The organism is Prauserella cavernicola (assembly GCF_016595675.1).
Taxonomy (GTDB): Bacteria; Actinomycetota; Actinomycetes; order Mycobacteriales; family Pseudonocardiaceae; genus Prauserella_A; species Prauserella_A cavernicola.
In genome coordinates, this window is the sequence record NZ_JAENJH010000006.1 from 283,081 (window position 1) to 393,885 (window position 110,805).

Consider the following 110,805-nt stretch of genomic DNA (forward strand, 5'->3'; position numbering starts at 1 on the left):
TGAGGAAGGTGCCCGCCATGATCGCGTTCACCCGCACCGTGGGGCCGAAGGCGTGCGCGAGGCCGACGGTCGCCGCGTTGAGCCCCGCCTTCGCCGCGGCGTAGGGCACCACGGAGGCCCGCGGCCTGGCGGCGGCCGCGCTGGTGATGTTGACGATCGATCCGCCGCCCGCGGCGGCCATGCGGGCGCCCGCGAGGGCCGTGAGCCGGAAGGGCCCCTTGAGATTCACGGAGAGGACCTTGTCGAACAGCTCCTCGGAGATGCTCTCGACCGTGTCGTACAGCGGCGACATCCCCGCGTTGTTGATCAGCACGTCCAGCCGGCCGAACCGCTCGTACACGGTGTCGAGGAACGGCTCCAGGCCCTCCCAACGGCCCACGTGCACGGCCATCGGCAGCGCGGTGCGGCCGGTGTCGCGCTCCACCTCGGCGGCGGCCTGCTCACAGGCTTCGAGCTTGCGGCTGGCGATGACGACGTCCGCCCCGGCCCGGGCGAGCCCGGTCACCATGGCGCGGCCAAGCCCTCGGCTGCCGCCGGTCACCAGGGCGACTCTGCCGGTGAGATCGAAGGCCTGCTTGGGATCGAACACGGTCGAGCTCCTTCCGGCCCGCCTCGGCACGGGCTGACAGGTCCCGAAGATAACTGAGAATGGTTATACTAGATAGGTGCGACTGCGAGGTCGCGGAAGGAGTCGCGGAAATGGTCGACGACGAAGTGGCCGGCAACGAGCTGCCGTTCGAGCTGCCGGAGTGCTACCGGGCACTGCAGGCCGAGGCGCGCGAGCTCGCGGAGAGCCTGCGGCCGGTGGCCGCGCGGGCGGACGAGGCCGAGGACTTCGATCCGGACGTGCGCCGGGCGCTCGCCGCCAGCGGGCTGACCGCCGTGGTCGTCCCCGGCGCCTACGGTGGCCGCTTCGCCGACGTGGACTCGCTCGCCGTGACCGTCGTCCGTGAGGCCCTGGCCGCGGAGAGTGCCCACCTCGACTCGATGTTCGGCATGCAGGGCATCGGCAGCTTCGCGCTCGCGCGTGGTGGCTCCGACGCCCTGCGCGAGCACTGGCTGCCGCGGATCGGGCGGCTCGAGGCCGTCGGCGCTCTGGCTCTGACCGAGCCGGACGTCGGCTCGGACCTCAAAGCCCTGACCAGCACCGTCGAGGAACGTGACGGAGTCCTGCGCGTGCGGGGACGCAAGTCCTTCATCACCAACGCCGGGGACGCGGACGTCTACAGCGTGCTGTGCAAGGAGGGCTCCGGCTACTCGCTGGTGCTCGTCCCGGCCGACACTCCCGGCGTCCGGGTGGAGAAGCCGCACCAGATCATCGCTCCGCACGTGCTCGGCGACGTGCTCCTCGACGGCGTCGAGGTGCCCGCCGACCATCGCCTCGGTGCTCCGGGGAAGGGATTCGCGCTGGTCCTGGACACCTTGGCCACGTTCCGGGTCTCGGTCGCGGGAGCGGCCGTCGGGCTGGCGGAGGCCGCGCTGCGCGAGGCCGTGCGGCACGCCACCGGCCGGGAGCTGTTCGGAACCACGCTCTCCCGGCTCGGCGGCGTGCCCGAGTCGCTGGCCACGTCCTGGGTGGAGATCGAGTCCGCGCGCGCGCTCACCTACCGCGCCGCGGCCGCCGCGGCCAGGGACCCGCGGCAGAACCTGCACCTGGCATCGATGGCGAAGGTCGCCGCCACCGAGACCGCCGGGCGCGTGGTGGACCGCTCGGTGCAGACCATGGGCCGCTTCGGCCTGGTCCGCGGCTCGACAATCGAGCGGTTGTACCGGGAGGCCCGCCCCATGCGGATCTACGAGGGCTCCACGGAGGTCATCCTGGACTCACTGGCCAAGCAACTCGTGCGGCGATTCGCGGACTGAGGCGCGGCGGTGCTCTGGCGGGTGGCGAGCAGCGGTTAAAATCCACACCATTATGAGGAATCAGGCAGCCTCGCCGGCCTCCGAGCGGCGGAGCGAGAAGGTCTCGTCGTTGGTGGCGCGCGAGATCGTGAGGGACATCGCCGCCCGCGGGCTCGGCCCGGGGGACACGCTCGAGCCCGAGAGTGAGATGATGCAGCGCTACCAGGTGGCGCGCGCGTCCCTGCGTGAGGCGCTGCGGATCCTCGAGGTGCACGGGCTCATCCGGATGAAGCCGGGCCCCGGCGGCGGCCCGGTCGTGTCGGACGTGGACAGTCGCGAGTTCGGGCGCACGATGACGCTGTTCCTTCAGGCCAAGGGGATCCGGTTCAGCGAGCTCGTCGAGGCCAGGCTCATCATCGAGCCGCTCGCGGCGCGGCTCGCCGCGACCAGGCACGACCCGGCCGACAACGACGACCTGCGCCGGATCGTGCAGGAGGGCCTCGACGCCGAGGGCGACGCGCAGTGGCTCGCCGCGAGCAACGCCTTCCACGCGAAGGTGATGTCCATGGCGGGCAACGGCCTCATCGACCTGTTCGCCCGCGCGCTCAAGGACATCTTCACCGAGCGCGCGTCCTCGGTGTACGTGGCCCGGCGCCGCGGGCACGTCCGGCGCACCCACGCCGAGATCGCCGACGCGATCATCGACGGGGACGCCGACGTGGCCGAGGAGCTGATGCGCGCTCACATGGAGGAGTACGTCCGCACCGTCGGGCGGCGGGAGCCGCAGCTGATGGGGGAGATCGTCGACTGGCGGTGACTCCGCTCAGTCCGTGGGCAGGCCCATCACGCGGGCCAGGCTGCCGCCGAGGATGTCCTGCTCGGCGTCGTCCCCGAGGCCGAGCGAGCGGATCGCCGCGATCTCGGCCGCCGGGTCGGTCATCGGCCAGTCCGAGCCGAACACGATGCGCTCCGAGCCGTGCCTGCGCACGATCCGCCTGACCGTCTCTGGCGACACCGAGGCCAGCGACGGCGGCCAGGAGGTCTCCAGCACGATCGGCAGCCCGTCCAGTTCCTCCTCGGCCTCGGCGAGCATGTGGTAGCCGCCGAAGTGGCACGCGACTATCCGCAGGTCGGGGAAGGTCGTGACGATCTCGCGCAGCATCGAGGGGTTGCTGAGGTCGTTCACCGCCCCGCTGCCGCCCGCGCCGACGTGGGTGATCACCGGGATGTCCGGTCCGAACGCCTCGAACAGCTCCCACAGCCGCGGGTGCATCAGCCCGTAGCCCTGGAAGAGCGGATGCACCTTGACCCCGTGGATGCCGTGCGCGCGCAGGCTCGCGAGGTTCTCCTCGACGCTGAGGTCGACGTGGACGGTGCCCATCGGGGTGAAGCGGCCGCGGTCCAGTGAGCCGACGAACCGGTTCGTCGCGTCGACGTGTTTCGCCGTGCCGGACACGCCGAGCGCGAGCGAGCGGTCCACGCCGTTGGCCCGCATCCGGTCGGTGAGGGTGCCCGCCTTGCCGTCGTCCACCGCGGACAGCCCCGGCAGCCGGTTGCCGGCCAGCGCGCGCTCGGCGATGGCGTCCGGCCAGACGTGGGCGTGGGCGTCGATGATCATGTGGTTGCCTCCCAAGAGCCGCTGACCTGTCATGGGTACCACGTCAGGCGCAGTAGTTAGTAGTGATGGTTATAAGTTTTTCCTTGCGTTGAGTGCCCCTCCCGGACGAGACTTGCGAGGCATCCGACGAGTCGAAGGAGACGAGGCGAATGGTCCAGGTCGGTCTGCTGCTGAGCGACTCACCCCGGTCGGTACCGCCGGAGCAGCAGTTCCAGGACGTGCTGCGGATCGTCGGCGAGGCCGAGCAGGCGGGCTTCAGCCACATCGCGATCGGCCAGCACTTCCTCTACGGGGATCTGCGCTGGCTGCAGCCGGTGCCGCTGCTCGCCCGGCTCGCCGCGCACGTGGGGCCGGACACGAAGCTGGTCACCCAGATCATGATCGGCCCGCTGTACCACCCGGTGGTGCTGGCCGAGGAGATCGCGACGCTGGACATCGTCACCGAGGGCAGGCTGATCTTCGGCGTCGGGCTCGGGTACAAGTCCGACGAGTTCGACCACCTCGGCATCCCCTTCCGGGAGCGGGCCTCACGGCTGGACGAGATGCTCGAGCTGATGCCGCGGCTGTGGAGCGAGGACGTCGTCACCCACCACGGGCGGCACTGGACGCTGAACGAGGTCCAGCCGCACATCCGGCCCGTACAGAAGCCGAATCCGCCGATCTGGGTCGGCGCGCACGCGATGCCGGGGGTGCGCAGGGCGGGCAGGTTCGCCGACGCCTACGCCGTGCCGCCGGAGACGCCCGTGGACGAGGTGCTGCGGCGCTACCGGGTGGTGCGGGACCTGTTCGCCGAACGGGGCAAGGAGTTCGGGTGCCAGCCGTTGCGGCGCAACGTGATGGTCGCCGACAGCAGGGAGGCGGCGGTCGCCGAGTACGCCCGCGTGGCCAAGGGGCGCTACATCACCTACGCCCAGCGGGGACTGGATCTGTACGACCCCGAGAAGCTGGAGAACGAGTTCGCCGACGCGGTCAGCGGCCACGTGGTGCTGGGCACCCCGGACGACGTGGTCGAGCAGCTGCTCGACACGGTCACGGCACTGCCGGTCAGCCCGCTGCTGGTCCGCCCGCAGTGGCCGACGATGAACGCGGACGAGACCGTCGCGGTCCTGCGCCGGATGGGGCGGGACGTGCTGCCCGAGGTGCTGGCCCAGCCGGTGCGCACCGGCCTGTCCGCGTCAGGGGAGCCGGGATGACCGTCACCATCGAGGAGGTCCGTGCGGCGCTGTACCGCTACGCCAGGGCGGTGGACGAGCGCGACGAGACCGCGCTCGCCGACGTGTTCGGCGCCGACGTGGTGCTCCACCGGGCGGACGGTGCCCATCGCGGGCGGGACGCGGTGCTGGACTTCTACCGCACCGTGTTCGCGGGCCCCACGACGTGGAGCAGGCACGTCGTCACGAACGTGACGGCCGAGCCGGACGGGGGCGCAACGCGTGCCCGCGCGTACTTCCAGGCGGTGTCGCGCAGTGCGTCCGGCGGCCTCACGGTCGTCGGTGAGTACGCGGACCTGCTCGCTCGCGAGCGGGACGGGGTGGTCCGGATCCGGGAGAAGTCGATCGACGTGCAGCAGTCCTTTCTCATGGAGGTGAACGGTGAGTGAGCTCGGGGCGGTCGTCGTCACCGGTGCGGCGCAGGGGATCGGGGCGGCGATCGCCGCGCGGTTCGCCGGGGCGGGGCACGCGGTCGTCGGCCTCGACCTGGACGCGGACCGGATGACGGCCACGGCGCGGAGCTGGACGGGCACCGGGCATCACGGCGTCGGCGGCGACGCGGCGTCGGCGGAGGACGTGGGCGCGGCGTGCGAGCTCGCGGCGGCCGCACCGGGCGGCCTGCGCGCGTTCGTCGCGAACGCCGGGCACGCCAAGGCGGGCGAGTCCGTGGACTACCCGTCCGAGGACTGGGACGCGATGCTGCGGGTGCACCTGACCGGCGGCATGGTCGGCGCCCAGCAGGCCGCGGCGCGGATGCCCGACGGCGGCGCCGTCGTGATGATGTCCTCGCTCAACGGCCTGTTCGGCTTTCCCCGGCGCACGGCCTACGGCGCGGCCAAGGCCGGCGTCGCGGGCCTGGTGCGCGGGCTGGCGGTGGAGTGGGCCCCACGCGGGATCCGGGTGAACGCGATCGCGCCCGGCTCGGTCGTCACCGAACTGTCCTCGGAGTTCCTGCGCCGTGGCGTGATCAACGAGCAGGACTTCCTCGATCGCATCCCCATGAACCGTTTCGGACAGCCCGCGGAGATCGCCGAGTTGGCCTACTTCCTCGGCACCCCGCTGGCCTCGTACATCACGGGCGTGGTGATCCCCATCGACGGCGGCTGGGCCGCCCAGGGCATCGCCTGACGTCCGGGAGGAGGACACCCATGCCGGACATCGTCCTGGAGGACCGCGCGGACGTGCTCTGGATCAGGCTGAACCGGCCGGACCGCCGCAACGCCTTCGACCCGGCCATGTCGGCCGCGATCAGCGAGGCCGTGGAGGGCGCGAGCGACCGGCGCGCCGTGGTGATCACCGGCTCCGGGGGCAGCTTCTGCGCGGGCGGCGCGCTGCAGAACCTCAGTACCCCCACCGTCGGGGAGATGCGCGGGCTCTACCAGGGATCGCTGCGGATGTTCGACGCCATCCGCTCCTGCCCCCGACCGGTGATCGCCGCGGTCAACGGTGCCGCCGCGGGTGGCGGCAACGAGCTGGTGGTGGCCTGCGACCTGGCGATCGCCGCCCGGTCCGCGACCTTCGGGCAGACCGGCCCTCGGGTCGGCAGCTCCCCGGTCACCGGCGCGACCAACGTCATGGGCGTGCAGATCGGCGAGAAGAAGGCCAAGGAGCTGGCCCTGCTCTGCCGCCGGTACCCGGCCGACGAGGCCGAACGGATGGGCCTGGTCAACGCGGTCGTCGACGACGACGAGCTGGAGCCCACGGTCGAGCGGTGGTGCGCTGAGCTGGCCCAGCTCAGCCCCCGCTACCTGGAGATCACCAAGATCAGCTCCAACATCTGGTGGAGCGCGGCGCGGGACTCGTTCAGCACCGGTCTCGGGATGCTCGTCCAGGCCGTCGGCAGTCCGGACATGGTCGAGGGGGCCACCGCGTTCCTCGAGAAGCGCAAGCCCGCCTTTCCCCCGCCGCAGTGAGGTCACCGGCGACGGCCGATGTGACCGAACGCACGGCCGCCCGCACACTGGAGTCGGCGGGGTAGAAAGGATGGTTATGGACCTCAAGATCGGTTACAAGGCCTCGGCGGAGCAGTTCGGGCCACGTGACCTCGTGGAATACGCGGTGCGGGCCGAGCAGGTCGGCCTCGACAGTGTCTGGGTGTCGGACCACTTCCTCCCGTGGCGACATGAGGGCGGTCACGCGCCGTCCGCGCTGACCTGGATGGCGGCGGTGGGGGAGCGGACCAGCCGCGTGCTGGTGGGGACGTCGGTGACCACCCCGACGTTCCGGTACAACCCCGCGGTGATGGCGCAGACGTTCGCCACGATGGCGTTGCTCACCGGCAACCGGGTGGTCCTCGGCGCGGGCACCGGAGAGGCACTCAACGAGGTGGCCGTGTCCGGGATGCAGTGGCCGGAGTTCAAGGAGCGCTTCGCGCGGCTGCGTGAGTCGGTCAAGCTGATGCGGGCGCTGTGGACCGAGTCGAACGTGAACTTCGAGGGTGAGTACTACACGCTGGTCAACGCCTCGATCTACGACCGGCCCGAGCAGCCCGTCCCGGTCTACATCGCGGCAGGCGGCCCGCAGGTCGCGCGTTACGCCGGCCGTGCGGGCGAGGGCATGATCTGCACGTCGGGCAAGGGGATGGAGCTCTACACCGACAAGCTCATGCCCGCGGTGACCGAGGGCGCCGAGAAGGAGTCCCGCGATCCGGGCTCGATCGACCGCACCATCGAGATCAAGCTCTCCTACGACCGGGACGCGGACGTCGCGTTGGAGAACTGCCGGTTCTGGGCGCCGTTGTCGCTGACCCCGGAGCAGAAGCACACGGTCGACTCGGCCGAGGAGATGGAGCGCCTCGCCGACGAGCTGCCGATCGAGCAGGTGGCGAAGCGCTGGATCGTCGCCTCCGACCCGGACGAGGCGGTCGCGCAGATCAAGCCCTATCTGGACGCGGGGCTGAACCACCTGGTGTTCCACGGTCCCGGCCACGACCAGGAGCGGTTCCTGACCCAGTTCTCCGAGGACGTGCTGCCCAGGCTCCGCCAGCTCGCGTAGCCCGCCTCGATCGCGCGTCCGAGAGTGCCGGCCGGTCCTTCCGGCCGGCACTCTCGTCTCGTGCCAGAGCGCGCTGCTGCTGCACCACGAGCCGCCGGCCCGTGCGAGGGCCGGCGGCGTCCTGTGGCGCGTCGTCTGTCAGCAGGGTGCGGGCAGCGCCCAGCCGAGCTTGCCCGCGGAGTAGGACGTTCCCACCTGGACCGTCCCCCGGTCGTAGGTGCGCGACTTACCGGATGGGATGCAGACGAGATCACTTCCGCCACCCTGGGATTCCACGCGGAAGTAGGCGTCGAAGTTGAAGGCGTTGTAGACCTTGATGGTCTGGATGTTGTTCGCCCACTGTCCGGCCGAGAAACCGTTGTTGCAGATCTTCTTGATGCTGTTCTCGACGTGGCAGGTGAATGCCGCGGATGCGGGCGTGGCCGTCGCCAGCGCGATGCCGGTGGCGGTCATCGCCACGGCGGCGCTCGCGGCCAGTCGCTTTCGGACGTTCATGCGGATGCCCCCTTGGTTCAGGATCGAACGGTTGACCATTCACCGGACGTACTTCTCCGGCGGACGAGGAGCACCGTAGCCCGGCGCAACTGGCGAGTGTGTGGGTCGTTCGGTCCACAAGCTACTGTCCACCCGAACCCGGCGCTGACCGGACGGCAGGACATTCCATTGTGGTACGAGGCGAGCCACGGCACCCGCGACGGCCGCCTCGGCAGCGTGCTCGACGGCGCTGACGAGCTGTGTCGAGTGAGCGAACGCCGGCTACCTGGACACCGAGCACGTCGCGCTGCGACGGTGTCGGGCACAGCAGGAGATCAGTGACACGTTTCACGCGCGGGAACGGATCCGCCCGAGGCGGGAGCTCCGGCAGGGGCGGCGATGGACCGGGGGAGGGGTGCTCGCCGTGCTGCCGCGGGTGTGCCGCGCCGCGGACAACTCTCCGCGACCACCGAGGCGTTGACCCTCGTGGTGGCGGTCGCGGTGGTGGCGGCCAGTGTGGCCGCGGCGGAACCCGACGACCTGCCGGACGCTCGCTGACCGGTATCGCCGGGACGGGCCGAGAAAATCGGCACGGCTGGGCACAAAGACTCTGACCTCATGCCTCGGTGCTGGCTAGCGTGCGCGTTATGCGGACGAGCCGACGGCTCGGCAGGTCGATCTTCGGCGGTGTCGCGATCGTGGCACTGGTGGCGTCGGGCTGTACCAATACGGCGCCGGAACAGGCTCCTACCACCGAGCGTGGCACGTCGAGCAGACCGGCTCCGTCGACACCGGCCCCGTCGGCGTCAGCTCCGTCGGCGACGGCCCGGCCTGCGCCCCCGCCGTCGGCGAACGGCCTCCAGAGCGCCTACGTGAACACGGTGAACCGCGTGCTGCCGTCGGTGGTGCAGATCGAGACGGGCCAGGGGCTGGGCTCCGGCGTGGTGTACGACGATTCCGGCCACATCGTCACCAACGCGCACGTCGTCGGCGACCAGACACGGTTCACGGTGCGGACCGCCCACAGCAGCGCGCCGCTGAACGCGACACTCGTGGCGGCGTCGCCCCCGGACGACCTGGCCGTGATCAAGGTGTCCGGCGACACCTCGCTGCGGCCCGCCACGTTCGGCGACTCGCAACAGTTGCGCGTGGGAGACATCGTCCTCGCGATGGGAAGCCCGCTCGGGTTGTCCAGCAGCGTCACCGAGGGAATCGTCTCCGCTACCGGTCGCACGGTGACGGAGCCGGCTCAGGGCGGCGGGCCGGGGCCGACGATCCCGAACACGATCCAGACCAGTGCGGCGATCAATCCGGGCAACAGCGGCGGAGCGCTGGTGGACCTCGCGGGCAAGGTCGTCGGCATTCCCACGCTTGCGGCCGTGGACGAGCAGATCGGCGGCTCGGCGGTCGGTATCGGGTTCGCGATCCCGAGCAGCACGGTGACCTCGATCGCCGATCAGATCATCGCCAACGGCAAGGTCATCCATTCACATCGCGCCGCTCTCGGCGTCACCGTGTCCACCGTCGTCAACGACAACGGAGCGCCCACGGGCGCCGCCATCGTCGCGGTGGTGCGCGGCGGGCCCGCGGCCGAGGCTGGGCTGCGGCGGGACGACACGATCGTCGCGATCAACCGCACGAACATCACGTCGGTCGCCGACCTGACCACTTTCCTTGCCCAGCAACAACCGGGCGACAAGGTGACCGTGACCTACCAGCGATCCGGCGCCGAGCAGACCGTCGACGTCGTGCTCGGCGAGCTACCCGGAGGCTGAGTGCCCCGGCTCGTCAGAATCGGCCACGGATTCCGGGTCTTTCGGCCGTGGTCGCCTCCGCGGTGTGGGCGGACCCTTGCCGGTGGGTGTTGACCCAGGCGGGGGTGGGGAGCGGAGGCCCCGTCCCGGATGAACCGGGGATCGTTTCCGGGCCGGGGCTTCTGCGACGAGCGTCGCCCCCTGCGACTCAGCTGTGCGCGTCGATCAGCGAGAGCACGGCGTCGGCTGCCTCGCTCGCACCACCGGCAGCGGCGATCTCGGCGGCCATCCACGCGAGGCGCTCGCGCACCGCGGTGTCCTTGGCCAGGTGCTCGACGGCGTCGCGCAGGGTGCCGGGGACGAGATCCGCGGGATCGAGCGTGGCGCCGAGGCCGAGTTCGGTGACGCGGTCGGCGTTGAGGAAATGCTCGGAGACCTGCGGCAGCATGATCAGCGGCACGCCGAGTGAGAAAGCCTCCATGATCGCGGTGGTGCCCGCGTGGGAGACGAACGCGGTGGCCTGACCCAGTAGCTCCTGCTGCGAGATCCACGGCGTCGCCTCGACGTTGTCCGGCAGCGGACCCAGCTCGTCGAGCGGGGTCCGCCCCGTGGCCATGACCACGCGCCACGACGAGCCCGCGAAGGCGTCGGCACACGCGCGGAACAGGTCGGGGCGGTCGGTGAACGCCGAACCGAGCGACACGACGAGCAGCGGCCGGTCGTCGCGCACGGGCTCCCGCACCCGCGGAGCGAGCGTGGGCCCGACGAACCGCCACGTCGGGTCGAACGTGTGCGCCGCGATCTGGAACGCGGCCGGGAGGAACACGAGTCTCAGCGGCAACTCCGGCTGGGCCATCGGCAGCAGCGGAGCGTCGAGCCCCTGGTCGGCGGAGAACTGCGCGAGGTGGCCCGCGTAGCGCAGGAGTGCCTCGTTGTCCGGCCGGAAGTCCGGCGGTAGCAACCGGTCCAGCGGGAGGTGCTCGTTCACGGCCATGCTCCCGGTCACCGACACGGCAGGCACCCCCAGCCGCTGCGCGAGCGCCACACCAATGGGTGCGACGGTCGCGTCGAAGCACACCACCCCGGCGTCGGCCGCCTGCGCCTGCTCGACGAGCCGGTCCAGGTGCGGCGCGGCGGAGGTGAGCAGGCCGTCGAGGAAGTCCACGAACGTGGTGGTGCTGAACTCCTCGCTGGAGAGCCAGCCGGCGTCGAGCGTCCACGGCAGCTCGACCCCGCGCGCACCGGCCTCCACCGTCGCGTCGAGCTGCTCGGGCCCGGTCGCGTAAGTGACCCCGGTACCGCGCCGGGTCAGCTCCCGCACCAGGGGGAGTGTGACGGTGACATGACCGGCCGCGGGCGCGGCGACGACGAACACGCTGCTCAGGATGATCCCCTCCTCAAGGCCTCGCCAGGCTAGCCAGCGGCCGCGGGCCCGAGCGAGTCTCCGGCGGCGGAAGCACCCGAAGGACTGGGCACGGAGTTCGATGGGGCAACTCCGGCCGGTCGTGGTGAAGGTGGCGCTCCACCACGCTCGCCGGACGCTGAGGGTGCGTCTTGCCGTGGGCGCGGGGCGGCTAGTGTTGAACCCGTTCGGTCGGCGGGCATGATGATGCGCGACAGGATGGGGGACCTGAGCATGGCCTGGAGTACGCGACAGCTCGCCGACCTCGCCGACACCACCATCAAGACCGTGCGCCACTATCACCGGATGGGCCTGCTCGAGCTGCCCGAACGAGCGCCCAACGGGTACAAGCAGTACCAGACCGCGCACCTCGTCCGGCTGCTGCAGATCAAGAGGCTCACCGACCTCGGCCTGTCACTCGGCCAGATTCGGGAACTGGGCACGGTCGGCGAACAGTCCGACGATGCCATCGACGCTCTCGACGACGAGCTGGCGGTCACGATCGAGCGCCTGCAACGGATCCGCGCGGAGCTCGCGGTCGTCCGCGAGCACCGGGCGCCGCTGGAAACCCCGGGGCCCTTCGGTTCGGTCGCCAAAGGACTGTCGGAGCGCGACCGGGGCGTGCTGACCGTGTTGTCCGGGGCGTTCACGGACGACGCGCTCGACGATCTCCGTCAGCTGCTGGAAGAGCCCACCGACCCGGAGGTCGACGACGACTTCTCCGTCCTGCCCGCGGACGCCGACGACGAGACGATCGAGGCCATGGCGGGCCGGATGGCGGAGTCGATCCGGCGCAGCCACGCGCGGTTCCCGTGGATGGCGGACCCCGGGCGCGCCGCAATGCGGAGCCGGGATCTCGCCCGGAACGCGATCGGCCCCGCGTTCGCCGAGCTGTTCAACGCCGCCCAGCTCGCGGTGCTCGCTCGCGCGAGTGCGTTGACGAACACGCAGAGCTGATCGCGCTCGACCACCTCAGCTGAGCGGCGTCACCACCGCCCGGTCAGGTTGGGCAACCGCAGCATCAGCGGAATGGTGAGCAGGAGGATCGCGGCGAGTACGACGTAGCCGATCGCCTGGGTGCCGACGGGGTCCGCGCTGCTGGACACCACGGCCGTCAGGACGGTGATGCCCGCGATCCCGCCGGACTGACGGAACATTCCGCGCAGGCCTGATACGGCGGAGACGTGCTGTGGGGCCAGGTGCAGTCCGGCGTTGCCCGAGGCGGGTGCCCCCAGCCCCATGCCGATGCCGGTCAGTGCCGTGGAGACCGCGATCCAGACCGGTGCGGGCACGATGTCCGGTGCGGGCAGTGCGAGGACCAGCAGCCCGGCGACGATGAACGCCGACCCGGTGATCAGCAACGGCCGGTAGCCGATCCTGCGGATCACCGCCACGCTGAGCATCGAGGCGGAGATCATTCCGAGCGCCCGGAACGTGAGCAGCCCGCCGGCCAGCAGCGGGTCCATGCCGTAGCGGGTGATGGCGAACCAGGGGACCAGCGATGCCTGGCCCAGCGCGGCGACTCCGAACATGAAGTTGACGATGTTGAGGGTGGTGAAGGTCTTTCCCCGCAGGAGTTGCAGCGGCACCAGGGGATGTGCGGCCCGGCGGAGGTGGTGCAGCAGGATGGCCGCCGAGACGACGGCGATCGTCCCGGCGCAGAGCGCGACGAGCAGTTCGGTGCTCGGGGCGAGCTCGGATCCGGTCACGCTGATCGCGACCATCCCGCCGAGCAGCATGGCCACCAGCAGGACGATGCCGATGCCGTCGACCCGTTCGTCGGCGCGGGGCGACGAACGGGGGATCAGGAACCAGGCGGCCACGAACACGGCGAGCCCGACCGGGACGTTGACGAGGAAGATCCCCCGCCAGCCCACGGAGGTGACGAGGATTCCGCCCACCGTCGGCCCGATGATCGCGCCGATCGGGAAGATGCTGGTGAAGGACGCGATCGCCCGGTCGCGGTCGGCGCCGAACAGGTCGGACACGATGCCGGTGGCCGACGGCAGAAAGGCTCCGGCCGCCAGTCCCTGGAGCAGTCTGCTTCCCACCAGCGTCTCGATCGAGGGAGCCAGGCCGCTGAGCACCGAGGCGACGGTGAACGCGGCGACCGCGGTCAAAAACACCCGGCGACGGCCGAACTGGTCGCTGAGCCGCCCGGCCAGGGGGAGCGCGATGATCTGGCCGACCATGTAGACCGTCACGGTCCAGCCCGCCCAGGACAGCGCGGCGCCGAGGTCGGCCTGCAGCGCGGGCAGGGCGGTGGCCACGGCCGTCTGGTCGATGGAGCCCATCAGCAGGGCGAGCGAGACCACCGCGAACACGACCCGCCGACGCCCGGTCGGGGCGGGAGGGTCGGCCACGTCGACGGAGAGCGGACTGTGGGGGGCCTCGGGTGCTCTCTGGCGTGGCACGTGGGCGACCTACTCTCTGTGGTGTCTGCTGAACACCATAGTAGTTGCTTGCCGATAGGCAATCAAATGAGGGAGGTCACGTGGAGCTGGACGCCGAGACACTGGCGCGTCTCCGCCGGGCCATCGCCAGGGTTGGACGCCTGCTCAACGAGGCCGCCACCGCGGAGGGATTCACGCCCGCACAGGCCTCGGTGCTCAACATCGTCTCCGCACGAGGTTCGGTGTCGATGACCCAGCTCGTGGCGCTCGAGGGAATGAATCCGACGATGCTGTCCCGCATCATCGCCAAACTCGCCGGTCAGGGCCTCGTCACCCGAGCGCAGGGCACCGGCGACCAGCGCACCGCGGTCGTCGAGAGCACACCCGCCGGGCGGGAGCACAGCGACCGGATCCGGAGCCGCCGGGCCGAGCGGGTCGCGAGCCTGATGGAAGACCTTGACGACGGTGTCGCCGCATCGGTGATCGAGGCACTGCCCGCGCTTGAGGCGCTGGCCGAACGCGCCAACCAGGGCTGACCCCGACGATCCGAACAGACCGTCCGGTGTGGATGGTCAGGGGAGCGGTCCGGCGTAGTCGAGCCAGAAGTCGACGGCCTCCGCGCGCGGGCGAGGTGTCATGGCGTTGCCACCGCCGAACTCCATCACCCGCTCGGGCGCCTGGCCGACCGTCGCCCAGTTCGGCAGGCCGGGGCCGTTCGGGTCCCCGGTGCGCACGAAGTTGAGCCAGTACGCGCTCATCCGATCACGCAGCCGGTAGTCGGCCTCTCCGTAGTCGGCGTCGCTGTCGGCGCCGAGGTTGTCGAAGGCGTAGGCCACCTCGGCGCCGTGGTACGCGCCGTACTGTTCGAGTCCGCTCTCGGGCGGGACGTGCGAGAAGAAGTACAGGTAGGCGTCTTCCTCGCCGGTGGCCGTCTGCAGTCGGGCCCAGCGCAGCATCGCGCGGGTCATCACGCTGTCGGTCTGTGCCCGCAGCCGTGACTCGAGCACCTGATCCGGCGTGTCGCCCGGATACAGGCGCAGATAGCGCCCCGCGTCGTCGCCGTAGGTCTCGTGGACGAACCTCCGATACTCCTCGACGTCGGTGTCCGGCGGACTCGCGAGCGAGAGTGAGGACTCGTCGGCGTTGCTGCCGACCAGCGTGGGCACGTCCAGCTGCTCGCCGGCGGCGTAGCTCTCCGCCGGTGAGCGCTCGAGCACGTGGCCGTCGACCGACGGGCGCCAGTGCGCGCCCAGGTCGTCGGCGGCGTCGAGGATGCGGTCGACGGGCAGGTCGCGCATCTCGTCCGGCGTGACACCGCCGAGCCGCTCGGCCAGGCGCTCTCCGGCGCGCTCCGCCACGTCTCTGGTGTCGGTCTGGTCGCCCTGCCCGGCGTCGCCGGTGGTGCCCATGCACGCGCCGCTGCCCGCGATGAGGCCGTCGACGACGTCCTCGGCGAGCCGTGTCGCGCCGAGTACGCAGACGCTCTCGCCGCCCGCCGACTCGCCTGCGACCGTCACCCGGTCCGGATCACCGCCGAACGACGCGATGTTGTCGCGCACCCACCGCAGCGCGGCGATCTGGTCGAGGATCCCGTAGTTGCCCGACGCGTCGTATCCGGACTCGGCGGCCAGCTCGGGATGGGAGAGGAAGCCGAGCACACCGAGCCGGTAGTTGAGAGTGATCGTGATCGCCTCGCCGCGGGAGGCGAGAGCCTCGCCGTCGTACAGGGGCAGCGCGCCGGATCCCGTCGCGAAGCCGCCGCCCGGGATGTAGACCAGCACGGGCAGCCGCCGCGAGGTGGGCGTCGTGCTGCGCCAGATGTTGACGGTGAGGCTGTCCTCGCTCACCGGGTACGGGTTGAGGAACGTGGCCTCCAGCGGCACGTCGACGACCTGCGAGAGCGCCCGGGTGAAGAACGACGGGGTGCCCTGGACCGGAACCTCGGAGAAGCGGTCGGCGGTGAACGTCTCACCGCGTGGGCGCGGGGGCTGGGGCGCGCGCCAGCGCAGGTCTCCCACGGGAGCCTGCGCGTAGGGCACGCCCGCGAAGGTCTCGACGGTGCGGTCGTCGTTGAGCACGCCCCGGACGGGGCCCTCCCGCGTGGGGACGGGCCCCGAGAGCCGCGGGTCGTCGCCTCCGGCGGCCCTGGTCCGCGGGGACGGGTGGGCGACGACGGCCGTGGCGCAGACGACCACCCCGGCGACCAGCCACGCCCCGACGCGGATCAGCGCGCGCTTGTGCCGCCACCAGCGTCTGGCTCCGCCGACAGCGGCAAGTAACCCGACGACGAGCGCCCAACCCCACCAGGGGCTGCGGTTGAGCCACGCGAGCACGCCCGCGGCGACCGCCAGGGCCAGCAGCGGCAGCCAGCGTCGAAGCGACGTCGCGAATCCTGACCGTTCGTCCACTTCGGATGGCTGCTGCCGAGCTGTGCCCAACGCCGCTACCGGTTCGGTGCCTGAGTGGTGGCCGCGGCGATGACGTTGTTGGCGATGATCGCGGTCATCGTGCGGGTCACGGCCTCGGCCGCGGCACCGGCTCCCCAGTCACCCTGTTCCAGCTGCTTCGCGCGGGTGATCACCGGGGTCGACCAGGGGATGTGCGGGTCGAACTGGGGCAGGGTTCCGCTCGCCGACAGCAGGGCCACGAGGGCGCCGACGCGCGCGGTCGGTTCGCCGCCGTCGACGAGGACGGCGCGCACGCTCTCCAGCAGCGCGGCCCGGCGGCCGGTGGTTCCCTCGACCAGCGCGGTGGTGTTGAACAGCCCGAACGCCTTCTTCTTCACCTGCCTGATGTCGCCGCGGGCGATCAGCCGGTCCAGCAGCGGAGCCCGAAGCCGCGGTCCGATCGCGGCGAGCACGGTCTGGACGCTTCGGGGCTTCTCGGCGGCGTAGGTCCAGGCGGAGCGCAGGAGTTCGTCGGCGGGCGGGGCCTCGCCGACGGCCTCGGCCTTCTCGTTCGTCCCGTCGGCGGTGAGCCGGCCCGCCAGCCCCAGGTCGCTCAGCACGGCGCCGGCGAGGGGATAGAAGAGCGTGTTCTCTCCGGCGATCGTTCCGGACGCGGGCTGGAACAACAACAGCAGCAGGTCCTCGGCCAGCGAGGGGTCACCGGCCTGCTCTTCGCCGTCGCCGGGTGGCTCGGGCGAGGTGGTGTTCACGATCGGAGCTCCTTGTCGTGCTGGTGTTGGTGTGGTGCAACCGAGTCAACGCAGTGTTGTCGGAACACGGTCACGTCACGGGGAGGACTGTGGCGTGTCGTCCTCGGACGACTGATCGCCGACCAGGACGCTGGCGCGGGCGAGCACGTCGAGTTGGGCGGGGCTGTACAGCTCGACCAGCGCTTCGATGAACGTCCGCCGCGTGACGGGCTCGCTGTTGGCCAGGTGCGCCGTCGGGTCACGCAGCCAGGGGTAGTCGGCGATGTTGCGGGCGAGCGCGGGCGCGAGCCGCTCCGCGAGGCGCTGCCTGGTCGCCTCGTCCGCGTCGGGAGCCAGCGCGTTCAAGGCATCGCCGAGGCCGTCGGAGTCCGCGTCGGCTCGCACGATGCTGTGCAGGTCCGACATGGCTTTCTCGTCGTAGAGCCGGGAGTAGATGTGGACCATGGAACTGTCGGCTTCGGACAGCCGTGCCGCGACCGACTCGAACCCCTCGGGTGTGTCGATCGGTGCCCCGTCGCGCAGGATGGCGGCGATGCTGGCCCTGGCGCGCTGCAGCCGCTCGATCCCGTCGACGAGCTGGGCGTCCACGTCGCGTAGCGCCTGCGCACTGTTGTCCTCCGTCCCCGCTCCGACGTCACCGATCTGCGACAACGGCACACCCAGCAGGGCGAGTCGACGAATCCGGAGGAGCCGCACGAGGTCGCCCACGCCGTACTGCTTGTACCCGTTGTACCGGCGCTCGGGCTCGGCCAGCAGACCGAGCCGGTGATAGTGCCGGATCGTGTTCACCGTCGTCCCGGCCAGGTCGGCGAGCTCGCGTGTACTCCAGGCCACGTCTGTTCCTTCCTCCAGTCACCCGTAACAGGCTGCGTGGTGACCATGTTCCCGGCAACGACGTGGCGCTAGAAACCGACCGCGCCCGTCGCGACCGATGCGGCGAGCATCGCCAGCGACAGGCCCCAGAACCACAGGAACGAGTGGCGGATGTGCCTGCCGAGTTCGAGGTTGGCCAGCCCCAGCGCGAGATAGACGGTCGGCACGACCGGGCTGACGGCGAATCCGGTGTTCTCGCCGATCAGCATCGCTCGTGCGACGGAGTCCGCGCCGACGCCGTGCGAGCCGACGAGTTCCTGGATGAGCGGCAGGATTCCGAAATAGTAGGGATCTGGGCCGAAGATCATTCCCAGCGGAACGCCCAATGCGCCGACGATGACGTGCAGTACCGAACCCGCCTGCGTGGGCACCGCCGAGACCAGGACATCGCCCATCTGCTCGAGCATCCCGGTTCCGTTCATCACGCCGAGGAACATTCCCACCGTGACGATGAGCGCGCCCATCGCGAGCGCGTCCTTCGCGTGGGTCGCGATGCTGTGGTCCTGATCGGCCGCTCGGCGGTAGTTCAGCACCAGTCCGATGCCGAGCGCGACGGCGAAACAGAGGTGGAACGGGAGCAGCTGGGTGATCAGCGCCGTGATGGTGGCCAGCGTCAGCACGACGTTGGCCCAGTACCGCCAGCTACGCACACTGAGCGCGCCCGGCCGCTCGATCTCGGCAGGCTCGTGGTCGGTGGTCGAACCGTGGACCGGCGCGGCACCGGCCGGCACCGGCACCGAATCCGTTGCGGCCCTGCGGATCTTCGCCTTCTCGCGCAGGCCCACCACGACGGCGATGCCGAAGACCACCGCCAGACCGAACAGTTGAATCGGGATGAGCGGCCGCCAGAGTTCGATCGCGTCGACCCCGATCGCGGCGGCGGCCCGGACGGTGGTGCCTGCCCAGGGCACGATGTTGATCACCCCCGCCGCGAGGCCGACGAGCATCACCAGGTTGAGCGGGCTCATCCCCATGCGTTTGTAGATGGGCAGGAATGCCGGGATGGTGAGCAGGAAGGTCGCCGCCCCGAGGCCGTCGAGATGCGCGACCGCGGCGACGAACACGGTCGCGACCGTGACCCGGACCGGACGGTCGGCCGTGCGTTTCAGCGCGGCCCGGACCAGGGGGTCGAAGAGACCGCGATCGCGCATGAGGCCGAAGAAGAGAATCGCGAAGATGAACAGAAAGGCCGTCTGCGCCACACCGGAGATGCCGTCCGAGGCCATCGTCGACAGGTCGTCGAACGAGAACCCGAGCGCCAGTGCGGCGATCACCGGCAGGGTCGCGAACGCCGCGATGGGAGATACCGCGCGGAAAAGTAGCAGCGCCACGATCGTTCCGACGAGGATGAATCCGACTACTGAGATCACGCCTGCTGCTCCTCACACCGCGATGTGTTCGGCCGGGGTCGCGCGTGCGGCCGGCTGGGGACGACTCGACCGCCGGCGCTCACCGGGGTCGCGGGAACGGCACGCCGAGCTCGTCGGACCACGGCCGCAGCCGGCCGGGGGTGTCGGGGTGCAGGGCGATGCCGTCCGCCAGTTGCTCCGCGCGGGACCGCAGTGCTCGTTCGCCGGGTAGGCGCACGCCCTCGCCGCCGACACCGGGGTCGGCCCGGATCGAGCCCACCAGGTGGTCCAGCTCGTCGAAGTAGTCGTCGGTGCCCGCGAACCGGCCCGGGTCGATGACCTGGAGGAAGACGCCCTGGCCGTGGCGGTCCGGGTTGTCCCGCCTGCCGTAGCCGGGAAGTGCCAGCGACAGCGCTTCGGACATGAGGCCGAATCCGAACCCCTTGTAGCCGAAGTCAGCCTGGCCCAGGGACTGGATCGTTCCGGGCGGATCCTGCCGCAGCACCTGCGGGTCGTCCGTCGGCCGGCCGGTGGCGTCCAGCAGCCACTGCCCCGGAAGCCGCTCGCCGCGCTCGGCGTAGGACTCGAAGAGCGCGTTGCTGGCGACCGAGGTGCACTGGTCGACGAGGATCGGCTCCGACCGCGTCGGGATTCCCATGGCGATCGGGTTGGTCGTGATGACCGGCCGCGAACCGCCGGGGGCGGCGACCGAGGCGACTCCAGGGTTCGTGGCGGTGAGGATGGCGAGCAGGCCCCGGTCGGTGAACGGCAGGAGGAAGCTCTGCAGACACCCGATGTGGGAGCAGTCGGCGATGGTGACGGTGACGACCGGCTCGCTGGTGATCTGCTTCAGGATCAGCCGGGTCGCCTCGTCCATCACCCAGGCGCCGGGGAGCCGGTGGGCCCGCCAGCTCGCGCTCGCCGCCGAAGCGTGCACCACCTCGATCTCGCCCGAGCCCCGGATGTGCCCGTCGCTGATCCGCCGCAGATAGGTGCTCAGGAACCAGAGGCCGTGGCTCCGGTGGCCGAGCAGGTCTCCGTCGAGCAGGCGATCCGCCATGGGGCTCGCCAGCTCGGCGTCGATGCCGACGCGCTCGAGTGTTCGGCGTGCGTAGGCGCGCAGCTCCTCGGCGTCGTATCGCTCGGACGTACCCGGTGCGCGGCTGGCCATGAAGACGTCCTCTCTGACGTGATCCTATACGATCACTGATATTGACATAGGATTTCCGGTATTCATACTTGATGTTGACGGCGAACTCAAGGAGGATTCGTGACGCAGTCGGATGCCACGACCCAGGACAGGCCCTCGGCGAGCAGGGACCAGATCGACCACATCGCCCTCTCGTCGATCGCGGTTCCGCTGACCGCGCCACTGAGCGACGCGAAGGTCTACACCGGACGGCAGCGTCCGTTGACCGAGGTGGTGCTGCTGGTCGCCGAGATACGGACGGCGGCGGGGCAGCGGGGAACGGGCTTCAGCTACGCCCTGCGAACCGGTGGACCGGCTCAGTTCGCCCACGCTGTCGAGCTCGCGCCGGCACTGATCGGCGACGACCCGGCCGATGTCACCCGGATCTGGGACAAGCTGGCGTGGCTGACCGCGTCCACCGGCTCGTCGGGGCTCGGTGTCCAGGCGATCGCGGCCCTCGACACGGCGTTGTGGGACCTCAAGGCGCGCACCGCGGGCCTGCCGCTGGCGAAGCTGCTCGGCAGTCATCGTGACGCCGTGCCGTGCTACAACACCTCGGGCGGCTACCTCAACGTCCCGATCGCGCAGCTGCTCGACAGCGCCGAGCGGTCACTCGCCGCGGGCATCGGCGGGATCAAGCTCAAGGTCGGGCACCCGGATCGGCGGGTCGACCTTGAGCGGGTCGCGGCGGTGCGGGAGAAGTTCGGCGCCGAGCTCCCGCTCATGGTCGACGCGAACCAGCAGTGGGATCTCCCGCAGGCGCACCGGATGTTCCGCGATCTGGAGGAGTTCGACCTGACCTGGATCGAGGAGCCGTTGGCCGCCTCGGACACGGAGGGACACGCGGCGCTGGCCACGGCCCACCGGACGCCGGTGGCCACGGGCGAGATGCTGTCGAGCGCCGCGGAACTCCACGACCTGCTGGAGCACGGCGCGGTGGGATTCCTGCAGCCGGACGCTCCCCGGATCGGGGGAGTGACGCCGTTTCTCGACACGATGGTGCGCACGCGCCACGCGCGCCGCGGTCTCGCCCCGCACTTCGTCATGGAGCTCCACCTGCCATTGGCGGCCGCGTTCTCGGGGCCCGTCTGGGTCGAGCACATCGAGTGGCTCCAGCCGTTGTTCGGCGACAGCGTCCGAATCGCGAACGGGCACATGCGGGTACCGGACGCGCAGGGACTCGGACTCGAGCTCGACGCCGACGCGCGGTCGAGGTGGACGAGGGCGAGCACCGAGGTGACCGCGCCCGCGTGAGGATCGCCGCTAGTGCGGCGTCGTCGACGCCACGTAGCGGCGGAAGGAGTTGGTGATGTGCGTGATCATCGCCTCCGAGGCCCGAGCACCGTCCTTCGCCGCCATCGCGTCGGCGATCTCCCGGTGCTCGGCCAGCGTCGCGTTCGGTGACACGCGGTCGCCGTACAAGCGGTACACGTGCATGTGGCAGTTCGTGTGCCGGTAGGCGTCGGTCGCGAACGTGTTCCCGGTCGCCGCCACGACGAGATCGTGAAACCGCTGGTCATGGCGGACGAGCTCGAGGGTGGCGACCGGCTCGCGACTCGCGAGCTCGGCCAGCCGGTCCACCTCGACGAACAGGCTCGGTGCCGGATTCGACAGGGCATCGCCCGCCACCGTTCGCGCCGCCCACGGCTCCACCAGCAGCCGGAAGTCGTACAACGCCCGCAAACCTGCCATGTCCAGCAGCGGGGCGGTCGCGTAGCCGCGGCCGGGTGCGTAGACGACGAGGTTCTCCGGCTCCAGCCGCTGGAGGGCGTCGCGCACCGGCGTCGCCGAGACCTCGAGCTCGCGCGCGATCGCGTCGATGTTGATCCGGGTGTCGGGAGCCAGGCCGCCGTAGACGATCTTGGTCCGGAGCGCCTCCAGCACCTCGTTCGCCGATTTCCGAGGATTCTTGTCGGCAGCGGCGGCGTCTGCCATAGGTTCCTCCTCGCGGGGCGTGATCCGTGACCGGTGAAGCCTATCGTCCGGCCCGGGGCGCTGGCCGGACCGGGACGGGCGGCCGGCCCGTCCTGTTCGAGTCCGAATGGGACGCTCTCCGGTTCCGCCTGCGCGGCTACGTGCTCACCGGACACAAGGTGCGCACCCGCTACGCGGCCGTGGGCAAGGAGCCGCAGTGGCGCACGGTGGACCCGATCGGACCGGTCACCGTTCGTGACCGCGCCTACCTGCCGGCCACCAAGTCAGGAGCGGACCGGACCTATCGGTTGTCGAGGATGCTGGCCGTCGAGGGTGAACACCGCGGTCGCCGTCCGCGCCGAGGGGGTCGACGCGGACGGATGGCGTCGGCTGGAGCTGACCTACCAGGATTCGAAACATGCCGAATGGGCGCTGTGGCAGCTCGGGATCGACGCGGAAGCACTCGCCCCTCAGTCCTTGCGCGCCGTTCTCCACCGCCGCGCGCTCGCGATCGCGAACCGCTACGACGAGTCCGCCATCGCTACCGGCCTGGCGCCGCGGCCAGCTCGTCCGCCTTCGCCCGGATGAGCTGACGGACGATGTGCGCGGCTCGTGAGGGTTGCGTGTTCTGCCGGTGGGTGAGACAGATCTGCACCGGGTCCGCGTCGCGCAGCGGAATCCACACCAGATCCGGGATGTCCGACGAGGTCCTGAACTGCGCGAGGATGCCGAGACCGGCGCTTTCGGCGACCATCACCTTGAGTGTCCTGGCCGACATCGCCTCCACCACGATGTCGGGGCTGGACACGTTGCGGTGTAAGAACTCCCAGAGCGTGGTGCCCTTCCGCATGGTGACGATCGGCCAGGTCTCCAGATCGCGCCAGGACAGGTGCTCGCGCCCGGCGAGCGGATGGTCTGCGCGCGCGTAGATCCCCATCGGCGCCGAGACGAGCGGCACCCGGTGCAGGCCCGACGCGGCGGCGCTGATCGGCACGGTGACCACCGCGAAGTCCAGTTCACCGTCGAGGACGGCGCGCTCGACCTCGGCGGAGCCTCCCTCTCGGACGCTGAACCGCAGGCCGGCGTGCTGCTTGCGCAGTCTGCCCACGACCGGCGCCACGATCGTCTCGGCGGTCACCGAGACCGCCCCGATCCGCACGGTGCCGTGATAGGCGCCCCCGGCCGCCATGGCCGACTCGCGCAGTTGTTCCTCCGCCGTGACCAGCGCCCGCAGCTGCCCGAGCAGTGCCTGGCCAGCCGCCGTCGGCCGCACGCCGTGCCTGCTGCGCGTCAGCAGCACCACGTCGAGCTCCTCCTCCAGCAGGGCGATCTGCTGGCCCACGGTCGGCTGGCTGACCTCGCAGCGGGCCGCGGCCGCACGTAGCGATCCGGTCTCGATGGCGGCCAGGAAGTAGCGGACCCGCTCCACACGCATCGGAACAACATAAAGGCAAAACCTTTCACCCGTAAGCTCCGATCGCTTCTTCCTTCCCGCTCGGCAAGCAGGACATGCTGTGCCGGCTGACAACGACGTCTCACGGTGAAAGGAATACCTGGTGTCCGGTGGTCCACTGAGCGGGGTGCGCGTCCTGGACGTATCGACGATCCTGGCCGGTCCGTTGGCGTCCTCGCTGCTCGGCGAGTTCGGCGCCGAGGTGATCAAGATCGAGCAGCCGGGCGAGGGCGACCCGGCGCGACGCTATCCGCCACTGGAGGACGACGGCGTCTCCGCGGCCTGGGCGATGCTCGGTCGCACCAAGCAGAGCGTCACGATCGACCTGCACGCGCCGGAGGCCGCCGCTCTCGTGGGACGGCTGGCCGCGACCGCCGACGTCGTGGTGACCAACTTCCGGCCCGCGACGCTGCGCCGCTTCCGTATCGACTTCGACGACCTGCTGGCCTACCGGCCGGATCTGGTGATGGTGCACGTCAGCGCGTTCGGCCGCGTCGGCCCCTACGCCGAGCGGCCCGGCTTCGCCCGCGTGGCCGAGGCCTTCGCCGGGCTGACCTACCGCACGGGCGACCCGCAGCGGCCACCGATCTTCGCCGGCTATCCCGTCGCCGACGGCGTCACCGGCATCTACGCGGCGTTCGCGGCGATGCTCGCCCTGCGCCAGCGGGACCGCACCGGCGAGGCCCAGCTGGCCGACATTCCGCTCTACGAGCCGCTGCTGCGCATGATGGAGGACTTCGTCGTCGAGTACGGCGCGACCGGCCACAGCCGGGAACGCCAGGGCAACCAGAACCCGCACATCAGCCCCAACAACCTGTACCGGACCCGCGACGGCCGCTGGCTCGCCCTGCCCGCCTCGACCGAGCAGATGTGGCGGCGGCTGGTCGCGGTCATGGACGCACCCGATCTCGCCGTGCACGACACCATGACCGCGCGGCTGGAGCACCGGGACGAGGTCGAGGCGCGCGTTGCCGAGTTCGTGGGAGCGCACGACCTGGAGCCGTTGATGGCCCTGCTCGTCGAAGCGGGAGTGGCGGCGGGACCGGTCAACTCGGCGGCCGACATCCTGGCCGATCCGCACATCCGCGCGCGCGGATCGGTGGTCGAGGTCGACGGCGGCGACGGGCAGGGCCCCCGGACGATGCAGGCGCCCGCGGGCCGGTTCTCCGGCTTCGAGGGCACGATGGGCGGCCGCGCACCGGCGCTCGGCGAGCACACCACCGAGTTGCTGGGAAAGATCGCAGGGCTGACCGGGCCGGAGATCGAACAGCTGCGCCGCCGCGGCGTGATCTGAGAACTCGAAGGAGCCGCACATGACTATGGCAGTCGTGTCGATCATCGTCCTGGTCGCACTCTTCGCGGCCACCCTGATACCCGCGTTCGACCTCGGGCTCGGCGCATTGGCCGCGGCGTTCGTCGTGGGCCTGGCGGCCGGGGTGCCCGCCGACGAGGTGACCGGGTTCTTCCCCGCCGACTTCTTCGTCCTGATCGTCGGGGTCACCGCCCTGTTCGCCGTGGCTCACCTGAACGGGACCCTCGACTGGCTGCTCGATCTGCTGCTGCGACTGGTCGGTGGGCGGCTCGCGCTGGTGCCACTGGTGCCGTTCGTGATCGGGGCGGTGCTGACCGCGGTCGGCACGCTGCCCGCGGCGGCGACCGCGATCGTCGCCCCGATCGCTCTGGGACTGGCCGCACGGTACGGAATCTCGCTCTTCGTGGCGGCCGTTCTCGGCGTCACCGGCATCATCAGCGGGCTGCTCTCACCGCTCGCCGTCTACGGCGTGACCGCGCGCCAGCTCAGCTCCCGCTTCGGCATCGAGCTGCCCGCTTCGGCGCCGGTGACCTTCCTGATCGGCGGCGTGCTGACCGGGCTGGTCGTGTCGCTGGTGTGTCTGCTCGTCGGGTTGCGGACCGGCGCCGTTCCCCGCGGCCGGGCCGTGTCCACAGAGGACGACCCGCCCGTCGGCACGGGGCCCGGCGCCGCCACGGCCACGACCGCGCGCGCGAGCACCCGCCGGGGCCGCGTTCTCACCGTGCTGTGCCTGCTCACCGTGGTGGTGCTCTCGGTCGGGTTCGAGATGAACATCGGCTACCTCGGCGTGACCGCGGCCCTGCTCCTGCAGTTGGTGCTGCGGCTGGAGCCCGGTGCAGTGGTGTCGAAGATTCCGTGGTCGGTGGTCCTGCTGATCGGCGGCCTGCTCACTTACGTCGGCCTGATGCAGGACCTGGGCGCGTTCGAGCAGATCGGCGACCTGCTGCGGGTCGACGGCTCGGCGGCGCTGAGCCTGCTGGTGCTGTGCTACATCGCTGGCATCACCTCGTTCGCCGCCAGCTCCATCGCGGTGTTCGTCACGGCCATGCCGCTGCTGCCGCCGTTGGTCGAGGCCGGTGTCTCGCCGGTCGGCGGGGTGCTCGCCATCGCACTGGCCTCGGTGCTGGTCGACATCAACCCGCTCGGCATCACCGGCGGCCTGATCCTCGGCGCGGCCGAACCGGAGGCCCGGCCGCGCCTGTTCCGGCAGCTGCTCACCTACGGGCTGATCTCGATCGCCGTCGCACCCGCTCTGGCCTGGCTGGCCTTCGGCTGGTGGTGATCGGTGGTCAGCCTCGCCAGGCTCCCGCCGCGACGGATACTCCGTGTTCCCGTCCGAGAATCCGCCCGCTGCGCGCACCGGTCGCCACGCCGTCCCGTAGTACGGGCACACCGTTGAGCACCACGGCGTGCACCCCCTCGGACAGCCGCCACGGATCGAGGTAGGTCGACCGGTCGAGCACGGTCTCCGGATCGAACACCACGATGTCGGCGGCCGTGCCGTGGCGAAGCAGTCCTCGATCGGCGAGCCGGAGTCGTTCGGCCGGGAGCGAGGTCATTTTGCGGATCGCCTCCTCGAGGGTGAGGACGCCGCGCTCCCGCACGTACCGCCCGAGCACCCGGCTGAACGTGCCGAAACTGCGCGGATGCGGCATACCCTCACCACGGGCGTCCATGGTCCAGCCGTCGCTGGCCACCGCGACGGCCGGATGCCGGAGTACGGCCTCCACGTCCGCCTCGGCCATCGCGTGGTTGACGATGCCGACCTGTGCCTGATGTTCGGCGAGCACGTCGAGAGCGACATCGGCGGCATCCCCTGAGGCGCCGGTCGCGAGGTCCTCCAGCGACCTGCCGACCGCGTCGGCGTAGCGGCCGGGCGACAGTTCGGCGAGCACGATGCCGTCCGGGTCGATGTCGGCCGCGAACCGGTCGCGGAGTTCGGCCGCGATTCGCTCTCGCGTTCGCGGGTCGGCGAGCCGGTCCAGCAGCGCGGCCGCGCCGCCGTCGACGGCCCACGGTGCGAGCCGCGACATCAGCCCCGTACTCGATGCGGTGTAGGGGTACACGTCCGCCCCGACGTCCACACCACGCTGCATGGCGGTCTCGATCAGCCGAAGCGCCTCGTGCACTGAACCGTGGTTCGCCCTGCCCATGCATTTGAGGTGCGAGATCTCCAGCCGGACCCCGGATCGCTCCGCGGTCCGGATGGCCTCGGTGACCGCTTCGACGAGCCGGTCGGTCTCGTTGCGCATGTGCGTCGAGTAGAGCATCCCGTGCCGGGCCGCGACGCGAGCGAGCTCCTCGATCTCGTCCGCGCCACCGAAGAGTCCCGGGGCGTAGATCAGCCCGGAGGAGAACCCGAGCGCCCCACCGCGCGCGGCGTCGGCGACCAACTGTCGCATGTGGTCGAGTTCGTCCGTGCTCGGCGGCCGGTCCTCGCCGCCGAGCACCGCGTGGCGCACCGCTCCGTGCCCGATCTGCAGGCCGACGTTGACCGCGGGACGCGCACGTTCGAGTGCGCCGCCGAAACCGGCCGCGTCCTTCCAGTCCCAGCTCAACTCGTGCCCGTGCACGGGCAGGCGGGGCGGCAGTCCGCCGACGACGGGAAACGGCGAGAATCCGCAGTTGCCGACCAGCAAGGTCGTGACGCCCTGATGGAGCTGAGTCGTCGCATGCGGCGAGGACTCCAGCGTGAAGTCCGCGTGCGAGTGCAGATCGATGAACCCCGGCGCGACCACCATGCCACCGGCGTCCACGGTCTCGGCCCCGTCGAGGCCCGGCCCGATCCCGCTGATGCGATCGCCGGTGATCCCGATGTCGGCGCGTACCCTCGGAGCTCCGCTGCCGTCGATGATCTCGCCACCACGAATGACGATCTCGTGTTCCGTCACGGTCGAGTGCCTCACAGTTCGAAGAAGAGAATGGCGGCGTACATCAGGGTCGCCGGAATGATCACCAGCCAGCCGACGACGAGCAGATTTCGCAGATTCGCCGAGCGGGCGAGACCCATCGCGCCCACCATGTTCGCGTTGGGGAACGGCCCGTAGGTGTCGATCTTGGAGGCGAACAGCAGCACGATGACCCACGCGTTGGCGCCGACGCCGATGCTGGCCGCGAGGCTGCCGAAGACGTTGTCCAGCAACACGACCTGGGCAGCGGTCGCCCCGGGTACGCCGACCCAGCCGAGCATCGCGATCACCGCCACGAACACCAGCGGCGGCAGGGCGCCCAGTTCGGCGGCGAACAGATCCAGCACGACGTCGAAGGGCTTGAGCTCGTCGACGGCGAGGAAGAAGACCGCGAGCAACCAGAACAGCATGAACATCTTGACCTGGCCGGCGGCGCCTCGGATCAGGTGCTCGGCGACCCGGATGGCGGGCAGCCCACCGGCGAGACCGGTGACGATGGCGATCACCGGCAGCGCGACGAGCGGGAACGTCGTTCCCGCGCCGACGACGATCGCGTAGCCGACACAGGCCAGCAGCGAGACCGTGAAGGCGACCGTCGCCGGGCCACGGCGAATGCCGGCCATCACCGGAGGCGGCTCCGCGACTTCGAGCGTGTCGTACTCGTCGCCGGTGTTCACGGTCCGTCGCTGTACCCAGGGCACGATGATCATGCCGGCGACGACGGAGAGAATGGCCAGCGGACCCGCGCCGTAGAGCACGTACTGCAGATAGCCGACGTCCGCGGCGGTCATGATCGCGACGTTCGAGCCCGCGAACGGCGCGAGCGCGAGACCTGCCGATCCGCCGATGAACATCATCGCGGCCGAGGCGGAACGGGTGAAGCCGAGCCGCGCGACCACGGGCAGCAACAGTGGGGCCGCGATGGCCAGCGCACCTGCCAGCGTCCCCAGTGCCGCGACCAGGATGAGACAGGCAAGCATCACACCGAGAATCGCCCTGGTGCGACTGGTGTGCCCCACCACGCGCAGGACGGCCCGCACGATCGAGTCGGCCGCGCCGGTGACCCTGAGCAGTTCACCGACGCCCGCCCCGAGCATGATGATCAGGCCGATCATCGTGATCGTCTCGCTGAGCGAGGCGCCGAACAGATCGCCGACCGCGGCCGGGCTCGGCAGCAGGAGCAGCAGACCACTCAGCACGGCCACCGCGGTCGCGATGAGGATGTCCATGCCGATGAGAGCGAGCACGGCGAACAGCGCGATGGGCAGCAGGCCCCAGAGCGTCGGCGGCTGGGTGAGGATTCCCGCCACCAGCGAGACCAGGATCCCGGCCAGCCCGGTGCCGGAGATCAGTCTGCGTGTGAGTGGCGATCGCTGGCCCTGTTCGACGGGTGCCGGAGCATCCGTGCCGTCGTCGGACGATGTTCTGCTGGGATTGCTCATGCTGGTGTCCTTTGTGGTGCGTTATCGGGCGAGTAGCGCGTCCCGGTGCTCGGCGCCCGATTCTGACACGATCTCGGCGACCGTCTGGCCGGTACGGACCGGCGCGAACACCGTTTTCCCTTCGGTGGTACGGAATCCGTGCACGGCGGGCCGGGGTAGACTGTTGTACGAGAAGGGCGAGGAGAAGTAGTACGCGCCGGTGTCGGGCAGGACGACCAGATCCCCCTCCGCCAGTTCGGGAAGCTCCCGTTCGGATGCGACCAGATCACCCGCGAAACAGCACGGCCCGGCCACGTCCTGACGCAGTGGACGATCCCGCTTGCGCCGCCCCGAGGCATCGAAGGCGACGACCCGCAACGGCCACGCCTGCGGCATGAAGACCGTGCGGGTCGCGACGTGCGCGCCGGCGTGAGTCACCGCGATCCGCCGGCCGCCGGCGTCCTTGACGTACTCCACGCGAGCGATGATGAAGCCGTTCTTGCCCAGCAACGACCGGCCGAACTCGGTCAGCAGCGAGTACCGGCCGTCGAAGAGTCCAGGCACCCGCTCCCGCAGTACCGCGGCGTACTCGGCGAAGGTCGGGCGCACGGTGTCGTCGGCGAAGTTGACCGGCAGGCCACCGCCGATGTCGATGCTCGTCACCTGGTGCCTGCCGGCGTTCGCGTTGATCTCCTCGGCGAGCTGGTACACCGCGTGGATGCCGTCGGCGATCAGGTCGAGCGGGCAGCCCTGCGATCCGACGTGGACATGCAGCCGCGTCAGCCACGGCCGCGCGGCGAACGCCGCGATCAGCTCGTCGCGAGAGCCCGGGTCGTCGAGCGGAATCCCGAACTTCGAGTTCGGCGACGCGGTGCTCATGGCGTTGATCGTGCCCGCACCGACCTGGGGATTCACGCGCGCGCCGAGTGCGGCACGGGTGTCCGGGGTGACCAGGACATCGAGCCGCTTGAGCTCGTCGAGGTTGTCCGCGTTGACGGCGACGCCGAGTTCGAGCGCTTCCCGTAGTTCCGCCTGGGTTTTCGCCGGGGAGTCCAGCACGATCCGCTCTGGCTGGAAGCCGGCGGCGAGGGCTTGGGCGAGTTCGCCCGCGCTCGCCACCTCGCAGCCCAGCCCTTCGTCGGCGAGCAGCCGAAGTACCGGAACCAGTGGGCTCGCCTTCGCCGCGAACGCGTGCAGTACCTCGGTGCCCTCGAACGCGGCGTGCAGATCGCGAACCGTGGACCGCACCCCGTCGATGTCGATGAATCCCGCCACCGGGTTCTCCTGCCCGACCAGGCCCGCCTCGACCGCGGCCAGCACGGCGCGCTCCACCCTGCTCGTACTCCTGTGCGCATTCGGCCCCATCTGGCCCCTCCTGTCGATCTGAGCAAGGATCAACCCCTCGCGCGGACCAACGGCGGAATTGCAGGGATCCGTCACAATTGCAGCAGTATGGGCACTTGCGCGTGCACAATGCCGCCATGGTGACCGCCGCACCGCCAGATTCCGTCATCGACGAAGTCGATCTCGAACTCATCAACGCGCTGCAGGTCACGCCGCGCGGGTCCTGGGCCGTGCTCGGACGCGCGCTCGACCTGGACCCGGCGACCGCCGCACGCAGGTGGCGGAGATTGACCGAGACCGGTCTGGCCTGGGTGACCTGCACGATCGGGCCCGCCCGCCACCACGAGTTCTGCATGGCCTACATCAGGGTGTCGGTCGCGCCGGGCTCGTTCGACTCGGTCGCCGCGACCCTGCTCGAGGAGGATTCCGCTCCGTACCTGCACCACGTGACCGGGCCGAGCCCGCTGCTCGTGGTGATCGCGGTGCGCAACCCCGCCGCGGTATCGGCGTTCCTCCGCGACGTGCTCGACCGGTTGCCCGGGGTGACCTCCTACCAGGCCGAGATCCGCACCGTGGGGTACAGCGAACCCAGCCGCTGGCGGCTGGACAGTCTCGATCCCGTGCGCCGGGGACGATTGCCGCCCCCGGCGGGCGAGTCCCGCGGGTTCACCGTCGACGAGACCGATCGAGCGCTGTACCGGTTGCTGCACATCGACGGAAGGACGTCGTTCGCCGACCTCGCGGCCGGGACCGGCATCAGCCAGGCGACCGCCCGGCGCAGGGTGAACCGGCTGTTGGACACGCGTCACCTGAGGATGCGGTGCGACATGGCGCAGTCGGTCTCCGGCTGGCCGATCACCGGCGTGCTGTGGGTCCACGTGCCGGCGAGTTCACTCGACACGGTCGCGCGAGCGCTGGGAAATCGAGCCGAGGTCCGCCTGAGCTGCACGCTGTCGGGTTCGGCGAACCTGCTGGTGATGGTGTGGCTGCGCACCTTGGAGGGCCTCACCGAGTTCGAGCGCGTCGTCGGAGAGCTCCACCCCGGCCTCACGATCGTCGATCGCTCGGTGTGTCTGCACACGATGAAGCAGATGTGGCGCCAGCTCGACTCGACGGGCCGGGTCGTGCGGGTGTTCGATCCGAACCGGATCAGCTTTCCCGGCGTCCCGTCACCTGCCGAGGAGGAGGGCCTCCGGTCGTGACGTGCTGAACCGGGCAGCTCCACGTCACGACCGAAGGCCGCTTCGGGCGGTGGTGATCGGTCGTCAACGTCGCCAGGCGCCCGACGCCGTGGTGCGGACGACGTAGTCCTCGAAGGTCCGGGGTGGACGGCCCAGCACTGTCGCGACGCCGTCGGTCGCCTCGGCCAGGTTTCCCCGGGCCATCAGGACGAACATCGCGGCGATCTCGCCAGCGTCCTGTTCGCTCAGTCCCGCGTCGAGCAGGGACGCCGTGTAGTCGGCTGGCGAGAGCTGCCGGTAGGTGATGGGCCTGCCGGAGGCCCGGGAGATCAGCTCGACGGCCTCGTCGAAGGGCAGCGAGCGTGGTCCGGTCAGTTCGTAAGTCGATCCGGCGTGCTTGCCGGGCTCGGTGAGCACCGTGGCCGCGGCGTCGGCGACGTCCTCGATGTCGATGAACGGCTCGGGCACCGGGCCCGCCGGAAGCGCCAGCTCACCGGCGAGTAGCGGGGCGTGGAAGACGTCCTCGTCGAAGTTCTGGTCGAAGTTCGACGACCGCAGGATCGTCCACTCCAGACCCGAGCCGCGCACGGCGTTCTCGGCCGACCGCATGTCGAGCCCGAACTCCGAGTCGCCCCAGCGGTCGGCTCCGTGACCGGAGAGCAGCACCACGCGACGCACTCCGGAGGCCTCGGCCCTGGCCACGAACTCGTGTGCCTGACCGGGCACGCGAGGCGGCACCACGTACGCGGCGGCGACCCCCTGGAGGGCGGCGTCCCAGCCACTCGGGTCGGACCAGTCGAAGCGGACCTGGCTCGACCGGGAGGCGGCGCGGACCGGCACGTCGTGCAGGCGCAAGCGCGCGGCGACCCGCCTTCCGGTCTTGCCGGTGGCACCGAGGACGAGAGTGGTGTCGTTGTTCATGACGCCGATTCAACGCGCCACGGTTGGACGAATCCATAGGCGATGAACCGGATCGCCTGTGCATTCGTCTCAGTCCGCCGGGTCTTCCGGCGGCGTGATGTGGGCCTGGGCGTACCTGCCGAACGCCGTGAGGAGGCGGTTGGTGCGGTCGTCGGCCCGGGTGGCGAGCACGACGTGACACGGCTCGATGCCGTCGAGGGCAATGGTCGTGAGGTCGGGCCGCAGGCCGCCGAGGCCGACACCGGCCGGGACGATCGCGACGGCGTCGCCGGAGGCGATGAGTTCGTACTTGTCGTCGACCGCGTCGATGTCCGGTCCGTCGGGAACGGGGCGGCCGTCGGGGCGTGGCTCTGCGCGCCAGAACGCGTGCCAGTCGGGCGGGGTGTGCCTGATCCGCGGCATGGGTTCGCCCGCGATGTCGTCGAGCGTCACCGACTCCCTGCCCGCGAGCCGGTGCTCGCGCGGCACGAGCAGCACCCTCGGCTCGTCGTAGAGCACGGTCACGTGCAGGTCGGTGGTGGGGAACGGGAGCCGCGCCACCACCGCGTCGACCCGGTGGTCGAGCAGCGCGGCGCGCGGCTCGTCCCAGTCCAGGTGCAGGGTCTGGATCTCGGCCTCCGGGTGGTGGCGCCGGAGTTCGCGCACGGCGGCCGTGACGATCAAGCCCGAGATGTAGCCGACGACGAGCCGGCTCGGCCGGGCCGCGGCCCGCGTCCTGGCCGCGGCCTGCCGGGCGGAGCGCAGCAGGCTCCTCGCCAGAGGCAGGAACGTCTCGCCCGCTTCGGTGAGCCTGCTGCCCTGCGGGCTGCGGTCGATCAGGCGGGCACCGAGCTGGCTCTCCAGCCTGCGGATCTGGCGGCTCAGCGACGGCTGCGTGGTGTGCAGGACCTCGGCGGCGCGGCCGAAGTGCCCATGCTCGGCGACGATGGTGAAGCACCACACGAGCCGGAGATCGAGATCGACGGGTGCTGTGGAGTCCGGCATACGCCAAGCGTAACGCGGCACGCAGGTGCTCAGGCCCGCTCAGGCAAGCCTGAACTGCGAAGATGCGCCGATCGTATTGCGCCTTACCGATGTTTCATTGGACGTCTGGTGTTCGGCGGTCGCAGAGTCGGTGGTGATTCCTCGTCATTGGAGAAGGGACACACCATGCGCGTTTTCGTCACCGGAGCGAGTGGCTTCGTGGGCAGCGCCGTCGTTCGCGAGCTGCTCGACGCGGGGCACGACGTGCTCGGCCTCGCCCGCTCGGACGCCTCCGCAGCCGCGGTCTCGGCTGCGGGAGCCGACGTGCACCGCGGCAGCCTCGAGGACCCGGACGGCCTGCGGGCCGCCGCGGCCACAGTGGACGGTGTGGTGCACACCGCGTTCCACCACGACTTCACGGACTTCCCGAACGCCGCCTCACTGGACCTGCGGGCCATCGAGGCGATGGGGGAGGCGCTCACCGGAACCGGCAAGCCGTTCGTGATGTCGTCCGGCACCGGGCTGCTGACCCCCGGACGTGTCGGAACGGAGGACGACGCCCTCGATCCCGCCGCGCCGACAGGGGCGAGGAACCCGTCCGAGGGCGCCGCGCTGGCGCTCGCCGACCACGGGGTGCGGCCCGCGGCGGTGCGGTTGCCGCCGACGGTGCACGGCGAGGGCGACCACGGGTTCGTCCCCGCGCTGATCGCCGTCGCGCGCGAGCGAGGTGTCTCGGCCTACGTGGGAGAAGGTGCCAACCGGTGGGCCGCCGTGCACCGGCGCGACGCCGCCCGGCTCTACCGGCTGGCGCTGGAGTCCGCGCCCGCGGGCGCGCGGCTGCACGCCGTGGGCGAGCAGGAGGTGCGGACCAGGGAGATCGCCGAGGCCATCGGGCGCGCACTCGGACTCCCGGTGACGTCCATCGCCGCGGGGGAGGCCTTCGGGCACTTCGGCATGAGCGGCGCGTACTTCGCCGCGGACCACCCGGCCTCGAGCGCGAAGACCCGGGCGCTGCTGTCCTGGCACCCGCTCGAACCGGGGTTGATCGCCGACCTCGACGAGGGCCACTACTTCACCGAGTCTCACCGGCCCGCCGTCGGCTTGTGACAAGGCCGGGTGCCGGCGATCGACCTCGATCGCCGGCACCCGGCCGCGGTGGCCCTAGCTGCCCTTCGGCCCGGCGGGCTTCGTGGTGGCCGGTGGCGGCTCGCAGACGGTGCCGTCGGCGGGCAGGTCGCCGTTGATCAGCGTGGCGTCCACGGCGGTGTCGATGCACTCGACACCGCGCCGGTAGGAGGTGTGGCCGACGCCCTCGCGGGTGAGCAGCACACTGTTCTCCATGGTCTCGACCATTTTCTCGGCCCAGTGGTACGGGGACACGTTGTCCACGCGGCCACCGACCACCAGCACCGGCGGAGCACCGGCACCGGTCAGCGGCTCGGTGAAGCGGTCCTCGTTCGGCGCGGGCCACAGGGCGCAGTTGAGCGCGCTGTAGCCGGCCCGGCCGCCCAGCCGCGTGTCACGTTCGGCGACCGTGGTGGCCATGTCGGTGTGCGCGTCGATCTCGGTCGGCGTCTGCCAGTCGGCGCAGCGCACCCCGGTGTGGGGCTCCTGCAGGACGGCGAAGGGGCCGCCGAAAGGCGCGACCGTGACGTTCGTGACCAGGAAGTGGAGCAGCGTGCCGTCGCCCCGCTGCGCGGCCAGCAGACCCGAGGTGAGCGTCGGCCACAGCGACTCGACCCCCGCACCGGCCCGCACGGCTTCGAGCGCGACGGCACCGTCGAGCCTGCCGCCCGGGGTAAGGCCCTCGGTCGGCGGGACCTCCAGCGGCGCTGCCTCCAGCTGGGCGATCAGCTCGTCGAGGGCGGCTTCTGGCTCTCCGTCGCCGAACGGGCAGACCTTCGTGCCCTCGCTGCGGCAGGTCTCCAGCCACGTGTCCAGTGTCTGCTCGTTGGACCGCGAGACGTCGTCGAGCAGCGCCAGCGGGTCGTTGTGCCACAGGTCGGTGTCGACGGGTGCGTCGATCACCATCTGGCGGACACGGTCCGGGAACAGCGTGGCGTACATGGGGCCGACCACCGTGCCGTAGGACATGCCGTAGTAGGTGATCTTCTCCTCGCCGAGCGCGGCGCGGATCTGGTCGATGTCGCGGGCGACGTTGTCGGTGGACAGGCTCGCCAGGAACTCCTTGCTCTGGTGCTTCAGGCAGCCCTCGGTGTAGGTGGTGGCGTCGGCCTCGAGTTCCGGGAGCGGCTTGCCGCCCGGGATGGTCGGATCGAGGTCGTCGGCAGCGGCTTCGGTGCGCTGCTCGTCGGTGAGACAGCGGACGGCGCCGGACTCTCCGACACCGCGCGGATCCATGCCGATGATGTCGAAGCGCGCCTGCACGTCGGCCGAGAACGGGCTGGTGGCGCTGTCGGGGTCGATGATGCCGACCATCTCGGTGGCGGGCACTCCTGGCCCGCCCGGGTTGAAGAAGAGACTGCCGATGCGCTGGTCCGGATCGGTGGCGCGGTGGCGCTTCACCGAGAGCGAGATCTGCTCGCCGCCGGGTTCGCTGTACTCCAGCGGAACCTCAACGGTGGCGCAGTCCACGTTGGGTCCGCACTCGTTCCAGTCGATCGGGTCCGGCGTCGGTGCCGCCGCGGGCGCACCGGTCTCCGGCGCCGCGTCGGGCTCGCCCGCGCACCCGGTCAACGCCACCGCGGCGACGGCGAGCACCGCGGCGAACCGGCGCGCGGACCGTCCCGGTCTCGTTCTCGGGCGGGTGCTCAGACGGGGCGGGCCGGTGTCGGGCGGTGCGGGCACATCGTGCCGTCGAGTTGGTCCGGACATGACACCGAGGCTAGGAGGGCCACCCGGTGGGCCGGATCGTCCGACGGGTCCGACTCGAGGGACCAAAGTCGGAGCGGGTCGTCGGTGCGCTGCTCAGTCCGGTCCGTCCGGCAGGTCGAGTTCGGCGTCGTGCACGAGCAGCGCCACCTGCACGCGGTTGTTGAGCCGCAGCTTGGTGAGTATCGCCGACACGTGGGTCTTCACCGTGGTCAGGCCGAGGTGGTGGCGTGCGGCGATCTCGGCGTTGGAGCGCCCGGTACCGATCTCGATCGCGACCTCGCGCTCCCGGTCGCCGAGCAGGTCGAGACGCCTGCGGGCAGCGCCACGGCGACTGTCCTGCTCGGACTCCGCGACCCTGGCGATGAGCCGCCGGGTCACCTCGGGGGAGAGCACGGGACGCCCCTGGGCCGCGTGCCGGATCGCGACGACGAGCTCGTCCGGCGGGGTGTCCTTGAGCAGGAACCCCGCGGCACCGGCCCGCAGCGCACGCAGGACGTGGGCGTCGGCGTCGAAGGTGGTGAGCACGATGACCTGCGGCGCGGGAGAGCCGGACCGCAACGTCTCCGTCGCGGTGAGCCCGTCCGTCCCCGGCATCCGGATGTCCATCAGCACGACGGCCGGGTTGTGCCGCCGGGCCAGCTCGACCGCTTCCGCGCCGTCACCGGCCTCGGCGACCACCCGGAGGTCGGGCGCGCCGCGCAGCATCATGGTCAGCCCGAACCGCACCACCGGGTCGTCGTCGACGAGCAGCACGTCGATGATCTCCGCAGCATCGCTCACGTCGGCCACGGTAGCCACATCCACACCCGCCAGCCGCCCGAGGTGGTCGGGCCGAACTCGAGTCGTCCGGCCACGAGCCGCGCCCGCTCGGCCAGCCCGCGCAACCCCTCTCCGGAACCCTCGGACCGCGGCGGTGGCCCCGAGGTCGGCGCGCTGACGATCTCGGTGGCCAGGTGGTCGCCGGGCCGACCGGTGATCCGGACGACGACCGACGCTCCCGGGGCGTGTTTGCGCGCGTTGGTCAGGCCTTCCTGCACCAGGCGGTAGAGCGTGCGGCCCTGCGTCGCCGGCAGCAGCCCGCCGTCGGCGGTCACTCCCGGTTCGTCCCGCAGCTCGACCGAGGTGCCTGCCCGGCGTGCCTCGTCGATGAGCTCCACCACGTCCTCGACGACCGGCAACGGCAGCTCGCCCACCGGAGCCCGGAGCACGCCGATCACCTCGCGGAGGTCCTGCAGCGCGCGGTGCGCGTTCTCCCGCACGACCTCGGCCGCTTTTCCGATGTCCTCGGTGGACGCGTCGCGGTAGTAGGTGAGGGCGCCCGCGTGGACGCTGACCAGGGACAGCCGATGACCGAGGACGTCGTGCATCTCCCTGGCGAGTGCTTCCCGTGCCTCGTGCTGGGAGTGCTCCGCCCGCAGCCGTGCCTCGACCTCGGCCGCCGCGGCGCGCTCGCGCAGGGACGCGACCAGCTCGCGGCGGCTGCGTACGGACAGCGCCCACGCCACGACCGCGGTGTGTCCCAGGACGATGGCGACGAACATCGTGAACGGTGGCATCGCCGGTTCGGGCCGCAGCAGCTGGTACACGTTGAGCGCCGTCACGCTGGCCGCGCACAGCACCGCCGTGACCTTGGTCGAGCAGTGCACCGCGACCGTGAACAGCGCGACGATCGAAGGCCCGGACACCGTCTCGGCCACCGAACTCGCCGCGATCAGGACGGTGGCCAGCACCACCGGGAACCGGCGCCGCCACCACAACGCGACGCAGCCGAGCAGCCCCAGGATCCGGTCCCCGTACAGCACCCACATCGGTACCGGCTCCGGCACGTCCATCCGGCGGACGAAGGCGATCAGCCAGATCCCGGCGGCCACGGCGATCAGGGCGCTGTCGACCACGCGGTCCCCGATCGACTCCCGCAGCGTTCGCCCTCGGCCGACCGTCGAGTCACTCATCGCCGGTGAGCATAGGAGATCTCGCGGGAATCGGTGATCGGCTGTTCCGGATCGGGTCAACCGGACGAGCCGGAGTTCAGGACGCCGGTGGTGAAGTCGGCCAGTTGCGCGCGGATCCGTTCGCGCGGCAGCCCTTCCTGCCCGGCCAGGTACTCGACGAGATCGGCCCTGACGGCGGCGAGCAGCACGTGGGCGGTGAAGTCGCCGCCGGTCGAGCCGGGGATCTGCTCCAGCATGGTCCGGAGCAGACGGTGCCACCGCTGATAGTGCTCCGCCTGATAGGGACTGGTGCTCCCGCTGTCCTCCAACGCGAGCGTGAGGCGCCGGTTGTCGAGTTTGAAGCACAGGGTCGCGTCGAGTACCGCGAGTACGCGCTGCTGCGGTGGCGTGGCCGGCCCCAGCGGTGGCGGACCCGCTTCGACGGCCTGCTCGATCGGTTCGAGCCGCGACGCGTAGAGAGTGCGGAGCAGTCCCGCGCGGTCGCCGAAGGCCCGGAAGAGCGTTCCCTTGCCGACGCCTGCCGCCGCCGCGATGTCGGCCATGGTGACGTCGTTCGGATCCTCGCACCCGGCGAAGAGGGCGTCGGCGGCCGCGAAGATGGTCTCCCGGTTGCGGGCGGCGTCCTTGCGGGGCTTGCGCTCAGGCATGCGACTTCCCTTGCAAAGCGGACCTACGGTCCGTATTGTTAAGTGGACCCAAGGTCCGGATCATCTGAGTGAGGATAATCGATGCCCGCAACCACGTCTTCGGCGGAACTCTTCCGTCACGGCCTGCGACTACTGCTCGACAAGAACATCCCGGCGTGGGTGGACCTGTGGGCCGACGACGGTGTCATGGAATTCCCGTTCGCGCCGGAGGGCTGGCCCCGGCGGTTGGAGGGCAAGAACGCCGTCGCCGACTACATGCGCTCCTACCCCGACCACATCGACCTGCACGATTTCCCTGAGCTGCGGATCCACCAGACCGCCGAGCCGGAGACCATCGTGGTCGAGATGCGCGGCGTCGGCCTCGTGGTGCGAGACGGCAGTCCCTTCGACATGACCTACATCGCCGTCGTCACCGTCGAGGACGGGCGGATCACCGCCTACCGCGACTACTGGAACCCCCTGGCCGTCCTCGAATCCGACGTCGCGTTCGCCGGGAGCGGCCAGTGAGCACGTCCGGAACCACTCTGGTCATCGGCGCCACCGGTACCACCGGCAGCCGGGTCGTCGCGGGATTGACGGCCGCGGGGCGCCGCGTGAAGGCGGCCAGCCGTCGCGCCACTCCGGCTCCGGGTGTCGACGCGGTCTTCTTCAACTGGTACGACCCGGCCACCCATGCCGCCGCTCTCGACGGCGTCGATCGCGCCTACCTCATCCCGCCGCTGGGAGATCCCGATCCCGCGGCGGTCATGGTGCCGTTTCTCGAGCGGGCCCGAGGCGCCGGTGTGGAGCGGGTGGTGCTCCTCAGTGCCTCCGCGATCCCCGAGGGTGGCCCGGCGGTGGGCATGGTGCACCGGGCTCTGCCCGGCCTGTTCGACCAGTGGGCGGTGTTGCGGCCCTCGTGGTTCATGCAGAACTTCACGACGGCGCATCTGCACGCCCTCAGTATTCGTGACGAGGGCGCCATCCTGACCGCCGCGGGCGACGGCCGCGTCGCTTTCATCGACGCCGGGGACATCGCCGCGGTCGGCGTGCACGCGCTGACGGCCGAGCACGCTCCCAACACCGATCTCCTGCTGACGGGACCGCAGGCGCTCAGCTACGACGACATCGCCGCGATCGTCACCGAGGTCACCGGTCGGCCGGTGGTCCACCGCCGACTGTCCTACGAGCAGTTGTGCGAGCGCCTGGCCACGGACATGCCGGAGGAGTTCGCCGCGTTGCTCGCGGGCCTGGACCGCGCCGTCGCCGAGGGCGCGGAGGACCGCGTCACCGACACCGTCCAACGCCTCATCGGCCGGCCCGCCCGTACCTTCCGCGCTCTCCTGGAGCGGGAGGGCTTGACGGCGTAGGCGGCCACCCGCCTGTCCAGCTGAATGTAACGGTCGTAACATGGTCACGTGACGAATGAACCCGCGTGGTTGGTGGTCAGCGTGTCGACCGCGGGCGGTCCCGACTCGCTGCGGGTGCAGGTGTGGCGCAAGCTGCGCTCCCTCGGTGCGCTGTACCTGCAGCAGTCGGTCTGCCTGCTCCCCGAGCGGACCGAGGTGGCCACTGAGGTTCGGCGGCTGGTCGACCGGGTGCGGAGCCAAGGTGGCAGCGCCCGGGTCCTGTCGATGGCGTTCACCGACGCCGCCGAGCAACAGGCGGTGATCGCCGAGTTCAACGCCGCCCGCGATGCCGAGTACGCCGAGGTGCTCGAACGGCTGCCGGAGTTGCGCCGCGAACTGGCCGAGGAACAGGCGCGGGGCAACGCGACCTACTCGGAGGTCGAGGAGTCCGAGGCCGACCTGGAGCGGTTCCGCTCCTGGCTGGGCAAGATCGCCTCCCGCGACCATTTCCACGCGCCGGGAGGCGCGGTCGCCAGGGACGCGATCGATCAGGCCGCCGCCGCCCTGGCCGCGTTCGAGGACGCCGCGGTGCGCGCGGAGGCTCCCGGGCACGACCGGTCACAGGACGGGCAGCGGCAGTGACGGGTTCGTGGTGGTGGGACCTGCTGATCACCGGGGTCATCGCGGTGCTGCTGGCCTGGCTCGCGCTCGTGGTCGTCCTGCTGATCGTCCGGCCGAAGGGCGGACTGCTGCGGGAGGCGCTGCGTGTGCTGCCCGACGTCGTGCGACTGGTCCGCAGACTGGCCGTCGACCGGAGCCTGCCGCGCGGCGTGCGCATCCGGCTGGGTCTGTTGCTGGGGTATCTGGCGTTGCCGATCGATCTGATCCCCGACTTCGTTCCCGTGCTCGGCTATGCCGACGACGCGATCGTCGTCACGGCCGTGCTGCGCAGCGTTGTGCGGCGTGCCGGGCTCGACGCCGTCCGTGCGCACTGGCCCGGCACCGACGACGGTTTCGCCGCGGTCGTGCGGCTCACCGGGCTGAGCCGCGCCCGCTCCTGATGTCGTCCGTGCCTCAGCGGAATTCGCCGTGGCACCACGGACGGGACCCTGTTCTTCAGTACGCTTCCTCGAGTTCGATCGTGCCTTCGATGACAGGAGTCGGCGATGCCCGTGGAATCACTGGACTGGTTGCGCGCCGATCCGGAACGGTGGGCACACGTCGACTACGTGCGGGGCGTGGACGATGACGGTGTGCCCGGTGACGTCAACCGATCAACACGCGAGCTCGTACTGGGGATGCTCGCGCGAGATCACCTGCCTGACGACGCGGAGCTGGTGCGATATCTCCTGCGCCAGGAGATCGCCGCGCACGAGGCTTCGTGGGGATACGGTGACAGTCTTGGCGCTGCGGCGCTCTTGTTGGTCGATTGTGGTGCCGTTGAGGACGTATGGCTGGTGTGGCAGGCGAAGAATGCCAATGTCGACACGTTCATCGGGATCGACAGGGAGCTCCTGTTCGGCGCTGGTGTGGCTGAGACACTGGAATTCGTCCGCGCGTCGGATCATCGTGACCGCGATGAACTCCTGGAGTACGTGAACGATGGCGTGCCCACTGAGGAGGACATCAGGGCGCTCCTCGGGTGGCTCCGCGAGTATCACCGGTTCTGAGCCTGATCGTCCACTGTGGATCAGCGGCCGTGCCACGCGGAGTTGCGCAGCAGCCGCAGCCCGTTGAGTCCGACGATGATCGTCGAGCCCTCGTGCCCGGCGACGCCGAGCGGCAGTGGGAGTGTGCCGATGAGGTCCCACAGCACGAGCACGGTGATGAACGTGGCCGCGATCGCGAGGTTGGCGGCGACCACCCGCCGGGCCCTGCGCGCCAGGGAGAGCAGCTGCGGGATGGTCGTGAGGTCGTCGCGCACGATGATCGCGTCGGCCGTTCGCAGGGTCAGGTCGGCTCCCGCGCCGCCCATCGCGATGCCCGTGTGTGCGGCGGCCAGCGCCGGAGCGTCGTTGATGCCGTCGCCCACCACGGTCAGCCGCGCACCGGTGGCTTCGAGCTCCCTGACGGCGGCGACCTTGTCGTCGGGCAGGAGTCCGGCGCGGACGTCGGACACGCCGACCTCGCCGGCGAGCCGGCGTGCCGCCGTGTCGTGGTCCCCGGTCAGCAGGACGGGCGCGGTGCCGGTCAGCTCGGTCACCGCCGCGACGGTCGAGGCCGCTTCCGGGCGCACCTGGTCGCTGATCGCCAGCACCGCGATCGGCCTGCGTTCGCACAGCACCACGACGGCGGTCTGTCCCCCCGCATGCAGCGTGGCCACGGTGTCGGCGGCATCGCCAGGCTCGCTCAGCAGCGCGGCGGGGGAGCCGACCTGGATGAAGCGGTCCTCGACGAGCGCGGACACCCCGCGTCCCGGCTGGGCGCTGAACTCCTCGGCCGAGGGCACGGTAAGCCCGCGCCCGCGCGCGGCGGAGACCACGGCCGAGCCGAGCGGATGCTCGCTCGGGTACTCCGCTCCGGCCGCCAGCCGAAGTACCCGGTCCTCGGTGAACGTGTCCGTGGCGAGCAGCTGTACTCCCGTCAGTTCCGGGGTCCCGCGCGTGAGGGTGCCGGTCTTGTCGAACGCGACGCGCGTGGTGCCGGCGAGACGTTCGAGGACGACGGCGGACTTCACCAGCACGCCGTGCCGTCCGGCGTTGGCGATCGCGGCCAGCAGCGGCGGCATCGTCGCCAGCACCACCGCGCACGGTGAGGCCACGATCATGAAGGTCATCGCCCGCAACAGCGCGTCCTCGAAGGAATCGCCCCACAGCAACGGAAGCACGAAGATCGCGAGCGTCGCCGCGACCATGCCGAGTGAGTACCGTTGCTCGATCTTCTCGATGAACAGCTGGGTCCGGGCCTTGGTGCGGCTCGCCTCCTCGACCCTGGCGGCGATCCGGGCCACCACCGAGTCCGCCGCGCGGCGCTGCACCCGCACCCGCAACGCGCCGGTCCCGTTGAGGGTTCCGGCGAAAGCCTCGTCGCCGACGGTCTTGTCCACCGGCAACGGTTCGCCGGTGATCGTGGCCTGATCGACCTCGCTCGCACCGGCCACCACGGTGCCGTCCGCGGGAATCCGCTCGCCGGGCCGGACGAGCACCACCTCGCCGACGGCCAGGTCCGCCGCGGGCACCGCGGTCTCCCCGCCGTCCTCGTCGATGCGCGTGGCCGTGTCCGGTGCCAGCTCGAGGAGGCCACGAACGGAGTCCTCGGTGCGGGCGGTCGCCAGTGCCTCCAGTGCACCCGAGGTGGCGAAGATGACGATCAGTAGCGCTCCGTCCAGCACCTGCCCGATCGCCGCCGCGCCGACCGCCGCGACCACCATCAGCAGATCCACGTCCAGGGTCCTCTCCCGCAGCGCCTGGAGTCCGGACCAGCCCGGCTCCCACCCGCCCGCGGCGTAGCAGGCCAGGAACAGGCCCCAGTAGAGCCACACCGGGCCGCTCAGCAGGTACACGGCGAGTCCGACGAGGAACAGCGCCAGCGCCGCGGCGGCCCATCGGGTCTCCGGGAGCGCGAACATCCCTCTCCGCCGCGCCGGGGCGGTCGCCACCGTCGGCGAGTCGATACCGGCCGTCGCCGTGTCCGTCGTCATCAGCACCTCCGGGCCACTGTCGCGGCCAAGATAGCAGAAAGAATGAAGACGTCTTCATATGTTTGACGTGAGCTAGGCTACGCGCATGGGACATGGGGTTCGGGGCGAGGACCGCCCGGTCGACCGGCTGGACGCGGCCTCGGCCGCGCACGTGGCGACCACCCTGCAGGCCCTGGCCACCCCCAGCAGGCTGCTCATCCTGGCCGAGCTGCGGCATGGTCCGCTGCCGGTCACCGCGTTGGCCGAGGCCATCGGGATGGAACAGTCCGCGGTGTCCCACCAGCTACGGCTGCTGCGCAACCTCGGCCTGGTCACCGGAACCCGCACCGGCCGCAACATCGTCTACAGCCTCTACGACAACCACGTCGCCCAGTTGCTCGACGAGGCCGTCTACCACAGTGAGCATCTCCGGCTCGGCCTCGCCGACCGGCCCACCACGGCCTGACGACGGCGCCGGCCGCGGCCGGGGTCAGTCGTGGTCGGGCAGGCCCAGGACGTGGTGCTCCGCGGCGTTGAGCGCCTCGGCGAGCAGGCGGCGGACGTGGCCACCCCTGGCGCTGTAGAGCGAGCGCCGCCCGTCGCGGCGAACGGAGACCAATCCGGCGAGCTTCAGTTTGGCCAGGTGCTGGGAGACGACCGGCCTTGCCACCAGGACCGCCTCGGCGAGACTCGCCACGTCGTGCTCGCTGCCGCTGAGCAACCAGAGGATCCGCATCCGGGTCGGTTCGGCGAGCATGCGCAGCGCCGTCGTGGCGACGTCGATCTGATCCGGCGGCGGCAACGTGTGCCATTGGCCACCAGATACATCATGTGCATACATGTGCACCTATCATGGGCTGAAGGATTGTTCTCGTGCGAGAGCCTAGCCGGTGACAGGAGCGTGTCCGTGTCGTCGTTGTTCGCCCACCGCGACTACCGTCAGCTGTTCACCGCCCAGGTGGTGGCCCTGTTCGGCACCGGATTGACGACCGTCGCGCTCGGGCTGCTCGCCTACGAACTCGCCGGTGCGGACGCGGGTGCGGTGCTCGGGACCGCGCTGGCGATCAAGATGATCACCTACGTGGTGGTGGCCCCGGTGGTGGCGGCGTTCGCCGACCGTGTGCCGCGGCGGCTGTTCCTGGTCCTGCTCGACCTGGCCAGGGCGGGCGTGGTGCTGGCGCTGCCGTTCGTCACGCAGGTGTGGCAGATCTACGTGCTCATCGTCGTGCTGCAGGCGGCCTCCGCCGCCTTCACTCCGACGTTCCAGGCGGTGTTGCCCGACATCCTCGTCGACGAACGGGACTACACGAAGGCGCTGTCGGCCTCGCAGCTGGCCACCACGATGGAGAACCTGCTGAGCCCGGTGATCGCCGCGGCGCTGCTGAGCGTGATCAGTTTCCACTGGTTGTTCGCGGGCACGTCGGCCGGTTTTCTCGCCTCGGCCGTGCTGGTGCTGTCCACGCGGGTTCCCGACGCGCACCGCAGCGAGCGCGGCGGTGTGTGGGATCGCACCGTGGCCGGCGGGCGGATCTTCGCCGCGACGCCGCGGTTGCGGGGCGTCGTCGGGTTCAACCTGGTGGTCGCCGCCGCCGGGGCCGTGGTGATCGTCAACACCGTGAACTTCGTGCGCGACACGCTGGGCCGTGGGCAGGCCGACGTCGCCTGGCTGCTCGCCGCCAACGGCGCAGGCACGATGGTGACGGCGCTGGTGCTGCCGACGGTCCTCGGCCGGGTCTCCGAGCGGTCGGTGATGAGCTGCGGTGCCGGGCTGGCGCTCACCGGGCTCACCGGTGCCATTCTTCTCTCCACTGTGGATAGTGGGGAGTGGCGATGGTCCGCGGCGCTCGTGATCTGGTCGGTGACCGGAGCCGGGACGGGCCTGGTGCTGACGCCCATCGGCCGCGTCCTGCGACGCTCGTCCCGCCACACCGACCGCGCGGCGGTGTTCGCCGCCCAGTTCTCCCTGTCGCACGCGTGCTGGTTGCTCACCTACCCGATCGCGGGGTGGGTGGCGACCGAGCTCGGGTTCACGCAGGCCTGGCTGGTGCTCGCCGTGCTGGCCGTCGCAGGCGCGGTGACGGCGTGGAACTCCTGGCCCCGGCGCGAGCACACGGTGCTGGAACACGTGCACAGCGCACCTCCGAGCGACGCCGAACACCTGGTGGGGGCCGCCGTCGGCGCAGAAGGGACCCACCGGCACTCGCACGAGTTCGTGATCGACCACGACCACCGGCGCTGGCCCTCGTAGCGAGCAGCCGCCCGCCGGGACTTGCGCCCCTACCCGCCGCCTCCGCCGGTGACGACCGTGGGGTGATGAGGGGAGCGGGCACGGTCTCGCGGTACGGCCCGCGGATCCTGCCGGGGCTGCGGCAGTTCCGCGGTTACCGGCGACAGTGGCTCACCGGCGATCTCCTCGCCGGGGTCACCGTCGCCGCCTACCTCGTTCCGCAGGTCATGGCCTACGCCTCGGTGGCAGGCCTGCCTCCGGTCACCGGGCTGTGGGCGGCGGTGGGCCCGCTCGCGGTCTACGTGTTGTTCGGATCGTCGCGGCAGTTGTCGGTGGGCCCGGAATCCACGACCGCGTTGATGACCGCCGTGGCGCTCGCGCCGCTCGCGGCAGGCGACCCGGCCCGGTACGCGACGCTCGCGGCCATGCTGGCCGTGCTCGTCGGTGCCGTGTGCCTGCTCGGCAGCCTCGTGCGCCTCGGCGTCCTCGCGGAGCTGCTCTCGAAACCCGTGCTCGTCGGATATCTCTGCGGAATCGCAGTCGTCATGATCGCCAGTCAGCTGGGCAGGTTCACCGGCGTCCCGGTCGACGGGGAGAGCTTCGTCGCGCTCGTGCGTTCGTTCGCGGCGGAGGCCGGGACGGTGCACTGGCCGACGCTCGCGCTCAGCAGTGCGATCCTGCTCGCGCTGCTGCTCGCCGACCGGCTGGTGCCCCGGCTACCGGCGCCGCTGATCGCGATCCTGCTCGCGACCCTCGTGGTCGCGGTCTTTTCCCTGCAGCGGTACGGGATCGCCGTCGTGGGCGACATCCCGTCCGGGCTGCCGGTGCCGGGGTTGTCCTCGGTCTCCTCCGCCGACCTGCTGGCGCTGGCCCTGCCCGCCGCGGGGATCGCGATCGTTGGCTTCTCGGACAACGTGCTGACCGCGCGCGCGTTCGCGGGCCGGGCAGGGCACGGTGTGGAGGTCAACCAGGAACTGGCCGCGCTCGGCGCCATCAACGTGTCGTCCGGGCTGCTGCACGGGTTTCCGGTCAGCTGCAGTGGCAGCCGCACGGCTCTCGGCGACGCTGTCGGCAGCCGTACGCAGCTGTACTCGGTGACCGCGTTGGCCGCTGTGCTCGTGACGCTGCTCGTGGCGGGGCCGCTGCTCGCCCGCTTCCCGGTCGCGGCACTGGCCGCGCTCGTCGTGTACGCCGCACTGCGGTTGATCAACGTGCGAGAGTTCCGCCGCATCGCCCGGTTCCGGCACAGCGAGTTGCTTCTCGCGCTGGGCACGACCGTCGGGGTGCTGGCGCTCGGGGTCCTCTACGGCGTGCTGGCCGCGGTGGCACTGTCCATCGTGGATCTGTTGCGCAAGCTGGCGCGCCCGCACGACGCGATCCTCGGCTATGTGGCCGGTGTGCCGGGCATGCACGACGTCGACGACTACCCGGCCGCCCAGCCGGTGCCGGGACTCGTCGTCTACCGCTACGACGCGCCGTTGTGCTTCGCCAATGCCGAGGACTTCCGCCGCCGCGCGCTGGCGTCGCTCGACTCGCCGACGGCGCGGCCAGAGCCGGTGGAGTGGTTCCTGCTCAACGCCGAGGCCAACGTGGAGATCGACGTGACCGGCGCCGACGCGGTGGAACAGCTCCGCGCCGAGCTCAGCCACCGCGGCATCACCTTCGCCATCGCGAGAGTGAAGCAGGATCTGCGGGACAAGCTGGTCGCGGCAGGTCTCGCCGAACGCATCGGCACCGAGTACCTCTTCATGACCCTGCCGAGCGCCATCGCCGCCTACACCAGGGCCTACGCCGGCCGGCACGGCGCTCTGCCGCCCGGCATGGTCACGCCGGTGGTGCCACCTGACCCGATGCGGCCCGAGCCGGACAGCGAATGACCCGGCAGGGGCATTGGTCCCGTGCCACGGGGACCAACGCAGGCAGCGCGGGCCAGGGCGGGCTCGTAGCGTCCGGGTCAGGGATGCCGGTGATCCGGGCCCGGGCAGCCTCCGGCGACGTGAGGAGCACGCCATGCACGCCCGCGACATCATGAGCAGGCCCGTCGTCACGGTGTACCCGGACACGACGGTCCTCGACGCGATCGCCTTGCTGCTGCGGTACGGGTTCGCCGCGCTGCTCGTCGTCGACGAGGACGACCATGCCGTCGGCATCTTCACGGAGGCCGACGCGCTGCGAGCGCAGACGGCCGCGAGCGATGCCCCTGCCGAGGCTGCCGTGGCGTCGTCGATGACGAGCCCGGTCGAGGTGGTCACCGCCGACACCGATGTGGTGCGGATCGGCCAGAAGATGCTGACAGACGGTCTGCGCTGCATCCCGGTCGTGGACGACGGCGTCCTGGTCGGGGTCGTCAGCAGGCGCGACCTGTTGCATCCACTGGTGCGCCAGGACGACGCGATCGCCGCGCAGCTGCGCGGGCTGCTCGCCGACTACGACGGCCATCGGCACCGGTGGACCGTCGAGGTGGCGGGCGGAATGGCGACGATCAGGGGAGAGTTCGCCGACGCCGCCGAGCGGAGCATGCTGGACGCCCTCGCCAAGACCGTTCCCGGCGTGCTCCGGACCCAGCTGCTCGCCCGGCCCGCGAACGTGTGAGCACGGCGCGATCCCTGTCAGGGGAGTGGGAGATGTTGGCACGCGAGGTGATGAGCGCTCCGGTGGTGACGGTGACTCCGGACACCCCGGTCAGGACCGCGGCGGCCCTGCTCGCCGATCGAGGGTTCACCGCGTTGCCCGTGGTGGACGACGACGGCTGGCTGCTCGGCGTCGTCACCGAGGCCGACCTGGTGCGCGGCCGGTTCCGGCAGGACATCCGCTCGCCCCACGACGGTGAGGTCGCCGAGCCCTCGGCGGGATCGACGACGGGGGAGGTGATGACCGCTCCCGCCGTGGCCGTGAGCGTTCTGCTCGACGTCGTCGAGATCGTCCGCGTGATGCTGGACGAGGGGCTGCGCAGCGTTCCCGTGGTGGACGGCGAGCGGGTGGTCGGCATCGTCAGCCGCAGGGACCTCGTGCGCATGCTCGCCAGAGACGACGAGCGGCTGGCCCGCGACGTGCGCAACCGGCTCGCCATGGTCGGCACGCCCGATCGCTGGTCCGTGCGGGTCGCCGATGGCGTCGTGACGATCACCGACCCGCGCGACGACGAGGCGGACCGCCACGTCGCCACCGTGCTCGCGGAGAGCGTGCCGGGGGTCCTGCGGGTGCGATGCGTCCACGACCCGGCGTGAGCGCACCGGCCGGGGCGGTTCAGGTGTCCTGCTCGTCCTGGTCCGAGTCGGTTTCCCAGCGATGGACGTAGTCGGCGATCGGCCGGAGCGCGGTGACGAGATCGGCGCCCCGGGGCGTCAGCCGGTAGCGGATGGTGACCGGCATGGTGGGGACGACCGTGCGTTCGACGAGCCGGGATGCCTCCAGCTGTGTCAGACGCAGCGTGAGCATGCGTGCCGAGAGACCGGTGACGGCCGTGGTGATGTCGGTGAAGCGTTCGGCACCGCGGGCCAGTGCGAGCAAGATGCTCGGCGACCACCGCTGGCCGACGACTTCCAGGACATGGCTGGCGTGCTTGCAGTCGGCCTCGTCGGCGTCGCGCCATGCCACGGGTGATCGGGGTGTCCGCTTCGATGCCACTTACCGAATGTAAGTCAGTTACGACGCCGGCGGCAACGGGTCACTTACCAAAGGTAAGTCGGTTACTTGGTGTTTGCGCTTCTGCCTACAGTGGACGCAGCATGGGCGGGTCCCGATCACGAACATCCGCACCCCAGAAGGACAACCGTGTCTCTGTTTCGTCTTGATGCCAGCATTCGCGTGGACGGCTCCACCAGCCGCGCACTGGCCGACCTCGTCGAGGACAACTGGAGCAAGGCCGCGCCCGGCTCGTCGGTGACCCGCCGGGACCTCGGCCTCGACCCGATCCCTGGCGACGCGTGGCCCACCGCCGTCACGGCATGGCCCGCCCCCGAAGCCGGCCGCACCGCGCCCCAGCGGTCCGCGGTCGACCTGGCGAGCTCACTGGTCGACGAGCTCGCAGGCGCCGACGCCTACCTGTTCGCCGTGCCGCTGTACAACTTCGGGGTCTCCCAGCACTTCAAGACGTACGTCGACCTCGTCATGACCGACCCGCGCATGGCTCCCGACACCGCGTCGGCCACCTCGGGCAAGCCCGGCGTCCTGGTCACCGTGCAGGGCGGCAACTACTCCCCGGGAACCCCCAAGGAGGGCTGGGACCACGCCACCGCGTGGATGCGCCGCATCCTCGAAGACGTGTGGCACGTCGAACTGGACGTCGTCACCTGCGAGTTCACCCTCGTCGGCGTCAACCCGGCCCTGGACGCCTTCACCGACCTGGCCGACCGGATCCGAACCGATGCCGAGCACCAGGCCCGCGAGCGCGGGCGCGCACTCGGCTCGCACCGCGTGGCCGCCTGAGCCGGGCGGGTCCCGCTGGCAGGCAGGCCGGTGTGGAGCAGCCGTCGCGTGCTCAGTGAGCGGCGACGGTGATCGCCTGGGCCGCCTCGTGGATGAGTGCGGTGACCGCATCGGGGCGGGAGACGTAGATGGAGTGGCTGCCGGTCACCTCACTGACCGTGGAGCCCGCCCGTTCTGCCATGGCCTGCTGCGCCGGAGGCGGGATCATGTGGTCGTCCGTGGCCATCAGGTACCAGCTGGGCTTGGAGCGCCAGGCCGGTTCCGTGATCACGCCGGCGAGGGCGTCCACTCCCCAGGGGACCTGCGAGTCCGCCAGGAAGGCGGCCTGTTCCGGCGGGAGGTCGGCGGCGAACGCCGCGGCGAACTTCTCGCGGTCCAGCGCCAGGAATCCGTCCCGGGGCGGCAGGATCGGCGGCACCGGCGCACCGGGCGGCGGGTCGGCGATGAGGGTGTTGACCGACTCGCCCCGGTCGGGGACGAACGCCGTCACGTAGACCAGCGCGGCAACTCGCTCGTCGGTGCCCGCCTCGGTGATCACCGCGCCGCCGTACGAGTGCCCGACGAGCACGACCGGACCGTCCAGCCGGTCCAGCACCCAGCGGACCGCGGCCACGTCCCCCGTCAGCGACGACGTCGGGTTCTGCACCACCCGGACCTGATGGCCTTCCCGGGCCAGCAGGTCGTACACCGCCCGCCACCCCGAGCCGTCGACGAATCCGCCGTGCACGAGCACCACGGTCGCTGGAACCGCGTTCATGGTGACCCCTCCCGGCCGGACAACAGACCTCGGCAGACCTGGTTCACGCCGGGGGCCGGAGCCCGCTGCGCTCCGTCCCCGGCGCGGTCAGCGCCACGCCGCTTCAGAGTCCGCCGCCACCACGGACGCGACAACGGCCGAAAGACCCCACTTGTCGCCGGAACGGCTCCTGGTGAGGTGGACGAGCCGTTCCGGAACCTGTTCCGAGTGCGCGCTGTTTCTCGCACCGGGGCTCGGTCGGCCGGAAGTGATCTGCGCGCTCGCGCGTCCATCGAGATGATGTCGGCATGGGCGAGCAGAAGAACCGGATGCTGCGCAACGAGTGGTACCTCGACGAGCCGGAGCTGGCCGAGGACCGGCGCCGGTGCTGGCGGCTGCTGGATGAGTTCAACGCCACCGGCGCCGACGACGACGCACCGCGCCGCGCGGTGCTCACCGAACTGCTGGGCGAGATCGGCCCCGGAGCGGTGATCCTGCCCCGGTTCCTGTGCAGCTACGGCTCGAACATCCGGCTGGGAGCGAGCGTGTTCGTCAACCATGACGGGCTGCTGATGGACGACGCCACGATCACCATCGGCGACGACGTCCGCATCGGACCTCGAACCCAATTGCTCACCGCTCTGCATCCCATCGAGGACCACGACCGCCGCAGACAGGGCTGGGAACGCCCGCTACCCATCACCATCGGTGCCAACACGTGGCTCGCCGCGGGTGTTCTCGTCTGCCCTGGTGTGACCATCGGGCAGAACTCGGTGATCGGCGCGGGCAGCGTCGTGATCCGGGACGTCCCCGAGCACACATTCGCGGCCGGAAACCCGGCGCGGGTCATCCGGAAACTCTGACGGCCACGCGTGGAACCACCGCGCGGCGCGGAGTCCCTGACGGCGGCGAGAACTAGTCCTTGTTCTGGACGCTCCATTCGACGAGCGGGTGCAGGACGCGCATCAGACTCGCGCCTCGCTCGGTGGGCCGGTACGTGATCTGGACCGGGGTCGTCGGCACCACGACCCGCTCGATCAGGCCGTGGCTCTCGAGCTCGCGGAGGCGCTGGGACAGCAGCTGGTTCGAGATTCCGGTGACGCGTGCCCGGTAGTCGACGAACCGGCGGGCGCCCCGCATCGACGCCATGAGCACCGCGGCGGTCCACTTCCTGCCCACGATCTCGACCGAGCGCTGAAAGCTGCGGCACACGTCGTCGTCGATGTGCGCGTAGTCGATGTCGGGGCGGCGCTGGTCCGCGGCGGAGGATTCGTCGGTCGATCGAGAGCTGCCCACCCGGTCATGATACCTGACCGAGTTGGTTTAGTTGACTTGCTCACCTCCCGTTTGTCGCCGGTGGTCGTTCTCGGGCAGCCTGGTGTCATGAACGCACGCACCGCTCGTCCCGACGCGCTGTGAACTACGGACACCGGCTGAGGTTCGGGCTGCGCCTGAGCACCGATGCCGACCACGAACCCGATCACCTGATCAAGAGCGCGGCCCTGGCCGAGCGGTGGGGACTGGACCTGCTGGTCGTCCCGGCCGGAACCGCGGGCGCCGACCTCGAGCCGGGCACCGTGTCGTCGTGGATCGCGGCGGCGACGGGCTCGCTCGGGCTGGTCGTGGAGTCTCCGCCGACGCCGCATCCGGCAATGCTCGCCAGGGCCGTCGCCAGTCTGGACCAGCTCACAGCGGGCCGGGTCGAACTGGCTCTGCACGCCGAAGCGGCGGATTCCGGGGAAGCACTCGGCGACACGATCGCCGTCGTCCGCGAGCTCTGGAACGTCCTCGACCGCGGCCTCGGCCGGTACACCGGCCGCCTCCACCGGCTTTCCGGCGCGCAGAAGGCCGCGCCCGCGCACGACGTGCCGATCGCCGTGCACGCCGACAGCCACGTGCTGCGGCTGGTGGGACGGCAGGCCGACGAATGGTCGACGGGCGACGTCACCGCGCTGGCGGAGGGCAACCGCGTGGTCGACGAGGCCGCGCGAGCGGCGGGGCGCGATCCCCGTGAGATCCGCAGGCGCATCACGATCCGAGGTGACGTCGGCGAGCGCGCGGGCACGTTCACCGGAACCACCGAGGACTGGGTGAGCGACCTGCTGCCACTCGTTCTCGACCACGGGGTGGGCACGGTCGTGCTCGACACCGACTCCGAGGATCTCGCGGCGCGGTTCGCGAACGATGTCGCTCCCGCGCTGCGGGCCGCCGTGGACGCGGCGCTGCCTCACGGCTGGTCGAGCACACGGGTCCGCCGTGCGGCGGCGCTCGCCAGGCGCCGCCCCGGGATCGACTACGAGGGCACTCCGGAGGGGATGGCCGAGGTCGTCGAGCCAGGCGACCTGGCCTACGCGCGCCTGCGCTCCGGGTACCTGCGCGGTGGTGCACCGGGAATCGTCCTGCGTGCCACGACGGCCGAACAGGTGGCGCAGGCGCTGGCGTACGCCCGCCGGCATCCCGGCGTGCCCCTGTCCCGCCGCAGCGCCGGGCACGGGGTTTCCGGACGCTCCACAAACGACGGCGGGATCGTCATCGACGTGTCGCTGATGAACACGATCGAGGTCCTCGACGAGAAGACGCGCCGCGTGCGCATCGGGCCGGGTGCCCGCTGGGCCGAGGTCGCGGCCGCGCTGGAACCCTACGGCTGGGCGTTGAGCTCGGGCGACTACGGCGGTGTCGGCGTCGGCGGCCTCGCGACCGCGGGCGGCATCGGATACCTCTCACGCGAGCACGGTCTGACGATCGACCACCTGCGGGCCGTGGAGATGGTGCTCGCGGACGGCTCCATCGTGCGGGCCAGCGACGTGGAGAACGCGGACCTGTTCTGGGCGGTCCGGGGTGCGGGCGCCAACTTCGGGATCGTCACCGCGTTCGAGTTCGAGGCCGACGAGGTCGGTCCGGTCGCCTTCGCCCAGCTCACCCAGGACGCGAGCGACGTCGAGCGCTACCTCGTCGAGTGGGGCCGCGTGGTCGAACAGTCCCCGAGGGATCTCACCAGCTTCGTGATCCTGCCGCCGTCGCGGGCGGGGCGACCGGCGGTGGCGCTGAGCCACACCATGGTCCACGCCGCCGACCGCGAGACCGTGCTCGCGCGGCTGGAGCCGCTGGCCGCGATCTCCCCGATGTACGCCCAGGACGTCGCCATCTCGTCCTACGCGGCCGTCATGAACAACGCGAGCGACGACGCGCCGGTATCGCGCGGCGAGCCGGTCTCGCGCAGTGGCCTGTTGCGGCACGTGACCCCGGAGTTCGCCGCGGCCTCGGCCCGTGTGCTCCGCAGCGGCGCGATCGGCTGGTTCCAGCTCCGCGCGGTCGGCGGGGCCGTCGCCGACGTTCCCGCGGACGCCACCGCCTACGCCCACCGCGACGCGAACTTCTCGCTCGTGGTGATGGGCGGTGACGACGAGGTGGTGGACGCGGCCTGGGAGCTGCTGCGTCCCTTCCTCGACGGCCTCTACCTCAGCTTCGAGTCCAGTCTCCGGCCCGAACGCCTCGCCGAGGCCTTTCCACCGGCGACTCTCTCGCGGCTGCGTCGGCTCAAGTCCACGTACGACCCGGAGGGAGTGTTCGACGACAACTTCGCACTCACTCCCGCCACGAACGATCCCGGAGGAAGCGACCAATGACCGACTACGGCCACGACCTGTGGTTCGGCAGCTTCGTCACGCCCGCCGCCCGCCCGCCTCAGGCGCCGGTCGAGCTGGCACTGGCGTCGGAGCGGGCCGGGCTCGATCTCGTCAGCTTCCAGGACCACCCCTACCAGTCGGCGTTCCAGGACACCTGGACGCTGATGTCGTACGTCGCGGCGCGCACCGAGCGGATCCGGATCAGCGGCAACGTACTGAGTCTTCCGTTGCGTTCGCCTGCCGTGCTGGCCCGCGCCGCCGCGAGCCTCGACCGGCTCACCGGAGGGCGGGTCGACCTGGGCATCGGCGCGGGCGCGTTCTGGGACGGCATCGCCGCGATGGGAGGTCGCAGGCTCACTCCGGGCCAGGCCGTGCAGGCCTTGGAGGAGGCCGTCCAGGTGATCCGTGGACTGTGGGCCACCGACGAGCCGGGCCCGCTCAAGGTCGACGGCGAGTACTACTCCGTGACCGGCGCCAAGCGCGGGCCCGCGCCCGCCCACCGGATCCCGATCCACATCGGCGCCTACAAGCCGCGCATGCTCCGGCTGACCGGGCGGATCGCCGACGGTTGGCTGCCGTCACTGGGATATCTGCCCGACGGTCCCGCATCGCTCGACGCCATGAACGAGCAGATCGACGAGGCCGCCTCGGCCGCGGGCCGCGAGCCCGCCGCGGTCAGCCGCCTGCTCAACCTGAGCGGCCGATTCACGACCGGCGGTGGCGGGCTGTTGCAGGGAACCCCCGGCGACTGGGCGGAGCAGCTCGCCGACCTCGCACTGCAGTACGGCGTGTCCGGGTTCATCCTCGCCTCGGACGAGCCCGCCGAACTGGACCTCTTCGGACACGAGGTCGCGCCGCGAACCCGCGAGCTCGTCCAGTCCGAACGCACGGCGTGACGCTGTTCGGTGGTACGAGCGGGACCCCGGATCCGAGGTCCCGCTCGCGACTGTGTTCGTGGTCAGAAGATCCCCACGATCGCCTGGTATGACGCCCAGACGCCGATGCCGCCGACGACGATCAGTGCCGCGGTCATCCACCACCGGTTGACGTGCTGGCGCAGCACGAACTTGCTGCTCGTGGTCAGCACGATGATCGCGATGATGATGATCGGTCCCGCGATCGCGGCCAGCGCGTTGACCAGGATGGTGAGCTCCACGAACGACGGCATCACCGGCAACGAGAAGATCAGGGGCAGCACCAGGAGGAAGCCTCCCTGCAGCCACCGGAAGGACGCTTTCTTCTCGAAGTCCTCGCCGGCCACCTGGGAAGCGGCGTCACCGGCTGGCCTGAAGGTGTTGACCACGCCGTCCATCAGGAGCTTCGTCTGTCCGTAGGAGTACGCCGGAAACGTGGTGAAGGTGATGAAGAACAGCCCCAGCCAGAACAGGATCTCTCCGGCCAGCCCGATCGTGCTGCCCAGCAGTCCCGCGAGGGCGTTCGCGTCGTCGATCGCGCTGCCGGCGACACTCGTCTCCGCCGCCGTCACCCAGATCGCGAGGTTGATGACCAGGATCACCAGCATGCCGACGGCGAGGTCGATCAACTGGATCTTGCGGTGTTTCGGTGTCAGCCAACCCTTGTCCTGCAGGAAGTAGTTGTACATCAGGTTGGTCGTCGACCCGCCGACGCCGCCGATCAGTGCGGCCACGATGACGAGGCTCTCGAAGCCTCCCGTGCTCTCGGGAACCTGGAACGTCAGCCCCTGCACGAACTCCGCCGGGTCGAACCCCTGGATCAGCACGACAGCACCGAAACTGCCGAGCAGGATCACGGCGGCGGCGCGGGCGACGAACTCGAACGTCGCATACTGCCTGCGCGTGAACAACAGGAGCAGCGTGACGGCGACAAGCGCGGCCGCGGAGTAGAAGACACCCCATTCGGAGTCTCCCGGCCGCCCGATCAGGTTGTAGAAGGCGGTACCCGCGCCCTTGATGATGTAGGTCGCATAGCCGAATCCGAGGGCGAACGCGCACAGCCCGATGATGAACGGAAGCGGGCGCCAGATCCTGGCGAAGCCCTCCATGATGGAGTTGCTCGAGTTGTTGTTGCACAGGACGTACTTGGCGATCGCCGCGACGAACACGTAGCGCGCGAGCAGTGACAGAACCAGTGCCCACATCAGCGCGTAGCCGTAGTCCGCACCGGACACCGACGACGCGATGAGGTCACCGGCGCTCATCCACGCCAGTGCCATCACGATGCCGGGTCCCAGGGCGCGCAGATGGCCCCGCGCGCCTTGGGGGACGGGCGCTACGCCAGCTCGAGTTTCAGGGGCTGTCACGGTGGATCACTACTCCTCGTTGAGTGTGTTCGTTCGATTCCCGCGGGCTGGCTCGGAAGGTGTCAGATCGTGTCGTCCGAGTTCGGGGGCGGAACGTCGCCTGCCAGCCGGGATCGGAGGAAGCCGGCCCAGGTCGACACGTGCTTGCGCATGGTGTCCTCGGCGAGGTCGGCGTCGCCGCGGCTGATGGCCGTCGCGATGGCCAGGTGTTCTTCGGCGGCGCGTCGCGACCAGGCGGGTGACGCGTGCCCGTAGGCGAGCCGGCGGCACAGCCGCACGCGGTCGTGGATCGTCGCGAGCAGTTCGATCACCGTGGCGTTGCGGCTTCCCCGGGCGATGGCGTCGTGGAAGTCGTTGCCGAGCTCGGATGCCTCCGTGGGACTCATGTCGATCGATCCGTCGACCAACCCTTCGAACTGCACCATGAACGGGGCCAGGAAGTCCTCGTCGACGCGCTCGGCGGCCAGCCGTGCCGCCATTCCCTCCAGTGCTTCGCGCGCCTGGTAGAGGCTGTGCATGTTCTCCGCGCTGAACTCGCGTACGTGCGCGCCTCGCTGCGCGATGATCGACACGAGCCCGTCGCGTTCGAGCTGACGGAGCGCCTCGCGAACCGGAACCCGGCTCACCGCCAGCTCGTCGGCCACCACGCGCTCGGGAATGGGGTCGCCAGGTTGGTAGTGGCCGCTCAGGATCCGGGTGCGCAGTTCCTGGCGGATCGCCTCGTACTTACGCGCGCTGCCGTCGCGCTCTCCGGTGGTCATCGGGCCCTCCGCCAAGGGTGGTATACCAACATCGTCGTATGGTATACCGGTAGCCGGGTGAGTCAACCCTTGTACGACGTCGGCTCTGCACGTCGATCCACGCACGCATCGTCGGCGCTGATCAGGAACCCGTAAGCCAGCTGCGGAAGTGAGGAACCATGGAACATCTTGGTGACTACGACACCATCGTCGTGGGGGCAGGCGTGACCGGAATCGTCGCTTCCGTCGCCGCGGCCCGCGCCGGAGCCACCGTGCTGCTGGTGGAGAGCAGCGGCATCCTGGGCGGGCTCATCACCGGTGGCCGTCTCACCAAGCCGACCGGCATCGTCCAGCCTGGTGTATACCTCGAACTCATCGAACGTGCCGCCGCCTACGGTGGTGCCGACCCGAACGTCCAGGAATCGCACTGGGGCGGCTACAGCGGGGTCTTCGACACCGAGGTGATGCAGCGCGTCATCATCGAGACCATCGAGGAGGCCGGGGTCGAGGTCCTGCTCTTCGCCCATGTCACCGGTGCGCTTCGCGAGGGCGACCGGGTGCGCGGGGTCGAGCTGCACACCAAGGCCGGTCCGCAGCTGGCCACCGCCACGACCGTGATCGACGCGAGTGGCGACGGCGATCTCGCCGCACTGGCGGGAGTGGATTTCATGTACGGGCGCCCGGGTGACGGGCACGTGCAGCCGATGACCAGCTACTTCCGGATCCTGAACGTCCGGTTCTCGGAGTTCGCCCAGGATTGCCTGGACCACCCCGACGACATCCGCGAACTGGTGATCCCCGAGGGCGCGGGCCAGGACAACGAGGACTACGTCCTGAAGTTCTACATGGCCGGTTTCGAGCAGCGCATCGCGGACGCGCGTCGCGACGGGTTCGAGTGGATCATCCCCAAGACCCACCTGCACATGAAGGCCGGGCTGCTGCCCGGCGAGCTCAACGTCAACGCCACCCGGGTCCAGGGCAACGCGCTCGATCCGCGGACCCGCACCCGGGCGGCCCTCGAGGTGCGCAAGCAGGCGTACTGCGCGTTCGACTTCCTGAAGAAGTACGTCCGCGGGATGGAGTCGGCGATCTTCCTCGACGTGGCGCCCGTTCTCGGTGTCCGGGAGACCCGCCGCATCCAGGGCGACTACGTGCTCACCGAAAGCGACGTCCGAGGCGAAGCGCGATTCGACGACGCCATCGGACTGTCGAACGCGCCGCTGGACATCCACGAGCCGGGCGGTGAGGGCGGCGCGATGATCGGCGTCAACAGCGGTTACGGCATTCCGTATCGGACCATGCTGCCCCGGGGCGCCGAAGGTCTGCTGATCGCCGGTCGTTGCCTGTCCGTCGACTCCGGCGCGTTCGCCTCGACCCGCAACACGCCGGCGTGCGCGATCACGGCTCAGGCGGCGGGGATCGCCGCCGCCGAATGCGCGCGCCGGAAGGTCTCGCCACGGGAGTTGCCCGTCGAGGTCGTCCAGAAGGCGCTGGCCGACATCGGGGTCTCGCTCGGGAACTAGTGCGGGGGTGCGCGTCGAGTCCTGCTCGGCGCGCACCTCGTGTTCTCAGGGACGACGCCCCAGAGCCGTGAGGAGCCGCTCCTGCGGCGACCCGCCGGGGTCGTGGCCGGGGTCGAACTGATCGTTCGGGCCGAGCGCGGTCACCCAGGGAAGGTAGGTCGTCAGCACCACCGCGACGAGCTCGTGGTCGAGGGCCTCGACGGTTCCGGTGGCACGGGCCAGATCCCACGCGTGCACGGCGATGTCACCGGCCCGGTAGAGCGCGAACTCGCGCCCGCTGATCCGGTCGGCGGGATGCTGACAGAGTCGTTGCAGCGCACCGTGTTCGGCGAAGGCCCGAGCCTGCTCCTCCGCGCTGTCCCGGAGGTCACCGGCGGCCGCATCGGCTGTCAGGCCGCCACGTCGCACGCGCGCGGCGGCCCGGTCGGCGGTGGCGCCGTTGAGCAGGAGGACGGCCATGCGGTTGCCGTTGGCGACGTGCTCCACCAGCTCCAGCACCGTCCAGGACTCGCACGGCGTGGGCCACCTCCACCGGTCCCCGGCGACGTCGCGCAGTCGCCGGTCGAACTCGGTGACGGCACGACGCAGCACCGTGAGTTCGTCCATCGTCCGCCCCTGGGGAGTCCGGTCCGACAGGTCCACACCCTGAGCGGAGGCCAGTGCTCGCGGCTTTTCGGCGTCGTGATCAGGTGGGCTCTGGCGGCGCGTCGAGCATCGGCACGAGGAACCTGCGGGCTACAGCACGGACCTGCTCGTCGTCGTCGAGGTCGACGAGTTCGCTCGGCGTCACCAGGAACGACGCGGACAGCCGGACCATCACCTCGGCGGCGAGTTCGACGTCCACGGCGGTGGAGACGTTGCCCGCCTCCTGTTCGCGACGGAGCTGGCCCGCGAGAAAGCGCCGGACGGTGGCCATGGTCCGTCCGCCGTCGTTGATCATCGACGGCACGAGCACGTCCGGTTCGATGGCCATCAGCCCGCCGATGAGCGGGTTGGACCGGATGGCGCGCAACGCGCTCGTGAAGCCGAGCACCACCCGGTCGGCGATTGTCCCGGCCTTCTTGATCTCCACGAGGAACTCGTCGAAGTAGCGGCGGAACTCGCGCCGCACGACTTGTTCGACCAGCGCGTCCTTGGTGGCGAACCGGCGGTAGACGGTGACCCTCGAGACCCCGGCCCGGCGAGCCACGTCCTCGACGGTGGAGCGCCGGATGCCCACGAGACAGAACTGCTCGTAGGCGGCCGCGAGCAGCCGCTCGGTGCCCTCGTCGTTGTCGTCGGCCCGCTCGACGGCGTCGGCGAACGCCCGTTCCAGCAGCGATTCCGAGTCCGGTCGAGTCATGTCAGCGGACAGTACAGGTTCCACGGCGCCCTTCCTGGTGCGTGTTCACTCCAGCGGCCGGTTGGCGTCTTGCCTCCGAAACGTCCTCACTGATACAAAGTATCACTGCGCGTATCAGGGTATCATTCCGAATTCGTGACTCGAGGAGGAGTTCGCGGCATGGCGGAACTCAGCAGGCGCAACATGTTGATAGCCGGGGGAGCGGTCGGTGCGCTGGGCGCGCTCACCGTGGCGTCCCCCGCACAGGCTCGCTCGCTGTGGACGTGGTCGCCACAAGGTTCGGTGGCGGGCACGGGAGCGGGCGCCGACCCGCGCTGGGTGTGGGACGAGGAGGCGGACCCGCTGGTCGCCTCGCTGCTCGACCGTGGCGACGTCCCCAGGGTCAACGCGCTACTGCGCACCTGGACGAAGAACGGTCAGCCACTGCCGGACGGGTTGCCCGCGGACCTGCGGGACTTCATGGAGCGAGCGCGCTCGCTGCCGTCGTGGGCCGATCAGGGCAAGCTCGCCACCGCGGTGGAGTTCAACGAGAAGCGGGGGCTCTACCTCGGCGTGTTGTACGGGCTGGCCAGCGGCATGATGAGCACGGTCATCCCCAAGGAAGCGCGAGCGGTCTACTACTCGCAGGGCGGCGCGGACATGAAGGACCGCATCTCCAAAACCGCCAAGCTCGGCTACGACATCGGTTCGCGCAACGCCTACCAGCCCGACGGCGAGATGATCGTGACCTCGGTCAAGACGCGGCTGGTGCACGCGGCGGTGCGACACCTGCTGCCGCAGTCCCCGCACTGGGCGGGCGTCGCGGACGAGGACATCCCGATCAGCCAGCGGGACATGATGGTCACCTGGCACAGCCTGCCCACCACCGTGATGCAGAAGCTGCGGGCCTGGGAGGTGCCGATTCCCCGCGTCGAGTCCGAGGCGTTCCTGCACTCGTGGCAGCTGGGTGCGCACCTGCTCGGGATCAAGGACGAGTACATCCCCGCGTCCTGGGCCGAGGCCGACTCCCAGGCCAAGCAGGTCCTCGACCCCGTGCTGGCGCCGACCCCCGAGGGCGTGAAGCTGGCCGACATCCTGCTCAACCTGGGCTCCGAGATCGACGCCGGGATCCTGAGCAAGCCCGTGCTCGGCTCGTTCACGCGCTTCATGCTCGGCGACGAGATCGCGGCCTGGCTGAAGATCCCGAGGGAGCCGGTGTGGGATCCGCTGCTCAACGCGGCCTGGGGGCCGTTCGTCGCGGTCCGCGAGGGTCTGTTGCCGTTCCCGTTGGCGCCCAAGGCCTACTGGACGTTCGACGAGTTCCTGCGCCGGGCCGCGCTGTTGTTCCTGTCCGAGGCCCGGCCGATCAGCATCGAGATCCCGGAGACCAACCGGCCGTCCTGATCGGACCGTCGCTGCCACTGGAGACACCGGACTCAAAGAGGAGTCAGCACATGGCCGAACTCAACAGACGCAGGATCCTGGTGTCGGGCGGGACGCTGGGAGCGATCGGCGCCCTCGGCATGGCCGCACCGGCGCACGCGCGCTCGCTCGTCGAGTGGACATGGGCACCGAGCGGGTCGATCGCGGGCGCCGGGGCCGGCGCCGACCCGCACTGGGTGTGGGACGAGGAGGCCGACCGGCTCGTCGCCTCACTGCTCGATCGCGGTGACGTCCCCGAGGTCAACCGTCTACTGTGGAACTGGACCCGCAACGACCAGCCCTTGCCCAGCGGGCTTCCCCAGGATCTCCACGCGTTCATGGAGAAGGCGCGCCGGCTGCCGCCGTGGGCCGACCGCGCCAAGCTGGAGATCGCCGCCGAGTTCAACAAGTCCCGCGGGCTCTACCTCAACCTGCTCAACGGCGTGGGCGGCGGGATCCTCGCCACGGCGATCCCCAACGAGGCGCGCTCGGTCTACTACTCCAAGGGCGGCGCCGACATGGAGGACCGGGTCGCCAAGACGAGCATCTTCGGGTTCTCGGTCGGTGCTCTCAACGCCTACCGGCCGGGCGGCTCGTGCGTGGTGGAGTCCGTCAAGACGCGGCTGGTCCACGCCGCGGTGCGGCACCTGCTGCAGCAGTCGCCGCACTGGACCGGGGACATCCCGATCAGCCAGGAGGACATGCTCGTCACCTGGCACACGCTGCCGACGTTCGCCATGCGCAAGCTGCGCGAGTGGAAGGTGCCGATCACCAAGGCCGAGTCGGATGCCTACCTGCACGTGTGGCAGGTGACCGCCTACCTGCTCGGCATCAAGGAGGAGTACATCCCCGCGTCGTGGGATGCCGCCTACGAACAGTCGGACCAGGTGCTGCCGCGCAACATGGGCCCGACCCGCGAGGGCGTGGAGCTGACCGACATCCTGCTCGGCCAGCTCGCCGAGCAGACCAGCCCCGGCAGCATCAGCAGGCCGTTGTGCAACGCGCTCGCGCGCTACCTCGTCGGCGACAAGGTGGCCGACTGGGACGGCATTCCGAGGGAACCGGTGTGGGATCCGCTGATCGCCACCGCCTGGCCCGCGCTGGTGCGGTTCCGGGAGGGTCTCGTGCCGCTGCCGCTCGTTCCCGAGATCGCCTGGACCCTCGACGAGGCCGTACGGCAGTACATCCTCTTCTACCTCACCAAGGGCGAGGAGACCAAGATCGAGATTCCGACCACGAACCGGCCCGAGTGAGCGGGACCCTCGGCCGCCGCCGGTTCCTCGGCTACGTGCTGGCGGCCCCGACCCTGGTCGCGGTGGCCGGGCCGGGGCCGACGGCCGCCGCGCAGCTGCCGTCGCCGGAGATCACGGAGATCCTCGACCTCAACGACCTGATGACGGTGGCGGCGCTGCCGACCGCCAACCTGATCGCCGTCGAGGTCAATCCGGACGGCACGGTGTCGTTCGCCCTGCCCCGCGCGGAGGTGGGGCAGGGCATCACCACCTCGACGGCCATGTTGATCGCCGAGGAGATGGACGTGCCGCTGGAACGGGTGCGGGTGACGCTGGCCGGTGCCCGCCCGGAACTGGTGTTCAACCAGCTCACCGGCGGGTCGAACACCACCATCGCGACCTACACACCGGTCCGGGTCGCCGCGGCCATCGCGCGGCGCAGGCTGCTCGACGCGGCGGCGAGCAGGCTCGGCTCACCGCCGCGCGAGCTGACGCTGACCGCCGGGGTCGTCTCCGACCGTCGCGGCGGCAGTGTCGCCATCGGCGCGCTGGCGACGGCGGCCGCCGCCACACGCACCGAGCCGGTGTCGGTGCGGCTGCGGCCGAGGGAGCAGTTCACCGTCATCGGCACCCCGCGCAACCGGATCGACGCGCTGGCCGCCGTCACCGGGCGCAAGAAGTTCGCGATGGACCTCGACGTCGGCGACGCCAAGCCGACGATGGTGTGCCGCCCGCCGACCATCAACGGCGCGGTCGGCTCGGTGACCAACCTCGCCCAGGTCCGCGCCCTGCCCGGCGTCACCGACGTCGCGGTGATCTCCACCGGTGTCGCGGTGCGCGCCGAGACCTTCGGCCAGTGCATCGACGCCGTGCGGGCCCTGCGCGTGTCCTGGAAACCCGGGACGGTGGAAGGGACGTCGGACGACACTGTGCTCAGGCGACTGCGGGCGGCCGAGCTCCCGATCGGCCTTCCTCCGCCGACGCCGACCGTGGAGGGCCGGTTCACCTTCTACTTCCGCAGCAACAGCGCGCTGGAACCCAACTGCGCGATCGCCGACGTGCGCGCGGACAGAGCCGAGGTCTGGTCGGCGCTGAAGTCGCCGATCGTGGCGCAGCAGAGCATCGCGGCGAAGCTCCGGCTCCCACTGTCCAGGGTCACGGTGCACGTCACCGAGGGCGGTGGGTCCTTCGGGCGCAAGCTGTTCTTCGACGCCGCGCTGGAAGCCGCCGAGGCGTCGAAGGCGATGGGTAAACCCGTCAAGCTCATGTGGCACCGCGCCGACGACTCGCGCCAGGGCCGCACCCACCCGATGTGCACCTCCCGGGTGCGGGCGTCCTACCTCGGCGACACCGTGCTCGGCTACCACCAGCGGCACACCAGCGTCACCACCGATCTCGGCCACGGGCTCGGCGAGATCATCACGGCCACGGCGGCGCGGCTGCCGGTCGGCGACATCGGCTTCGCCGGCACGTTCTTCCAGCTCTCCCAGACGATGTCGTACGACTTCGGCGTCAGCACGCGCCTGCTCAGCGAAACCGGCAGGGGCTTCAACACGGGCAGCATGCGCAACGTGTACTCGCCCGACGTCACGTGTGCCCGCGAGCTCATCGTCGACCAGCTCGCCGCACGCATGGGCAAGGACCCCTACGAGTTCCGGCGCGACTTCCTGCGCGACGACCGGTCCCGCGCCGTGCTGGAGCGGGCCGCCGAGGCTGGCGGCTGGGGGAGGACGATGCCGGAGGGCACCGCGCAGGGCATCGCGTTCCACGCCGAGTACAAGGCGGTCAGCGCCGCGCTGGTGGAGATCGACTGCAGGCCCGAGACGGTCGGCCGGCCCGTCCGGGACGGCGTCGCCGGTCCCCGCGTCACCAGGGTCGTCTTCGCCGTGGACGTCGGCCTCGCCGTCAATCCCCGGGGTCTCGAGGCACAGATGCTGGGCTGCATCTCCGACGGCATCGCGCTGGCGCTGACGTCCAGCCTGCACCTGCGGGACGGTCACTTCCTCGAAGCCAGCTGGGACAACTACTTCTACACCCGGCAGTGGAACATCCCGCCCGAGGTTCGGATCATCGTCGTGCCCAGCACCTCGGAGGAACCCGGAGGCGCGGGGGAGCTGGGTGTCGCCGCGTCGATGGCCGCGGTCGCCTGTGCCTACGGCCGTGCGACCGGGACGATGCCCACCAGCTTCCCGATCAACCACCAGACCCTGTCCTTCGAACCCAAACCCACCGTCCCGCCCGTACCCGAGTCTCCGGTGGACGGCCTGGACCACGCCCGCTGAAACGAGGAGTTTCCCTTGCCCGAGCACACCTTCCGGGTCAACGGCGAGCAGGTGACCGTCGACGTCGAGGGCGACGTGCGCCTGCTGTGGGTGCTGCGCGACCTGCTCGGCATCACCGGGCCGAAGTACGGTTGCGGCATCAACGTCTGCAAGGCGTGCACCAGTCATCTCAACGGTGCCGCGGTGAACCCGTGCGCGATTCCCGTCGAGAACCTGCGGCCGACCGACGAGGTCACCACCATTGAGGGCCTCGCGGACACGGTGGACGCCGAGCTGCATCCGATGCAGCAGGCCTGGCTCGACCACGACGTCGCCCAGTGCGGCTACTGCCAGCCCGGCCAGATCATGGCCGCGGTGGCGCTGGTCCGCCGCGTCGCCGCCGAGGGCAGGCCGGTCACCGACGCCGACCTCGACGGCCTGCGCAACATCTGCCGCTGCGGCACCTACTCGCGCATCCGCGACGCCATCAGGACCGGAGCCGGGAACATGTGAGCGCCGTTCAGGGACAACGTGCGGTGACCAGCCAGGTCGCCGAGTCGTAGTGCACGCCGCGTTCGTCGAGGTGCCCGTGGAGAGTGCGGCGCAGGGCCTCCAGCGCGCGGGCCCGCGGGTCGGGATCGAGCTGTGCCAGCCTGCCCGCGTTCTGACTGGTGACGAATCGCAGCGCATCGTCGACGTCGGCACCGAAGTACATGGGCTCGGCCAGCCCTCGCAGGTCGACATCGGCGAAACCGGCCGACGTCAGCAGGTCCCGAACCCGGGGCGGGTCGCTGAGCGCGAGCGGACTCGGCGCGTCCGCCGGCGGTGACTCCTCGACGCCCAGCGCGGCGAAGAAGCTGCGCAGCCACTCCTGCCGTGCGAGCGGCTGCCAGGTCAGCAGCACGAGTCGTCCGCCGGGACGCAGCGCCCGGCCGAGGTTGGCGAACGCCGCCACCGGGTCGCCGAAGAACATCGCACCGTGCCTGCTGATGGCGATGTCGAAACCCTGTCGTGCGAAGTCGTGGACCTGTGCGTCCGCCTGCTCGAACGACGCGTTGGGCAGCCCGTCGAGCCGGGCGCGCTCGCGGGCCAGTTCGAGCATGGCCGACGACAGGTCCACGCCGAGGGCCATGCCGTCCGGGGCGGCCCGCGCGGCGTCGCGGGTCGTGCGCCCCGTTCCGCAGCCGACGTCGAGCACGGCCGAGGTCCGCTTGAACTCCGCGGCGGCGAGGAAGGTGTCCTGATAGTTCGCGACGCCGTTGTCGAAGCGGTCGGCGTTCGCGACCCAGACGTCGCCCCCCGCGCCGTCCCAGCTCGTCAGTTGGGACACGTTCGACGGATCGACAGGGTTCTCGGTGCTCACCCCACGACGATCGCAGACCCCGGAGCGAAGCCCGATGACCGGGTCGTGCGCTTCTCAACCTGTCCCGCTCCGGGTAACGTACCGAGTCGACTTCAGTTCAGGTCGCGAAACGAGAGGTGGGATCGCTGTGGTGGGCCGGTTCGATGGTTCCGTCGCCGCTGTCACGGGGGCGGGCTCGGGGCTGGGGCGCGCGGCGGCGGAGCGGCTGGCGGCCGAGGGAGCCGAGGTCGTGCTGCTCGACCGGGACCACTCGGCGATCACCGAGCTCGCCTCGCGGTTGCCCGGCGCGACGCCGTATCAGCTCGACGTCAGCGACTCCGCGGCCGTGGACTCGGTCTTCGACGACGTGGTCGGCAGGCACGGCCCGCTCGGCGCGGTCTTCAACAACGCCGGCATCGCGGCCGAGCAGGCTCCGCTGCACCTCACGACCGACGAGAACTGGGCGGCCGTGCTGAGGGTGAACGCCGACGGCGCCTTCTACGTCCTGCGCGCGACCTTGCGGGCGATGGTGGCCGCGGGTGGCGGTGCGGTGGTCAACATGTCGTCCTCGTCCGGACTGTCCGGCAAACGCCACATGGCGCCGTACAGCTTCTCGAAGGCGGGCATCGTCAATCTGACCCGGTCGGCCGCCATCGAGTACGCGGACAGGGGAATCCGGGTGAACGCCGTCGCGCCCGCGGCGGTCCGGACCCCGCTCGTCGAGAAGCACATCCGTACCGCGCCGGATCCCGAGGCGATGGAGCGGCTGGTCACCTCGCAGTCCCCGATCCCCGGAATGGCGACTCCCGCTGACGTGGCCGGGGTCGTGACCTTTCTTCTGTCGGACGACGCCGCGTGGATCACCGGCCTGACCGTCCCGGTCGACGGCGGCTATCACGCGATCTGAGCGAAAGGAGACTCCGGTGCTCGCTTACCGGATGGCGGGCTCCGGGCGCGCCGAGCTCGTGGACCACGAGAGTCCCGAACCGGGGCCCGGCGAGGTGCGGCTGGACGTTCTCGCGGCCGGTGTCTGCCACTCCGATCTCGCGGTGCTGGCCGGCGGGGTGTCGCGAGCGTGGGCGCTGCCGTTCACCCTGGGACACGAGATCTGCGGACGGGTCGCCGTCCTGGGGTCCGATGTGGAGGGTGTCGATGTCGGAGACCAGGTGGTGGTGCACGCCCCCTACGGCTGCGGCCGGTGTCGGCGGTGCGAGCGTGGCCAGACCAACTACTGCGACGACCGCGACCGCTTGCCGGCGGCGGGAATCGGGCTCGGTGTGGACGGCGGCATGGCCGACTCGGTCGTCGTCGGCGCCGAGCGTCTCGTGTCCGCGTCCGGGGTGGATCCCGTGGTCGCCGCGACGCTCACCGACGCCGGGCTGACGTCGTTCCACGCCATCGAGGGGTGCCGGGACCTGCTGACCGAGCCTGATGCCGTGGTCGTGGTCATCGGCGTCGGGGGTTTGGGGCATCTGGCGATCGGCATCCTGCGGGCGTGCTACGGGGTTCAGGTCGTGGCGGTGGACACCCGGGATGCCGCGTTGGAGCTGGCCGGAGAATGCGGTGCCGATGTGGCGGTCGGACCCGGAGGCGCTGCCGCCGCCGTGACGGCCGTGGCGGGCGGACGTGGTGCCGATGTGGTGTTCGACTTCGCCGGCGCGCAGAGCAGCCTGGAGCTGGCGACCGCTGTGCTGCGCACGGCGGGTGAGCTCGTGGTGGTCGGCAGCGGTGGCGGCGTCCTGAGGGTGGCGAAGCCGGGAGTGCTGCCGGCCGGAATCCGCCTGCGGTTGCCGTTCTGGGGCTCGCGTACGGAGCTGAGCGGGGTCGTCGAACTGGCCCGGCAGGGAGCGCTGCGGCCGAGGACCACGACGTTCCCGCTGACGGAGGCCGACCGTGCTTTCGCCGAGCTGCGCGACGGAAAGCTGGTCGGCCGGGCGGTGCTGGTTCCGCGCTGAGCCGGTGTTTCCGGCTCAGCGCGCGGACCAGCCGCCGTCGACGAAGATCTCCGACCCCGTGGTGTAGCCGGAGTCGTCGCACGCGAGGAACGCGACGGCGGCGGCGACCTCCTCGGGGCGCCCGAGCCGGCCCATCGGGGTGTTGGCCAGCATCGCCGTGTGCCGTTCGGTGCCGCCGAAGCGCTCGAGCAGTGGGGCCGTGCCGATGAACGCGGGGACCACCGCGTTCACCCGCACTCCGTGGGCGGCCCAGTGCAGCGCGGCGTTCATCGTCATCGAGCGCACCGCACCTTTCGCGGCGGCGTAGGAGAAACTGTTGGCCAGACCGCCTGACGCCCCGAGGATCGACGCGATGTTGACGATCGCGCCGCCACCGCCCGCCTCGATGACCGGCCCGACGTGCTTCATGCCCAGCCAGGTACCGAGCTGGTCGATGTCGACGACCTGGTCCCAGCGCTCCCGTGTCTCGGTCTCGACCGTTCCCAGGCTCCCGACGCCCGCGTTGTTCACCAGCGCGTGCACCGAGCCCCACGCGTCCTGGACCTCGGCCACGGCGTGGCTCCACGCGTCCTCGTCGGTGACGTCGAGAGCGATCGCGATCGTGGTGCCGCCGAGTCGCGCGGCCAGTGCGCCGCAGGCGTCCACGTCGACGTCGGTGAGCGCCACCGAGGCTCCCTCGGCGACGAGCCGCTGCGCGATCGCCGTGCCGAGTCCGCCGGTGGCTCCCGTGAGGATGACGTGGCGATCGTCGAGTCGTCGTGACATCTCGTTCGGTGCTCCGTTCGTCCTGATCAGACCGCGGTGTAGCCACCGTCGACGGGAATCCCGGCTCCGGTGACGAAGGAAGCGTTGTCGGACAACAAGAACGCCACCGCGGTGGCGATCTCTCCCGGTGCCGCCGCACGGGTGAGCGGGGCGCTCACCCTGCCCGCGATGCCGGTGCGCGGACTGGGCCGCAGTCCCTGACCATCAGCCGCACTGTTCTCGGCGAGGTTGGTGGCCACGTATCCCGGGCACACGCAGTTCAGCCGGATGCCCCGGTCCGCGTACTCCGCGGCGAGGCTGCGGGTCAGTGCCAGCACACCGCCCTTGGTCGCGTCGTAGGCGGCCGAGCGGCCCGCCGCCACCATGGCGCCCACCGAGCCGACGGTGACGACCGCCCCGGCCGTGGCGTCGAGAAGATGCGGCAGCGCCGCCTGGATGCTCAGGAAGGTTCCCGTGAGGTTCACGTCGACCAGCCGTTGCCAGGTCGCCAGGGGCATCTCGTCCGACGGGGTACCGTCGGTGACTCCCGCGCAGGTGACGAGTCCGTCGATCCCGCCCAGCCCCGTCGCTGCACCGGTGAATGCGGACTCGACCGCGGCGGCGTTCGCGACGTCGCAGTGCAGCGGCAGGACGGGATGCCGCTGCCCTGCGCTCGACTCGAACTCGGGGCGGCGCACGTCCAGCGCGGCGACGTGCGCACCGCGGGCGGTGAGCAGTTCCGCGACGGCGCGCCCGATCCCGCTCCCGGCGCCGGTGACGACGATGCGACGGTCCGCGACCTGATCCGGGCTCACGACTCGGCCTGCGCGACGGGACCGGTCACCCGGCTCACCTTCGACGCCGGTCCGTCGTCCAGATCCACGGACCGGGTTTCGCTCATGGTCGCCACCACGGCCAGTCCGATGGCCGCGGCGACGATGATGTAGAACGCCGGCGCCATCGTGATGCCGGTGACGGCGACGAGCCAGGTCGAGATCAACGAGACGAGCCCCGAGCCGAGGACGCCACCGATGTTGAAGCCGAGCGAGACGCCGGTGTAGCGCACCCGCGTCGGGAACAGTTCGGAGTACTGCGCGTACACCACTCCCTGCTGGACGCTGAACGGAAGGTTCAGGATCAGCGCCGCGCCGATGGCGAGTGCGAGCGAACCCTGTTGCATGGCCCAGAAACACGGAATGGCGAGTACGACGAACGTGATCATGCTGCCGGCGAGGATCCGCCGTCGCCCGAACCGGTCGCTCATCGCGCCGGCCAACGGGGTGAGCGCGAGCGGGACCAGCACGATGAACACGACCAGCCAGAGCGCTCCGGTCAACGGGTACTCCAGCACCGCCGACAGGTGGACGAGGATGTAGACCGACGCGATGCCGCCGGTGGTCATCGTCGAGTAGGCGATGGCCACGATCCGCAGCACGCTGGCCTTGTGCGTGCGGACGACCTCCTTGACCGGTGCCTGGGCGGGCGCGTTCTCCTCGACCATCTGCAGGAACAGCGGCGAGTCCTCCACCCGCATCCGGTACAGGACCGCGCCGGCGAGCAGCGGTGCGGCGATGAGGAACGGCACCCGCCAGCCCCAGGCGCTCATCTGCTCGGCGGTGAGCAGCGAGCTCAGCGTCCCGACGGTGGCGGCCGCGCCCGCGAGCCCGAGGGAGATTCCGACCGAGGTGGCCGAGCCGAACAGGCCACGCCTGCGCGAGGGAGCCGACTCCGTGGACAGCGACGTCGCTCCGCCGATCTCGCCGCCCGCCGAGAATCCCTGCAGGATGCGCAGGAGGGTCAACAGGATCGGGGCCGAGACACCGATCGAGGCGTAGGTGGGCAGGAGCCCGGTGAGCGTGGTCGCCACGCCCATGACCAGCACGGTCGCCAGCAGCACGGTCTTGCGGCCGTGCCGGTCGCCGAGCCTGCCGAAGAACAGACCGCCCAGCGGCCGGGCGAGGAACCCGCTCGCGACCACGCCGAGCGTGCCGAGCAGGCCGACCAGTCCGTCCTGGCCTGGGAAGAACAGGGGAGCGAGCACGACCGCGAGATAGCCGTAGATCGCGAAGTCGTAGTACTCGATGGCCGTACCGACCGCGGCGGCCAGGCTCGCCCGGCGAGCGACTCGATCCCGTTCGGGCAGCGCTTGTGTCGACATCGGCGCTCCTTTGCGCGTCAGGAGGACGGCCGTGAGGCCAGCGAACTAGCAGGGTGAAGACTAAGCACGAACCGATCTCAGTTCAAGTTGCTGGCGGAAAACCTTGACGGCGAGACCGAACTGAGATTGGTTCGCTCGCATGGACATCGACGAGACACTGGCGACGACGAGGGCCGTGCGCCGCAGGCTGGACCCGAGCAGGCCGGTCCCGATCGAGCTCATCCGCGACTGCGTCGAGCTGGCCGTGCAGGCGCCCGCCGGATCGAACGTGGCGCGCACGCGGTTCGTCGTCGTGCGCGAGCCGGCACTGCGACGTGGACTGGCGGAGCTGTACTCCGAGGTCTACCGCGGTACGTACGTCGGCTCGGCCGGCTACATCGGGAATGTGCGCCGCGACGACCCGGCCGCGGCGCGAGCGCAGGAGCGGACGGCTCGCTCGGCCGACGCGCTCGAGCGGGCGCTGCACGAGGTCGACACGATCGTCCTCGCCTGCCTGGACGGCACGCGGCTCGACGGCGTCTCGGCGATGGCGAGCGCGTCGATGCTCGGCGGCGTGCTGCCCGCGATGTGGAGCTTCATGCTCGCCGCCCGCGCCCGAGGGCTCGGAACCTGCTGGACGACGATGCACCTCGCCAAGGAGCGGGAGGCCGCCGAGCTGCTGGGTATCCCGTTCGACGAGGTGCAGCAGGTGTGCCTGACCCCGCTGGCTTTCACGGTGGGGGACCGGTTCGGCAGGGCGCGGCGACCTGCCGTCGACGAGGTCGTGCACTGGGACCGCTGGGATCCGGGTCTGCCGCGCGCCGGGCGCCTCGCCGGCATCGTCGCCGAACCGGGGTCTTGACAGCGGCGAGGGCTCGCGAACATTATCAAGTCGAATTCAGTTCAGTTCAGCGTGGTTCGGAGGACTCATGGCAGTCGAAGACGACATCCAGTTCGAGCGGGACGGTCACGTTGCGCGCATCTGGTTCAACCGGCCGCACAAGCGGAACTGCATCACCGTGCCGATGCTCCACCGGCTCGACGAGATCATCACCGAGATCGAGGCGGACGCGAACCTGCGCGTCGTGGTCGTCCGTGGCAGGGAGAACACGTTCTCCTCCGGCTTCGACCTCGACAGCCTGCAGTCCGACTTCATCGGCACCAGCACCGCGATGGACGTCGCGGTGGTGTCGGCGAAGGTCTGCGACCGCCTCTACAACATGTCCAAGCCGTCGGTCGCCGTGCTCGAGGGCTACGTCACCGCGGGCGGCTTCGAGGTCATGATCTCCTGCGACTTCGCGATCGCCGACGAGACAGCGAAGATCGGTGACTTCCACATTCGCCGGGCACTGTTCGGTGGTGCGGGGCCGATCTACCGGCTGCCGAGGATGCTGGGCGTGCGCAAGACCAAGGAGCTGATGCTCACCGGCAAGCTGCTCAGCGGCACGGAGGCCGCGGAGTTCGACCTGGTCAACGCCAGCGCTCCCGCCGACGAGCTGGACGCGACCGTCGAGGAGTTCATCAGCCACCTCACGGACAAGAGCCCGTTCCAGATGAAGCTCACGAAGATGGCCGTCGATCGCGGGCTCGACGCCGACATCGCCTCGTTGATGGTGCTCGAACACCTCGCGGTGGGCGTGACGCTGAACTCGGAGGACGCGGCGGAGGGTGTCGCGGCGTTCCTCGAGAAGCGCGATCCGAAGTGGACCGGTCGCTGATCCCTCGGTGCGGGTGAAGGAGTGACATGAGCCGAGCCACGGCACACGCTGATGCCGACGGCGCGCTCGCGACGCGAGTGCGGCGGGCGCTGCCCGTCCGGGACGCCGGAGCGCTGAGCGTGCTGGAAGGCGGCCGGTCCGGGTTGACCTACCTGATCCGGGCCGGTGAGCTCGGTTTCGTGGTGAAGGCCGTTCCTCCCGGGCGGCCCGCGACCGGGCGCAACGACGTGCTGCGTCAGGCCCACGTACTGTCCGCGTTGGACGGACACGGACTGCCCGTTCCGGCCGTGATCGCCCACGAGACTGCCGAGCCCGCCTGGTTCGCGATGAGCTTCGCGGCGGGTGATGCCACGGAGCCGGTGCTCGACGTCGAGGGCACGATCGCCCCCGCGCTCGCGCGGTCCCGCATGCTGGCCGCCGCGCGGGTGCTCGGCGCGCTGCACGCGGTGCCCGTGGAGCGGGTGGCGGCCGGTGTCGGCGCGGCGGGTGGTGCCGCGCCCGATCCGGCGGATCCCGCCGACGAGCTCGACCGGTGGACCAGGACGATGCGTGCGGTACCACGGGAGCTCCGGCCCGGTTCGGAGGAGCTGCTCGCCGCACTGGCCGCGTCGGTTCCGGCCTCGGTGGCCCCGGTGTTGCTGCACGGCGACTTCCGGCTCGGGAACCTGTTGTGCGAGGGCGAGACTCCCACGGCACTGATCGACTGGGAGATCTGGAGCGTCGGTGACCCGCGGGTCGATCTCGGCTGGTTCGGTGTGTTCACCGACGGTCGCCTGTTCCCGGGCACGGGCAGGGTCGTCGACGGGCTGCCCGGCGAGGACGAACTCGTCGAGGTCTACCGGCTGGCGCGCGGCGAGTCCGGGGGCACGGACGCCGACTACACCTGGTTCCGTGCGCTCGGCCGCATGAAGATGGCCGCGATCATGGGGCACAACCTGCGCAGGCACCGCGAGGGCAGGCACCACGATCCCGTGCAGGAGGAGCTGCCGCCCACCATCGCGGCTCTGATCGCCGACGCGCAGCGCCTGATGGGTCCTGCCCGATGACCGCCCCCTCGCCCGCGGAGGTCTTCGACCTGACGGGACGCACGGCTCTGGTCACCGGCGCTTCCTCCGGGCTGGGCAACCGGTTCGCCCGTGTGCTGGCCGCGGCCGGTGCCACCGTGTGGGCGTCGGCTCGCCGGAAGGACCGGCTGGAGGAGCTCGCGGCCGAGGTCGAGGGCGTGCGCCCCGTCCGGTGCGACGTCGCCTCCGAGTCCGACCGGGCCGCGCTCGTCGACCACGTGGTGTCGGAGACCGGGCCGCTCGACGTGCTGATCAACAACGCGGGCACCGCCAGCAAGGCGAAGCCGCACGAGGAGAGTTCCGCCGCGTTCACCGAGGTGTTGGAGACGAACCTGGTCGCGCCGTTCCACCTGGCACAGCTTGTGGCCGGCGTGGCGGAGGGACGCGCCGTGTCGATCGTGAACGTCAGCTCGATCGTCGGCGTGGTCTCCACCGCTCCCCGGGGCGGCGCGGGCTACGCGGCGGGCAAATCCGGCCTGATCGGGCTCACCCGTCAGCTCGCCGGTCACTGGGGACGCAACGGGGTCCGGGTCAACGCGCTCGCACCCGGCTGGTTCCGCACGGAGATGAACGACGCGATGTTCGAGGACGACGCGTCGGTGCGGTGGATCGAGCGCAACACGATGCTGCGCCGCTCTGGCGACCAGAGCGAGCTCGACGGCGCGCTGCTGTTCCTGGCCTCGGCGGCGTCGACCTACTGCACGGGACAGGTGCTGGCGATCGACGGAGGGTGGACGGCCCGATGAGCGACGTGTCCGAGGCCGAGCTGACCGCGTTCGCCGACACGGCCCGCGCGTGGCTGGCCGGACGGCTTCCGCCCCGTGCCGACGACGCGGGCCGGTCCGTGGCCGTGTTCCACGACCTGCCGTTCGACGAGGAACGTGCTCTGCTCGCCCGCATCCAGCACTGGTTGCGCACCAGGTTCGACGCGGGCTACGGCGCGCTGTCCTGGCCGGAGGAGTACGGCGGCGCCGGACTGTCGGAGCTGCACGAGGAAGTCTTCGCCGGAGTCGAGCGCGAGTTCGAGACGCCGGGCAGGCACGAGCTGACATCGGTGAGCACCGCGCTGATCGCCCCGACCGTGCAGCTGTTCGGCACCGCCCGGCAACGGGAGCGGCTGGTCCGGCCGCTGCTGCGCGGAGACGAGCTGGCCTGTCAGCTCTTCTCCGAGCCGGGAGCCGGATCGGACCTGGCGGGGCTCGGCACGCGCGCGGTGCGGGACGGCGACGGCTGGATCGTCACCGGCCAGAAGGTGTGGAGCTCCGGTGCGCAGTTCGCGGGGTGGGGTGAACTGATCACCAGGACGGACCCGGACCTGCCGAAGCACAAGGGACTGACCGCGTTCCTGCTGCCGATGGACACTCCCGGTGTGGAGGTGCGGCCGCTGCGGCAGATGTCGGGCGGGTCGTCGTTCTGCGAGGTCTTTCTCGACGACGTGCGGATTCCCGACTCGCTGCGGCTGGGCGAGGTCGGCGGTGGCTGGTCGGTGACGCTCGCGACGCTGGGCTTCGAGCGAGGGCATTCGGGAGCCGAGGTGGACCTGGGCGGCGGCTACGCGCAGCTGGCCGAGGATGCGCGCAGGCTCGGCCGTACCCACGATCCCGAGGTGCGCAGGCTGCTGGCCGAGGTGTGGGTGGCCGAGCAGGTCGCCACGATCTCCGCCCAGCGCGACCGTGAGGCCCGGCGGGCGGGCGACCAGCCGGGGCCGCTGGGGTCGCTGCGCAAACTCGCGTGGGCGCAGCGGCTGAAGCTCGTGTCGGAGGCCGCGGCGGTCGTGCTGGGCCCACGGCTGATCGCCGACGCCGCTGACGGCGGTTGGCGGTGGACCGAGCACTACCTCGGGGCGCCGGGGTATCGCATCGCGGGGGGCTCGGACGAGGTCCAGCGCACGATCATCGCGGAGCGCCTGCTCGGCCTTCCGCCGGAACCGCGCGCCGACCGCGGCGTGGCGTGGAAGGACATCCCGAGATGAGCAGATCGCTACAGCAGTCGGTGGCCGCGGCACGGGTCGTGGAACAACCACTGGCGGGCAGGACAGCACTGGTGACGGGCGGATCCCGCGGCCTGGGCAGGGAGATCGCGATCGCGTTCGCCGCGGCGGGCGCGGACGTGGCGGTGGTGTCGCGCAAGAAGGACGCCTGCGCGCGGCTGGCCGAGGAACTGGCCGCGGCGACGGGACGGCGCGTGAGCGCACACGCCGCGCACGTCGGCGACTGGGACGGGCTGGGCACGATGCTCGACGAGGTCGAGCGCGAGCTGGGGCCGGTGGACGTGCTGGTGAACAACGCGGGGATCGCACCGGTGTATCCGAGTCTGGACCAGGTGGACGAGGCGTTGTTCGACAAGGTCTTCGCGGTCAACGTGAAGGGCCCGTTCCGCCTGCTGGCCCTGGTGGGCGCGCGCATGGCGGCCGCTGGGGGAGGGGCGATGCTCAACATCTCCTCGATGGGCTCGCGGCGCCCGACCGCGGGCGATCTTCCCTACACCGCGGCGAAGTCCGCGCTGAACACGCTGACGGCGGGGTTCGCCCAGGAGTACGGCCCGTCGGTGCGGGTGAACACGATCCTGGCCGGTCCCTTCGCGACGGACATCAGCAAGTCCTGGGACCCCGACGTGGTCGCGGCCATGGCGCGGGACTGGCCCGCGAAGCGGGTCGGCGAACCGGAGGAGATCGTCGGCGCCGCGTTGTACCTGTGCGGCCCGCAGGCCTCCTACACCACCGGCGCGCTGCTGGCCGTCGACGGGGGAAGGCTGGCCGCGCCGTGAGACTTGTCGACGAGTCGCTGTTCACCGAGACGCCGGAAGGCCTGGCGCTGCTGGGAAGCCGGTGCGCGGACTGCGAGGCGCACACGTTTCCGCGCCAGAGCGGATGCCCGCGGTGCACCGGTTCGGTGCTGGCGGACGTGCCGCTGGCCAGGACGGGCGTTCTGTGGTCGTGGACCGTGCAGGGCTTCCGGCCCAAACCGCCCTACACCGGCTCGGAGGCCTACGAGCCGTACGGGGTCGGTTATGTCGAGCTGCCCGGACAGCTGATCGTCGAGACGCGCCTGGTCGAGAGCGACCCCGGCAAGCTGCGGATCGGGATGCCGGTGGAACTGGCCTTCGTGCCGTTCCGGGACGACGACCAGGGTCAGGTCCACACGTTCGCGTTCGTGGAGGCGGCACATGGTTGAGGTGGCGATCGTCGGCATCGGGATGCACCGGTTCGGCCGCACGGACGGCGTGTCCGGCCGGGCGCAGGCCGTGCACGCGGCGCGGGAAGCGATGCGGGACGCCGGGGTCCGGTTCTCGGACCTGCAGTTCGGGTTCGGCGGTTCGCATTCGGCGGGCGACGCCGACACGCTGGTGTCGGAGCTCGGGCTGACGGGACTGCCGTTCATCAACGTGGCGAACGGTTGCGCCACCGGAGGATCGGCGTTGATCGCCGCGGAGGCCGCGATTCGTTCCGGCCAGCACGACATCGGCCTGGTGCTCGGGTTCGACAAGCATCCGAGGGGCGCGTTCAACACCGATCCGGCCGAGCACGGGATCGGCGCCTGGTACGGCGAGACCGGATTGATGGTGACCACGCAGTTCTTCGGGATGAAGATCCAGCGATACCTGCACGAGCACGACATCGACCCGGGCGTGCTCGCCCGGATCGCCGAGAAGTCGTTTCGCAACGGTGCGCGCAATCCGATGGCGTGGCGGCGCACGGAGCTCTCGGCGGCCGAGATCGCGGCGGCGCCGATGATCTCGCACCCGCTGACGCAGTACATGTACTGCTCGCCGGGCGAGGGCGCGGTCGCGCTGGTGCTGTGCCGGGCCGACCGGGCCAGGGAGTATCGCGACCGGCCGGTGTTCCTGCGCGGGGCGGCATTGCGCTCGCGCCGGTACGGCTCGTTCGAGGTCTTCTCGCCGTGGCTGGCGGCGGAACGGGCCGAGTCGCCGAGCGTGGAGGCCGCGCGCGCCGTGTTCGAGCAAGCCGGGGTCGCACCGTCGGACGTGGACGTGGCGCAGGTGCAGGACACCGAGTCGGGCGCGGAGCTGATGCACCTGGCCGAGACAGGACTGTGCGCGCACGGCGACCAGGCCGAGCTGATCGACTCGGGCGCGACGGAGATCGGCGGCCGGTTGCCGGTCAACACCGACGGCGGGTGTATCGCGAACGGCGAGCCGATCGGGGCGTCGGGACTGCGGCAGGTCCACGAGAACGTGCTGCAGCTGCGCGGGGACGCGGGCGAGCACCAGGTACCGGGGAGCCCGAGGGTCGGTTTCACGCACGTGTACGGAGCTCCGGGGATCAGCGCGTGCACCGTGCTGTCCCGGTGAAAGGAACGAGCCATGGCCTGGGAATTCGAGACCGAACCCGAGGTGCAGCGGGAGCTGGACTGGGTCGAGGAGTTCGTCAGCGAGCAGGTGGAGCCGGTCGACCAGCTGATCGAGCACGCGTGGAACCCGCGCGATCCGGTGCGCAACGCTCTGATCAAACCCTTGCAGCAGCAGGTCAGGGACCGTGAGCTGTGGGCGTGTCATCTCGGCCCCGAGCTGGGTGGCAAGGGCTACGGCCAGCTGCGGTTGGCGCTGTTGAACGAAAAGCTAGGCCGGACGCACTCGGGCCCGGTGGTGTTCGGCTGTCAGGCGCCGGATTCGGGCAATGCCGAGATCCTGGCCCACTACGGCAGTGAGTACCTGAAGAAGACCTACCTGGAGCCGTTGATCGACGGCGAGATCGTGTCGTGCTTCTCGATGACGGAGCCCCACGGCGGATCCGACCCGACGGGGTTTCGCACCACCGCGGTGCTCGACGGCGACGAGTGGGTGCTCAACGGGGAGAAGTGGTTCTCCTCGCACGCGCTGTTCGCGGAGTTCCTGATCGTGATGGCGGTGACCGAGCCGGACGCGCCCGCGCACACGAGCATGTCGATGTTCGTGGTGCCTGCTAACGCGCCGGGCATCGAGCGCGTGCGGGACGTGTCGGTGTGGGGCCACGAGGAAACCGTTGGCACTCACCAGTATCTGCGCTACACCGACGTCCGGGTGCCCGCCGAGAACCTGCTGGGCGAGCGCGGCCAAGCGTTTGCGGTGGCGCAGACGCGGCTGGGTGGCGGGCGAATCCACCACGCGATGCGCACCGTCGGACTGGTCCAGTCCGCGTTCGAGATGATGAAGCGCAGAGCGGTGTCGAGGAGAGCCAAAGGGCAGCGACTGGCCGACACCCAGCTGGTGCAGGAGATGATCGCCGACTCCTGGATCCAGGTGGAGCAGTTCCGGTTGCTGGTGCTGCGCACCGCGTGGCGGATCGACCGGTACAACGACTACCGCAGGGTGCGGGCCGACATCTCGGCCGTCAAGGCCGCGATGCCGAAGGTGCTCGCCGACGTCGCGGGCCGGGCCATCCAGATCCACGGTTCGCTGGGTATCTCGAAGGAGCTGCCGTTCGGAAAGTGGGTGATGGAGTCGTTCCACATGGGACTGGCCGATGGCGCGACCGAGGTGCACAAGGTCAATCTCGCCCAGGCGCTGTTGCGGGGCACGGAACCCGACGACGGCCTGTTCCCGCCCTACATCCTGCCCACCCGCGGGGCCGATGCCCGCGAACGCTTCGCCGACGTGCTCGCCGCGGTGGCCGACGACGGGGAACCGGCATGAGCCCGCGGATCACCCCGGACGCCGACGCCGAGGAACTCCGGTCGGTGGTCCGGGACTTCCTCGCCCGGTACGGAGATGCCGAGGTGGTGCTGGGTCAGGCGGCGACCGGGCAGTCCTGGGTCCGGGAGCTGTGGCGGCGCTTCGCCGTCGAGCTCGGCGCGGTCGCGCTCGACGTCCCGGAAGACGCCGGGGGAGCGGGGGCCGGCTTCCGTGAGGTCGCGATCGTGGCGGAGGAGCTGGGCCGGTCGCTGGTGCGCTCGCCCTGGTTCTCCACGGCCGTGCTCGGTGTGGGCGTGCTGCTCGAGGTCACGGACGCCACGGAGCTGCTCGCCGAGGTGGCCTCCGGCGCCACGACCGCCACCCTGGCCTACCGCGAGGACTACGGCGACGACGATCCCGCCGTGGTGCGGACCACCGCCGAGCGGGACCGTCACGGCGAGTGGTTCCTGACCGGACGGAAGACGCTGGTCGTGGAGGGCGCCACCGCCGATGTGGTGTTCGTCGTCGCCTCGGTCGAGGGCGAGTCGACACTGTTCGCCGTCGACGGCGCGGCCAAGGGCCTGGAGCGCACGCCGGTACGCGCCCTCGATCCCACCCGGCAGCTGGCCGAACTCGGGTTCGAGCGCACGCCGGCGCGACTGCTCGGCGATCCCGGTGACGCGCGTCCGGTGCTGGACCGCGTGCTCGACCGCGCCGTGGCCGCGCTGTCGTGCGAACAGGCCGGCGGCGCGGCGGCCGCACTGGACATGTCCGTGGCCCATGCGGGCACCCGGCTCCAGTTCGGCAGGCCCATCGGTACCTTCCAGGCGATCAAACACCGCTGCGCGGACATGGCCGTGCACGTCGAGGCTGCCCGATCCGCGTCACTGTGGGCCGCGGCAGCCGCGTCCGACGACCAGGCGGCGCTGCCTGCCGCGGCCGCCACGGCCGCGCTGGTCTGCGGCGAGGCCTACACCTGGGTGGCCGCCGAGACGGTTCAGGTGCACGGCGGCATCGGCTTCACATGGGAACACCCCGCACACCTCCACGTGCGCAGGGCGGCCACGTCCTCGGCGCTGTTCGGGGACCGGACCCGGCAGCGGGAATCGCTGCTCGCCCGGCTCGGGATCTGAGGTGGAAGGGAGTTGAACTTGGTTCGATACTGTTGACTAGGCTGGGCCGGTCGCCGTTCGAAGGGGTCGTGACATGAGCATCGAGGCACTGACCGAGGCCGACGACGGCCCGCGGTCGAAGCGGCCCGCCATCCTCGCGGCGGCCGTCGAGTGCTTCGGCGAGGTCGGCTACGAGGCCACCAAGTGGTCCGAGGTGGCCGACCGCGTGGGAATCGGCCAGACCGCGCTCTACCACTACTTCGAGTCGAAGGCCCACTGCCTGCTGACGATCATGCGCCTCGGGCTGCGCAACTCCGACGTGGCCTTCCGCGCGGCCACGGCGGAAGCTCCGGACGCGCTCGGCGCGTTGCGCAGCGCCGTCTCCGCCGCGTACGCGTTGTCGCCGCAGGAGGTGCACCAGAACCGGATCCTGCAGGCGAACATCGCGCTGCTGGCCAACAAGCGCGCCTCCGCGCGCGAGGAAGCCGAACGGCAGGCCTGCCGTGAGCTCGTGGCGCGCATCGAGCACAACTGGACGGTGCTGCTCGAGCGCGGCATGGCCGCGGGCGAGTTCCCCCGGCACGACTCCGTGATCATGGCCAGGAGCCTGCTCGGTCTCATTGTGAGCGTCTGGCGCTGGTACCGGCCCGACGGCTCGCTCGAGCTCGACGGGATCTCGGAGTTCATCGCCGACTGCTGCCTGCGCATGGTGGCGGGCACGCAGCCCGCACAGCGCTGAGCATGTTCCCTTGCTCCCACCGGGGCGAGTCACTAGTGTGAAACCAAACTGAACTCAGGTTTGCTTTTAGTGCAATGAAGAACACTGCCGGTCGTCAGAGAGGACGGGGCATTGTGATCATCGAGGACTACTACGCACGGCTGGACGGTCCCCGGCCGCTCGACGGACTCGAGCTCGTGGAGCCCGACGTCGCGTTCCTGTTCGCCCTTCCCGGCCACGAGGTCTCGGGTACGGACCGCGACGACCTGAAGGCCTACATCGAGGGCAGGCCGCCGGTCGGGCGCAAGCACCAGGTGCTGCGCCGCAGCCGCGACGGCGATCTGGAGATGGTCTACGGGATCGTCACCGAGGGGGACGGTCGCGGGACCGGTTCCTTCTCCGCCGTCGCCCTGCTCTCCTCGGACCGGAGGGTGGCTCGCTATCAGGCGTTCTTCCATCCCACGTTCGCTCTGTTCCCGTTGCCCGCCGGCGGTGCGGTGTGAGCGCCGCGGACGTGCTGACCCGGTGGTTCGCGGTGATGGATTCGGACCGGCCGGAGGACATCCTCGAGATGATCACCCCTGACTTCCGGTTCTCGATCGTCTTCGCCACCTCGGACGGTCAGGCGAGGGACTTCGCGGGCGGCCGGGAGGCCATGCAGGGCTACCTCGCCCAGCGCGAGAAGAGCGTGCTGACCCACCACGTGCTCTCGTCCGCGACGGTGGGTTCTGACGAGCTGGTGCTCGGGCAGGCACGCCGAGGTGAGGCATTCGAGTCCACCTTCGTCGCCGCCGCGCGACTGGACGAGGCCGGCAAGGTCGCCTCGCTGATGATCGGGCGCTCGCCCGCCCTCGACATCAGCGCGCTCTGATTCCTCTCCGACGAAAAGAGGCACATCGATGTTCAATCTCGCACTGCTCGCCGCGCGCCCTCCGGAATGGACGCACGACGAGTTCATCGCCTGGTGGCGCGGCGAGCACGCCGAGGTCACCTACCCACTGCCCGGCCTGCGGGCGTGGCGGCACACCGCCGTGAGCAGCGCGCTCGAGCCGCGCTCGGAGGGCTGGGACGGGCTCTCGGTGCTCAGCTTCGACGACGAACGCGCGGCTCGCGCCGCGCTCGCCAGCGAGGAGTGGGCCGCGGCGGTGCGGCACGTGGGTGCCATGCGCGGCAAGCGGATCGCCTTGCTCGGCGACGAACGCGAGATGTTCCGGGCCTGAGGAGGTTGTCGCGGTGAAGGAGCTCGTCGCCGACCTCGACCGGCGCAACGCCGAAGACCCCACCGTGCTCGCCGCGGTGGACGCCGACGGCACGTACACCCTCGGCGAGCTGCTCGCCGCCGGTGACGCGCTCGCGGCGGCCGTGCGGGCGTGCGCTGGTGCGGAACCCACGGTGCTGGTACAGGCCGACAACACGTGGCGCACCGTGGCCGCCGCGCTCGCGGTCGGCCGCCTCGGCGGCACGCTCGCCCTGATCAGCAGGCACTGCACGCGGCCGGAGTTCCAGGCCGCCGTGGAGGACCTCGAACCCGACGTCGTGCTCACCGCACCGGAGCGGGCGGCCGAGTGGGCCGTCGCGGAAGTCCGTCCGCGGGTCCACGGCGACGTCCTCGACGGCTGGTGCCTCGCCGGTGAACGCGTGCGCGCGTCCGGCCGCTGGGGCGGTGGCGTGGTGATCGGTCTGACGTCGGGCTCGACCGGCCGTGCGAAAGGCGTCGTGCAGTCCGAACGCTCCCTGCGGTACGCCTCCCAGGAGACCGTGGCCGCCGTCGGGCTCCGGCCCGGTGACGGCGTCGCGGCCCTGGTGCCGCTGTCGTCGGCCGCGGCCGTGTGCTTCGGGCTCTACCTGCCGTTGCTGCTCGGCGGGCGACTGCTGTTGTGCGACCGGTGGGAACCGGCCGAGGCCGTGGAGCTGATGGCGCGACACGACGCCCGGTGGACGATGTGCGTACCCACGATGGCGCTGCAGATGGGTTCCGCCGCTCGCACCGAAGGCATGCTGAGCGCGCTGACGGCGATGACCGTCGGCGGCGGTCCGATGGACGCGGGCGCGCTCGGCCGCGCCGAACGCAGGCTCGGCACTCGCATCCTGCGCGTGTTCGGCATGTCCGAATGCCTGGGGCACACCACACCGAGGCCCGACGATCCGGAGGACCTGCGCCTCGGCACGGACGGAATCCCCTTCCCCGGCACGGAGTTGCGGGCCGTCGACGAGTCGGGCTCGCCGGTGCCGACGGGGTCGATCGGCCGAGCCCAGGTCCGGGGACCGTCACTGTTCGCGGGCTACGCACGGCGCGGCGAGGTCGAGCCGCCCGCGCTGACCGAGGACGGCTTCTTCCCGACCGGCGACCTCGTCGAGATCCGCGCCGACGGCGCCATCTCGATCCGGGGCAGGGAGAAGGACATCATCATCCGCGGCGGACGCAACATCGACATCACCGAGGTGGAGACGGCGATCGCCGCCCATCCCGGGGTCGACCAGGTCTGCGTGGTCGCGGTGCCCGACGCGGTGCTGGGGGAGCGGGTCGCGGCGTTGCTGGTCACCGCTGACGGGCTCGAGCTGCCGCAGATTCAGCAGCACCTCGCCGGCATCGGCCTGATGAAGGGGAAATGGCCGGAGTTCGTGTTCCGAGTGGACGATCTCCCGCAGAACCGGGTCGGCAAGATCTCCCGGGCCGACGCGTCTCGTCTGGCCAGGGAACTCAGGGACGGAGCACCCGCCTGACGAGCCGGGCCTCGGCCTCGGCGCAGAGAGGAACATCCATGTCGGATCGGAACGTGGACCTGCTGGTCATCGGCGGGGGAATGGCCGGGCTGACCGCCGCGGCCCGCACCGCGCGCGACGGCGGGTCGGTGCTGGTCGTGGAGCGAGCCGACACCGTCGGCGGGTCGGGTCTGTTCGCGGGTTTCGTGTGGACCGCGGCCTCCCACGAGGTGCTGACCGAGATCAACCCCGACGGTGATCCCGCGCTGGCCCGGCACCTGGTGGACGGCTTCGCCGGTGCGGTGGACTGGATTCGCGACCTCGGCGTCACCTGCGCCGATGCCGTCACCGTGCTGCGCTACGGGCGGGGTCACCAGTTCGACACGGCTCACTACGCCTCGGAGTGTGCCCGGTCGATCAAGGAGCGGGGTGAGCTGTTGCTGCTCAGCACGGTTCGCCGGTTGCTCGAGGCGGACGGTGCGGTGCTCGGCGCGGAGATCGAAACCTCCGACGGCGAGGTGCACACGGTCCGAGCCCGCCACACCCTGCTCGCGACCGGCGGGTTCCAGGCCGATCCCGCACTGCGCGCGGAACTCATCCACGAGCACGCCCGGGACGTCGAGCTGCGATCCAACCCGAACAGCGACGGTGAGGGGCTGCGGCTCGCGCGCACGCTGGGCGCCGACATCGGGTTCCAAGGAGCCGGTTTCTACGGCCACTTGATGCCCTCGGGCGTCCCGCTGACCGACTCGTCGCTGTTCGTGGACCTGGCTCTCTACTACAGCGAGCACGCGCTGCTGTTCAACCTCGCGGGCGAGCGCTTCGTCGACGAGACCGTGGGCGATCACCTGAGCACGATGGCGCTGCTCGACCAGCCCGAGGCCAGGGGACTGCTCGTCGCCGATGCGCGCGTCCACCGCGAGTGGATTACCGGGTCCTATGTGGAGGGTGTCGCCGGGCTGGACAAGTTCGCGCTCGCGCAACGCCGTGGAGCGCGCTGCGCGATCGCGGGCAGCGTGGCCGAGTTCGCCGACATCCCCGAGGAGTGGGGCTACGACGGTGTCCGGATTCGCGACGTCCTGGCGGAGACGAACGAGGCGGCTCTGGCGGGTCGATCGACCGTGCCGGGCCGAGTTCACGACCCGCCACCGCTGACGGAACCGCCCTACTACGTGGTGGAGACCCGTCCGGCGGTCACGTTCCCCCTGACCGGAATCCGCATCGACACGCGAGCGCGCGTGCTGCGGCCCGACGGGAGCGCCGTGCCCGGTCTGCTCGCCGCGGGCTCGGACGCCGGAGGTCTGTACCACCGCGCCTACGCCGGAGGTCTGGCGCCCGCCCTCGTGTTCGGATTGTCCGCCGCGGAAACGGCGGCCGGAGAATCGCTCTGACGCACGGAGGCTTTCTACGGTTCCACAACGGTGTCATCGTCTGATATCTCTGTGTGAATGTTGCCGCGATAGCCGATTCTGCCCGTCCTCGTGACGGTCGTTCGACCGACACGCGGACGCTACCCGCGAGTCAACTATTGTTGCGCCCGTAAGGATCGGGGCACGAGAGACGGATCTGGGGCTGCGGATCCAATCCGCGATCGCGTGGATCACAGTGTGCCGTCGACAATGTCGGTGGTATGCGCATTCAGATCTGCCGAATGGTCCCGCCCCGGATTCACTGGTGCATCAGAAGGGATTTTCATGAGGTCGAAGCGTTTGCGTCGGGCCGGGACGTCCGGCGCGCTGGTCGCCGCGGCGTTGGGCACGTCGATGGTCGTCGCGCCCGCGTCGGCATCCGCGGTGAGCGAGTGGAAGTGCTACGGCACGCAGGTCGAACGCTGCGCCACTGTCTGGTGGGACGAGGCTGAGGACACCTACCGGGCGCGGGCGAAGATCACTGACATGCCCGGTGGTGGCGCTTACGAAGTCAAGGTCACCAACGTCAAGCTCATCAACTTCGATGGCGACCGCTTGGTGACGGTGAAGTCCAAGCAGGACTACGATGGCTGGCACGACACCGAGGACCTGGCCGGTACCGCGACGGTCGACCCGTGCGACTACGGGAACCCGAGCTTCGAGGTCAAGGCGACCTTCAGCTGGAGGGGCGCGGGCTCCGGCGAGAAGACCTGGAGCCCCGACCAAGGGTGGAGCATGTTCTGCGACTGATCCATTGAACAACAACGCGTCCGTCCCGCACCGTGTGGTGTGGGGGCGGACGCTTTTTTTGTTGGTCTGCCGCACACCACGTGCCGACATGATCGGGATGACCGCTGGACGCCACGACGCCCTGACCGTCCGGGACGGTCAGGGCGTCGTGGCGTTGCTACGTGATCGTCAGCTGGCCCAGACGACGGGGTTGTCGCTGTAGGCGTCGCCCTCGTCGAACTGCGCACCCACGACGGGAGCACCCGTCGTCGCGGTGAGCGAGCAGGTCTCGTACGACGCGCCCGCGGTGGTGAACTCGTTGTCGGCGCCCTCGTTGTCGCACTTGCCGGGGATGTCGCCGATCAGCACGACGCCGGTGCCGCTGCCTCCCTCGAGCACGCCGTTGAGCTTCAACGTCGCGTAGGAGAGGTCGGCGCCGTCGACGTTCTCGACCTTCATCTTGATGAAGTAGGGCTTCATGCCCTTGGCCTTGTCGCCGAAGGCGGCCATGTCGGACTCGGCCCCCTCCTCGATCGCCGTGACGGTGATGGCGATCGTGCCCTTCTTGTCGCTCGTGTACTCGAACGGCAGCACGGCCCTGTCGCCGACGGCGAGCTCGGTGCCAGGCTCGGTGGTCTCCTCGTCGGAGGCGGCACCGTCGCCGCTGTCGTCACCGTCTTCGCTGTCGGCGGACTCGCTCTCGCTGGCAGGCGCGGACGCGGACGAGGACGCGGGCGGGTCCTGTGCGGTCGCCGACCCTTCCTCGTCGCCGCCACAGGCCGAGAGCCCCAGTCCCAGGGTGGCCACCATGGCCGCGAACACGATGCGCCTCTTGTGCACTACTACCTCGCTGTTAACAGAGCTGTCCGACACGACAGCTTCGAACGTTCGAATGAGCACGGAAAAGCCCATGATGCGGGGCATTTCCGGGTGCGCCGGAGCGGATACTTCTCCGGCAGACGAGGGGCACAATAGCCCGGTTCGATCACCGGGTGTGTGGGTCGTTCAACCCACATCGAGCGGTCGCCGCCCGGTCGATGTGACGGATCGGTCCCGGGGAGTGATCCCGCTCAGTCGACCACGGAATCCAGCAGCCTGTCGAGTGCGCGATGCGCGGCCTGCCGGGCATCGGCGTCGCCGGGGCGCTCCGCGAGCCACAACGCGGCCTCGTTCATGGCGCCCGACAACTGCGCGGTCATCGCGTCGAGCAGGTCGGAGGCCACTCCGGACTCGGCCAGTGCCTCGCGGAGGTGGACGACGGAGTTCTCCGAGTCGAACCGTCTCCACTGGGCCCACCCGAGCGCGGCAGGACCGTCCACGAGTAACACCCGGTTCGCTGGCGCCGTGGTGATCGCGTCGACGAACGCGTGGCTGCCCGCGCGCAGTCTCCCGGCGGCATCCGGCTGCGTGGCCGCCCCGGTCACGGCGCTCGCGACGGTCGCCTGAAGCCGCTCCGCCACGGCGCGGAACACCCCGGTCTTGTTGCCGTAGTGGTGGTAGACGGCGCCGCGGGTGACCCCGGCGGCATGGGCGACGTCGTCGAGTGACACGGCGGCGAAACCGCGTTCGGCGAACAGTGTGGTCGCTCTGTCGAGGATCTCCTGGGCTGTCGCCGCAGCCGCGGCGGCGGATGCTCGGGGCACGGGGCTCCTTTACGTACGTCATGTATGTATACTCGTCCACATTTACATACGCATTGTACGTAAAGGAGTGCGAACATGACAGCGACGAGCTTCTATCCCGTGATGATGTCGCGGGAGGTCGCCACCGCGGCGACCTTCTACCGGGAGGCGCTGGACTTCGAGGTCACCTTCGACAGCGGCTGGTACATCAGCCTGCGGCGGGGGGACTTCGAGCTCGCGATCGTCGACCACGACCACGGCACGGTGCCCGACGGCTTCCGCGTGCCCGTGCGCGGGCTCATCCTGAATCTGGAGGTCGACGACGTCGACGCGGTGCACGAGGCGCTGACCGGGCGCGGGTTCGTGCCGGTGTCGCCGCTGCGCGACGAGGACTTCGGGCAGCGGCACTTCATCGTCGAGGCTCCCGACGGTGTGCTGCTCGACGTGATCCAGCCGATCCCGCCCACCGGGGAGTACGCGGACGCCTACGCGGGAGGGTCGCTCGCGGGTTGAGCACAGAGACCACAGTGGACGCTGTGAGGTCAGCACGTCGGGTGATCACGAACGGGTCAGTCTGTGGAAGGGCCGGCTGCTACGTCGATGCGGGGATCCACTGGAAGACAAGGATTTCCGCGGCCCTAGCCCGTTCGCGCTCGGGCGGCGACGCAGGGGGTGGGTGAGTGACGCGCCCAGTTTGGCCGACCGGGGTGTGGGTAGCCGCCCCGTGATCAACTCAGTCACCGCCCGAGCAACAGGGAAGGAATCGTCATGACTCAGGCCATTGTGAAGCGAGTGGCAACAGGCGTCGCGGCAGCGGCGGGTGTGCTGGTACTGGGAGTCACCACCGCGTCCGCCGCCACCGTCGAGCCGCAGCAGACCGGAGAGGTTCCGCCGTGCACGTCCGACCAGCTGATGTTGTCCACGAGTGAGCCGCGGCCGGGTGACGTGTCCGATCAGTACCACCTGACGATCGGCTTCGAGAACATCTCCGAGACCACGTGCGGCGTGGACGGACTGCCCACAGTGGACCTCGTCGGTCCCGACGACCCCCTGTTCGGCGACACCTACCGCCTTCCCGAGGGGATGGCGAACGACGACTTCGTCGACCTCGTACCCGGGCAGTCCGCCGAGATCGCCGAGGTCACCGTGCTGACGCCCAGCGAGGGCGCCGAGGCCTGGACCCCGAACAGCATCCAGATCACCCCTCCCGGCGAGGAGGACGCGCTGACCAGTGACTGGGGTGACCTGCCGGTGTTGCGCCAGGACGGTGCCACCCATCCCGGCTCCTATGTGCAGGGCATCGGCTGACCTGTCATCGACGGGGGCGGGCCGTGCGCGGTCCGCCCCCGTCGTCGGGTCGTCCAGTGTCGACGACCAGTGCGAGCTGGGCGCGAAGCGCGCCGAGCGCGGTCTCGGGTGTGAGCCGCGCGCTCAGGACGTGCACGGCGAGGCCCTCGGCCGTGGCCAGCAGCGCGGTCGCGATCGTGGCCGGGTCGATCGAGTCGTCGCGCCGGGCGAGTGCGATCCGGCTCTCGAGGAAGCCGCTCAGCTTCGCGTTCTGGGTGGCCAGGTCGGTGGCGACGTCCGGCCTGCGGGAGGCGTAGGACTGGAACGCCAGCGCGACCCGCGCCTCCTGGCGTTCCGGTTCCCCTCGGGGGATGAAACAGCCCAGGATCGCCTCGATCACCTCGGCGGGCGAGGGATCGGGCGCGAGTGCGGCGATCCTGGTGTCCACTCGCCGCTCGTAGCGCTCGCTCGCCGTGGCCATCGCGAAGCGCAGCATGGCGTCCTTGTTGGGAAAGTAGTGCTGCACCAGGCCCGCGGTGACGCCGACCTCCTCGGCCACGTGGCGAAGGCTCACCGCTTCCAGCCCGTCCCTGGCGGCGACGCGGAGCAACGCGCTGGCGACCTGACGCCTGCGTTCCTCGTGGTCGACGCGTTTGGGCATGGCGACACGTTTTCACATTGCAGTCGTATTGACAACGCTCGACCGAGATCCTTACCTTGCAGGCGCAAGGCAAGGATGTGGGAGGCCGACATGACCGATCACCCCGACGCTCAACTCCTCAGGACGGCCCTGGACGCGCTCAACGCCGGCGACCTCGACGCGTGTGTCGAGCTGATGCACCCGAACTTCCTCATCAACCTCGCGGGCCTGCCCACGCAGCTCGTCGGACGCGACGTCTGGCGTGCCGGGGTCGAACTACTCAGGGCGGCGTTCCCCGACGTCCAGATGGAGATCGAGGACACCTTCGCGGTCGACGGCCGGGTCGCGGTCCGCAACACCATTCGGGGCACCCACCGAGGGGACTTCCACGGCGTCGCTCCCACCGGCAGGACGATCGAGGTGATGAGCAACGAGATCTACCGGGTCGGGAATGGACTGATCCTCGAGGAGTGGATCGTCACCGACAACGCGACGCTCTTCGCGCAGATCACCGAGGGGCTTCCGCTCACGTCGCTGGAGTAGCTCCCATTGTCCTCTTCTTCGTGAGGCGATGGCCTCGCCCGCGTTCGTTGCCGGAGATCGCCTTGACCGCGGATGGGCATGCGCGACCCCCGGCGGTCCAGACCTCGGATGGCAGCATCCGGCCGGCCGCTGCAGTCTGTCCTCCTGACCGGCTCGACCGTGCGAACTCAATCGCGACTTCGGGCAATAAGGAGCATGACCATTACACGATTGCCTGCTCGCGCCGGGTCGGGTTCCGGGCCACCGGGCTCGGAGGCCGACGACGAGCGACTACTCGCCGAGTCGTTCAGTGAGCCGGAGCGGTTCGCCGGGTTGTTCGACCGGCATGCGCCGGTCGTGCACGGCTATCTGGCCCGCAGAGTCGGGCCGCTCGCCGACGACCTGCTGAGCGAGACCTTCCTGCTCGCCTTTCGAGGGCGCGACGGCTACGACCCGGCTCGCGGACCCGTGCGTGCCTGGTTGTTCGGCATCGCCACGAACCTGGTGCGGCGACACGCCCGCGACGAGGAACGTCGCTACCGCGCGCTGGGCAAGGCCGTGGCGATGTCGACTCCGTCCTCGGGCGAGGTCGACACCAGTACGGCGGACCGGGTCGACGCACAGGCGGTGAGCGCCGAACTGGCCTCGGCGCTGGGGGCGCTCCCGGAGCAGGATCGGGACGTGCTCCTCCTGTGGGCCTACCTCCAGCTCCCGTACGCCGAGATCGCGGGAGCACTCGAGATCCCCATCGGCACCGTGCGGTCCCGGCTGCACCGTGCCCGCGCCGCTGTTCGCGCCCACCTCGGCCCGCGCTGGCTGACGAACGAGGAGTCCGCATGACGAAGATCGACGAGTTCAACCTGGTCCGCGAGCACGGCCCGGCCGCGCATAAGCTGTCCGACGACGTGCTTGCCGGCGCCCGCGCCGAACTGATGAACGAGCTGAGTGCGGCTCCCGCCCTCGACCAGGCCCCGGCGCGCCGCGGGCCGCGGATGAAGTTCCGCGTGGTGGCGGCTGCCGCGGCCGCTCTGGTCGTCGGGCTCGTGGTCGGTGTCAGCCAGCTCGGCGGGACCGGAACCGAGCAGGCGGGCCCCGGTTCGCCCAGCCCGATCCGCCTGGTGGAAGCCACGGAGCCGACCCTTCCACCGGAACTGCGGCCGATTCCCGATGGTCTGCAGCTGATCGGTTACTCGGCCGAGCCGGGGTGGATCGGGCGAGGATACGGTCCCGTGTCGCCGGAATCGGACGACCGCGTCAACGTCCAGACCTCCTGGAACGGGCACAACCCGCAGAACATGGGCGTCGACTTCGAGGAGACGTCCTACAACGGACAACCGGCCTACGTCGCCCAGATCGAGTCCACCGAGGGCGAGGGCGCCGGAGACACCTACCGGACGGCCTACCTGTCGTGGGAGAGCGCGCCCGGCGTGTGGACCGTCGTGACCGGCGACGGGCGGTTCGCGTCCGAGGACGCCGTGCGGACGCTGGCCGACTCGCTGGTGGCGAGCCGCGACCACGTCAAGCTGACCATCGGCGTCGCGCCCGAGGGCTGGGTTCCGGTCTCGTTCAAGGACGGCGTGACGAGCTACGAGGACCCGGACTTCTCCGACCGCGAGATCACCGTGAGCCTTCGCGACGGCCTGGACGAGAACTTCGCCGAGGGCAGTGAGGTCCCGGTCGCGGACAGCGGCGAGGCCACCGTCAACGGCAAGCCCGCCGACGTGCTGGAGCTGGAGAACGGGGCGTGGATGCTGCAGGCACAGCTGCCCGACGACAGGGCGTTCCTGGTTCAGGCGTCCGACGACTTCTCCAGGGATCAGGTGGTCGAGCTCGCCGAGGGCGTGTACGCCCCGTAGGCGTCGACACCGGACTGCTGGGCCGTGCCGCATCGGCACGGCCCAGCAGTGTGGCACGGGGACCTCACTCGATCGACGTGTTGATCCCGCCCGACGGAGGCAATCCGCCTCGCCGCGCTGGCGCGGGAGCGTGGTCGCCCTATCGTTTCCGGGAGAACGTCCGAGTTCCGCCCGCGCAGCAAGGAGTTGTGATGGACGAGTACGCCGTCGGGGACACCGTGCGCATCACCGGGAGCACGATGACCGGCAACGTGGGCACGGTCGTGCACATCGATGCGGCCAGGGAGAAGTACCTGGTCCGTGTCGACGCCGTCACCCAGAACTGGTTCGGTGCCGGCGATCTCGAGCGGTTCAGCGCGAACTGATCGACCGGTGGCGGCCCTGGCTACCCGCCGGGGAGTTCACCGTCGTAGCGCGTGATGACCCGTGCGGAGCGCGCTTGTCCTGGCCAGAGCACGACGAGATATCGGTCGTGGCCGTCGCGCCCGTCGCCGGAGATGGTGTCGAGGCCGCGGTAGTAGACGCGGGCGGTGTACTCGCCGGGCGGGATGTCGGTGCGGGGGATGCGCTCGGTGCGGTCGCTGGACGAGACGATGATCCGGCCGGTCGGGGCGCGTAGGCCGCCTTCGGCGACGTGGTCCCAGCCCGCGGTTTCACGGTCGGGTTCGGCGACGCTGACCTCGAGAGCGACGGGAACGGTCGTCCTGCGGGCCGTGCCGACGCCGAGCACGTCCTGTTCGGTTGCGACGAGGTTGTCGATCAGCTCGCCGGCGAACTCGTCCGACAGGTCCGGGCGCAGCGAGTCGTCCTGGACGAGGAAGTAGTTGTAGTCGGCGAAGACCGCGAGGTCCGCGTGAACGAGGCGTCCCGGCTCACTGTGGCTCGGGGGAGTGAGCGAGTCGCCTGCGGAACGGACCGCCTGCCCGGCGTCGCGGGCAGGCGGTCCGTGTGTCACCTCGACGGGATCACGCATCCCGCTTCTTGGCCACCGCGACGGCCAGCACCATCGCGACCACCGCGATGCCGGCGAAGTAGGCCAGCGCCCAGCCCGGGCTCAGCGGAGAGGTCGACGTCGCCGGGTCACCGTTGCCACCGCTGCCGCTGATGAACCGGTCCGCGACGTTGAACGGAAGCCAGGCGTAGATCTTGTCCCCGATGTCGGGGATCACCCTGACCAGGCTCTCCACCGCCAGCATGTAGATCAGCAGCAGGGATACCGCACCCGCGCTCTGGCGGACGACGATGCCCACCGCCACCGCGATGACCGCGGCGAGACCGTAGACCAGGCTGATGCCCGCGACGTTGATCCACTTGGCCGTGGTGTCCAGCGCGAGGTTGCCCTCGGGCTGCAGCAGCGTCGCCACCGCCCAGGAACCGAAGCCGGCCACCAGACCGATGAAGGTGGCGAGCAGACCGACGACCACCGCCTTGGCCGTGAGCGCGGCGCCCCGGCGCGGGACGGCCTGGAACGTGGTGCGGATGGTGCCGAAGCGGTACTCGGTGGTCACCGCGAGTGCGGCGAGCACCATGACCACGGCCATGCCGAAGCTGTAGCCGGCCTGACTGGTCGACACGGTGATGGATTCGGCGGTGGCGCCCATCAACGCCGCCAGGCCGATGGTGACGACCAGCGCGACGAGCATGCACCACCACGGCGAGCGGGTGGTGAACAGCTTGATGCGTTCGACTGCGAGCAGTGTCATTGTTGCCGTTCCTTCGAGATCAGTTGGTGCCCGACGCCAGCACCTGGCCGGGTGCCTCGTCCAGGTCGCTGTGGTACTGCACCGAGTCGCCGGTGATCTGCATGAAAGCCTGCTCCAGCGAGCCCTGCTGCGGGCTCAGCTCGTGCAGGACGACGTTGTGGGCCGCTGCCGTCTCGCCGATGTTCGCACTGTCCATACCGGACACGATGATCGCGTCGTCCACCTCGTGGACCGTCGCTCCCGCGTCGGTGAGCGCGCCGCGCAGCCGCTGCAGGTGGGGGCTGCGCACCCGGACGGCGTCGTCGGACGCCCTGGCCACGAACTCGTCGGTGGTGCTCTGTGAGATCAGCTTGCCCCTGCCGATCACCACCAGCTCACTGGCCGTCAACGCCATCTCGGACAGCAGGTGGCTGGACACGAACACGGTCCGGCCCTCGTCGGCGAGCCGGTGCATGAGATTCCTGATCCACAGGATGCCCTCGGGGTCGAGTCCGTTGACGGGCTCGTCGAACATCAGGATCTCCGGATCGCCGAGTAGCGCGCTCGCGATACCGAGGCGCTGCGACATCCCGAGGGAGAAACCGCCGACGCGCTTGCCCGCCACAGCGGTGAGGCCGACGGCGTCGAGCACCTCGTCGATCCGCTTGGCCTGAATTCGGTTGGAACGGGCCATCCAGGCCAGGTGCGCCCGCGCGGAGCGGTTGGGGTGCACCCACCTCGGGTCCACCAGCGCGCCGACCTTGCGCAGTGGGTACTTCAGGTCCTGGTAGATCTTGCCGTCGATGCGGATCTGCCCGGAGGTGGGGTTGTCCAGGCCGAGGGCCATGCGCATGGTCGTCGACTTGCCCGCACCGTTCGGGCCGAGGAAGCCGGTGACCTTGCCCGGCTTGACACTGAACGACAGGTTGTCCACCGCGACCGTGTTGCCGTATCGCTTGGTGAGGCTGACCGCCTCGATCATGTCTCCTCCTGTAGCCGACGCCGGCCAGTGCAGTCATCCGATGGTTGCTCGACGGCGAGCGCCGACGATGCTAGGACGTACTGTGGCTCGAATGAGCGACCCGATGGGGATGATCAAGGAACTTTCGCTCAAACGAGTTGACGGTGTCCCAAGGGCATGGTTCGCGGTGTGCGAGTCATCGAACTGCCCGTTGTGGACTGTCCCAGGTGTACCGACGCCACCCGATCCGGCTACGTGCCCGAACGTCGTCCCAGTACCTGGTTCAGCACCTCGTCGTTCCACTGGAGATACTCGACGGTGACGCCGCCGTGTCGCACGTAGTAGCCACGGCCGGTCTGCGCGACGAACCTGCTCACGATCTCGGCGCCGTGTTCGACGAGCTCGGAGACCGTCGCGTCCACGTCGTCGACGATGAGTGGTCCGAGTCCGTGGCGGTAGTTCTCGCTGTCGCCCGCGATCAGCAGCACGTCTCCGATGGCGGCGAGTTCGAAGCCCTCGAACCGGAACCGGAGATCGGCCTTCCGGCCATGGAGGTTCTCGAACCAGGGCAACGCCTCCTCGATGTTCTCGACGAACTCGCGGGCGTAGGTCTTCAGGATGGTCATGCCGACCACCAGACCAGGAACGCGGCCGCTCGTGCGGCCCGATACCGGATCGTCCGCGCCGTGATACTCCGGCGGTATCGCTAGGCGCGGCCGAGAGCCGTGAGCCGGTCGCCCACTCCCTCGCAGTGAGCGGCCGTCGTGGCGAGGAACGCGCCGAGCGCGGGCGAATCGTCGGTGCGGCGAAAGCTCAGGCACATGTCCGGCAGCCGGACCGGTGGGTCCACCTCCACGACCCGGGTCTCGGCGCGTGCCAGTGACCGGGCGCTCGCCGGTAGCAGTCCGACGCCGGCGTCGCAGGCGACGAGGCCGACGATCGTGTGCACGTCGCGCGCACGGGTCACCTGGGCTCGCCCGCCCCGTCCGTCGAGGACTCCGGCGAGTGCGGCGGCGACCGCGGGCTCGTCGTGGTCGGACACGGTGACCACCGGCTGGCCTCGCAGCTGGTCCGGCTCGATCGCCGGGCGGGTGGCGAACGCGTGGGCCCGGTGGCACATCACGACGAGGTTGTCGGAACAGATCGGAATCGACACCAGCCGCTCGGCGCCAGAGCCCGCGGGGCCACCCCGGCAGACGGCGACGTCGATCTCCCCGGCCAGCAGCGCGGCGGCGCAGTCCGAACTCGAGAGTTCACGTGCTTCCAGGACCACGCCCGGATGGGACGCGCGGAACCTCGCCAGCAGCGACGGCAGCAGCGCGACCAGCGCCGACCCGACGAAACCCAGGCGCAGCACCCCGGACTGTCCGCGCGCGGCACGGCGTGCCGCGCCGGTCGCCGTCTCGACCTGACGCAGGATCTCCCGCGCGTGGTCGAGCCACACGGCCCCGGCGGCTGTCACCCGAACGCCCTGTGGGGTGCGGTCGAACAGCCGCACCTCGAGCTCCTCCTCCAACGCGGCGACGTGCCGGGACAAGGGAGGCTGCGCCATGCCGAGCGCACGCGCGGCTCTGCCGAAGTGGCCGTGGCGCTCGATCTCGAGTGCGAAGCGCAGGTGACGTAGCTCCATCGTTTCTCACTCCGCGGGGTCAGGGAAGACGCTCTCTCGATGGACGAGCAGGCCACCGTGGAAATTCCCGCGAGAGCCGTGGTTGGCTCTGGCATGACCGAGTTCAGATACGAGCCGGACCTGGTTCGAGCGCTGCTGCGCGAACAGCATCCGGATCTCGCGGACCTCGAGCTCCGGGACGTCGCCGGTGGCTGGGACAACCAGCAGTGGCGGCTCGGGACGACGCTGGCCGTTCGCCTGCCGCGCACCGAGCGCGCTCCGTCCCTGCTGCGGATCGAGCAGGAGTGGCTGCCCGTGCTGGCCGAGCGCCTGCCGCTGCCGACGCCGGTCCCCGTGCGCATCGGCGAACCCTCGGCGCTGTTCGCGCACACCTGGACGATCACGCGCTGGGTGGAGGGCGAACCGGCGGACCGCGCTCCGATCACCCGGCCCGGCGCCGCCGAGGTGCTCGCGGAGTTTCTGACGGCTCTGCACCAGCGGGCGCCTGTGCACGCCCCGCGCAGCTCGACGCGCGGCATCCCGTTGGCCGCGTTCCGGGACGAGTTCACGCGCTCGGTGTCGGTCCTGGTCGACGACGAGCGCGCCGCCGCGGCCCGCGAGGTCTGGGAGCAGGCGCTCGCGGCGCCCGCGTGGGACGGGGCGCCGACCTGGCTGCACGGCGATCTGCACCCCGCGAACGTGGTCGTGGGGGAGGGGACGCTGTCCGGCGTGATCGACTTCGGTGACATGTGCGCGGGTGACCCCGCGACCGACCTGTCCGCGGCCTGGATCCTGCTGCCCGCGGGCGCGGCGGACCGGTTCTTCGACGCCTACGCGCACGCGGACCCGGCCGCCCTCGCGCGGGCCCGGGGCTGGGCCGTCCTGCGAGCCCTGAACCTCATCAGCATCGGACGTAACGGCAGGCTCGGTCTGCCCGGCGGCAAGCCGACGTGGGAACCGGCGGGCCGAGCCGCGCTCGACCGCGCCGTCGCCGTGAACTGACCATTCGCGGTCAGTTCACTCCAGGTCGAACGTGCGCCGAGCGCGCTCGATTTCCGGCAGGTTCGTCGCGGCCCAGGCCAGGAGGACCTCGACGGGATCCCTGAGCGTCTTGCCGAGCGGGGTGATCCGGTACTCGACGGCGACGGGCCGGGAACTGAGGAGCACGCGTTCGACGATGCCGTTGCGTTCCAGCCGCCGCAGCGTCGAGGTGAGCGACTTCTGCGTCACCGCGGGAATGGCGCGGCGCAGCTCGTTGAAGCGGCAGGGTCGCTCGCAGAGCTCGTTGAGGATGCTCAGCGACCATTTGTCCAGCACCTGGTCGAGGAGCTCGCGGTGCGGTGCCGAGATCCTGAGCTCGTCGTGATCGTGCGCGGTATCCATGCCGATACCTGGCCTCCTTGAAGTGCCCTTTCGGTACCAGGTAGCAAGGGTATACCTAGTCGGAACTCGAGAGGAGCCCTCGATGTCTGTGCACCGCTTCACACCGGACGGGATGCTGCAGCCCGCGCCGTACCACCATGTCGCCGTCGGCACGGGGACGCGGCACGTGCACGTCAGCGGCCAGGTCGCGCGTACCGGAGACGGCGCGCCCGTCGCTCCCGGCGATCTCGCAGGGCAGGTCGCGTACGTGCTGAGCAACACCGCGCAGGGCCTGGCGGGCGCGGGTGCCACGTTCGACGACGTCCTGCGGCTGACGTTCTACGTCACAGACTGGGAGCCGGAGAAGCTCGGCGCCTTCATGGAGGGCGTGGAGCGGGCGACCCAGGAGCTCGGCCTCCCGCAGCCGATGCCGCCCGCCTCGCTGATCGGGGTCGACCACCTCTTCGAACCGGACGTGCTCGTTGAGGTGGAAGCCGTCGCGATACTGGACTGACCGCGCCTCCTCGGCCCGATGGCAGGTCGCGGTCAGCCATCGGGCGTCCCGGCCGGGAGACCCGATATCGTCGCCACCACGCCCCGGCCGGACAGCGACGATGGATGTGATGGGCCAGATGGACGCGGAGCGGGTCGCCACCGTGCTCGCCAGGGTGTCCAGCCGTGCCCGCGTCGGCCACACCTCTGTCGAGGGCGACCAGAGTGTGCTGAACTGCGCGGAGTGTGGCAGTGATGTGCACCTGCGGCCTGCGCAGTCCGGCTTGCCGCCAGCGATGCTCCCGATGTCGCGCGGCGACTTCTACATCTGCGGGACGTGCCGGAAGGTCTCGGCGCCCGCGCACGAGGTCAACAGGGAACTACAGGCGCTGGTCGAGGACGCATGGAGTGACGACGCCTGGCGCCGGAACTGGTTCGCGCCAGCCGTCCAGGAGGTCGAAGCCGAGATCGCCGAGGCGCATGCCGTGTACGCCTGGTGCGCCGACGCCAAGCACGCGCGGCGCGCTCTGCGGAAGGGCAGCGACCGGCACGTGGACCTCAGGTGGTCCTTGTACCAGCTCGGCACCAACACGGTCACGCTGGTCAAACGGCGCGCTGCGCTCGCGGAGCTGTCGGGCCGTGCGCCCCGAGCCGATGCCCCACGGCTGGCCAGGCTCGTGGAGGCCGAATTCGCCTACGCCTCGGTGTTCCTCCATGGGGGAGACCGCGTGGACTGGTTCTTTCGGGCACCGAGTGGCCGTGAGATGACCCGGGCCCTGGCGCGTGAGCATGGTGGGCGGCGCAAGCTCAACGCTCACGCCGCGGAACTGCGGGATCTACTGTGGACACTGCTCGCCGAACCTGAGTGGCGCGACGCCGACACGTCCGTGCTGTGGGAGGTCACCGCGCTGGCCGAAGACTGGGGGACCACGTCGATCTCCCAGATGAAACGGTGGACGGCGCTGGTCACCGCGGCGGCCGGTGATCGCCGGCTGGTGCTGGCTCCCGAGAACCCGGGCGGATCGCGAGTCCACATGAGCTCGTCGGAGAGCCCTGGCTGAGACGACCTGCCGGACAGGTCCTAGATCTCGGCTTCTGGGTGATCGCCGTCGGTCAGGCCGGTGGCGTAGGCCTCCGCCACGTCTCGACAGAACCGGAAGAGGGGTTCGGCTGTGGAGCCGTCGAGCCAGCCCGGCCGGGTCTGCGCGAGCCCTTCGGAGCCGTCGAAACCGAACAGTTCGTTCGCGCTGGCGCGGAACTCGTCGGTCAGCAGCTGGTCGATGGGGATGCCGGTGTTGTTCCCGGCGTAAGCGCTGAACGGGACCGCGACCGTCCGTCGGCGTACAGCGTGACGACCTTCCGCAGGCCGTTGGCCGACGGTCCGGGCGCTTCGAGGGCGATACGCGCGGGGCCCAGCCGACGCCGGTAGCCCAGCTTCTCCCAGCGAGCGACGATGTTCCTGGCCGCGTCGCGCGAGTCCTCCGCCGTGAATTGTGCCCAGAACTCGGGCAGCGACACCGTTTCGGCGTGCTTGGCCTTCTCCACCTTCGTGGTGAACGAGTTGGGTTCCACCACCGCGGTGAACAAGGGCGCCCAGCGGCTGGTCTCGATCCGCACGGCCTTGGCTTCCACGAGCCAGACGGAGATGCCTCGTTCGGTGTCGAGTTCGGCGACGCTGTTCAGGTAGCCCGCGACAGCGCGGAACTCGTCGCGGTGTTCCTCGGCGACAACGACCAGCCCGCGGGCGTGACGGGCGACGGCGTAGGCGAGTCCTCGGGTCAGATGGTCGTGGTCGGCTCGACCGTACTGGTTCTCGATCACGAACTCGGAACCGTCGTCGCTCTCGGCGACGATGTCGATACGTCGCCCTCCGGAGGTGGGAACCTCCGATTCCCCGATGGCCGCGAGGTCGACTCCGATCGCCGCGCCGAGTTGGTCCAGCTGCTCCGCGAGCAGCGGGGTGAAGTCAGTCGCCTCACCCTGCCACGCTTCGGTCAGCCGTCCGAACACCAACCTCGCCATCCCAGTCACGACCGTAGATATAGCACGACGATCGCCGGTACCCGCGCGGTCGGGGAAGATCCACGTGCTCGGTCAGCTCCTCGACCGCGGCCTGGCACGCCATCGAGCGCCGTCGCATCGCCCGCGAACCGCGCCGTCACGGTGTTGCGCTCGGCCAGCAGCTCGTGCGGAGTCAGGTGCAGGACCGTTCGCAGCCACGCCGCCAGCACGATCGACGTGTAGCGGTGTCCTGGCCGTGCTGGGCACCCGGCGGCAAGGGGGTGTCGTTCCTGGCGGTGACGCACCCACCCTGAGCGGAGTGGGGTTGGCCCCACCTGGATCCGGGGGCGGGCATGATCGAGTTTTCCGCGCTTCGGCCGCAGGATCATCGGCATGTCTTCCAGTGGTGTCCTCGCCCGGTCCCTGGTTCGTCCGGTGCGTCATGGTCTCGTGGCCACCGCGACGGTCGTTACGCTCGTCGGCTGCGCCACACCACAAGGCCCGTCCGGCGGCGACCCGGAGTCCGGTCCAGTGCGGGCGATCGAGGCGCACTCCCGCCCGCTGGACCCGGGCGCGCTCGCCGCGATGGCCGGTGCCGCGGAGGTGGTGGGCCTTGGCGAGGCCAGCCACGGCGCACGCCAGTTCTTCGCGCTCAAGGGCGAGGTGTTCCGGCACCTGGCGACCACGCGGGGGTTCACCACCTTCGTGCTGGAGACGAGTTGGAGCACAGGGCTGCGGCTCGACGACTACGTCGTGCACGGCATCGGTGATCCCGCCGCCATCATGGCCGAGGAGTTCCAGGGCCAGTACGTGTTCTGGAACAACGAGGACTATCTCGAACTCGTGGAGTGGATGCGCGAGTACAACCTCTCCCACCCGGGTGAGCCGGATCTGCGCTTCGTCGGCAACGATCTCGGCTACCCCGGTCCGGACGCCTTCGCCCGCGTCACCGACTACCTCGCCGAGCATGAACCGGAGCTGACCGGCCGGATCGGGGAGCTGTACGCGGACCTGCGGCCCGCGCCGGGAACCCAGGCGGGGCAATGGATGGCGGAGCAACTCGGCAAGGAACAGTCGCGACGGGACACCGACGCCGAACGGGCTCGCGAGGCCACGGCCCTGATCCGGGAGCGGGCCGAGGGCACGCCCGCGCACGAGTGGGCGCTGCGCAATGCGATGGCGATCGAGCAGAGCTTCACCGGATACGCCTTTCCCGACGAACGGTTCGCCGACCGCATGCGGTACCGGGACGAGGTGATGGCGGACAACACCGTGTGGTGGCTGGACAACGGCGGCGGAAAGGTTCTGCTGGCGTCGAACAACAGCCACGTGGCCTACACCAGTGCCGACCCGGACTTCCCCGATCCCACCGGTGCGGGGTTGCGGGAGCGGATCGGCGATCGGTACGTCAACGTCGGGCTGACGTTTCACCAGGGCACGATCGGCGCGTTGCCCGATCCCACCGCCCAGGAACCGGACACGTTCACCGTCCCGCCCGCGCCGGAAGGGCACACCGAGCACACCCTCGATGAGGTCGGCCATCGTGACTTCGCACTCGACCTGCGCACCGCCCCGGCGAGCGTGCGCGACTGGCTCGCCCCGGCCCGCCCGACCCGGTCGTACGGGCTCTACTGGGCTCCCGAGGCGCCGCGCATCGCCGTGCTCGACAGCTACGACGTGCTCGTGCACCTGCACCAGGTGGAGGCGGCCGGGCTGCGCTAGACCTGGCCGAGCGCGGCGAGCGCGCCGAGGCCGACACCGGCGACGAGGACGGTCGACATGGCCCCTAACGCGAGCCCGCGGCGGCCGGTGCGCAGCAGAGCACCGAGCCGGACACTGCTCCCCAGCCCGAACAGGGCGGCGGCGAACAGCAGTGTGGTCAGGACGTTCGCGCGTTCGAGCACCACCGACGGCACGACCCCGGCGCTGCGAGCGAGCATCATCACCAGGAAGCCGACCACGAAGAGCGGCACGATCGGCGGCCGTGCACCGGAGCCTGACTCCGCATTCCTGCGCTGCATGATGCTGACGCCCGCCACCATGGGCGCGAGCAGCACGACCCGGGTCAGTTTCACGACCACGGCCACGGCGACCGCGGCGGCACCGGCGGGCGAGGCCGCCGCGACCACCTGGGCGACCTCGTGAACGCTCAGCCCGGCCCAGGCGCCGAGGTGTTCCGGTGCCATCCCGAGCGCGCCGCCGAGTACGGGCATGAGGAAGATCGCCAGGCTTCCGTAGAGGGTCACGAGGGTCACTCCGGTGGCCACATCTTCTTTGTCGCTTTCGGACACACTGTCCATGGCCGCGATCGCGGAGGCCCCGCAGATCGAGAATCCGGTGGCCACCATCAGGCCCAGGCCCCGGGACACCCCGATCAGCCGTCCGAGCAGGATGGTGCCGAAGAACGCGACGAGCACCGTGATCACGACCGCGACCACCGTCCCGGCGCCGAGCCCGAAAACCTCACCCAGCCCCAGTTGGAGACCCAGCAACACCACGCCGACGCGGAGAAACTTCTTCGTCGCCCAGCGCAGTCCCTGCTGCGCGGACGCCGGAAGCAGGCCCCCCACGCAGACACCCAGCACCACCGCGATGGTCAGCGCCGAGATCGCCGGCGCCACCTGGTTGAGTCCGAACGCGACAGCGGTTCCGGCACCGGCCACGAGCAGACCAGGCAGAATTCCACGCAGGGTGGACGGGTCGCTTCGCAGAGTGTCCGTTCTCGCTGGGTTCTTGACCATGTTCGGATCCTCACCCCCGTGGCGCGGTCCCGGTACCCGTCAAGCAACTCGCACGACATAGCCTTTGTGCATGGCACGACTACCCGACATCGAGTCCCTGCGGCTGCTCGTGCTCGTCGGCGAGCACGGGAGCCTCACCGGTGCGGCGACCGCGAGCGGGATCAGCCAGCCGTCGGCGAGCAAGCGCATGAACGTCCTCGAGCGGATGCTCGGCGTCCAGCTGTTGGACCGGAGCCGGCGGGGATCCGCGCTGACCCCGGCGGGAATGCTGGTCAGCGGCTGGGCAGGGCGAGTGCTGGACGAGGTCACCGTGATGCTCGACGGCGTTGAGGCACTGCGCCGCGAGCGCAGTGACCAGCTCTCGCTGGCCGCCAGCCTGACGGTGGCCGAGCACCTCCTGCCCGCGTGGATCGGCGAGCTGCGCCGGGACACCCCGGGCCTGCACGTCGGTCTCCAGGTGCTGAACTCGGCGCGGGTGCACGAGCTGGCGCGCCAGGGTGACATAGATCTCGGCTTCGTCGAGTCGCCGGGCGGGTTGCCAGGGGTGCGAACCCGGGTCGTCGCCCAGGACCGCCTGGTGCTGGTGGTGTCGCGGGACCACAAGTGGGGCCGACGCCGCCGCGCTGTGGATCCGGTCGAGCTCGCCGCCACACCGCTGATCAGCCGCGAGCGCGGGTCGGGTACCCGCGACACCGCGGAACGTGCCCTGATCGACGCCGGTGCCGAGCCGGTGCCGCCGCTGCTCGAGCTGGGCTCGTCCACCGCCGTGCGCAGCGCGGTTGTGGCCGGGGCGGGCCCGGCGCTGCTGAGTGAGCTGATCGTCGCGCAGGATCTCGCCACCGGGCTGCTCGTCGAGATCCCCACGACGGGAGTCGACTTCGGCAGGACGCTGCGGGCGGTCTGGAGCGCGAGTAGGCAGCCCGCCGGCCCGGCGGCGCACCTGCTGGCGATCGCACCCCGGCTACTGCGCTGAGCGCGTCCTGTGTGGACGGTGTGGGATCAGCCGGTGAGCTTGGCGAGCCACGCGTAGACGCGGTTGGTCCACACCTCCTGGCCGAGTCCGCCGCAGTGGCCGTCGGCGCCCTCGGCCGCGGTGAGCGTGATGAGGTCCGAGGGGGCCGTCAGCGCGTCGAGCAGGAGCGCGCCGTCGCCGCCGGTGAAATCGTTCTCCGCCTCCACGATCAACGTCGGGCAGGTGATGCGGGCGGCGTCGTCGAGCGTGTCGAAGCGGCGCAGCTCGGCGAAGTAGGTCTCGAGGTCGAACACGCCGTGGGAGGCCATGCGGGCGCGGAAGAACTCGCCGCGGTTCTCGCTCAGGAGCATCTGTGCGCGCAGCAGCGGCAGCGCCACGCGCGCGACCACACCCGTCGGTAGCCGGTTGGCCAACCGGGGCTGGGCGGGATCGCAGACCAGCCCGGCGAGCCGGTGTTCGAACGCGGCCCCTCTGATCACGAGGTAGCCGCCGAACGAGCGGCCCAGCAGGACGACCTTGGCGGGGTCGGCCTCGGGGCGCGTCAGCAGCCAGTCGACGACGGGAGTGAGGACGGCCTCGAAGTCGGGTCGCAGCGGCAGCCCTTGCCGGTAGAGCGCCTCGCCCTGCCCCGGCCCCTCGAACGAGAGCACGTTGTAGTCGCGTTCCAGGGCGGCGGGCACGTTCTGCCACCCCGCCTCCGCGGTGGAGTCGTAACCGCACGGCAGGAGGATCGTCGGCCTGGCCCGTGGGGGCCCCGGCGGGACGAACAGATACGCGTGCAGGGTCGTCTCCTCGTAGGGGATCGCGACCTCGTGCGCCGGGTGGGGGAGATGCGGGAGTGCGTCCTGGAACGTCGAGACGTGCGCGTCGTAGGAACCGTGTAGCAGTGGATTGTCGAGATCGCCGCGGATGAAGTAGAACGCCTGCCGGTAGTACTCCGACGCCCTGAGGTACGCGTGTGCCGCGCCCACCGGATCGCCCGCGGTCTCGGCGTCGGCGGCCAGCCGGGCGGCGCGCTCGGCGGCACGGGTCCAGCTGCGGTGCCAGTCACCGGGCCGCTGGCGCCGCACTGTGCGGGCGGTCCGGAAGCACTCGCCCGGATCGCTGGCGTGCACACCCGCGAGCGCGAGCGTGCGGGCGAACTGGCCGTCGAAGGACGGGTCTCGGAAGTAGATCCGTGCCGGGTCGCTCATCTCGTTCGCCTCCACACGAGTCGGGTGCCCCGGTCCCGAGTGTGAGTGCGCCGTTCAACGGGGTGAAGCGCGGGAAATATAAGCGCTTCGCGCGGCCCCCGTTCCTAGTCGCTGCCCGCGGCGGAGATCGCGACCCTGGGCCGCGGCGCTCCCAGCGGCCGATGAGTTCTCGCCCTCCACCGGGTCTGTCCGACTATCGACCCGGCGAAAGGCAGGACCAGCCATGACGATCGTGACCGCACAGCTGTCGGTGTCCCTGGACGGGTGTTATGCCGGGCCGTTGCAGAGTGACCCGCGCGACTGGCTGAACGGGGCCGAGGCCGCGGGATTCTTCCGCGTCACCAGGTGGGTCATCGACGCGCAGGCGTGGCGGGAACGGCAGGGCATCTCGGGTGGCGAGCGCAGCGTCAACTCCGACATCGTCGCCGAGCAGTTCGCGTCGGCGGGCGCCTACGTGATGGGGCGGCGGATGATGGACGGCGGCGAAGTTCCGTGGGGTGACGAGCCGCCGTTTCGGGCTCCGGTGTTCGTCGTGACCAACCGGCCCAAGAATGTCCTCCCTCGGGAGGGCGGCACGAGCTTCACCTACGTCACCGATGGCGTCGCGAGTGCCGTTGATCTGGCCCGTGCCGCGGCGAACGGCAAGAACGTCGCCATCGCCGGTGGTGGTTCGCTGGTTCGCCGGGCGCTCGGGCTCGGTCTGCTGGACGAGTTGGAGCTGCACATCGTGCCCGTCGTCCTCGGTGACGGCCTGCGCCTGCTCACACCCGAGCTCGGGCTGGGTTCCAAGGAAGGCATCGACCTCACGCCGATCCGGGTGCTCGAAACACCCACGGTCACGCACGTCAAGTACCGCGTCGAAGGGCGCTCCGAGCTCGTCCTCGACAACCGCGGGCGCGACGGTTCGTGAGAGGGCGCCGGTGGTGCCGGCTCGCTCATGGGCGGGCCGGCACCACCGCCGTTACTCGGCGTCGGGGTGGTGCGGGTCCTGCCTCGTGCGGCGGGCCAGCAGCAGGGCACCGGTGCCGACGACGAGGAGGGCACCGCCCGTGAGGGCGATCGGCAGCACGTTCGTGCCCGTCGCGGCCAGGCCCGTGGTCACGGTGACCGTGCCGGTGACGGTCGCGCCGGAGGGGTCCTTGGCCGTGTAGCGGACGGTGTCCTGGCCGAGGAAGTCCTGGTCCGGCGTGTAGGTGAGCGTGCCGTCGGAGTTGACGGTCACGCTGCCGTTCGCGGGGTCGTCGGCGTGTGTTGCGCTCAGCTCGTCCGGCAGGGTGATCGTGACCGGCGTGTTCGCCTCGGTCGACACCGAGATCGGGGGCGCCTCGTCGGTCGTCGGTGACGTCGGCTCGCTCGTCGGGCTCGGCTCCGGCTCGGGTGCGGGCGGTGACGTCGGCTCGGTCGTCGGTTCCGGCTCCGGGGTCGCGCAGGTCAGGGTGAGCGCGACGCCCGAGGTGTCCTCGGTCGCCTCCACCGGCTGGGTCGCGGAGGGGCCTGCCTCGGTGCCGTCGGCCGGGTCGGCGGCGACCTGGTAGGTGCCAGCCACCAGGCCAGGGAAGGCGTAGGCGCCGTCGCTGGTCGTGGTGGTCACGGGTGCGCCCTCGGCGTCGAGCACGGGTTCGCCGTCGGCGTCGAGCAGGCGAACCGTCGTGTCCGGTGCGGGGTCACCGCAGTCGGTGCCCACCGTGCCCGCGATCTCCACGGGCAGCGCGGCCGTCCACAGTTGATAGACCGGGATGCCGCTCTGCACCGCGAACGTGAGCGTCACCGAGCTGATCGGCACCGTGGGCCGGAACCAGCCCGCCGCGCCGGAGGTGTCCGCGCCGTTGCCGATGAGCGTCGCGGACTCCGGGTCCCACCGCGGCACGTCGGTGAAGGGGCCGGAACCGGTGCACGTGGACGGTGCGGGGGAGTTCTCGCAGTAGTTGAACGATTCCTGCCAGCCCAGGTCGGCTGCGGCCACCGGGGCGCCGTCCGCCCCGGTGGCCGACACGGTCACGGTGTCGGCGTCCACGTCGCCCAGCGCGAAGCCCCAGCCCACCGGAGTGGGGGAGTCGAAGGTGATCGTGGTGTCCGACGGCGCTCCGCCCCGGGCGGTGCGCAGCAGCAGGTACTCCTTGCCCTGCGAGCTGCCGTGCGCGGCGCCGAACGGCGTTGAGTCGCCGAGGAACGCCGCGCCACCCGACCCGGTGCGGGCAGACGAGCTCGTGGTCTCGAACCCCGCTGCCGGGAACCCGGTCAGCGGGGTGGACAGCGAGCCCGCCTGCCCCTCCACGTCCCATTCGCCGTACCCCGACGAGTCCGGGGCGGCTGCTGATGTGCCGATCGAGATACCGGGTATCGCGACCGCGACTGCTGCCACGGCGACGGTGCGAACGCAGCGGATCACGGAGACTCCACAGTGGAAGGCTGGCTGACCTGGTCAAACTAGCCTCCGGCACACTGATGTCGACGTTCGCCGCGCTACTCGTTAGACCGAACGAGACCTCGTGGTCATCACGTCAGGTGATGCGCACGACGTCACGTCGTGGGCGCCGGGCCACCGGTCGCGGCCCCGACGTGCACCGTGTGGCTGTCCGGCGTGGCGTCGACCGAGTCGAGCGTCCACGGCACACTGATCGCCGGTGCCTCCGGGTTGCCCGGAGTGTCCACTGTGATCGCGAGGGGCTTCTGCTGCTGGTCGTTCGCCGCGATGGCCGTCCAGCGCAGGTTCACGTGCGCCGACGAGCCGTCGCGCAGGTACACGTGCGGCGCGTCCGAGGGAGCCTCATTCGACAGCAGCACGTCATGGGCGCCGACCAGGTTCACGGGCACGCTGCCGGAGAGATAGCAGGCCTCGCCGGGCTTGGCCGTGAACTCCAGGTAGCCGTAGCGACTGCCCGCGCCCGGCTCGCCGGGGACGAGCGTGGTGTCGACCTGCTGGGCGGTGCAGCCCAGATCCGTCGACTCGGCCTGGGCCGCGCCTGAGGCCAGCGTGGCGACACCGGCGGCCATGGTCGCGACGGCGAGCGTGGCACCGGTCCTGCGGAGGTGTGTCCGAATGGTCATCGATCTCTCCCCTTCCTGCGCCTGCCAGGCGGACGATCCACCTGGCTGCGATCGATCTCGTGGATCGCATTCACCAGGAGGACGCCCGGCCACCCCGCCGCGGATGCCTCGCGGTGGCATCGGTCGCACGAAAGCAACCCGAACCGCCCTGAGACGTCATGGAGAAAGAGGTTCCGGAGTCGGACTATCTGGACACAGTAGACAGTACGGATGGGACGGTGGGAGCGGGCCGACGTCGACCCGCTCCCAGGACCTCACCGTTGTCCGGGCATCGCGACGTGCGCTTGCCGCGCCCAGGGCTCGAGCAGGCCGAGCGTGTCGGCGTGCAGCGTGACCCCGTGCTCGAGCTGGTCCGCCCGGGAGGCCAGGGCCCGCTCACCGGGGAGCCGGATCGTGCGGTCCGGAGCGCCGGGATCGGCGCGGATGGACTCGACGAGGTGATCGACCTCGTCGAGGAACTCGTCGGCGCCCGCGAACCTCGCCGGGTCGAGGATCTGCAGGAAGACGCCCTGGCCGTGCCGGTCCGGTTGCGCGCGCCGCCCGTACCCGGGCAGGGCGAGCGACAGCGCCTCGGACATCAGCCCGAACCCGAAGCCCTTGTACCCGAACTCGCTCTGGCCCAGCGGTTGGATGGAGCCAGGGGGAGTGGACGTGAGCACCGTCGGGTCGTCGGTGGGTCTGCCGCCGGCGTCGAGCAGCCACTGCCCCGGGAGCCGCTCGCCCCGGGCGGCGTAGCTGTCGAACAGCGCGTTGCTGCCGACGGAGGTGCACTGGTCGATCAGGATGGGATCGGTGCGCGTCGGGATGCCCATCGCGATCGGGTTCGTCGTGATGACGGGCCGGGTGCCGCCGGGCGCGGCGACCGAGGCGACACCGGGGTTGGTCGCGGTCAGCGTCACGAGCAGTCCACGTTCGGTGAACGGCAGCAGGTAGCTCTGCAGGCATCCGATGTGGGAGCAGTTCGCGATGGTGGCGATGATCAGGGCGATGGCGTCTTCGAATCCGTGGTAGCACGCGAAGATCGTGAATCCGAGCAGGACGGCCACGATGGTGTTCTCCCACCAGCGGTTGCGCCGCGTCCCCGTCATGCTCGAGCGGTTCAGCATGAACAGCAGGGCGCCGATGGTGAGCACCAGCATCGGCGCCTGGAACGACACCAGTGCGATGGTCAGCGCCGTGAAGCCCGGCGCCCACGGCAGTGACCACACCACCGCGCTCAGCCCGATCACGAGGAAGATCCGGTAGCGCCTGCCGCGGCCGTCCACCTGGGACTCGCTCGTGGGCATGCTCGGCTCCGAGAGGACTGGTTCATCGCTTCGGCGCCGATGGCGAGTTCGACGGCGACGTGCTCCACCACGGCGGCTACGTGTTCTACCGGGAGGGCAGCCGAGCCCACCGGGACGCGGTGGCGAGGTCCGGGAGCTAGGGGAGTGGCTGCTGTGCCGTGGTCAGCGAGTCGCCCGCCACCCCGTGTGTCGCGGCGTGCAGCGCCTCGACGAGCCGGGCCGCCGCGTCGATCGTGGTTCCGTTCAGCATCGCCGAGGCGAGGTCCTCACTGGTGATCCGCAGCGCGCCCGCGATCGCGGCCGCTTGCACACGCACGGCCAGCTCGCCGGGCGGGCGGCCAAGGCGCTCCGCGACCAGTTCCGCGAGCATCGCCTCCGCGCGCTCGTAGACCACCAGCCAGACTGCTCGCAGGGCGGGCTCGGTGCGGGACAACCCG

The 110,805-nt window shown here is 70.4% G+C and carries 117 protein-coding genes and 1 pseudogene (2 of these 118 cut by a window edge); 68 read left to right on the forward strand and 50 right to left on the reverse strand.

The annotated features are described in order from the left end of the window. Window positions 1-589 carry the 5' portion of an SDR family NAD(P)-dependent oxidoreductase gene (locus JHE00_RS23700; protein WP_200321844.1) on the reverse strand. The gene continues 173 nt to the left of window position 1, outside the view, so 589 of the gene's 762 nt are visible here — the first part of the coding sequence; the start codon lies at window positions 587-589; its stop codon lies beyond the left edge, outside the window. 110 nt (window positions 590-699) lie between these two features. Between JHE00_RS23700 and JHE00_RS23705 the strand changes: the two genes are divergently transcribed. After that, on the forward strand, window positions 700-1,863 hold the full coding sequence (locus JHE00_RS23705; RefSeq protein ID WP_200321846.1) for an acyl-CoA dehydrogenase family protein: 1,164 nt from the start codon (window positions 700-702) through the stop codon (window positions 1,861-1,863). Window positions 1,864-1,915: 52 nt separating this feature from the next. Beyond that, window positions 1,916-2,659: a FadR/GntR family transcriptional regulator gene (locus tag JHE00_RS23710; protein ID WP_200321848.1), complete on the forward strand. Its 744-nt coding sequence runs from the start codon at window positions 1,916-1,918 to the stop codon at window positions 2,657-2,659. A gap of 6 nt (window positions 2,660-2,665) precedes the next feature. Here the strand turns inward: JHE00_RS23710 and JHE00_RS23715 are convergent, their stop codons facing one another. Next, a complete protein-coding gene (locus JHE00_RS23715; protein WP_200321850.1) occupies window positions 2,666-3,460 on the reverse strand; it encodes an amidohydrolase family protein in 795 nt (264 codons plus the stop codon). Between the two features lie 149 nt (window positions 3,461-3,609). Here JHE00_RS23715 and JHE00_RS23720 point away from each other — a divergent pair, with 149 nt between their 5' ends. The 5 genes from JHE00_RS23720 to fgd all read left to right on the forward strand — a co-directional run bounded on the left by JHE00_RS23720 (window position 3,610) and on the right by fgd (window position 7,665). Continuing rightward, entirely contained in the window at window positions 3,610-4,653 is a 1,044-nt protein-coding gene (locus JHE00_RS23720) for an LLM class flavin-dependent oxidoreductase (RefSeq protein ID WP_200321852.1), read from the forward strand. Then, window positions 4,650-5,060 (forward strand): nuclear transport factor 2 family protein, encoded by a 411-nt coding sequence (locus tag JHE00_RS23725; protein ID WP_200321854.1) that lies wholly within the window; start codon window positions 4,650-4,652, stop codon window positions 5,058-5,060. The genes JHE00_RS23720 and JHE00_RS23725 overlap by 4 nt, the downstream gene beginning before the upstream one ends. Next, window positions 5,053-5,799 (forward strand): SDR family NAD(P)-dependent oxidoreductase, encoded by a 747-nt coding sequence (locus tag JHE00_RS23730; RefSeq protein WP_200321856.1) that lies wholly within the window; start codon window positions 5,053-5,055, stop codon window positions 5,797-5,799. Before JHE00_RS23725 ends, JHE00_RS23730 begins: the two co-directional genes overlap by 8 nt. Before the next feature lie 20 nt (window positions 5,800-5,819). Next, window positions 5,820-6,584, forward strand: a complete 765-nt coding sequence (locus JHE00_RS23735) for an enoyl-CoA hydratase/isomerase family protein (protein ID WP_230424823.1) — start codon at window positions 5,820-5,822, stop codon at window positions 6,582-6,584. 76 nt (window positions 6,585-6,660) lie between these two features. After that, window positions 6,661-7,665 carry a glucose-6-phosphate dehydrogenase (coenzyme-F420) gene (fgd, locus tag JHE00_RS23740; RefSeq protein WP_200321858.1) on the forward strand — a complete coding sequence of 335 codons (1,005 nt, stop codon included), beginning with the start codon at window positions 6,661-6,663 and terminating at the stop codon, window positions 7,663-7,665. Window positions 7,666-7,803: 138 nt separating this feature from the next. Here the strand turns inward: fgd and JHE00_RS23745 are convergent, their stop codons facing one another. Further along, window positions 7,804-8,160 carry a hypothetical protein gene (locus JHE00_RS23745; RefSeq protein WP_200321860.1) on the reverse strand — a complete coding sequence of 119 codons (357 nt, stop codon included), beginning with the start codon at window positions 8,158-8,160 and terminating at the stop codon, window positions 7,804-7,806. Between the two features lie 378 nt (window positions 8,161-8,538). Here JHE00_RS23745 and JHE00_RS23750 point away from each other — a divergent pair, with 378 nt between their 5' ends. Both JHE00_RS23750 and JHE00_RS23755 read left to right on the forward strand, forming a co-directional pair. Next, a complete protein-coding gene (locus tag JHE00_RS23750) occupies window positions 8,539-8,697 on the forward strand; it encodes a hypothetical protein (protein WP_200321862.1) in 159 nt (52 codons plus the stop codon). 89 nt (window positions 8,698-8,786) lie between these two features. After that, complete coding sequence (locus tag JHE00_RS23755; RefSeq protein ID WP_200321864.1) at window positions 8,787-9,914, forward strand: S1C family serine protease; 1,128 nt, start codon at window positions 8,787-8,789, stop codon at window positions 9,912-9,914. 187 nt (window positions 9,915-10,101) lie between these two features. Here the strand turns inward: JHE00_RS23755 and JHE00_RS23760 are convergent, their stop codons facing one another. Further along, window positions 10,102-11,268, reverse strand: coding sequence for a macrolide family glycosyltransferase (locus JHE00_RS23760; protein WP_200321866.1), 1,167 nt, complete (start codon window positions 11,266-11,268; stop codon window positions 10,102-10,104). A gap of 261 nt (window positions 11,269-11,529) precedes the next feature. On the opposite strand from JHE00_RS23760, the gene JHE00_RS23765 reads away from it, so the two are divergent. Next, window positions 11,530-12,252 carry a helix-turn-helix domain-containing protein gene (locus JHE00_RS23765; RefSeq protein WP_200321868.1) on the forward strand — a complete coding sequence of 241 codons (723 nt, stop codon included), beginning with the start codon at window positions 11,530-11,532 and terminating at the stop codon, window positions 12,250-12,252. A 29-nt stretch (window positions 12,253-12,281) separates the two neighbouring features. On the opposite strand, the gene JHE00_RS23770 is transcribed toward JHE00_RS23765, so the two are convergent. After that, entirely contained in the window at window positions 12,282-13,709 is a 1,428-nt protein-coding gene (locus JHE00_RS23770; RefSeq protein WP_200321870.1) for an MFS transporter, read from the reverse strand. Between the two features lie 80 nt (window positions 13,710-13,789). Here JHE00_RS23770 and JHE00_RS23775 point away from each other — a divergent pair, with 80 nt between their 5' ends. Further along, complete coding sequence (locus tag JHE00_RS23775) at window positions 13,790-14,224, forward strand: MarR family winged helix-turn-helix transcriptional regulator (RefSeq protein WP_200321872.1); 435 nt, start codon at window positions 13,790-13,792, stop codon at window positions 14,222-14,224. Between the two features lie 36 nt (window positions 14,225-14,260). Here JHE00_RS23775 and JHE00_RS23780 read toward each other — a convergent pair whose 3' ends face one another. From JHE00_RS23780 to JHE00_RS23800, 5 genes are all read right to left on the reverse strand, one after another. Then, the gene (locus JHE00_RS23780; RefSeq protein ID WP_200321874.1) at window positions 14,261-16,096 is read right to left on the reverse strand and encodes a carboxylesterase/lipase family protein; all 1,836 of its coding nucleotides are present in this window, start codon (window positions 16,094-16,096) and stop codon (window positions 14,261-14,263) included. 35 nt (window positions 16,097-16,131) lie between these two features. Then, the gene (locus JHE00_RS23785) at window positions 16,132-16,845 is read right to left on the reverse strand and encodes a GOLPH3/VPS74 family protein (protein WP_200321876.1); all 714 of its coding nucleotides are present in this window, start codon (window positions 16,843-16,845) and stop codon (window positions 16,132-16,134) included. A gap of 75 nt (window positions 16,846-16,920) precedes the next feature. Beyond that, window positions 16,921-17,679 (reverse strand): MerR family transcriptional regulator, encoded by a 759-nt coding sequence (locus JHE00_RS23790; RefSeq protein ID WP_200321878.1) that lies wholly within the window; start codon window positions 17,677-17,679, stop codon window positions 16,921-16,923. Window positions 17,680-17,747: 68 nt separating this feature from the next. Beyond that, window positions 17,748-19,088: a CitMHS family transporter gene (locus tag JHE00_RS23795; protein ID WP_200321880.1), complete on the reverse strand. Its 1,341-nt coding sequence runs from the start codon at window positions 19,086-19,088 to the stop codon at window positions 17,748-17,750. 79 nt (window positions 19,089-19,167) lie between these two features. Continuing rightward, window positions 19,168-20,238, reverse strand: a complete 1,071-nt coding sequence (locus JHE00_RS23800; RefSeq protein ID WP_200321882.1) for an Ldh family oxidoreductase — start codon at window positions 20,236-20,238, stop codon at window positions 19,168-19,170. A 99-nt stretch (window positions 20,239-20,337) separates the two neighbouring features. On the opposite strand from JHE00_RS23800, the gene JHE00_RS23805 reads away from it, so the two are divergent. Next, the gene (locus JHE00_RS23805; RefSeq protein WP_200321884.1) at window positions 20,338-21,510 is read left to right on the forward strand and encodes an L-talarate/galactarate dehydratase; all 1,173 of its coding nucleotides are present in this window, start codon (window positions 20,338-20,340) and stop codon (window positions 21,508-21,510) included. A 9-nt stretch (window positions 21,511-21,519) separates the two neighbouring features. On the opposite strand, the gene JHE00_RS23810 is transcribed toward JHE00_RS23805, so the two are convergent. Further along, window positions 21,520-22,191 carry a GntR family transcriptional regulator gene (locus JHE00_RS23810; protein ID WP_200321886.1) on the reverse strand — a complete coding sequence of 224 codons (672 nt, stop codon included), beginning with the start codon at window positions 22,189-22,191 and terminating at the stop codon, window positions 21,520-21,522. A 179-nt stretch (window positions 22,192-22,370) separates the two neighbouring features. On the opposite strand from JHE00_RS23810, the pseudogene JHE00_RS36140 reads away from it, so the two are divergent. Further along, a pseudogene (locus JHE00_RS36140) lies at window positions 22,371-22,442 on the forward strand (hypothetical protein); the annotation flags it as partial. Window positions 22,443-22,503: 61 nt separating this feature from the next. Next, the gene (locus JHE00_RS36145; protein WP_372440491.1) at window positions 22,504-22,758 is read left to right on the forward strand and encodes a WCX domain-containing protein; all 255 of its coding nucleotides are present in this window, start codon (window positions 22,504-22,506) and stop codon (window positions 22,756-22,758) included. On the opposite strand, the gene JHE00_RS23820 is transcribed toward JHE00_RS36145, so the two are convergent. Continuing rightward, on the reverse strand, window positions 22,712-23,605 hold the full coding sequence (locus tag JHE00_RS23820; protein ID WP_200321888.1) for a LysR family transcriptional regulator: 894 nt from the start codon (window positions 23,603-23,605) through the stop codon (window positions 22,712-22,714). The two genes, JHE00_RS36145 and JHE00_RS23820, sit on opposite strands and share 47 nt — an antisense overlap. Window positions 23,606-23,726: 121 nt before the next feature. Between JHE00_RS23820 and JHE00_RS23825 the strand changes: the two genes are divergently transcribed. Further along, window positions 23,727-24,917, forward strand: coding sequence for a CaiB/BaiF CoA transferase family protein (locus JHE00_RS23825; RefSeq protein ID WP_200321890.1), 1,191 nt, complete (start codon window positions 23,727-23,729; stop codon window positions 24,915-24,917). A gap of 19 nt (window positions 24,918-24,936) precedes the next feature. Next, window positions 24,937-26,217: an SLC13 family permease gene (locus tag JHE00_RS23830; protein WP_200321892.1), complete on the forward strand. Its 1,281-nt coding sequence runs from the start codon at window positions 24,937-24,939 to the stop codon at window positions 26,215-26,217. A 7-nt stretch (window positions 26,218-26,224) separates the two neighbouring features. Here JHE00_RS23830 and JHE00_RS23835 read toward each other — a convergent pair whose 3' ends face one another. Genes JHE00_RS23835 through JHE00_RS23845 form a run of 3 tightly spaced genes read right to left on the reverse strand, consistent with a single transcriptional unit; the run spans window position 26,225 to window position 30,597 of the window. Continuing rightward, entirely contained in the window at window positions 26,225-27,826 is a 1,602-nt protein-coding gene (locus JHE00_RS23835; protein WP_200321894.1) for an N-acyl-D-amino-acid deacylase family protein, read from the reverse strand. Window positions 27,827-27,837: 11 nt separating this feature from the next. Continuing rightward, window positions 27,838-29,286: a Na+/H+ antiporter NhaC family protein gene (locus JHE00_RS23840; protein WP_200321896.1), complete on the reverse strand. Its 1,449-nt coding sequence runs from the start codon at window positions 29,284-29,286 to the stop codon at window positions 27,838-27,840. A gap of 21 nt (window positions 29,287-29,307) precedes the next feature. Further along, complete coding sequence (locus JHE00_RS23845) at window positions 29,308-30,597, reverse strand: type III PLP-dependent enzyme domain-containing protein (protein WP_307832078.1); 1,290 nt, start codon at window positions 30,595-30,597, stop codon at window positions 29,308-29,310. Between the two features lie 149 nt (window positions 30,598-30,746). Here JHE00_RS23845 and JHE00_RS23850 point away from each other — a divergent pair, with 149 nt between their 5' ends. Beyond that, window positions 30,747-31,811, forward strand: coding sequence for an Lrp/AsnC family transcriptional regulator (locus JHE00_RS23850; RefSeq protein WP_200321900.1), 1,065 nt, complete (start codon window positions 30,747-30,749; stop codon window positions 31,809-31,811). A gap of 63 nt (window positions 31,812-31,874) precedes the next feature. Here the strand turns inward: JHE00_RS23850 and JHE00_RS23855 are convergent, their stop codons facing one another. After that, entirely contained in the window at window positions 31,875-32,711 is an 837-nt protein-coding gene (locus tag JHE00_RS23855; protein ID WP_200321901.1) for an NAD(P)H-binding protein, read from the reverse strand. A gap of 69 nt (window positions 32,712-32,780) precedes the next feature. Then, window positions 32,781-33,695: a LysR family transcriptional regulator gene (locus tag JHE00_RS23860; RefSeq protein WP_200321903.1), complete on the reverse strand. Its 915-nt coding sequence runs from the start codon at window positions 33,693-33,695 to the stop codon at window positions 32,781-32,783. 165 nt (window positions 33,696-33,860) lie between these two features. Here JHE00_RS23860 and JHE00_RS23865 point away from each other — a divergent pair, with 165 nt between their 5' ends. Further along, window positions 33,861-34,781, forward strand: coding sequence for an SDR family oxidoreductase (locus tag JHE00_RS23865; protein ID WP_200321905.1), 921 nt, complete (start codon window positions 33,861-33,863; stop codon window positions 34,779-34,781). A gap of 54 nt (window positions 34,782-34,835) precedes the next feature. On the opposite strand, the gene JHE00_RS23870 is transcribed toward JHE00_RS23865, so the two are convergent. The 4 genes from JHE00_RS23870 to JHE00_RS23885 form a co-directional block, all read right to left on the reverse strand. Then, on the reverse strand, window positions 34,836-36,509 hold the full coding sequence (locus JHE00_RS23870) for an alpha/beta hydrolase (protein WP_230424825.1): 1,674 nt from the start codon (window positions 36,507-36,509) through the stop codon (window positions 34,836-34,838). 93 nt (window positions 36,510-36,602) lie between these two features. Continuing rightward, entirely contained in the window at window positions 36,603-37,271 is a 669-nt protein-coding gene (locus tag JHE00_RS23875; protein ID WP_200322113.1) for a response regulator, read from the reverse strand. Window positions 37,272-37,285: 14 nt separating this feature from the next. Then, window positions 37,286-38,461 (reverse strand): sensor histidine kinase, encoded by a 1,176-nt coding sequence (locus JHE00_RS23880; RefSeq protein WP_200321907.1) that lies wholly within the window; start codon window positions 38,459-38,461, stop codon window positions 37,286-37,288. A gap of 56 nt (window positions 38,462-38,517) precedes the next feature. Further along, window positions 38,518-39,108: a TetR/AcrR family transcriptional regulator gene (locus JHE00_RS23885; protein ID WP_200321909.1), complete on the reverse strand. Its 591-nt coding sequence runs from the start codon at window positions 39,106-39,108 to the stop codon at window positions 38,518-38,520. An 81-nt stretch (window positions 39,109-39,189) separates the two neighbouring features. Here JHE00_RS23885 and JHE00_RS23890 point away from each other — a divergent pair, with 81 nt between their 5' ends. The 5 genes from JHE00_RS23890 to JHE00_RS23910 all read left to right on the forward strand — a co-directional run bounded on the left by JHE00_RS23890 (window position 39,190) and on the right by JHE00_RS23910 (window position 42,106). Next, on the forward strand, window positions 39,190-39,615 hold the full coding sequence (locus JHE00_RS23890) for a nuclear transport factor 2 family protein (RefSeq protein WP_200321911.1): 426 nt from the start codon (window positions 39,190-39,192) through the stop codon (window positions 39,613-39,615). Continuing rightward, window positions 39,612-40,457, forward strand: a complete 846-nt coding sequence (locus JHE00_RS23895) for an NAD(P)H-binding protein (RefSeq protein ID WP_200321913.1) — start codon at window positions 39,612-39,614, stop codon at window positions 40,455-40,457. Before JHE00_RS23890 ends, JHE00_RS23895 begins: the two co-directional genes overlap by 4 nt. Window positions 40,458-40,505: 48 nt before the next feature. After that, window positions 40,506-41,078, forward strand: a complete 573-nt coding sequence (locus JHE00_RS23900) for a Chromate resistance protein ChrB (protein ID WP_200321915.1) — start codon at window positions 40,506-40,508, stop codon at window positions 41,076-41,078. Beyond that, on the forward strand, window positions 41,075-41,497 hold the full coding sequence (locus JHE00_RS23905; protein WP_200321917.1) for a YkvA family protein: 423 nt from the start codon (window positions 41,075-41,077) through the stop codon (window positions 41,495-41,497). The genes JHE00_RS23900 and JHE00_RS23905 overlap by 4 nt, the downstream gene beginning before the upstream one ends. 105 nt (window positions 41,498-41,602) lie before the next feature. After that, entirely contained in the window at window positions 41,603-42,106 is a 504-nt protein-coding gene (locus tag JHE00_RS23910; protein ID WP_200321919.1) for a hypothetical protein, read from the forward strand. A gap of 20 nt (window positions 42,107-42,126) precedes the next feature. On the opposite strand, the gene JHE00_RS23915 is transcribed toward JHE00_RS23910, so the two are convergent. Beyond that, window positions 42,127-44,076: a heavy metal translocating P-type ATPase gene (locus tag JHE00_RS23915; RefSeq protein WP_200321921.1), complete on the reverse strand. Its 1,950-nt coding sequence runs from the start codon at window positions 44,074-44,076 to the stop codon at window positions 42,127-42,129. A gap of 85 nt (window positions 44,077-44,161) precedes the next feature. Here JHE00_RS23915 and JHE00_RS23920 point away from each other — a divergent pair, with 85 nt between their 5' ends. Next, entirely contained in the window at window positions 44,162-44,521 is a 360-nt protein-coding gene (locus JHE00_RS23920; RefSeq protein ID WP_200321923.1) for an ArsR/SmtB family transcription factor, read from the forward strand. A gap of 24 nt (window positions 44,522-44,545) precedes the next feature. Here JHE00_RS23920 and JHE00_RS23925 read toward each other — a convergent pair whose 3' ends face one another. After that, complete coding sequence (locus JHE00_RS23925; RefSeq protein WP_200321925.1) at window positions 44,546-44,896, reverse strand: ArsR/SmtB family transcription factor; 351 nt, start codon at window positions 44,894-44,896, stop codon at window positions 44,546-44,548. A gap of 66 nt (window positions 44,897-44,962) precedes the next feature. Between JHE00_RS23925 and JHE00_RS23930 the strand changes: the two genes are divergently transcribed. The 4 genes from JHE00_RS23930 to JHE00_RS23945 all read left to right on the forward strand — a co-directional run bounded on the left by JHE00_RS23930 (window position 44,963) and on the right by JHE00_RS23945 (window position 49,509). Further along, window positions 44,963-46,303 (forward strand): MFS transporter, encoded by a 1,341-nt coding sequence (locus JHE00_RS23930; protein ID WP_200321926.1) that lies wholly within the window; start codon window positions 44,963-44,965, stop codon window positions 46,301-46,303. 65 nt (window positions 46,304-46,368) lie between these two features. Next, window positions 46,369-48,159, forward strand: a complete 1,791-nt coding sequence (locus tag JHE00_RS23935; protein ID WP_200321928.1) for a SulP family inorganic anion transporter — start codon at window positions 46,369-46,371, stop codon at window positions 48,157-48,159. 133 nt (window positions 48,160-48,292) lie between these two features. After that, the gene (locus JHE00_RS23940) at window positions 48,293-48,874 is read left to right on the forward strand and encodes a CBS domain-containing protein (protein ID WP_200321930.1); all 582 of its coding nucleotides are present in this window, start codon (window positions 48,293-48,295) and stop codon (window positions 48,872-48,874) included. Between the two features lie 32 nt (window positions 48,875-48,906). Beyond that, entirely contained in the window at window positions 48,907-49,509 is a 603-nt protein-coding gene (locus JHE00_RS23945; protein ID WP_200321932.1) for a CBS domain-containing protein, read from the forward strand. Between the two features lie 19 nt (window positions 49,510-49,528). Here JHE00_RS23945 and JHE00_RS23950 read toward each other — a convergent pair whose 3' ends face one another. Next, a complete protein-coding gene (locus JHE00_RS23950) occupies window positions 49,529-49,879 on the reverse strand; it encodes a winged helix-turn-helix transcriptional regulator (protein WP_200321934.1) in 351 nt (116 codons plus the stop codon). A gap of 177 nt (window positions 49,880-50,056) precedes the next feature. Between JHE00_RS23950 and JHE00_RS23955 the strand changes: the two genes are divergently transcribed. After that, window positions 50,057-50,710 carry an FMN-dependent NADH-azoreductase gene (locus JHE00_RS23955; RefSeq protein ID WP_307832079.1) on the forward strand — a complete coding sequence of 218 codons (654 nt, stop codon included), beginning with the start codon at window positions 50,057-50,059 and terminating at the stop codon, window positions 50,708-50,710. A 52-nt stretch (window positions 50,711-50,762) separates the two neighbouring features. Here JHE00_RS23955 and JHE00_RS23960 read toward each other — a convergent pair whose 3' ends face one another. Further along, window positions 50,763-51,467, reverse strand: coding sequence for an alpha/beta fold hydrolase (locus JHE00_RS23960; RefSeq protein ID WP_200321938.1), 705 nt, complete (start codon window positions 51,465-51,467; stop codon window positions 50,763-50,765). A 287-nt stretch (window positions 51,468-51,754) separates the two neighbouring features. Here JHE00_RS23960 and JHE00_RS23965 point away from each other — a divergent pair, with 287 nt between their 5' ends. Continuing rightward, window positions 51,755-52,309 (forward strand): sugar O-acetyltransferase, encoded by a 555-nt coding sequence (locus JHE00_RS23965; protein WP_200321940.1) that lies wholly within the window; start codon window positions 51,755-51,757, stop codon window positions 52,307-52,309. Window positions 52,310-52,361: 52 nt separating this feature from the next. On the opposite strand, the gene JHE00_RS35235 is transcribed toward JHE00_RS23965, so the two are convergent. Next, window positions 52,362-52,742, reverse strand: a complete 381-nt coding sequence (locus JHE00_RS35235) for a winged helix-turn-helix transcriptional regulator (protein ID WP_200321942.1) — start codon at window positions 52,740-52,742, stop codon at window positions 52,362-52,364. A 119-nt stretch (window positions 52,743-52,861) separates the two neighbouring features. Between JHE00_RS35235 and JHE00_RS23975 the strand changes: the two genes are divergently transcribed. Together JHE00_RS23975 and JHE00_RS23980 are read left to right on the forward strand one after the other, a co-directional pair. Next, entirely contained in the window at window positions 52,862-55,072 is a 2,211-nt protein-coding gene (locus JHE00_RS23975; protein ID WP_200321944.1) for an FAD-binding protein, read from the forward strand. Continuing rightward, on the forward strand, window positions 55,069-55,968 hold the full coding sequence (locus JHE00_RS23980; RefSeq protein WP_200321946.1) for an LLM class flavin-dependent oxidoreductase: 900 nt from the start codon (window positions 55,069-55,071) through the stop codon (window positions 55,966-55,968). Before JHE00_RS23975 ends, JHE00_RS23980 begins: the two co-directional genes overlap by 4 nt. Window positions 55,969-56,030: 62 nt before the next feature. Here JHE00_RS23980 and JHE00_RS23985 read toward each other — a convergent pair whose 3' ends face one another. Together JHE00_RS23985 and JHE00_RS23990 are read right to left on the reverse strand one after the other, a co-directional pair. Further along, a complete protein-coding gene (locus JHE00_RS23985; protein WP_307832080.1) occupies window positions 56,031-57,353 on the reverse strand; it encodes an Nramp family divalent metal transporter in 1,323 nt (440 codons plus the stop codon). Window positions 57,354-57,415: 62 nt separating this feature from the next. Beyond that, window positions 57,416-58,114: a GntR family transcriptional regulator gene (locus JHE00_RS23990; RefSeq protein WP_200321950.1), complete on the reverse strand. Its 699-nt coding sequence runs from the start codon at window positions 58,112-58,114 to the stop codon at window positions 57,416-57,418. A gap of 158 nt (window positions 58,115-58,272) precedes the next feature. Here JHE00_RS23990 and JHE00_RS23995 point away from each other — a divergent pair, with 158 nt between their 5' ends. Then, window positions 58,273-59,616, forward strand: a complete 1,344-nt coding sequence (locus JHE00_RS23995) for an FAD-dependent oxidoreductase (protein ID WP_200321952.1) — start codon at window positions 58,273-58,275, stop codon at window positions 59,614-59,616. 45 nt (window positions 59,617-59,661) lie between these two features. Here the strand turns inward: JHE00_RS23995 and JHE00_RS24000 are convergent, their stop codons facing one another. Both JHE00_RS24000 and JHE00_RS24005 read right to left on the reverse strand, forming a co-directional pair. Next, entirely contained in the window at window positions 59,662-60,222 is a 561-nt protein-coding gene (locus tag JHE00_RS24000; protein WP_200321954.1) for a TIGR03086 family metal-binding protein, read from the reverse strand. 79 nt (window positions 60,223-60,301) lie between these two features. After that, window positions 60,302-60,958 carry a TetR/AcrR family transcriptional regulator gene (locus JHE00_RS24005; RefSeq protein WP_200321956.1) on the reverse strand — a complete coding sequence of 219 codons (657 nt, stop codon included), beginning with the start codon at window positions 60,956-60,958 and terminating at the stop codon, window positions 60,302-60,304. 159 nt (window positions 60,959-61,117) lie between these two features. Between JHE00_RS24005 and JHE00_RS24010 the strand changes: the two genes are divergently transcribed. From JHE00_RS24010 to JHE00_RS24025, 4 genes are read left to right on the forward strand one after another with little or no spacing between them, the layout of a single operon-like run. Then, complete coding sequence (locus JHE00_RS24010; RefSeq protein WP_200321958.1) at window positions 61,118-62,341, forward strand: oxygenase MpaB family protein; 1,224 nt, start codon at window positions 61,118-61,120, stop codon at window positions 62,339-62,341. Between the two features lie 50 nt (window positions 62,342-62,391). Next, the gene (locus JHE00_RS24015) at window positions 62,392-63,612 is read left to right on the forward strand and encodes an oxygenase MpaB family protein (RefSeq protein WP_200321960.1); all 1,221 of its coding nucleotides are present in this window, start codon (window positions 62,392-62,394) and stop codon (window positions 63,610-63,612) included. Next, complete coding sequence (locus JHE00_RS24020; protein WP_200321962.1) at window positions 63,609-65,873, forward strand: molybdopterin cofactor-binding domain-containing protein; 2,265 nt, start codon at window positions 63,609-63,611, stop codon at window positions 65,871-65,873. The genes JHE00_RS24015 and JHE00_RS24020 overlap by 4 nt, the downstream gene beginning before the upstream one ends. Before the next feature lie 15 nt (window positions 65,874-65,888). Next, window positions 65,889-66,365 (forward strand): (2Fe-2S)-binding protein, encoded by a 477-nt coding sequence (locus tag JHE00_RS24025; protein WP_200321964.1) that lies wholly within the window; start codon window positions 65,889-65,891, stop codon window positions 66,363-66,365. 7 nt (window positions 66,366-66,372) lie between these two features. Here the strand turns inward: JHE00_RS24025 and JHE00_RS24030 are convergent, their stop codons facing one another. Further along, window positions 66,373-67,215: a class I SAM-dependent methyltransferase gene (locus JHE00_RS24030; RefSeq protein ID WP_307832081.1), complete on the reverse strand. Its 843-nt coding sequence runs from the start codon at window positions 67,213-67,215 to the stop codon at window positions 66,373-66,375. Window positions 67,216-67,342: 127 nt separating this feature from the next. On the opposite strand from JHE00_RS24030, the gene JHE00_RS24035 reads away from it, so the two are divergent. Together JHE00_RS24035 and JHE00_RS24040 are read left to right on the forward strand one after the other, a co-directional pair. Then, on the forward strand, window positions 67,343-68,101 hold the full coding sequence (locus JHE00_RS24035) for an SDR family NAD(P)-dependent oxidoreductase (RefSeq protein WP_307832082.1): 759 nt from the start codon (window positions 67,343-67,345) through the stop codon (window positions 68,099-68,101). Window positions 68,102-68,117: 16 nt separating this feature from the next. Continuing rightward, window positions 68,118-69,149, forward strand: a complete 1,032-nt coding sequence (locus JHE00_RS24040; protein WP_307832083.1) for an alcohol dehydrogenase catalytic domain-containing protein — start codon at window positions 68,118-68,120, stop codon at window positions 69,147-69,149. Window positions 69,150-69,164: 15 nt separating this feature from the next. On the opposite strand, the gene JHE00_RS24045 is transcribed toward JHE00_RS24040, so the two are convergent. From JHE00_RS24045 to JHE00_RS24055, 3 genes are read right to left on the reverse strand one after another with little or no spacing between them, the layout of a single operon-like run. Further along, entirely contained in the window at window positions 69,165-69,914 is a 750-nt protein-coding gene (locus JHE00_RS24045) for an SDR family NAD(P)-dependent oxidoreductase (protein WP_200321968.1), read from the reverse strand. Between the two features lie 26 nt (window positions 69,915-69,940). Next, window positions 69,941-70,708 carry an SDR family NAD(P)-dependent oxidoreductase gene (locus JHE00_RS24050; RefSeq protein ID WP_200321970.1) on the reverse strand — a complete coding sequence of 256 codons (768 nt, stop codon included), beginning with the start codon at window positions 70,706-70,708 and terminating at the stop codon, window positions 69,941-69,943. After that, entirely contained in the window at window positions 70,705-72,051 is a 1,347-nt protein-coding gene (locus tag JHE00_RS24055) for an MFS transporter (protein ID WP_200321972.1), read from the reverse strand. Before JHE00_RS24055 ends, JHE00_RS24050 begins: the two co-directional genes overlap by 4 nt. Window positions 72,052-72,190: 139 nt before the next feature. Between JHE00_RS24055 and JHE00_RS24060 the strand changes: the two genes are divergently transcribed. From JHE00_RS24060 to JHE00_RS24140, 17 genes are all read left to right on the forward strand, one after another. After that, complete coding sequence (locus JHE00_RS24060) at window positions 72,191-72,892, forward strand: nitroreductase family protein (protein ID WP_200321974.1); 702 nt, start codon at window positions 72,191-72,193, stop codon at window positions 72,890-72,892. Between the two features lie 67 nt (window positions 72,893-72,959). Next, window positions 72,960-73,748 carry an enoyl-CoA hydratase/isomerase family protein gene (locus JHE00_RS24065; protein ID WP_200321976.1) on the forward strand — a complete coding sequence of 263 codons (789 nt, stop codon included), beginning with the start codon at window positions 72,960-72,962 and terminating at the stop codon, window positions 73,746-73,748. Window positions 73,749-73,774: 26 nt separating this feature from the next. Beyond that, a complete protein-coding gene (locus JHE00_RS24070) occupies window positions 73,775-74,794 on the forward strand; it encodes a phosphotransferase family protein (RefSeq protein ID WP_200321978.1) in 1,020 nt (339 codons plus the stop codon). After that, window positions 74,791-75,558, forward strand: a complete 768-nt coding sequence (locus JHE00_RS24075) for an SDR family NAD(P)-dependent oxidoreductase (RefSeq protein WP_200321980.1) — start codon at window positions 74,791-74,793, stop codon at window positions 75,556-75,558. The genes JHE00_RS24070 and JHE00_RS24075 overlap by 4 nt, the downstream gene beginning before the upstream one ends. Beyond that, window positions 75,555-76,784, forward strand: a complete 1,230-nt coding sequence (locus JHE00_RS24080; protein ID WP_230424827.1) for an acyl-CoA dehydrogenase family protein — start codon at window positions 75,555-75,557, stop codon at window positions 76,782-76,784. Before JHE00_RS24075 ends, JHE00_RS24080 begins: the two co-directional genes overlap by 4 nt. After that, the gene (locus JHE00_RS24085) at window positions 76,781-77,578 is read left to right on the forward strand and encodes an SDR family NAD(P)-dependent oxidoreductase (RefSeq protein ID WP_200321984.1); all 798 of its coding nucleotides are present in this window, start codon (window positions 76,781-76,783) and stop codon (window positions 77,576-77,578) included. Before JHE00_RS24080 ends, JHE00_RS24085 begins: the two co-directional genes overlap by 4 nt. After that, a complete protein-coding gene (locus JHE00_RS24090; RefSeq protein ID WP_200321993.1) occupies window positions 77,575-77,985 on the forward strand; it encodes a Zn-ribbon domain-containing OB-fold protein in 411 nt (136 codons plus the stop codon). The genes JHE00_RS24085 and JHE00_RS24090 overlap by 4 nt, the downstream gene beginning before the upstream one ends. Further along, the gene (locus tag JHE00_RS24095) at window positions 77,978-79,123 is read left to right on the forward strand and encodes a thiolase family protein (protein WP_200321995.1); all 1,146 of its coding nucleotides are present in this window, start codon (window positions 77,978-77,980) and stop codon (window positions 79,121-79,123) included. Before JHE00_RS24090 ends, JHE00_RS24095 begins: the two co-directional genes overlap by 8 nt. A 12-nt stretch (window positions 79,124-79,135) precedes the next feature. Further along, window positions 79,136-80,443, forward strand: coding sequence for an acyl-CoA dehydrogenase family protein (locus tag JHE00_RS24100; protein ID WP_200321997.1), 1,308 nt, complete (start codon window positions 79,136-79,138; stop codon window positions 80,441-80,443). Further along, complete coding sequence (locus JHE00_RS24105; RefSeq protein ID WP_200321999.1) at window positions 80,440-81,555, forward strand: acyl-CoA dehydrogenase family protein; 1,116 nt, start codon at window positions 80,440-80,442, stop codon at window positions 81,553-81,555. Before JHE00_RS24100 ends, JHE00_RS24105 begins: the two co-directional genes overlap by 4 nt. 73 nt (window positions 81,556-81,628) lie before the next feature. Next, window positions 81,629-82,273 (forward strand): TetR/AcrR family transcriptional regulator, encoded by a 645-nt coding sequence (locus JHE00_RS24110; RefSeq protein ID WP_200322001.1) that lies wholly within the window; start codon window positions 81,629-81,631, stop codon window positions 82,271-82,273. A gap of 113 nt (window positions 82,274-82,386) precedes the next feature. Beyond that, complete coding sequence (locus JHE00_RS24115; protein ID WP_200322003.1) at window positions 82,387-82,755, forward strand: nuclear transport factor 2 family protein; 369 nt, start codon at window positions 82,387-82,389, stop codon at window positions 82,753-82,755. Then, entirely contained in the window at window positions 82,752-83,123 is a 372-nt protein-coding gene (locus tag JHE00_RS24120; RefSeq protein WP_200322005.1) for a hypothetical protein, read from the forward strand. Before JHE00_RS24115 ends, JHE00_RS24120 begins: the two co-directional genes overlap by 4 nt. Window positions 83,124-83,151: 28 nt before the next feature. Beyond that, window positions 83,152-83,472, forward strand: coding sequence for an EthD family reductase (locus JHE00_RS24125; protein WP_200322007.1), 321 nt, complete (start codon window positions 83,152-83,154; stop codon window positions 83,470-83,472). A gap of 13 nt (window positions 83,473-83,485) precedes the next feature. Further along, complete coding sequence (locus JHE00_RS24130) at window positions 83,486-84,976, forward strand: class I adenylate-forming enzyme family protein (RefSeq protein WP_200322009.1); 1,491 nt, start codon at window positions 83,486-83,488, stop codon at window positions 84,974-84,976. A gap of 38 nt (window positions 84,977-85,014) precedes the next feature. Continuing rightward, complete coding sequence (locus tag JHE00_RS24135) at window positions 85,015-86,346, forward strand: FAD-dependent oxidoreductase (RefSeq protein WP_200322011.1); 1,332 nt, start codon at window positions 85,015-85,017, stop codon at window positions 86,344-86,346. Window positions 86,347-86,649: 303 nt separating this feature from the next. Beyond that, window positions 86,650-87,114, forward strand: coding sequence for a hypothetical protein (locus JHE00_RS24140; protein ID WP_200322013.1), 465 nt, complete (start codon window positions 86,650-86,652; stop codon window positions 87,112-87,114). Window positions 87,115-87,282: 168 nt separating this feature from the next. On the opposite strand, the gene JHE00_RS24145 is transcribed toward JHE00_RS24140, so the two are convergent. Together JHE00_RS24145 and JHE00_RS24150 are read right to left on the reverse strand one after the other, a co-directional pair. Further along, window positions 87,283-87,933, reverse strand: a complete 651-nt coding sequence (locus JHE00_RS24145) for a hypothetical protein (RefSeq protein WP_200322015.1) — start codon at window positions 87,931-87,933, stop codon at window positions 87,283-87,285. A 230-nt stretch (window positions 87,934-88,163) separates the two neighbouring features. Next, on the reverse strand, window positions 88,164-88,736 hold the full coding sequence (locus tag JHE00_RS24150; RefSeq protein WP_200322017.1) for a TetR/AcrR family transcriptional regulator: 573 nt from the start codon (window positions 88,734-88,736) through the stop codon (window positions 88,164-88,166). 75 nt (window positions 88,737-88,811) lie between these two features. Between JHE00_RS24150 and JHE00_RS24155 the strand changes: the two genes are divergently transcribed. Together JHE00_RS24155 and JHE00_RS24160 are read left to right on the forward strand one after the other, a co-directional pair. Next, window positions 88,812-89,228, forward strand: coding sequence for a VOC family protein (locus JHE00_RS24155; protein WP_200322019.1), 417 nt, complete (start codon window positions 88,812-88,814; stop codon window positions 89,226-89,228). A gap of 255 nt (window positions 89,229-89,483) precedes the next feature. Beyond that, complete coding sequence (locus tag JHE00_RS24160; protein WP_200322020.1) at window positions 89,484-90,023, forward strand: DUF4232 domain-containing protein; 540 nt, start codon at window positions 89,484-89,486, stop codon at window positions 90,021-90,023. 4 nt (window positions 90,024-90,027) lie between these two features. Here JHE00_RS24160 and JHE00_RS24165 read toward each other — a convergent pair whose 3' ends face one another. Then, a complete protein-coding gene (locus JHE00_RS24165) occupies window positions 90,028-90,663 on the reverse strand; it encodes a TetR/AcrR family transcriptional regulator (RefSeq protein WP_200322022.1) in 636 nt (211 codons plus the stop codon). A gap of 90 nt (window positions 90,664-90,753) precedes the next feature. Here JHE00_RS24165 and JHE00_RS24170 point away from each other — a divergent pair, with 90 nt between their 5' ends. From JHE00_RS24170 to JHE00_RS24185, 4 genes are all read left to right on the forward strand, one after another. Further along, window positions 90,754-91,185: an ester cyclase gene (locus tag JHE00_RS24170; protein WP_200322024.1), complete on the forward strand. Its 432-nt coding sequence runs from the start codon at window positions 90,754-90,756 to the stop codon at window positions 91,183-91,185. 195 nt (window positions 91,186-91,380) lie between these two features. After that, complete coding sequence (locus tag JHE00_RS24175) at window positions 91,381-92,004, forward strand: RNA polymerase sigma factor (protein WP_200322026.1); 624 nt, start codon at window positions 91,381-91,383, stop codon at window positions 92,002-92,004. Then, entirely contained in the window at window positions 92,001-93,020 is a 1,020-nt protein-coding gene (locus JHE00_RS24180) for a hypothetical protein (protein ID WP_200322028.1), read from the forward strand. The genes JHE00_RS24175 and JHE00_RS24180 overlap by 4 nt, the downstream gene beginning before the upstream one ends. A gap of 191 nt (window positions 93,021-93,211) precedes the next feature. Beyond that, on the forward strand, window positions 93,212-93,385 hold the full coding sequence (locus JHE00_RS24185) for a KOW domain-containing RNA-binding protein (RefSeq protein WP_200322030.1): 174 nt from the start codon (window positions 93,212-93,214) through the stop codon (window positions 93,383-93,385). A gap of 20 nt (window positions 93,386-93,405) precedes the next feature. Here JHE00_RS24185 and JHE00_RS24190 read toward each other — a convergent pair whose 3' ends face one another. From JHE00_RS24190 to JHE00_RS24210, 5 genes are all read right to left on the reverse strand, one after another. After that, window positions 93,406-93,993 (reverse strand): hypothetical protein, encoded by a 588-nt coding sequence (locus JHE00_RS24190; RefSeq protein ID WP_200322031.1) that lies wholly within the window; start codon window positions 93,991-93,993, stop codon window positions 93,406-93,408. Further along, a complete protein-coding gene (locus JHE00_RS24195) occupies window positions 93,986-94,723 on the reverse strand; it encodes a hypothetical protein (RefSeq protein ID WP_200322033.1) in 738 nt (245 codons plus the stop codon). Before JHE00_RS24195 ends, JHE00_RS24190 begins: the two co-directional genes overlap by 8 nt. Window positions 94,724-94,742: 19 nt before the next feature. Next, window positions 94,743-95,684 (reverse strand): ABC transporter ATP-binding protein, encoded by a 942-nt coding sequence (locus JHE00_RS24200; protein WP_200322035.1) that lies wholly within the window; start codon window positions 95,682-95,684, stop codon window positions 94,743-94,745. 230 nt (window positions 95,685-95,914) lie between these two features. Beyond that, window positions 95,915-96,289: a VOC family protein gene (locus JHE00_RS24205; RefSeq protein ID WP_200322036.1), complete on the reverse strand. Its 375-nt coding sequence runs from the start codon at window positions 96,287-96,289 to the stop codon at window positions 95,915-95,917. A gap of 80 nt (window positions 96,290-96,369) precedes the next feature. Then, the gene (locus JHE00_RS24210; protein ID WP_200322038.1) at window positions 96,370-97,293 is read right to left on the reverse strand and encodes a LysR family transcriptional regulator; all 924 of its coding nucleotides are present in this window, start codon (window positions 97,291-97,293) and stop codon (window positions 96,370-96,372) included. Between the two features lie 93 nt (window positions 97,294-97,386). Here JHE00_RS24210 and JHE00_RS24215 point away from each other — a divergent pair, with 93 nt between their 5' ends. Continuing rightward, window positions 97,387-98,274, forward strand: a complete 888-nt coding sequence (locus tag JHE00_RS24215; protein WP_200322040.1) for an aminoglycoside phosphotransferase family protein — start codon at window positions 97,387-97,389, stop codon at window positions 98,272-98,274. A 15-nt stretch (window positions 98,275-98,289) separates the two neighbouring features. Here JHE00_RS24215 and JHE00_RS24220 read toward each other — a convergent pair whose 3' ends face one another. Continuing rightward, the gene (locus tag JHE00_RS24220) at window positions 98,290-98,655 is read right to left on the reverse strand and encodes a winged helix-turn-helix transcriptional regulator (protein ID WP_200322042.1); all 366 of its coding nucleotides are present in this window, start codon (window positions 98,653-98,655) and stop codon (window positions 98,290-98,292) included. A gap of 82 nt (window positions 98,656-98,737) precedes the next feature. On the opposite strand from JHE00_RS24220, the gene JHE00_RS24225 reads away from it, so the two are divergent. Further along, a complete protein-coding gene (locus JHE00_RS24225; protein WP_200322044.1) occupies window positions 98,738-99,148 on the forward strand; it encodes a RidA family protein in 411 nt (136 codons plus the stop codon). 109 nt (window positions 99,149-99,257) lie between these two features. Then, window positions 99,258-100,187, forward strand: a complete 930-nt coding sequence (locus JHE00_RS24230; protein WP_200322046.1) for a hypothetical protein — start codon at window positions 99,258-99,260, stop codon at window positions 100,185-100,187. 205 nt (window positions 100,188-100,392) lie between these two features. Here the strand turns inward: JHE00_RS24230 and JHE00_RS24235 are convergent, their stop codons facing one another. Beyond that, a complete protein-coding gene (locus JHE00_RS24235; protein ID WP_200322048.1) occupies window positions 100,393-101,148 on the reverse strand; it encodes a PDDEXK family nuclease in 756 nt (251 codons plus the stop codon). A 372-nt stretch (window positions 101,149-101,520) separates the two neighbouring features. Between JHE00_RS24235 and JHE00_RS24240 the strand changes: the two genes are divergently transcribed. Further along, on the forward strand, window positions 101,521-102,849 hold the full coding sequence (locus tag JHE00_RS24240; RefSeq protein ID WP_230424828.1) for an erythromycin esterase family protein: 1,329 nt from the start codon (window positions 101,521-101,523) through the stop codon (window positions 102,847-102,849). Here JHE00_RS24240 and JHE00_RS24245 read toward each other — a convergent pair. Beyond that, the gene (locus tag JHE00_RS24245) at window positions 102,846-103,868 is read right to left on the reverse strand and encodes a YeiH family protein (protein ID WP_200322052.1); all 1,023 of its coding nucleotides are present in this window, start codon (window positions 103,866-103,868) and stop codon (window positions 102,846-102,848) included. The two genes, JHE00_RS24240 and JHE00_RS24245, sit on opposite strands and share 4 nt — an antisense overlap. A 70-nt stretch (window positions 103,869-103,938) precedes the next feature. On the opposite strand from JHE00_RS24245, the gene JHE00_RS24250 reads away from it, so the two are divergent. Continuing rightward, window positions 103,939-104,841: a LysR family transcriptional regulator gene (locus JHE00_RS24250; RefSeq protein ID WP_200322054.1), complete on the forward strand. Its 903-nt coding sequence runs from the start codon at window positions 103,939-103,941 to the stop codon at window positions 104,839-104,841. Between the two features lie 26 nt (window positions 104,842-104,867). Here the strand turns inward: JHE00_RS24250 and JHE00_RS24255 are convergent, their stop codons facing one another. Beyond that, window positions 104,868-106,034: an alpha/beta hydrolase family protein gene (locus JHE00_RS24255; protein ID WP_200322056.1), complete on the reverse strand. Its 1,167-nt coding sequence runs from the start codon at window positions 106,032-106,034 to the stop codon at window positions 104,868-104,870. Between the two features lie 223 nt (window positions 106,035-106,257). Between JHE00_RS24255 and JHE00_RS24260 the strand changes: the two genes are divergently transcribed. After that, window positions 106,258-106,944, forward strand: a complete 687-nt coding sequence (locus JHE00_RS24260) for a dihydrofolate reductase family protein (protein WP_200322058.1) — start codon at window positions 106,258-106,260, stop codon at window positions 106,942-106,944. A 51-nt stretch (window positions 106,945-106,995) separates the two neighbouring features. Here the strand turns inward: JHE00_RS24260 and JHE00_RS35950 are convergent, their stop codons facing one another. From JHE00_RS35950 to JHE00_RS24280, 4 genes are all read right to left on the reverse strand, one after another. Then, window positions 106,996-108,423 carry an Ig-like domain-containing protein gene (locus JHE00_RS35950; protein ID WP_200322060.1) on the reverse strand — a complete coding sequence of 476 codons (1,428 nt, stop codon included), beginning with the start codon at window positions 108,421-108,423 and terminating at the stop codon, window positions 106,996-106,998. A 131-nt stretch (window positions 108,424-108,554) separates the two neighbouring features. Further along, entirely contained in the window at window positions 108,555-109,082 is a 528-nt protein-coding gene (locus JHE00_RS24270; RefSeq protein WP_200322062.1) for a DUF4232 domain-containing protein, read from the reverse strand. A 254-nt stretch (window positions 109,083-109,336) separates the two neighbouring features. Continuing rightward, the gene (locus tag JHE00_RS24275; RefSeq protein ID WP_200322064.1) at window positions 109,337-110,368 is read right to left on the reverse strand and encodes an Ldh family oxidoreductase; all 1,032 of its coding nucleotides are present in this window, start codon (window positions 110,366-110,368) and stop codon (window positions 109,337-109,339) included. A 136-nt stretch (window positions 110,369-110,504) separates the two neighbouring features. After that, window positions 110,505-110,805: the 3' portion of a TetR/AcrR family transcriptional regulator gene (locus JHE00_RS24280; protein ID WP_230424829.1), read on the reverse strand. The gene runs 383 nt beyond the window's last position; only the last 301 of its 684 coding nucleotides appear in the window; its start codon lies off the right edge, out of view; it ends in the stop codon at window positions 110,505-110,507.

Bases quoted from the DNA above. Each gene is read 5' to 3' on its own strand.
- JHE00_RS23705 (WP_200321846.1), top strand. From the start codon at position 700: ATGGTCGACGACGAAGTGGCCGGCAACGAGCTGCCGTTCGAGCTGCCG.
- JHE00_RS23710 (WP_200321848.1), top strand. From the start codon at position 1,916: ATGAGGAATCAGGCAGCCTCGCCGGCCTCCGAGCGGCGGAGCGAGAAG.
- JHE00_RS23715 (WP_200321850.1), bottom strand. From the start codon at position 3,460: ATGATCATCGACGCCCACGCCCACGTCTGGCCGGACGCCATCGCCGAG.
- JHE00_RS23720 (WP_200321852.1), top strand. From the start codon at position 3,610: ATGGTCCAGGTCGGTCTGCTGCTGAGCGACTCACCCCGGTCGGTACCG.
- JHE00_RS23725 (WP_200321854.1), top strand. From the start codon at position 4,650: ATGACCGTCACCATCGAGGAGGTCCGTGCGGCGCTGTACCGCTACGCC.
- JHE00_RS23735 (WP_230424823.1), top strand. From the start codon at position 5,820: ATGCCGGACATCGTCCTGGAGGACCGCGCGGACGTGCTCTGGATCAGG.
- fgd (WP_200321858.1), top strand. From the start codon at position 6,661: ATGGACCTCAAGATCGGTTACAAGGCCTCGGCGGAGCAGTTCGGGCCA.
- JHE00_RS23745 (WP_200321860.1), bottom strand. From the start codon at position 8,160: ATGAACGTCCGAAAGCGACTGGCCGCGAGCGCCGCCGTGGCGATGACC.
- JHE00_RS23750 (WP_200321862.1), top strand. From the start codon at position 8,539: ATGGACCGGGGGAGGGGTGCTCGCCGTGCTGCCGCGGGTGTGCCGCGC.
- JHE00_RS23755 (WP_200321864.1), top strand. From the start codon at position 8,787: ATGCGGACGAGCCGACGGCTCGGCAGGTCGATCTTCGGCGGTGTCGCG.
- JHE00_RS23765 (WP_200321868.1), top strand. From the start codon at position 11,530: ATGGCCTGGAGTACGCGACAGCTCGCCGACCTCGCCGACACCACCATC.
- JHE00_RS23800 (WP_200321882.1), bottom strand. From the start codon at position 20,238: ATGGCCAGCCGCGCACCGGGTACGTCCGAGCGATACGACGCCGAGGAG.
- JHE00_RS23810 (WP_200321886.1), bottom strand. From the start codon at position 22,191: ATGGCAGACGCCGCCGCTGCCGACAAGAATCCTCGGAAATCGGCGAAC.
- JHE00_RS23820 (WP_200321888.1), bottom strand. From the start codon at position 23,605: ATGCGTGTGGAGCGGGTCCGCTACTTCCTGGCCGCCATCGAGACCGGA.
- JHE00_RS23830 (WP_200321892.1), top strand. From the start codon at position 24,937: ATGACTATGGCAGTCGTGTCGATCATCGTCCTGGTCGCACTCTTCGCG.
- JHE00_RS23840 (WP_200321896.1), bottom strand. From the start codon at position 29,286: ATGAGCAATCCCAGCAGAACATCGTCCGACGACGGCACGGATGCTCCG.
- JHE00_RS23850 (WP_200321900.1), top strand. From the start codon at position 30,747: ATGGTGACCGCCGCACCGCCAGATTCCGTCATCGACGAAGTCGATCTC.
- JHE00_RS23855 (WP_200321901.1), bottom strand. From the start codon at position 32,711: ATGAACAACGACACCACTCTCGTCCTCGGTGCCACCGGCAAGACCGGA.
- JHE00_RS23860 (WP_200321903.1), bottom strand. From the start codon at position 33,695: ATGCCGGACTCCACAGCACCCGTCGATCTCGATCTCCGGCTCGTGTGG.
- JHE00_RS23865 (WP_200321905.1), top strand. From the start codon at position 33,861: ATGCGCGTTTTCGTCACCGGAGCGAGTGGCTTCGTGGGCAGCGCCGTC.
- JHE00_RS23870 (WP_230424825.1), bottom strand. From the start codon at position 36,509: ATGTCCGGACCAACTCGACGGCACGATGTGCCCGCACCGCCCGACACC.
- JHE00_RS23880 (WP_200321907.1), bottom strand. From the start codon at position 38,461: ATGAGTGACTCGACGGTCGGCCGAGGGCGAACGCTGCGGGAGTCGATC.
- JHE00_RS23885 (WP_200321909.1), bottom strand. From the start codon at position 39,108: ATGCCTGAGCGCAAGCCCCGCAAGGACGCCGCCCGCAACCGGGAGACC.
- JHE00_RS23890 (WP_200321911.1), top strand. From the start codon at position 39,190: ATGCCCGCAACCACGTCTTCGGCGGAACTCTTCCGTCACGGCCTGCGA.
- JHE00_RS23910 (WP_200321919.1), top strand. From the start codon at position 41,603: ATGCCCGTGGAATCACTGGACTGGTTGCGCGCCGATCCGGAACGGTGG.
- JHE00_RS23915 (WP_200321921.1), bottom strand. From the start codon at position 44,076: ATGACGACGGACACGGCGACGGCCGGTATCGACTCGCCGACGGTGGCG.
- JHE00_RS23920 (WP_200321923.1), top strand. From the start codon at position 44,162: ATGGGACATGGGGTTCGGGGCGAGGACCGCCCGGTCGACCGGCTGGAC.
- JHE00_RS23925 (WP_200321925.1), bottom strand. From the start codon at position 44,896: ATGTATGCACATGATGTATCTGGTGGCCAATGGCACACGTTGCCGCCG.
- JHE00_RS23935 (WP_200321928.1), top strand. From the start codon at position 46,369: ATGAGGGGAGCGGGCACGGTCTCGCGGTACGGCCCGCGGATCCTGCCG.
- JHE00_RS23940 (WP_200321930.1), top strand. From the start codon at position 48,293: ATGCACGCCCGCGACATCATGAGCAGGCCCGTCGTCACGGTGTACCCG.
- JHE00_RS23945 (WP_200321932.1), top strand. From the start codon at position 48,907: ATGTTGGCACGCGAGGTGATGAGCGCTCCGGTGGTGACGGTGACTCCG.
- JHE00_RS23960 (WP_200321938.1), bottom strand. From the start codon at position 51,467: ATGAACGCGGTTCCAGCGACCGTGGTGCTCGTGCACGGCGGATTCGTC.
- JHE00_RS23965 (WP_200321940.1), top strand. From the start codon at position 51,755: ATGGGCGAGCAGAAGAACCGGATGCTGCGCAACGAGTGGTACCTCGAC.
- JHE00_RS23980 (WP_200321946.1), top strand. From the start codon at position 55,069: ATGACCGACTACGGCCACGACCTGTGGTTCGGCAGCTTCGTCACGCCC.
- JHE00_RS23990 (WP_200321950.1), bottom strand. From the start codon at position 58,114: ATGACCACCGGAGAGCGCGACGGCAGCGCGCGTAAGTACGAGGCGATC.
- JHE00_RS23995 (WP_200321952.1), top strand. From the start codon at position 58,273: ATGGAACATCTTGGTGACTACGACACCATCGTCGTGGGGGCAGGCGTG.
- JHE00_RS24000 (WP_200321954.1), bottom strand. From the start codon at position 60,222: ATGGACGAACTCACGGTGCTGCGTCGTGCCGTCACCGAGTTCGACCGG.
- JHE00_RS24005 (WP_200321956.1), bottom strand. From the start codon at position 60,958: ATGACTCGACCGGACTCGGAATCGCTGCTGGAACGGGCGTTCGCCGAC.
- JHE00_RS24010 (WP_200321958.1), top strand. From the start codon at position 61,118: ATGGCGGAACTCAGCAGGCGCAACATGTTGATAGCCGGGGGAGCGGTC.
- JHE00_RS24015 (WP_200321960.1), top strand. From the start codon at position 62,392: ATGGCCGAACTCAACAGACGCAGGATCCTGGTGTCGGGCGGGACGCTG.
- JHE00_RS24045 (WP_200321968.1), bottom strand. From the start codon at position 69,914: ATGTCACGACGACTCGACGATCGCCACGTCATCCTCACGGGAGCCACC.
- JHE00_RS24055 (WP_200321972.1), bottom strand. From the start codon at position 72,051: ATGTCGACACAAGCGCTGCCCGAACGGGATCGAGTCGCTCGCCGGGCG.
- JHE00_RS24060 (WP_200321974.1), top strand. From the start codon at position 72,191: ATGGACATCGACGAGACACTGGCGACGACGAGGGCCGTGCGCCGCAGG.
- JHE00_RS24065 (WP_200321976.1), top strand. From the start codon at position 72,960: ATGGCAGTCGAAGACGACATCCAGTTCGAGCGGGACGGTCACGTTGCG.
- JHE00_RS24070 (WP_200321978.1), top strand. From the start codon at position 73,775: ATGAGCCGAGCCACGGCACACGCTGATGCCGACGGCGCGCTCGCGACG.
- JHE00_RS24075 (WP_200321980.1), top strand. From the start codon at position 74,791: ATGACCGCCCCCTCGCCCGCGGAGGTCTTCGACCTGACGGGACGCACG.
- JHE00_RS24080 (WP_230424827.1), top strand. From the start codon at position 75,555: ATGAGCGACGTGTCCGAGGCCGAGCTGACCGCGTTCGCCGACACGGCC.
- JHE00_RS24085 (WP_200321984.1), top strand. From the start codon at position 76,781: ATGAGCAGATCGCTACAGCAGTCGGTGGCCGCGGCACGGGTCGTGGAA.
- JHE00_RS24095 (WP_200321995.1), top strand. From the start codon at position 77,978: ATGGTTGAGGTGGCGATCGTCGGCATCGGGATGCACCGGTTCGGCCGC.
- JHE00_RS24100 (WP_200321997.1), top strand. From the start codon at position 79,136: ATGGCCTGGGAATTCGAGACCGAACCCGAGGTGCAGCGGGAGCTGGAC.
- JHE00_RS24105 (WP_200321999.1), top strand. From the start codon at position 80,440: ATGAGCCCGCGGATCACCCCGGACGCCGACGCCGAGGAACTCCGGTCG.
- JHE00_RS24110 (WP_200322001.1), top strand. From the start codon at position 81,629: ATGAGCATCGAGGCACTGACCGAGGCCGACGACGGCCCGCGGTCGAAG.
- JHE00_RS24125 (WP_200322007.1), top strand. From the start codon at position 83,152: ATGTTCAATCTCGCACTGCTCGCCGCGCGCCCTCCGGAATGGACGCAC.
- JHE00_RS24135 (WP_200322011.1), top strand. From the start codon at position 85,015: ATGTCGGATCGGAACGTGGACCTGCTGGTCATCGGCGGGGGAATGGCC.
- JHE00_RS24140 (WP_200322013.1), top strand. From the start codon at position 86,650: ATGAGGTCGAAGCGTTTGCGTCGGGCCGGGACGTCCGGCGCGCTGGTC.
- JHE00_RS24155 (WP_200322019.1), top strand. From the start codon at position 88,812: ATGACAGCGACGAGCTTCTATCCCGTGATGATGTCGCGGGAGGTCGCC.
- JHE00_RS24160 (WP_200322020.1), top strand. From the start codon at position 89,484: ATGACTCAGGCCATTGTGAAGCGAGTGGCAACAGGCGTCGCGGCAGCG.
- JHE00_RS24165 (WP_200322022.1), bottom strand. From the start codon at position 90,663: ATGCCCAAACGCGTCGACCACGAGGAACGCAGGCGTCAGGTCGCCAGC.
- JHE00_RS24170 (WP_200322024.1), top strand. From the start codon at position 90,754: ATGACCGATCACCCCGACGCTCAACTCCTCAGGACGGCCCTGGACGCG.
- JHE00_RS24175 (WP_200322026.1), top strand. From the start codon at position 91,381: ATGACCATTACACGATTGCCTGCTCGCGCCGGGTCGGGTTCCGGGCCA.
- JHE00_RS24180 (WP_200322028.1), top strand. From the start codon at position 92,001: ATGACGAAGATCGACGAGTTCAACCTGGTCCGCGAGCACGGCCCGGCC.
- JHE00_RS24185 (WP_200322030.1), top strand. From the start codon at position 93,212: ATGGACGAGTACGCCGTCGGGGACACCGTGCGCATCACCGGGAGCACG.
- JHE00_RS24190 (WP_200322031.1), bottom strand. From the start codon at position 93,993: ATGCGTGATCCCGTCGAGGTGACACACGGACCGCCTGCCCGCGACGCC.
- JHE00_RS24195 (WP_200322033.1), bottom strand. From the start codon at position 94,723: ATGACACTGCTCGCAGTCGAACGCATCAAGCTGTTCACCACCCGCTCG.
- JHE00_RS24200 (WP_200322035.1), bottom strand. From the start codon at position 95,684: ATGATCGAGGCGGTCAGCCTCACCAAGCGATACGGCAACACGGTCGCG.
- JHE00_RS24205 (WP_200322036.1), bottom strand. From the start codon at position 96,289: ATGACCATCCTGAAGACCTACGCCCGCGAGTTCGTCGAGAACATCGAG.
- JHE00_RS24210 (WP_200322038.1), bottom strand. From the start codon at position 97,293: ATGGAGCTACGTCACCTGCGCTTCGCACTCGAGATCGAGCGCCACGGC.
- JHE00_RS24215 (WP_200322040.1), top strand. From the start codon at position 97,387: ATGACCGAGTTCAGATACGAGCCGGACCTGGTTCGAGCGCTGCTGCGC.
- JHE00_RS24220 (WP_200322042.1), bottom strand. From the start codon at position 98,655: ATGGATACCGCGCACGATCACGACGAGCTCAGGATCTCGGCACCGCAC.
- JHE00_RS24225 (WP_200322044.1), top strand. From the start codon at position 98,738: ATGTCTGTGCACCGCTTCACACCGGACGGGATGCTGCAGCCCGCGCCG.
- JHE00_RS24230 (WP_200322046.1), top strand. From the start codon at position 99,258: ATGGGCCAGATGGACGCGGAGCGGGTCGCCACCGTGCTCGCCAGGGTG.
- JHE00_RS24235 (WP_200322048.1), bottom strand. From the start codon at position 101,148: ATGGCGAGGTTGGTGTTCGGACGGCTGACCGAAGCGTGGCAGGGTGAG.
- JHE00_RS24240 (WP_230424828.1), top strand. From the start codon at position 101,521: ATGTCTTCCAGTGGTGTCCTCGCCCGGTCCCTGGTTCGTCCGGTGCGT.
- JHE00_RS24245 (WP_200322052.1), bottom strand. From the start codon at position 103,868: ATGGTCAAGAACCCAGCGAGAACGGACACTCTGCGAAGCGACCCGTCC.
- JHE00_RS24250 (WP_200322054.1), top strand. From the start codon at position 103,939: ATGGCACGACTACCCGACATCGAGTCCCTGCGGCTGCTCGTGCTCGTC.
- JHE00_RS24255 (WP_200322056.1), bottom strand. From the start codon at position 106,034: ATGAGCGACCCGGCACGGATCTACTTCCGAGACCCGTCCTTCGACGGC.
- JHE00_RS24260 (WP_200322058.1), top strand. From the start codon at position 106,258: ATGACGATCGTGACCGCACAGCTGTCGGTGTCCCTGGACGGGTGTTAT.
- JHE00_RS24270 (WP_200322062.1), bottom strand. From the start codon at position 109,082: ATGACCATTCGGACACACCTCCGCAGGACCGGTGCCACGCTCGCCGTC.
- JHE00_RS24275 (WP_200322064.1), bottom strand. From the start codon at position 110,368: ATGCCCACGAGCGAGTCCCAGGTGGACGGCCGCGGCAGGCGCTACCGG.